We start from the raw sequence: 112,639 nt of genomic DNA on the forward strand, positions 1-112,639 counted from the left end.
CGTCAGGCCCGGGCCGGCCGAGTCGCCGACCTTGATGGTGGCGCCCAGCCGCTCGGACAGCCACGCCGCCAGCAGGGGAGCGCTCGGGTTGCCCGAGGCCGCGTCCACCTGGCCCTTGCGGACCTTGCCGACGGGCTGGTCGAAGGCCGCCGCGAGCAGGCTGCGCCAGGGCGTCAGCCGGGCCCACGCCAGGTCGGTGTCGCCCGGCGCGTACCCCTTGGCCCGCGTCGCCAGCGCCTTGACGCCGCCGTCGGGCGACATGCGGGCGTCGGTGATGCGCCGCTGCGCGAGCATCCCGATCGGGTCCTTGGCCGGCACGTCGGGCGCCTTGCCCGGCCACCAGGCCACCACCGGGGTGTCGGGCAGCAGCAGCGGGCTCACCACCGAGTCGGCGTGGTCGGTCAGCTCGCCGTACAGGCGCAGCACGACCACCTCGCCCGGCGTGGACTCGCCGATGCGCAGCTCCGCGTCGAGCCGGGTCGGCTCGTCGGTCTCCCGGTTGATCACCACGAGGATGCGCGACGGGTGCTCGCGGGCCGCCTCGGTGGCCGCCCGCAGCGCGTCGTACTGGTCGCGCTCCTCGCAGATCACGACGAGCGTCAGCACCATGCCGATGGCCGGGGCGCCCATCTGGTGGCGCAGCATGGTGAGCTGGCCGGCGATCTTCCCCGCCGTCGTGTCGCTCAGCATGAAGGTCGTCATCAGAGTCTCCTCCACACGCGGCCGTCGCGCGCCATCATCGCGTCGGCCGACGGCGGCCCCCACGACCCGGACGGGTACGGCTCCGGCTGGCCCTGCGTGGCCCAGAACTCCTCGATCGGGTCGAGGATCTTCCACGACAGCTCGACCTCGCGCTGGTGCGGGAAGAGCGGCGGGTCGCCGATCATCACGTCCAGCAGCAGCCGCTCGTACGCCTCCGGCGACGACTCCATGAACGACTCGCCGTAGGCGAAGTCCATGGACACGTCGCGCACCTCCATGGCCGTGCCCGGCACCTTCGAGCCGAACCGCACCGTGATGCCCTCGTCCGGCTGCACCCGGATGACCAGCGCGTTCTGGCCGAGGATCTCGGTGTCGTCCTTGGAGAACGGCAGGTGCGGCGCCCGCTGGAACACCACGGCCACCTCCGTCACCCGCCGGCCCAGCCGCTTGCCGGTGCGCAGGTAGAACGGCACCCCGGCCCAGCGCCGGTTGGCGATCTCCAGCTTGACGGCCGCGTAGGTCTCGGTCACGGAGTCCGGCGGGATGCCGTCCTCCTGCAGGTAGCCGACGACCTTCTGGCCGCCCTGCCAGCCCGCGGCGTACTGGCCGCGCGCCGTGTTGGCCGCCAGGTCGGCCGGCAGCCGGACCGCCTTGAACACCTTCTCCTTCTCCCGCCGCAGCGACTGCGCCTCGAAGGAGGTCGGGTCCTCCATGGCGACCAGGGCCAGCAGCTGGAGCAGGTGGTTCTGAATCACGTCACGGGCCGCGCCGATGCCGTCGTAGTAGCCGGCCCGGCCGCCGATGCCGATGTCCTCGGCCATCGTGATCTGCACGTGGTCGACGAAGCTGCGGTTCCAGATCGGCTCGTAGAGGTTGTTGGCGAACCTCAGCGCCATGATGTTCTGGACCGTCTCCTTGCCCAGGTAGTGGTCGATCCGGAAGATCGAGCTCTCCGGGAAGGCCGAGGTGGTGATCTCGTTCAGCTCGTGGGCCGACTGCAGGTCGTGCCCGAACGGCTTCTCGATGACCACGCGCCGCCACGAACCGGCCGGCGCGTCGGCCAGGCCCGTCCGCTTGAGCTGCTCCACCACCACGGGGAAGAACTTCGGCGGCACCGACAGGTAGAAGGCGTAGTTGCCGCCCGTGCCGCGGGTCTCGTCGATCTCCTTGAGCGCCATGGCCAGCGCGTCGAACGCCCCGTCGTCGGAGAACTCGCCGGGCACGAAGTGGATGCCCTCGCGGATCTGCTTCCAGACCTCCTCGCGGAACGGCGTCCGCGCGTGCTCCTTGACGGCGTCGTGCGTCAGCTGGGCAAAGTCCTGGTTCTTCCAGTCGCGCCGGGCGAAGCCGACCAGCGAGAAGCCGGGCGGCAGCAGCCCCCGGTTGCCCAGGTCGTAGATCGCCGGCAGCAGCTTGCGCTTGGCCAGGTCTCCCGTGACGCCGAACAGCACCATGACGCACGGCCCGGCCACCCGCGGCAACCGCTTGTCGCGCGGGTCGCGCAGCGGGTTGGCCGCGGCCGCCTCGATCGTGGTCGAGGTGCCGGCGACCGAGGTGGCCGCCGACGCCGCGGCGGACGCCCCGGCCGGGCCGTTCCCCTTGCCCGGGGTGGCCGCGTCCGCCGCGCTGTCGACCGTGCTGTCCACAGCCTGCGCCCCCTCCGCGGGCGCCTGCGGGTCTGTCATCTCAAGCCTCCTGTGCTACGGCGAGCGGTGCGCCGCCGGAGGGGACGGCGGCGCGCGCCGCCCCCTCCGCATGGTCGCTGACGTCCCTGGAAGGAGCGGGCATCAGGGGACCAGGTTCTTGCGGACGCTCTCGAGCAGCTCGTTCCACGAGGCCTCGAACTTCTCGACGCCCTCGTCCTCGAGCACCCGGACGACGTCGTCGTAGTCGACCCCGGCGTCCTTGAGCGCGGCCATGGTGTTCCACGCCTGCTCGTAGTACGGGCGGACCGTGTCGCCGGTGACCCGGGCGTGGTCGGCGACCGCGTCGAGCGTCTTCTCCGGCATCGTGTTGACCGTGCCGGGAGCGACGAGCTGGTCGACGTACATGGTGTCGGAGTACTCGGGGTTCTTCACGCCGGTCGAGGCCCACAGCGGGCGCTGCGGGCGGGCGCCGGCCGCGCGCAGGCGCTGCCACCGCTCGGAGGCCATGACCTCCTCGAACGCCGCGTACGCCAGGCGCGCGTTGGCGATGCCCGCCTGGCCCTTGAGCTCCGCCTTGCCGAGCTGGTCGAGCCGCTTGTCGATCTCGGTGTCGACCCGGCTGACGAAGAACGAGGCCACCGACTCGATCGTGGCCAGGTTGAGGCCCTTGGCCTGGGCCGCCTCCAGACCGGCCAGCCAGGCGTCCATGACCGCGCGGTAGCGCTCCAGCGAGAAGATCAGCGTGACGTTGACGCTGATGCCCTCGCCGATGGCCTGCGTGATCGCGGGCAGGCCCTCGACCGTCGCCGGGATCTTGATGAACAGGTTGGGCCGGTCCACGAGCCACCACAGCGCGCGGGCCTCGGCCACGGTCTTGTCCGTGTCACGGGCCAGACGCGGGTCCACCTCCAGCGACACGCGCCCGTCCACGCCGTTGGTGGCGTCGTAGACGGGGCGCAGCACGTCGGCCGCCCAGCGGATGTCGTAGGTGGTGATGGCGCGCACCGCCTCGCCCACCTCGACGCCGCGCACGGCCAGGTCGTGCATCTGCTGGTCGTAGGCGTCGCCCTTGCTGAGCGCGCTGGCGAAGATGGTGGGGTTGGAGGTGACGCCGACCACGTTCTTCTCGCGGATCAGCTGCTCCAGGTTGCCGGTGCGCAGCCGCTCGCGGCTGATGTCGTCCAGCCAGACGGACACGCCCTGGCCGGACAGCTTGTTGAGGATCTCGCTCATCTTCAGTTTCCCGTCGTCTCACCCTTGTCCTGGCCCAGCTTGGCCAGGCTGGCCTTGGCCGCCGCCGCGACTCTCTCGGCCGTCAGCCCGAACTGCTCGTACAGCGTCTTGTACGGCGCGGAGGCGCCGAAGTGTTCGAGGCTCACCACTTCCCCGTGCTCGCCGACGAACTCCCGCCAGCCCAGCGCGACTCCCGCCTCGACGGCGACGCGGGCCTTGACCGACGGCGGCAGCACGCTCTGCCTGTACGCCGAGTCCTGCCCGTGGAACCACTCGACACACGGCATCGACACGACCCGCGTCGGGATGCCCTGCGCCTCCAGCAGGTCGCGGCCGTTGACGGCCAGCTCGACCTCGCTGCCGGTGGCGATGAGGATCACCCGCGGCTGGGCGTCGGACGCCTCGCGCAGGATGTAGCCGCCGCGGGCGACGCCCTCGGCGCTGGTGCCCTCGTAGACCGGCAGGTTCTGGCGGGTCAGCGCCAGCGCGGCCGGCCGGTCGGTGTGCTCCAGGACCGTCTTCCAGGCGTAGGCCGTCTCGTTGGCGTCGGCCGGGCGGACCACGTCGAGGCCGGGGATCGCGCGCAGCGCCCACAGGTGCTCGATCGGCTGGTGCGTCGGGCCGTCCTCGCCGAGGCCGATCGAGTCGTGCGTCCACACGTACGTGACCGGCAGCTTCATCAGGGCGGCCAGCCGCACGGAGGGGCGCATGTAGTCGGAGAAGACGAGGAACGTGCCGCCGTAGGGGCGGGTGCCGCCGTGCAGGGCGATGCCGTTGAGGATCGCGCCCATGCCGTGCTCGCGGATGCCGAAGTGCAGCGTGCGGCCGTAGCGGTTACCCGGGAACTCCTTGGTCTGGTACTCCTCCGGGATGAACGACGGCTCGCCCTTCATCGTGGTGTTGTTGGACTCGGCCAGGTCGGCCGAGCCGCCCCACAGCTCCGGCAGGATGGGCGCCAGGGCGCTCAGCACCTCGCCGGAGGCCTTGCGGGTGGCCATCGACGCGCCCTTCTCGAACTGCGGCAGCGCCTGAGTCCAGCCGTCGGGCAGCCGGTGGGCGGAGATGCGGTCGAGCTCGGCGGCGCGCTCCGGGTTGGCCTCGCGCCAGGCGTCGTAGGACTTCTGCCACTCGGCGCGCGCCTCGTGGTTGCGGCGGGCCACCCCGCGGGCGTGCTGCAGCACCTCGGCCGGGACGTCGAAGCTCTTGTCGGGGTTCATGCCCAGCACGCGCTTGGTGGCGGCGACCTCCTCGGCGCCGAGCGCCGAGCCGTGGATCTTGCCGGTGTTCTGCTTGTTGGGCGCGGGCCAGCCGATGATCGTGCGCAGCCTGATGAACGTCGGCCGGTCGGTCTCGGCGCGCGACTCCTCCAGCGCGGCGTGCAGCGCCTGCACGTCCTCGACGTAGTCGCCGGTCTCGGTCCAGTCGACGCTCAGCGTCTGCCAGCCGTACGCCTCGTAGCGCTTGAGGACGTCCTCGGACTTGGCGATGAGGGTGTCGTCCTCGATCGAGATGTGGTTGTCGTCGTAGACGACCGTCAGGTTGCCCAGCTTCTGGTGACCGGCGAGGGCGCTCACCTCGTGGCTGATGCCCTCCTCGATGTCGCCGTCGCTGACGAAGCACCAGATGTGGTGGTCGAACGGCGAGGCGCCCGGCGCGGCGTCGGGGTCGAACAGGCCGCGCTCGCGGCGGGCGGCCATGGCCATGCCCACGGCGTTGCCCAGGCCCTGGCCCAGCGGGCCCGTCGTGGTCTCCACACCGGCCGTGTGGCCGTGCTCCGGGTGACCGGGGGTGCGGCTGTCCCACTGGCGCAGCCGCTCCAGGTCCTCCAGGGTGAGGCCGTAACCCGACAGGTAGAGCTGGATGTACAGGGTCAGGCTCGAATGGCCGCACGACAGCACGAATCGGTCACGACCGATCCAGGTCGGGTCCGTCGGGTCGTGGCGCATCGTACGCTGGAAAAGCAGGTAAGCGGCGGGTGCCAGACTCATGGCGGTGCCGGGGTGGCCCGAGCCCGCCTTCTCCACTGCGTCCATGGCCAGGGCTCGAACGACGTCGACCGCCTTCTTGTCGAGGTCGGTCCATTCGAGGGCTGGCACGAGTTCGGTGCTCAAGTGCTCGATCTCCGGAATCTAGTTGTCATTGGATGGTGCCGGTTCGGCATATCCCGCCCACACCGGACCCTAACCGAGTGGCGGCGCCGAACGTTCCCCACTCCCTCCACGCGTGTTCCCTGGGTGGTGACGCCCGGCCCCGAGCCCCCCATTGGCCGGACCGGCCGACCCTGCGACTACAGTTTGGTTGTTGTCCGCAGGGCCGCCACGGCGCCCCGTCCACGGATCCGCTCTAATCAGAGGTTACGCGTTGACTCCGCACGTGCTGGAAGCGCCTTGACGGTGCTGACGAACAGGCAGGCGACGGCCCCCGCTCCGGCGGAGGATGCGCCGCGCCCGAGCGGCCGCTCGATCGGCATGGTCGTCAAGGCCTACATCGCCCTGACCAAGCCGCGGATCATCGAGCTGCTGCTCATCACCACGCTGCCGGTGATGTTCCTGGCCGCCGGAGGGCTGCCGCCGCTGTGGACGTCCGTCGCCGTCATGGTGTTCGGCACGCTGTCGGCGGGCAGCGCCAACGCCCTCAACTGCTACGTCGACCGCGACATCGACCAGAAGATGCGCCGCACCCGGCGCCGCCCCCTGGCGCGGCACCAGGTCTCCCCGCGGGGGGCGCTGATCTTCGGCATCGTGCTCGGCCTGCTGTCCCTGATCGGGCTGTGGGTGACGACCAACTGGCTCGCCGCCGTGCTGTCCACCGGGGCGATCCTGTTCTACGTCCTCGTCTACTCGATGATCCTCAAGCGGCGCACCGCCCAGAACATCGTGTGGGGCGGCATCGCCGGCTGCATGCCGGTGCTGATCGGCTGGGCCGGCATCACCGAGCGGCTCGACTGGGCGCCGCTGGTGCTGTTCGGCGTGGTGTTCTTCTGGACGCCGCCGCACACCTGGACGCTGGCCATGCGCTACAAGGAGGACTACGCGGCGGCCGAGGTGCCGATGCTGCCCGTCGTGGCCACCGAGCGGCGGGTGATCCTGGAGTCGATCGCCTACACCTGGGCGACCGTGCTGTGCTCGCTGGCCCTGTGGCCGGTGGCCGGGACCACGCTGTTCTACCCCATCGTGGCCGCGGTGCTGGGCGCCATGTGCCTGTGGGAGGTGCACCGCCTGCTGGCCCGGCTCAACGCCGGCAAGACCGGGGTGGACCTGCGCCCGATGCGCTTCTTCCACTGGTCCAACGCCTACCTGGCGCTGCTGTTCCTGGCCGTCGCGATCGACCCCCTGCTGTCCTGAGCGGGCCTGCCTCCCTCGCGGGACACCTGCTCCGTGATCCGTTAAAGTCACCGTATGACGTCCCGTGATCCACGCTGGGTGTTGAAGGACCGCCCGTCGTTCGCGTTGATCACCGGGCTGGTCCTCACCGGCATCTGTGCGCTCGTCTCGCTGTCCTTCGACGTGATCAACGGCGCGCCCGTGCAGTTCGTCATCGCGCTCGTGCTGGCCCTGGCGCCCGTGCCGCTGCTGCTGGCCGCGGTGCTCGCGCTCGACCGGATGGAGCCCGAGCCGCGCAGCAACCTGATCTTCGCCTTCGCCTGGGGCGCGGGCGTCGCCGTGCTCGTCGCCGGTCTGATCAACTCGCTCAACCTGCACTACGTCACCGACACGGCCAACGTGTCGGCGGCCAGCGCCCGCAACCTGGTCGCCACCTTCGGCGCGCCCGTGGTCGAGGAGACCATGAAGGGCCTGGTGCTGCTCGGGCTGCTGCGCTTCCGCCGGGCCGAGCTCGACGGGCCCACCGACGGCGTCATCTACGCGAGCATGGTGGGTCTCGGCTTCGCGATGAGCGAGAACGTCAGCTACTACGTCCAGGCGCTCAACTCCGAGGCCGGCGGCGTGGGCCTGGCCGTCACCGTGGTGCTGCGCGGCATCCTGTCGCCGTTCGCGCACCCCCTGTTCACCTCGATGATCGGGGTGGCGGTGGCCTACGCGGCCCACCGCCAGGGCCCCGAGCGGGTGTTCTCCATCATGGCCGGCTGGGCCGGTGCGATGGTGCTGCACGGGCTGTGGAACGGCATGGTCTCCTACGGCGGGTTCCGCGGCCTGGTGATCGCCTACGCCACGCTGCTGGTGGTGCTGGCCGTGCTGATCGCGGTGGTCTTCCGCGACCGGCGGCGCATCGTCGCGCTCCTGCAGCGCTACCTGCCGCCGTACGAGCCGACGCGGCTGGTCGACGCCGGCGACATCCACATGCTGTCCGCGCTGCCCCGGCGCCGCAAGGCCCGGCAGTGGGCCCGCGCCCACGGCGGCAAGCGGGGCCTGCGGGCCATGCGCGACTACCAGCTCGCCGCCACCGAGCTGGGCCTGCTGCACGAGCGGGCCGCGCGCCGCGTGGTGGACGAGGACGCCTTCCACGAGGAGCAGCGGGCGCTGCTGGAGATCATGAGCATGTCGCGGGCGCAGTTCCCGGCGGTCAGCGGGAGCGGGCCAGGATCGTGGTGAGCGAGCTCTCGCGCGGGCCGGGGAAGACCGGCTCGGAGTGCAGCAGCAGGGCGTCGGCGAGGCCCTTGGCGGTCGCGGCCAGCTCCCGGGTGGCGTAGACGTAGGTGGTGGCGGCCAGCCGCCGGGTCGAGTCGTCGCCCACGCCGAAGGTCTCCAGGCCGGCCGCCCGGCACAGCGTCACCGCCCGGGGCAGGTGGAAGGCCTGGGTCACCACGGTCACCCGGCGGGCGCCGAACACCTGCCGGGCCCGTACGCAGGAGTCCCAGGTGTCGAAGCCGGCGTAGTCCAGGACCATGACGTCCGGGGGCACGCCCCGCGCGGCCAGGTAGCCGGCCATCGCCGACGGCTCGTCGTACTCCCTGCGGCTGTTGTCGCCCGACAGGAGCACGGCCCTGACCTTGCCCGTCCGGTACAGCTCGGCGGCGATGTCGAGCCGGCCGGCCAGCATGGCGGAGGGGCGGCCGTCGTACAGGCCGGCGCCGAGCACCAGCGCCGCCTCGGCGCCGGGCACCCGCGCCCGCCAGCCGGGCTCGCCGGCGACCACGCGGTGGGGCGCGCTGCCGAACCAGGCCCAGGTCATCGGGGCCAGGGCGAGCACGCTGAGCAGGACCGCCCCCTGGTAGGCCCGGCGTAACGCGGGCCGGGAGGGACGGCGTGCTCGAAGCGCGGCACCCCGGAAGGAGCGGACAAACAGCCGCAAAACTGCACCTCGCCTCGGTGGGGGAGTGGCCGACTTCTCACCCCATACCCTGGCATAACCGCTCAGACGGCGGCGGGCACTCCGGTGGGGGAGGGGGCGGGGGCCTCCTCGGCGGCCTCACGCACGCGCAGCGCCGTGACGGCGCGCAGCGCGAAGATCCACACCAGCGTCGCGCCGAGGACGTGCACCCCCACGAGGAACGCGGGCACGGCCAGGAAGTACTGGGTGTAGCCGATCACGCCCTGGAGCAGCTCCACCCCCAGCAGGGCGAGCGCCGCCCGCCGGGCCTCGCGCGGCGCGCCGGTCACCCGCAGCGCGAACGCCAGCGCGAACGTCAGCCCCACCACCAGGTAGGCGACGTCGGCGTGCAGCCGCACCACGCTCTCGATGTCGAGGTCGAAGCGCGAGGCCAGCTCGTCGCCCGAGTGCGGGCCCGTGCCGGTCGCCGTCACGCCGGCCAGCAGGAGGGCGAACACCGCCGGGACCAGGACGTGGCCGAGGCGGCGGATGTCGCGGTGGACCAGCGGCCGCACGGGGCCGTCGCCCTCCCGGGTGCGCCGGTAGAGCACCCAGCAGGCGGCGACCAGCCCGATCGACAGGAGGAAGTGCACGCTGACCGTGAACGGGTTGAGCATGGTCCTGACCACCAGGCCGCCCCACAGCGCCTGCGCCACGACGCCCAGCGGCTGGAGCAGGGTCAGCAGGAGCAGGGACCGGCGGACCGGCCGCAGCCGCAGCGCCGACAGCAGGCAGGCGACCCCGACCGCCAGCACGAGGAACGTGACCAGCCGGTTGCCGAACTCGACCAGCATGGTCGCCATCGAGAGCTCGGGGTGCGCCACCGGCACGAAGCTGTCGGGCGTGCACCGCGGCCAGGTCGGGCAGCCGAGCCCGGAGCCGGTGACGCGGACGGCGGCGCCGCTCACGGTGATGCCGGCGTTGGCCACCACGGACGCGAGCGCCCAGCCGCTGAACGACTCCGCCGTGGGATGCCACGGCGACAGCAGGAGCCGGACGAGGCGGTTCGGGTGGTCCGTGGATTGCTTCACGTCATCGATGGTATGGGCCGGGGAGGGCGGTCCCGTCACCGGGGAACGCCTCTTCTCAGCGGGAAAAGTATGTGACATATTACTGCTCGGGAACTCCGCAACCCCCTCGGCCGACCTGGAGGACTTGTCATGACCGAGCGCGTCCGACCCTGGCACGGGGTCATGGTGGCCACCGCGCTGCCCCTGAGCGACGACCTCACCGTCGACCTCGACCGGTACGCCGAGCACTGCCGGTGGCTGGTGGACCAGGGCTGCGACGGGATCGTGCCCAACGGCTCCCTCGGCGAGTACCAGACCCTCACCCCCGACGAGCGCGCCCGCGTGATGGAGACCGCCGTGGCGGCCGTCGGCGGAGCGAACGTGATGGCCGGGGCCGGCGCGTACGGCGCGGCCGAGTCGCGCGCCTGGGCCGAGCGGGCCGGTGAGGCCGGCTGCGGCTCGGTGCTGCTGCTGCCGCCGAACGCCTACCGGGCCGGCGAGGACGCCGTCCTCGACCACTACCGCGAGGTGGCCAGGGCGGGCGTGCCCGTCGTCGCCTACAACAACCCCTACGACACCAAGGTGGACCTGACGCCCGCCCTGCTGGCCCGGCTCTTCGACGAGGGGCTCATCGTCGCGGTCAAGGAGTTCAGCGGTGACCCGCGCCGGGCGTACGAGATCGCCGAGCTGGCGCCGGGGCTCGACCTGCTGGTCGGCTCCGACGACGTGCTCCTGGAGCTGGCCGTGGCCGGGGCCGTCGGCTGGGTCGCCGGCTACCCGAACGCGCTGCCCGCCTCCAGCGTCGAGCTCTACCGGGCCGCGACCGCGGGGGACCTCGGCACCGCCCTGCCGCTCTACCGCCGGCTGCACCCGCTCCTGCGCTGGGACTCCAAGACCGAGTTCGTCCAGGCCATCAAGCTGTCCATGGACATCGCCGGCCGCCACGGCGGGCCGTGCCGGCCGCCGCGCCTCCCGCTGAGCGCCGAGCAGGAGGCCGTCGTGCGTGCCGCCACCGAGAAGGCGCTCGCCGAGGGCCTGCGATGAGGACCAAGCGCGTCTTCCACGCCGTCGACTCCCACACCGAGGGCATGCCGACCCGCGTCGTCACCGGCGGCGTCGGCGTCGTCCCCGGCGCCACCATGGCCGAGCGGCGGGTGTACTTCCGCGACCACCTCGACCACGTCCGGCGGCTGCTCATGAACGAGCCACGCGGCCACGCCGCCATGAGCGGAGCCATCCTGCAGCCGCCCACCCGGCCGGACGCCGACTGGGGCGTGCTGTTCATCGAGGTGTCGGGGCTGCTGCCCATGTGCGGCCACGGCACCATCGGGGTGGCCACCGTGCTCGTCGAGACCGGCATGGTCGAGGTGACCGAGCCGGTCACCACCGTGCGCCTGGAGGTGCCGGCCGGGCTCGTCGTGGCCGAGGTCGCCGTCGAGGACGGCATGGCCACGTCCGTGACGCTGCGCAACGTGCCGTCCTACAGCGACCGGCTGGACGCCTCCGTCACCGTGCCCGGGTACGGCGACATCCGCTACGACCTGGCCTACGGCGGCAACTTCTACGCCATCGTCGACCTCGACGCGTACGGGCTGCCGTTCGACCGCAAGGCCAAGAACGAGATCCTGGCCGCAGGCCTGGCCACCATGGCGGCGATCAACGCCGCCGACGAGCCGGTCCACCGCGAGGACGGGCGCATCCGCGGCTGCCACCACGTCTACTTCGCCGGGCCGGGCTCCGACGCGCGCCACTCGCGGCACGCGATGGCCATCCACCCCGGCTGGTTCGACCGCTCCCCGTGCGGCACCGGCACGAGCGCCCGCATGGCGCAGCTCCACGCCCGGGGCGAGCTGCCCCTGGGCCGCGACTTCGTCAACGAGTCGTTCATCGGCACCCGCTTCGTCGGCCGCCTGCTGGAGGAGGCCACGGTCGGCGGCGCTCCGGCGGTGGTGCCGTCGATCACCGGCCGCGCCTGGGTCACCGGCACGGCCCAGTACTTCCTCGATCCGCGCGACCCGTTCCCGGAGGGTTTCGAGCTGTGAGCGCACTCGGCATCGTCACCACGATCGACTACCACACCGGCGGGGAGCCGTTCCGCGTCGTCACCGGCGGGGCTCCCGAGCTGCCCGGGACGAGCGTGCTCGACCGCCGCGAGCACGCCCGGCGCCCGGGGAGCCAGGCCGACCGGCTGCGGCGGCTGCTCTGCCACGAGCCGCGCGGCCACGCCGACATGTACGGCTGCTACCTCGTCCCGCCCGACGACCCGGGGGCCCACCTCGGGGTGCTGTTCTGGCACAAGGACGGCTTCTCCACCGCCTGCGGGCACGGCACGATCGCGCTCGGCGTCCACGCGGTCCGCGAGGGCCTGGTGGCCGCCGCGCCCGACGGGGAGACCGACGTCGTCGTGGACGTGCCGTCGGGCCGCGTCACCGCCCGTGTGCGGTGCTCCGGTGGGCGGATCGAGGCGGTCACGTTCGTCGGCGTGCCGTCGTTCGTGCTGGCCCGCGGCGTCCCGGCGGACGGCACGAGCGTGGACCTCGCCTACGGCGGCGCCGTCTACGCCAGCCTGCCGGCCCGCTCCGTCGGGCTGGAGGTGCGCGCCGGGCACCTGACCGAGCTGATCGCCCGCGCCCGCCGGATCAAGCGCGACCTGGAGGGCCACCCGGCCACCCGGCACCCCGCCGACGAGCGGCTGTCCGGCGTCTACGGAGTGATCTTCCACGACGAGCTGCCCGGCGAGGACGGGCGGGTCCGCCAGCGCAACGTCACCGTGTTCGCCGACGGCGAGGTGGACCGCTCGCCGTGCGGGTCCGGCACGGCCGCGCGGCTGGCGCTCCTGCACGACGAGGGCGTGCGCGAGCCGCTGGTCCACGAGAGCGTCGTCGGCTCCGTCTTCCGGGCCCGCGTCGCCCGGGTCACCGCGGAGGGGGTGGTGCCGGAGGTGGAGGGCATGGCCTACCGCACCGGCCGGCACGCCTTCGAGCTGGACGCGGACGACCCGCTCGGCGCCGGATTCGTGCTGCGGTGACCTCATGACGGATGATCTGACCGCGCTGCCGTACCTGGACGCCGGCACCCTGCGGCGGCTGGTGCCCATGGTCCGGGCCGTGCGCGTCCTGGAGGACGCCCTGCGCGCCGGGCTCGACCCTGAGGACACCCCGCTGCGCACCGCCGCGGACCTGCCCGGCGGCCAGCTCCTGCTCATGCCGGCCGCGGCGGGCCGCTACGCCGGGGTCAAGGCCGTCACCGTGGCCCCGGGCAACCCCGGGCGCGGGCTGCCCCGCATCCAGGGCACGTATCTGCTGTTCGACGGCGGCACGCTGACGCCGCTGGCCGCCCTCGACGGGGTGGCGCTCACCTCGCTGCGCACCCCGGCGGTCTCCGCGCTGGCCGTCCGGCACCTGGCGGAGCCGGACGCGAGCGAGCTGCTGGTGTTCGGCACGGGACCGCAGGCGTACGGGCACGCCGAGGCGCTCGCCGCGGTGCGCCCCGTGCGGAGCGTCACCGTCGCCGGCCGCGACCCCGGCCGCGCCGAGGCGCTGGCCGCCCACTGCCGCGCCGCCCTCGGCCTGCGCGCCCGGGCGCTGCCCGGGACCGGCGACGGCCCGCAGCTGCGCGAGGCGGTCTCCCGGGCCGACCTCATCGCCTGCTGCACCACCGCCCGGCTGCCGCTGTTCGCCGGCGTCCTGCCGCGCGACGGCGCCACCGTCGTCGCCGTCGGCTCCCACGAGCCCGACGCCCGTGAGCTGGACGACGACCTGGTCGCCCGCTCCACCGTGGTCGTCGAGGCCCGCTCCTCGGCCCTGGCCGAGGCGGGCGACGTGATCGTGCCGATCAGCCACGGTACGATCACCACTGGCCATCTCGCCGGGAACCTCGCCGAGCTGATCGCCGGCCGCCTGACCCCGGGGCCCGGGCCCCGCGTCTTCAAGAGCACGGGCATGGCGTGGGAGGACCTGGTGGTGGCCGCCGCCGCGTACGAGGCGTGGGACGTTGGGAGTGGATGAGCGGATGGGCGCGGAGCACCGGCTCGACCTGCCGGAGGTCGGAGAGCGGCAGAGCCTGCGCGAGCAGGTGGCCCACGCGCTGCGCGCCGCGCTGGTCACGGGGGAGATGCGCCCCGGCGTCGTCTACTCGGCGCCCGTGCTGGCGCAGCAGTTCGGGGTCTCGGCCACGCCCGTCCGCGAGGCGATGCTCGACCTGGCCAAGGAGGGCCTGGTCGAGGCCGTGCGCAACAAGGGCTTCCGGGTCACCGAGCTGTCCGCGCGCGACCTGGACGAGCTGACCGAGCTGCGCCGGCTGATCGAGGTGCCGACCGTGGCCCGGCTGGCCGACGACGCGCCCGCCGGGGAGTTCGCCCGGCTCCGGCCGCTGGCCGAGGACATCGTGGCCGCCGCCGAGCGCGGCGACCTGCTCGCGTACGTGGACGCCGACCTGCGCTTCCACCTGGAACTGCTGGCGCTGTCGGGCAACTCCCGGCTGGTGTCGGTGGTCACCGACCTGCGCAACCGGGCCCGCCTGTACGGCCTGTCGCAGCTGCCGGGCGAGAAGCTGGCCTCCTCGGCCCGCGAGCACCTGGCGCTGCTGGACGCGCTGGAGGCGGGCGAGCGTGACGCGGCGGGGCACATCATGGCCGAGCACATCGGCCACGTCCGCGGCATCTGGGCCGGCCCGGGCGCGGCCTCCGGCGCCTAGCCGCGGGCGCGGCCTCCGGCACCCGGCCGCGCGGGCGCCCGGTCAGCGTGACCGGGTCGCGCCCAGGCTGGCCGCCACGATGCTGGCGATCGCCGCCCACTGCTGCAGGTGCAGCACCTCGCCCAGCACCACGAGCCCGACCATCGCCGCCACCGCCGGCTCCAGGCTCATGAGGATGCCGAACACGTGCTTGGGCATCCGCCGCAGCGCGTTCAGCTCCAGCGAGTACGGGATCACCGACGACAGCAGCCCCACCCCGAGCCCGATCAGCACCAGCTCCGGCTGCAGCAGCTCGGCCCCGCCCGTCGCGACGCCCACCGGCGCGACCAGCACGGCCGAGACGATCATCGCGAACGACAGCCCGGTCGTCCCGGGGAAGTGCTTGCCCGCCGCGGCCGACAGCAGGATGTAGGCCGCCCAGCAGGCGCCGGCCACCAGGGCGAAGCCGATGCCGACCCAGCTCACGCTCTGCGACTGGCCCCACGGGGCGAGCAGCGCCACGCCCAGCCCCGCCAGCCCGACCCACAGCAGGTCCAACCGGCGCCGCGACGCGGCCACGGCCACCCCGAGGGGGCCCAGGAACTCGATCGCCACCGCGATGCCCATCGGCAGGCGCGACAGCGCCTCGTAGAACGTCAGGTTCATCACGCCGAGCGTCACGCCGAAGCCGAGCCCGACCGCCCACGCGCGCCACGACATCCCCCGCAGCTTCGGCCGGGCCACCACGCCCATGATCAGCGCGCCCGCCATGATGCGGAGGAACACCACCGCGCTCGGCGGCAGCGCCGCGAACAGCTCCTTGGCGAACCCCGCCCCGAGCTGCACGGAGAAGATCCCCAGCAGGACGAGCCCCGACGGCGGGACCGAGCCCGCGGCCGAGCGCAGCAGGCTGCCCGGCCGCGGCAGTCCGGATCTGCGGTCGTAGGGGTCGTCCAGGGCGAAGGCGGTCACGATGCTCCTCTGGGCTGCGAAGACAGGCGCGATCAGGCGATGAAAGAGGGGCCGGTTACGGCAATGTGCCGAGGATAGTCAACGGCCTCGACATATCCCCACTTAGGGTGGTAGGACCGGAATTCGGTGCCCTCGACCGCCCCCGTCACGCGCTGGAGACATGACCGCACCCGCACAGCCCGTCGCCCTGGTGCGGCCGCCGTCCGCCCTGTCCGCCGCCTCCCTCGTCAGCAGCTTCGACCGCTTCGCCGTCGGCCCCATGCTCGTCCTGATCGCCCTGGACCTGCGCGTGACGCTCGCCGCGGCGGTCGCGGCGGCGAGCGGCTACTACCTCGCCTACGGCCTGTCCCAGCCCCTGTGGGGCGTGCTGTCCGACCGGTACGGGCGCGTGCCGGTGATGCGGGGCGCGCTGCTGGGCGCCACCGCGGCGGGCCTGGCCTCCGCGTTCATGCCGGGCCTGGTCCCGCTGGTCGCGCTGCGGGTCGTGGCCGGCGCCTGCTTCGGCGCGGTGATCCCCACCTCCCTCACCTACGTGGGCGACACCGTCGCCGCGCCGATCCGCCAGCGCGCCCTGTCGGACCTCATGGGCGCGACCGCGCTGGGCACGGCCGTGGCCACCGGGTTCGGCGGCGTGCTGGCCGACCTGGTGAGCTGGCGCGTCGTCTTCACCACCTCCGCCCTGTGCGCCCTGGCCTGCGCGCTCGGCCTGCGCTCGGTGCCCGAGCCGCCCCGGGGCGCCGTCGCCGGGCTCGGCGCCCACCTCGGCGCGGTGCTGCGGGAGCGCTGGGCGCTGCTGGTGTTCGCGCTGGCGTTCGTGGAGGGCGCCGTGCTGCTGGGGCTGCTGCCCTTCCTCGCCACCGCCCTCCAGCACCACGGGGTCACCGCGGCGGTGGCGGGCCTGGCCACCGCGGTCTACGGCGCGGGGCTGTGGCTGCTGACCCGGCTGGTCAAGCGGCTGTCGCGGCGCTGGTCCGCGCCCGTGCTCATCGCCGTGGGCGGCTCCCAGCTCTGCCTGGGGTACGCGCTGGTCGCCGTGCACGTGAGCCTGGTGACCGTGACGGCGGCGGCGCTGCTGTTCGGCGGCGGCTGGTCGTTCATGCACTCGTCGCTGCAGACGTGGGCGACCTCGGTCGTGCCCCACGCCCGGGGGACGGCCGTGGCGTTCTTCGCGGCGGCGCTGTTCATCGGCAGCGCGGTCTCGTCGTCGGCGGCCGGGCCCCTGGCCGGCGCCGGCGCGTACGGGCTGCTGTTCGGCGTGGCCGCGGCGGTGGCGTTGCCCCTGACGGCCGTGGCGGTCGTGGCCCGGCACAGGTGGCGCACCCCCTGAGGGCGGTCCCGTGGACCCGGGCCAGGGGCGCGGGGATCACTCCCAGCGGAACGTACGCGAGGCCAGCCCCAGGCACAGCACCGCCCACGCGGCCAGCACTCCGAGCGCGCCCAGCGGCAGCGCGCCGCCCGACAGCACCGTCCGCAGCCCGCCGGTGAGCGCCGAGATGGGCAGCACCTCCAGCGCCGGCCGCACCGACTCGGGCAGCTTCGACAGCGGGAACATCACCCCGCCCGCCCCCAGCAGCACCAGGTAGACGAGGTTGGCCGCGGCCAGCGTCGCCTCGGCCCGCAGCGTGCCCGCCATGAGCAGCCCGAGCCCGCTGAAGGCCGCCGTGCCCAGCACGATGAGCAGCGCCGCCGCCGCGAACGACCCGTGAGGTCGCCAGCCGAGCGCCAGTCCCACCGCCACGACCACCACGACCTGGATGAGCTCCACCGCCAGCACGGCCGCCGTCTTGGCCAGCATCAGCCCGGCCCGCGACAGCGGGGTCGCCCCCAGCCGCTTCAGCACGCCGTAACGCCGCTCGAAGCCGGTCGCGATCGCCTGCCCGGTGAACGCCGTGGACATGACCGCCAGCGCCAGCACGCCCGGGGCGAGGAAGGCCACCCGGCTGCCCCCGCCGACGTCGATGAGCGGCGCCAGCGTGAACCCGGCCAGCAGCAGCACCGGGATGACCAGGGTCAGCAGGAGCTGCTCGCCGTTGCGCAGCGTCGCCCGCACCTCGGCGCCCGCCTGGGCGAGCACCATGCGCGGGAACGGCGCCGCCCCGGGCGCCGGGGTGAGGTCCAGGGCCGCCGTGTCCGGCGTCGTCATCGCAGCTCCCTGCCGGTCAGTTCGAGGAAGACGTCCTCCAGCGTGCGGCGCTCGATGCGCAGGTCGTCGGCCGTGACGCCCTCGGCCGCGCACCAGGCGGTCACGGTGGCCAGCAGCTCCGGGCCCACCAGACCCTCCACGATGTAGTGGCCGGCCGGCGACTCCTTGGCCGCGCTGCCCGACGGCAGCGCGTTGAGCAGCTCCTCCAGCGCCAGGCCGGGCCGGGCGCGGAAGCGCAGCTGCCGCTCGGCCCCGGTCAGCGCCGCGGGGCTGCCCTCGGCCACGACCCGCCCGCCGTCGATGATCACCACGTGGTCGGCCAGCCGCTCGGCCTCGTCCATGTGGTGGGTGGTCAGCAGCACCGCCACGCCCGCGGCGCGCAGGTCGGCCACGAGGTCCCAGCAGGCGTGGCGGGCCTGCGGGTCGAGCCCGGCCGTCGGCTCGTCGAGGAAGACCAGCTCCGGCCGGCCGACCACCGCCGCGGCCAGCGACAGCCGCTGCTGCTGGCCGCCCGACAGGCGGCGGTACGGGGTGCGCGCGTGGGCGGCCAGGCCCAGCCGGACGAGCAGGGCGTCGACGTCGAGGGGACGGGCGTAGAAGCGGGAGACCAGGCGCAGCCACTCGCCGCAGCGCGTCGCGGGCGGCACGCCGCCCGACTGGAGCATGACCCCCACCCGGGGCCGCAGCGCCGGGGTCGCGGGCGGCAGGCCCAGCACGCGCACGGTGCCCTCGTCGGCCTCGCGGAAGCCCTCGCAGATCTCCACCGTGGAGGTCTTGCCCGCGCCGTTGGGCCCGAGCACGGCCGTCACCGCGCCACGGGCGGCGCGCATCGACAGGCCGTCGACCGCTGTGGTGCCGCCGTAGCGCTTGACCAGGCCGATGATCTCGACGGCTGGGGAGTCCATGGCCACGAGTCTAAGGAGTGCGCGGAGCGGTCCCGTGCGCAGCCCGGGCCGCGGGCCGCCCGGATTCCCGGCCGCGTACGCGGCGCTGGCCGGATATGGCCACCTGTTTACCGCGCGTTTCCCGGCGAGGGCCCCGGCCGGGTGAAAGCCTGATGGCGGGGTGAGTCGGGCGGCGGCCGCGAGGAGGCGGCGGCCGGGGACGGCAAGGAGGGTTCCCATGTCAGAGCGCAGCGGCTACGAGCCGGGTGTCCCGTGCTGGGTGGATCTGTCGAGCGCGGACGTGGAGGCGTCGGTGCGCTTCTACGGCGAGGTCTTCGGCTGGCGGGCCGAGCTGAGCGACGATCCCGCGGCCGGGGGCTACGGCCAGTTCTTCCACGGCGACAAGCGGGTCGCCGGCGTGGGACCCCTGCACGACGACAGCATGCCGTCCCACTGGAACAGCTACATCGCCGTCGAGGACGCCGACGCGACCGCCGACCGGATCAAGAACTCCGGCGGCACCGTCGTCGCCGGGCCGATGCAGGTCATGGAGGAGGGCCGGATGGCGGTCTTCCAGGGGCCGGACGGCGCGTACGCCTCGATCTGGCAGGCGGGCCGCCACCACGGCGCCGACCTGGTCAACGAGCCGGGCGGGTTCTGCTGGAACGAGCTCGTCACCCGCGACCCCGAGGCCGCCGAGCGGTTCTACCACGCGGTGTTCGGCTGGGAGCCCCGCCCGCAGCAGCTGGACGGCGTCACCTACACCGAGTGGCACGCGGGCGGCAGGGGAGTCGCCGGGATGATCGAGATGGGGCCGATGTACCCGCCGGAGACGCCCTCGCACTGGATGGTCTACTTCGCGGTCGCCGACCTCGACGCGGCCGTCGGAGCCGCGCGGCGGCGCGGCGCGGAGGTCTTCGTCGACTCCATGGACTCGCCGCCGGGCCGGTTCGGCATGTTCCAGGACCCGCAGGGAGCGGCACTCTCGGTCATCCAGCTCCGCGAAAATCAGTAAAAATCAGATGACCGGGAATTAGGAGGACTTTACCGCTGTTCCTCTCCCTCGGCCCTCGTGGGCCGCACGCCTGCGAGGGAGAGGGGTACGCGCATGTCCGTGGCGCCGGCGTCACCGTCCGCATCGGCATCATCGGGATCCAGTCTGTCAGGGTCCGCGAGCGGCGAGGAGGGCGCCCTCCGCCCGAAGCGGGCCGGCGCCCTGCTGCTGTTCGTGCTCGGCGCGCTGTCGGCCATCGGCCCGCTGTCCATCGACATGTACCTGCCGGCGCTGCCCGCCATCACCGGGGAGCTGCTGAGCACCCCCGCCCAGGTGCAGCTCACGCTGACGGCCTGCCTCATCGGCGTCTCCGTCGGCCAGGTCGTCGCCGGGCCGGTGAGCGACGTGCGCGGGCGCAGGGCGCCGCTGCTCGTCGGCGTCGCCGGGTTCGCGGTGGCCTCGCTGCTGTGCGCGTTCGCGCCGAACGTGCCGGTGCTGATCGCGCTGCGGCTGCTGCAGGGCGTCCTCGGCGGCGCCGCCCTGGTGATCGTGCGCGCCGTGGTGCGCGACCTGTACGACGGCCCGGCCATCGCCCGCATCTTCGCCACGCTCATGCTCGTCAGCGGCCTGGCGCCGATCCTCGCCCCGGTGGCCGGCGCCCAGCTCCTGTCGTTCACCTCGTGGCGCGGCGTGTTCGTCGCGCTCAGCCTGACCGGCGTGGTGCTGCTGCTGGCCGTGGTCGCCGGCGTCCGGGAGACGCTGCCGGCGGACAAGCGGGAGAGCGGCGGGCTCGGGCACACCCTGCGCACCTTCGGCCGGCTGCTGCGTGACCGCCCGTTCATGGGCAGCGCCCTGACCGCCGGCCTGGGCTTCGCCGCGATGTTCTCCTACATCTCCGGCTCGCCCTTCGTGATCCAGGAGGTCTACCACGCCACGCCCCAGCAGTACTCCCTGATCTTCGGGCTCAACGCGCTCGGCCTGACCGTCATGGCCCAGGTCGGCGGGCGGCTCGCGGGCCGCGTCTCGCCCGTGCGGCTGGTCTTCGCCGGCCTCGCCGTCGCGGTCGCGGGCGCCGCGCTGCTGCTGGCGGCCGCGGTGACCGGGCTGGGCCTGGCCGGGATCGTGGCGGGGCTGTTCGTCATCATGTGCGGCCAGGGCCTGGTGCTGCCGGGCACCGGCGCGCTCGCCCTGGCCGGGCAGCCGCCGCAGGTCGCGGGCAGCGCCTCCGCGCTGCTCGGGGTGCTCCAGTTCGCGCTGGGCGCCCTCGCCGCGCCGCTCGTGGGCCTCGTGGGCTCGGGCTCGGCGACGCCGATGGCCACCGTCATGCTGGCGCTGCTGGCCCTCGCGGCCGTCGTCTTCGCGGTCGTGCGGGGCCGTCCGGCGACGGCGCTCCAGGCCGCCGAGCAGGGGATTAGGTAAGCCTTACCTGCGTGAGAAATTGCATTGACCCTTTCCCAGGATCCGTTTGTGGGGCGGGAAGGAATTACGGCACACTGATGTTGTGAAAAACGTGCCCACCACGATCGAGCCCGGCAGCGAGCGCAGCACCCGCGCGCGCGTGGCCCGGCTCATCCTGGAGCACGGTCCCGTCGCGGCCGCCGCGCTGGGCGAACGGCTCGGGCTGACCCCGGCCGCCGTCCGCCGTCACCTCGACGCGTTGCTGTCCGACGGGATGATAGAGCCTCGCACGGTACGACCACGCGGCCAGCGCGGGCGCGGGCGGCCGGCCAAGCTGTTCGCCATCACCGACGCGGGGCGCAGTGCCTTCGAGCACGCCTATGACGACCTGGCCGGGAGCGCGCTGCGTTTCCTGGCCGAGCGCATGGGGGACGAGGCGGTGACCGACTTCGCCCGCTCGCAGGTCTCCGGCCTGCTGCGTAGGCTGGAGCCGGTCATGCGCGAGGTGCCCGCCGAGCAGCGGGTCGAGGTGCTGGCGCAGGCGCTCTCGGCCGAGGGCTACGCCGCGTCGGCCAGCAAGGCCAAGTCCGGCGGAGACCAGCTCTGCCAGCACCACTGTCCGGTGGCGCACGTGGCGGCGGAGTTCCCTCAGCTCTGCGAGGCCGAGACCGAGGCGTTCGCCCGGGTTCTCGGCACCCCCGTGCAGCGCCTGGCCACGATCGCCCACGGCGACGGGGTCTGCACCACACACGTCAGCCCGCAATCGCTGGGTGATCCCGCACATAGAGACAAGAGCAAGGAGACCGGAAGGTGACTGTCACCGACCGCCCGGAGCTGGAAGGCCTCGGGAATTACAAGTTCGGCTGGGCCGACCCGGATGCCGCCGGGGCGGCGGCCAAGCGTGGCCTGTCCGAGGACGTCGTGCGCAACATCTCCGGGCTCAAGAACGAGCCGGAGTGGATGCTCGACCTTCGCCTGAAGGGCCTCCGCCTGTTCGACAAGAAGCCGCTGCCCACCTGGGGCTCCGACCTCAGCGACATCGACTTCGACAACATCAAGTACTTCGTCCGCTCGACGGAGAAGCAGGCCGCCTCCTGGGACGAGCTGCCCGCCGACATCAAGAACACCTACGACAAGCTGGGCATCCCCGAGGCCGAGAAGCAGCGGCTCATCGCCGGCGTCGCCGCCCAGTACGAGTCGGAGGTCGTCTACCACAAGATCCGTGAGGACCTTGAGGAGAAGGGCGTCATCTTCGTCGACACCGACACCGGCCTGCGTGAGCACGAGGACCTGTTCAAGGAGTACTTCGGCTCGGTCATCCCGGTCGGCGACAACAAGTTCGCCGCCCTCAACACCGCCGTGTGGTCCGGTGGCTCGTTCATCTACGTGCCGCCGAACGTCGAGGTCGAGATCCCGCTCCAGGCGTACTTCCGGATCAACACCGAGAACATGGGCCAGTTCGAGCGGACCCTGATCATCGTGGACGAGAACTCCTACGTCCACTACGTCGAGGGCTGCACCGCGCCGATCTACTCGTCCGACTCGCTGCACTCCGCGGTCGTCGAGATCATCGTGAAGAAGAACGCCCGCTGCCGCTACACGACCATCCAGAACTGGTCGAACAACGTCTACAACCTGGTGACCAAGCGCGCCGTCGCCTACGAGGGCGCCACCATGGAGTGGATCGACGGCAACATCGGCTCCAAGGTCACGATGAAGTACCCGGCCGTCTACCTCATGGGCGAGCACGCCAAGGGCGAGACGCTGAGCGTCGCCTTCGCCGGCGAGGGCCAGCACCAGGACGCCGGCTCCAAGATGGTGCACCTGGCGCCCCACACCAGCTCCAGCGTCATCTCCAAGTCGGTGGCCCGCGGCGGCGGCCGCACCTCCTACCGCGGTCTCGTGCAGATCGAGGAGGGCGCCCACGGCAGCGCCAGCACGGTCAAGTGCGACGCGCTGCTCGTCGACCAGATCAGCCGCTCCGACACCTACCCCTACGTCGACGTCCGCGAGGACGACGTGTCCATGGGGCACGAGGCCACGGTCTCCAAGGTCAGCGAGGACCAGCTGTTCTACCTCATGAGCCGCGGCCTCGACGAGGACGAGGCGATGGCGATGATCGTGCGCGGCTTCGTCGAGCCGATCGCGCGCGAGCTGCCCATGGAGTACGCGCTCGAGCTCAACCGGCTGATCGAGCTGCAGATGGAAGGAGCCGTCGGCTGATGGGCCTGAACGAGAAGCCCCTGTCGACCCTGCACGAGAAGGCGTCGTACGACCTGGCCGACTTCGACGTGCCGACCGGGCGCGAGGAGGCGTGGCGCTTCACCCCGCTCTCGCGCCTCAAGGGCCTGCACAACGGCAAGGCGGAGGCCACCGGCCAGCTCGTCGTCCAGGCCTGGACCCCCTCCGGCGTGAGCGCCGAGTGGGTCGGCCGCGAGGACCCGCGCATCGGCCGCGCGTACGTGCCGGCCGACCGGGTCAGCGCCCAGGCCTACAACGCCTTCGAGAAGGCGCTGGTCATCACGGTCCCCAAGGAGGCGACTCCCGAGGACCACATCAAGGTCGAGCTGCGCGGCGGCGGCGCCGACGGCGCCTCCTACGGCCACATCGTGGTCGTCGTCGAGCCGCTGGCGCAGGCCGTGGTCGTCATCGAGCACCAGGGCAGCGCGGTCTACGCCGACAACATCGAGTTCGTCGTCGGCGACGGCGCCTCCCTCAAGGTCGTCAGCCTCCAGGACTGGGAGGACGACGCCGTCCACGTCTCCCACCACCACGCCCAGCTCGCCAAGGACGCCACCTTCCGCAGCTTCGTGGTGACGCTCGGCGGCGACCTCGTGCGGCTGTCGCCCAGCGTGTCCTACACCGGCCCCGGCGGCGACGCCGACCTGGCCGGCGTCTACTTCGTGGACGCGGGCCAGCACCTGGAGCACCGCCTGCTGGTCGACCACTCGCAGCCCCACTGCAAGAGCAACGTCGACTACCGCGGCGCCCTGCAGGGCGAGGACGCGCACGCCGTCTGGATCGGCGACGTGATCATCCGCGTCGAGGCCGAGGGCACCGACACCTACGAGCTCAACCGCAACCTCATCCTCACCGACGGCGCCCGCGCCGACTCGGTGCCCAACCTGGAGATCCTCACCGGCGAGGTCGCCGGCGCGGGTCACGCCTCGACGTCGGGCCGCCTCGACGACGAGCACATCTTCTACCTCCAGGCGCGCGGCATCCCCTTCGACGAGGCCCGCCGCCTGGTCATCCGCGGCTTCCTCGGCCAGCTCATCGAGCGCATCGAGATCGACGAGATCCGCGAGCGCGTCATGGGCGCGGTGGAGGCGGAGCTCGCGCGATGAGTTTCGAGAAGGTGTGCAGCGTGTCCGACATCCCCGACGGCGGGGTGCTCGGCGTGGAGGTCGGGGAGACCCCCGTCGCGCTCGTCCGCAAGGGCGACGAGGTCTTCGCGCTGCACGACATCTGCTCCCACGCCGAGGTCAGGCTCAGCGAGGGAGAGGTCTACGACGACACGCTGGAGTGCTGGCTGCACGGCTCGTGCTTCGACATCCGCAGCGGCAAGCCCACCGGCCCGCCCGCGACCAGGCCCGTGAACACCTACACAGTCAAGATCGACGGCGATGACGTCCTCGTCTCGCTCTCGAAGGAGTCATAAGCACATGTCCACCCTTGAGATCCGCGACCTCCAGGTCGCCGTCGAGGACAAGGCGATCCTGCGCGGCGTCAACCTCACCGTGAGGTCCGGCGAGACCCACGCCATCATGGGCCCCAACGGCTCCGGCAAGTCCACGCTCGCCTACGCCATCGCCGGTCACCCCAAGTACACGATCACCGGCGGCCAGGTGCTGCTCGACGGCGTCGACCTGCTGGAGCTGTCGGTCGACGAGCGCGCCCGCGCCGGCCTGTTCCTCGCCATGCAGTACCCCGTCGAGGTCCCCGGCGTGTCGGTGTCCAACTTCCTGCGCTCGGCCGTCACCGCGGTCCGCGGCGAGGCCCCCAAGCTGCGCGAGTTCGCCAAGGACCTCAAGAACGGCATGGACGCCCTGTCCATCGACGCCGCCTTCGCCCAGCGCAACCTCAACGAGGGCTTCTCCGGCGGTGAGAAGAAGCGCCACGAGATCCTCCAGCTCGAGCTGCTCAAGCCCAAGATCGCCGTGCTCGACGAGACCGACTCCGGCCTCGACGTCGACGCGCTGCGCGTGGTGTCGGAGGGCATCAACCGCTTCCGCGCGTCCGGCGACACGGGCGTGCTGCTCATCACGCACTACACCCGCATCCTGCGCTACGTGAAGCCGGACTTCGTCCACGTCTTCGCGGGCGGCCGGATCGTCGAGGAGGGCGGCCCGGAGCTGGCCGACAAGCTCGAGTCCGAGGGCTACGAGCAGTACACGAAGGCGACTGCATGACTCATCCCACCAGCTTGGACGTGGAGAGGATCAGGAAGGACTTCCCGGTTCTCTCCCGCGAGCTGCCCGGCGGGCGCCCGCTGATCTACCTCGACTCGGGCAACTCCTCGCAGAAGCCCACGCCGGTCGTCGAGACGGTGCGCGAGCACCTGGCGATGCACTACAGCAACGTCGGGCGCGCCATGCACGCGCTCGGCGCCGAGTCCACCGAGGCGTACGAGAGCGCGCGCGACAAGGTGGCCGCCTTCATCGGCGCGCCCTCCCGCGACGAGGTGATCTTCACCAAGAACGCCTCCGAGGCGCTCAACCTGGTGGCCCACGCCTTCGGCCCCCACCTGTGGGGCTCCTCGGGCGAGGGCACCGACCCGCGCTTCGCGCTCGGCCCCGGCGACGAGATCGTCATCTCCGAGATGGAGCACCACTCCAACATCGTGCCGTGGCAGCTGCTCGTCCAGCGCACCGGCGCGACCCTGAAGTGGTTCGGCGTCACCGACGAGGGCCGGCTCGACCTGTCCACCCTGGACGAGCTGGTCACCGAGCGCACGAAGATCGTCTCGATCGCCCACCAGTCCAACGTGCTCGGCACCGTCAACCCGGTCGCCGACGTGCTGCGGCGCGCCCGCGAGGTGGGCGCCCTGGTGATGCTCGACGCCTCCCAGTCCGTGCCGCACCACCCGGTGGACGTCGCCGGGCTGGGCGTCGACTTCGTGGCCTTCACCGGTCACAAGATGCTCGGCCCGTCCGGCATCGGCGTGCTGTGGGGGCGGGGCGAGCTGCTCGAGGCCATGCCCCCGTTCCTGGGCGGCGGCGAGATGATCGAGGCGGTCTGGATGGACCACTCGACGTACGCGCCGATCCCGCACAAGTTCGAGGCGGGCACGCCGCCGATCGTCGAGGCCATCGGTCTCGGCGCGGCCGTCGACTACCTCCAGGGCATCGGCATGGACGCCGTCGAGGCGCACGAGCGGGAGCTGACGGCGTACGCGCTGGAGGCCCTGCGCGAGGTGCCCACGCTGCGGCTCATCGGGCCCGAGACCCTCGACCGGCGCGGCGCGACCCTGTCGTTCACGCTGGAGGGCATCCACCCGCACGACGTGGGGCAGATCCTCGACGACAGCTTCGGCATCGCCGTGCGGGTCGGCCACCACTGCGCGCGCCCGCTGCACCTCAGGTTCGGAATACCGGCGACCACGCGGGCGTCGTTCTACCTGTACAACACCACGGGCGAGATCGACGCCCTGGTGCGCGGCCTCCACCACGTTCAGAAGGTGTTCGCATAGCCATGATCGGCGAGTCGATGTACCAGGAGCTGATCCTGGAGCACTACAAGCACCCGCAGGGGCGGGGGCTGCGCGAGCCGTACGACGCCGAGGTGCACCACGTGAACCCGACGTGTGGCGACGAGATCACGCTCCGGGTCAAGGTCGGCGACGCCGGCCGGATCGAGGACGTCTCCTACGACGGCCAGGGCTGCTCCATCAGCCAGGCCGCCGCCTCGGTCCTGCACGAGCTGACCGCGGGCTCCACGGTGGAGGAGACGCTGTCGGTCGTCGACGAGTTCACCCGGCTCATGCAGGGCAGGGGACAGGTGGAGGCCGACGAGGAGATCCTGGGCGACGCCGTGGCGTTCGCCGGGGTCGCCAAGTTCCCGGCCAGGGTCAAGTGCGCGCTGCTGTCCTGGATGGCCTACAAGGACGCTGTAGTGAGGAGTGCCAGCTGATGAGCAAGCCGGTGGAGACGCCGACCTCGTTCGACGGTGAGACCACCGTCGAGGAGGTCATGGAGGCGCTCAAGGACGTCGTGGACCCCGAGCTGGGCATCAACGTCGTCGATCTCGGCCTGGTCTACGGCCTCAACCTCGACCCCGCCGAGGGTGGCCGGCCCGTGGCCACCATCGACATGACGCTCACCAGCGCCGCCTGCCCGCTCACCGACGTGATCGAGGATCAGGCGCACTCCGCGCTCGATGGTATGGTCTCCGATGTGAAGATCAACTGGGTCTGGCTTCCGCCGTGGGGCCCTGACAAGATCACTGACGAGGGCCGTGAGCAGCTGCGTATGCTAGGCTTCAACGTCTGATCTCCTGACCTTCAGCAGCATCAGCCTCCAGCGGGGCGCCCCGAGTGGTTCGTCCCGTATAGCGTGATCCTGAGCAGTACGGCCGGCACCCCGGTGCCGGCCGCGCCTGTGCCTCGGTCCGAGAGCCGGACCGGGCGGGGAATACCCATGGTCCTCCCCGCGTTGGCACCACGTGCACCTGGCGCACCTTCACGTGCGTCTCGCCGCCTGCGGCCGGCAACCGGGTGCGCGTAGACGGCCCGACGACATGCCGGTGAGCACACCGGTCCGGGCCAGTCCCCACCCCAGCGGGTGCCGATCACCCGCGCCTCGCAATGAGTGCGGCACGCAGCCGCACGTCCTGGCTCGTCCTTTCGCAGAAGTGACGCGCCACTTCGACTGAAAGGCACGACGTTCGTGACCATGCTTGACGCTGTCCTGCCCGAGCTCGCCCCCGAGCAGGGTCTGGCCGACCTCGCCCCTGAGCAGGCCGTGCCCGGGTTCGAGCTGCTGGGTCTGCCCAAGCCGCTCGTGGCCGGCCTGGCCCGCCAGGGCATCGACAGCCCCTTCCCCATCCAGAGCGCCACCATCCCCGACGTGCTGACCGGCGCCGACGTCCTCGGCCGCGGCCAGACCGGCTCCGGCAAGACGCTCGCCTTCGGCCTGCCCACCATGACCCGCATCGCCGGCGTCAAGCCCGCCCCGGGCCGTCCCCGCGCGATGATCCTCGTCCCGACCCGCGAGCTGGCCCTCCAGGTGCACGACGCGCTGGAGCCGCTCGGCCGCGGCCTCGGCCTGCGCATGAAGGTCGTCGTCGGCGGCATGTCCATGGGCAAGCAGATCGAGGCCCTGCGGCGCGGCGTCGACATCGTCATCGCCACGCCCGGCCGGCTCGGCGACCTCATCCGCCAGGGCGAGTGCTCGCTGGCCGAGATCGAGGTGAGCGTCCTCGACGAGGCCGACCACATGTGCGACCTCGGCTTCTTCCCCGTCGTCACCGAGCTGCTCGCGCAGACCCCGGCCGACGGGCAGCGGCTGCTGTTCTCCGCCACGCTCGACGGCGACGTCGACAAGCTGGTGCGGCGCTTCCTCAAGGACCCGATCACCCACTCCGTCGCCCCCGCGACCTCCCCGGTCGACACGATGGAGCACCACGTGATGCAGGTCACGCGTGACGACAAGTTCGACGTCACGGCGGAGATCGCCAACCGTGAGGGCCGCACGATCATCTTCGTCCGCACCCAGCACGGCGTCGACCGGCTGTGCAAGCAGCTCGCCCGGGTCGGCGTCAAGGCGGGCGGCCTGCACGGCGGCAAGCGCCAGAACCAGCGCACCCGCATCCTCGCCGAGTTCCGCGAGGGCTCCGTCAACGTGCTCGTCTGCACCGACGTGGCGGCCCGCGGCATCCACGTCGACAACATCAGCCTGGTGCTGCACGTCGACCCGCCGCAGGACCACAAGAGCTACCTGCACCGCGGCGGCCGTACGGCCCGCGCGGGCGAGAAGGGCACCGTGGTCACCCTCGTGCTGCCCAACGAGCGCCGCTCCACCGACCAGCTCACCCGCCGGGCGGGCATCCACCCGTTCCGCCTCAAGGCCACCCCGGGCCACCCGCGGGTCGCCGAGGTGACCGGCGCCCGCATCCCGAGCGGCGAGGCCATCCCCGTGTGGGAGCCCGACGTGCGCAAGCCGCTGCGGCCGCGCCGCGAGCACGGTCACGGCGGCGGGCACGGCGAGCGCCGCGGGGGGCGGCGCGGGCGCCGCGACTTCGGGCGCGACGGCGACGGCGACCGCCGGCCCCGCCGCCACGACGACGCCTCGGGCTCCGGCTCGGCGTCGGGCCAGGGCGGCGAGCGTTCCTACGGTTCCCGCCGGGACGACTCCTACGGCTCGCGCCGTGAGGACGGCGACCGCTCGTACGGTGCGCGCCGCTTCGAGGGCGGCGAGCAGGAGGCGGGCTCGCGCGAGCCGCGCACGTTCGGCGAGGACCGCCGGGAGCGCGGCTTCCGCCGCGACGACCGCGGCCGGCGCGACGGCGGGTTCCGCTCGGACGAGCGTCCGTCCCGTTCCGAGGACCGGCCGTTCCGCGGGGACGACCGCGGTCCGCGCGGCGGCGGTTTCCGCTCCGAGGAGCGTCCGTTCCGTTCCGAGGACCGGCCGTTCCGCGGGGACGACCGAGGCCCGCGCGGCGGCGGTTTCCGCTCCGAGGGCCGTGGCTCGCGTGACGGCGGCTTCCGCCCCGACGACCGCGGCGCCCGCGGCGGTTTCCGCGACGACCGCGGCCCGCGCGGCGGCGGCTTCCGCGCCGACGACCGCGGCGCGCGCGGCGGCGACCGTGGCCGGCCGTTCTCGGCCGACCGTGAGCGCGGCTTCCGCGGCGACGACCGTCCGCGCGACGGCCACCGCTCGGGCGGCTACCGCTCGGAGGGCCGCCGCTTCGGCCGCTGACCCGACACACCCTTGACGGCCCGCCGTGCCCCTCCGCAGAGGACTGGTACGGCGGGCCGCGCCGTTCCCGGCGGAGCACGCCCTCGCATGGGTCGGAGGCGGTCACCCGGGCCGGATCGGACGCGGCTGGACGGTTTCGAGGTGGACCGCGACCTGCTCGACCTGCTCCAGGCGCACCAGCGGTGAGGCCGGTCAGCCCTTGAGGCCGCTGAGCGCGATGCCACGGGTGAAGTACTTCTGGAACACCAGGAAGAAGGCGATCGTCGGCACCGACGCCAGCAGCCCGCCCGCCATGATCGCGCCCTGGTGGTCCGGGCCGGCGAAGTAGGAGTTGAGCCTGGCCAGCGCCACGGGCAGGTTCGCCATCTCGTCGCTCTGCACGATGATCAACGGCCAGAGGAAGTTGTTCCACTCCGCCAGCACGATGAAGATCGACATGGCGGCCAGGGCGGGCCGCAGCAGCGGGAGCACGATCGTCCACCAGATCCGCCACTCCCCGGCGCCGTCCACCCGCGCGGCCTGGATCAGCTCGTTCGGCAGCGACTGGAGGAACTGCACGAGGAAGAACAGCACGAACGCCTTGGCCAGGGCCGGGACGATGTAGGCGGGATAGCTGTCCAGCCAGCCCAGGTTCCGCATGATCACGTAGTTGGGGATCAGCGTGGTCTGCCACGGCACCATCATCGACGCGATGATCATCAGGAAGATCACCCGGCGTCCCCTGATGTCGTGCTTGGCGATCACGTACGCCGCCAGCGAGCAGATCAGCAGCGACCCCACCGTGATCGCGGTGGTGATGAACAGGCTGTTGAACAGGAACCGCCAGAACCCGAAGTCCACCTGGAAGCGCTGGAAGATGCCCTGCAGATGGCCGGGGTCGATGTGCCGGGGCGACCAGTCGGGGTCGTAGAAGTTGTCGAACGTGGGGGAGTGCGGCACGAACGACGGTGGCGTCCTGGCCAGCTCCGTCGGGGTCTTGAAGACCGTGATGACCAGCCAGTAGAACGGCACGACCATCGTCAGCGACAGCAGGTAGAACGGCAGGCGCAGCAGGTGCCGGTTGATCCGGGCCCGGCGGCCGGGTGCGGGCGCCGGTCGCCGGGCGTGGCGGACGGGGGCGACGGTCTCCAGGACGGCCATCACAGCTCCTTCATCGCACGGCCCAGGCGCAGGTTGACGAGGCTCAGCACGAAGATGATCACGAACAGCACCCACGCGATCGCCGAGGCGTAGCCGAGCTTGAAGTGGGTGAAGCCCTGGTCGTACAGATAGGGGACGATCATCAGGCCGGAGTCGAGCACGCCTCCGACGTTGTTGGTGCCGCGGAAGACGATGTAGACGGCCTCGAACACCTGGAACGCCCCGATGAGGCCGGTGACCACCACGTACGTGGTGACCGGCCGCAGCAGCGGCAGCGTGATCCGGCGGAACTGCTGCCAGACGGAGGCGCCGTCGATGCGGGCCGCCTCGTAGTACTCCTCGGGGATCGAGCCGAGCCCGGCCACGTACAGCACCATGCCGTACCCCATGCCGCCCCACACCGACATCAGCACCAGGATCGGGACGGTCAGCCCGGGTGTGGCCAGCCACGCGACGGCGTGGCCGCCGAACCAGCCGACGACGGTGTTGGCCAGCCCCACGTCGCTGGGGAACAGCACCCACTTCCACATGAGCATCAGCGCGATGGAGGAGGTGACGGACGGCAGGAAGAACAGGGTGCGCATGATCCGGTGCGGCCAGCTCGTGCCGTTGAAGGCCAGCGCGAGACCCAGCGACAGCAGCGTGCCCAGCCCGACCGACGCGACCACGTACAGGGCCGTGTTGCCGAGCGCGTGACGGAAGCGGGCGTCCCCGGCGAGCTGCCGGAAGTTGTCCAGGCCGGTGAACTCCGCCGGGTTGATCCCGTCGAAGCGGGTGAAGCTCAGGAACAGCGAGTTGGCCAGCGGCCAGAGGAGGAAGCCCGCGAACAGCGCGAGGAACGGCAGCAGCATGAGGGAGGAGGTGCCGTAGCGGCGCAGCGCGCTGCGCAGGGGTGAGGCGGCGGGGGTCGCCATGTCGGCCATGTCAGGCTCCTGGATCGGGGGCCGGGACCGGCGCCCGCCGGTCCCGGCGGGCGGCTATCCGGCGTTGCGTTCCATGACCTTCGCGGCCTCGGCCAGCGCGGTCTTGACGTCCGCCTTGCCGAGGATGGCCGACTGGAGCTGCTTGGCCACGTCTCCCGCGCTCTCGTCCCATCCGGGGCAGCCGGGCGCCGCCTTGCCGGTGCTGATCGACGTCTCGAACACCTGGGCCTGCTCGGGGGTGAACGTCGAGGTGGACACCACCTTGTCCGGGCGTGGCGGGATGAACGGCAGGTTGCGCTTCTTGGCCTCGTCCACGATCGCGGTGATGGCCTCGTCGGAGTAGAGGAACTTCACGAAGTCCGCGCCGATCCGGGCGTACTTGCTGAACGACGTGACGCCGATCGCCCGCCCGCCGATGAACGTGGTCGGACCGGCGGGACCCGCGGGCAGCGTGGTCATCGCCCACTTGCCCTTGAGCTTCGGCTTGTTGACGTCGATGCCCTTGGCGATCCAGCTGCCGGCCACGACCAGCGCGGTGCCGGTGTCGAGCGCGTCGGAACCCTCGACGGTCGCGGTCGGCGCGCCGTGCTTGCGGTAGAGGTCCGCCCAGTACGTCAGCGCCCGCTCGGCCTGCGGGGTGGCGAGCGACGGCTTGCAGTCAGGGGTGTAGAACGAGCCGCCCGCCTGGTAGAGGTAGTTGAAGTAGCCGATCCAGTCGAGGTTGCCCCAGTCCTGGCTGTACGGCTTCCGCACCCCGGCGGCCCTGAGCTTGTCGATGGCCGTGACCAGCTCCTCCCACGTCCTGGGCGGGCTGACCTCGGCCTGGTCGAGCAGGTCCTTGCGGTAGTACAGGGCGAAGGTCGACATGTCGAGCGGCACGCCGTACACCGAGCCGTCGGGGGAGACCGCCGACTCCCACTGGGCGGGCTGGGCCTGCGCCTTGAGCGCGTCGAGGCCGTGCTTGCGCAGGTCCACCATGGCGCCCCGGGCGCCGAACTGGATGGTCCACGTCATGCCGCCGGACAGGATGTCCGGGCCGCTGCGGCTGGTGGCCGCGGCCAGCAGCTTGGCGTACGCGTCGTCCCACGTCAGGGTCTGCACCTTGATCGTCACGTTGGGATGCGACTGCTTGTACAGGTCCGCGGCTTTCTGGAAGATCGCGGTCTCGTCGTCTCCGCCGGTGGACCAGAAGGACAGGCTGGCGGGGGCGTTCTGGTCGGCTTGCTTGGTCTCCGACTGGCCGCTGGTGGCGCAGGCGGCGCTCAGGAGCGCCACCAGGACCGTGCCGCAGACTGCCGTCGTTCGTCGCATGGGGGGCCGTCCGATCTGTCGGTCGGATGGGCGCCCGGTTCCCCTGACGGAGGCGTGCGGAATGCGGGGCATCCCGCGGCCCGGCGCCCGACTTCACAGGTATGGGGATCTCACCACTTAAACGGGTAAGTTACAATAGGCGGCGATCGAAATCGCCGCCGCGTTTCGCGCGCCGCCTCTCCCGCCCGGGGCGCGCGGCGGGACGGCCGTTTGTGAAGCGGTTCAGGGAGCCGGGGCGGTGCTCCCGCGCGGGCGCAGGCGGGCCGCGGCGTCCTGCGCGCCGGTGACCTGCTCGCCCGCCGCCATCCGCAGCACGAGCTGCGCCGCCCGCGCGCCCGAGGCCGGGATGTCGCGGGCCAGCGCCGTGAGCGGCGGCCGCACGACCTGGCAGAGCGGGGAGTCGTCCCAGGCCACGACGGACAGCCCGGCCGGCACCTCCAGGCCCATCTCCTGGGCCACCGACAGGCCGGCCAGCGCCGTGATGTCGTTGTCGTAGACGATCGCCGTGGGCCGCGAGCGCGAGCTGAGCAGCCGCCGGGTGGCCCGGGCGCCCTCCTCGCCGGTGTAGTCGGTGTGCGCCGCCGGCGCCCCGTCCAGCCCCAGCGCGGCCAGCGACTCCTCGAACGCCGCGTCCCTGATCGCGGTGTGCGCCAGGGCCGCCGGGCCCGCCACCCGCCCGACGCGCCGGTGGCCCAGCGCCGCCAGGTGCTCGAGCACCTCGCGCATCGCGGCAGCCTCGTCCGACCACACCGCGGGCAGCGAGCCCGCGGCCGACGGATGGCCGATCACCACCGCCGGCATGCCCAGCTGCTCCATCACCGGCACGCGCGGGTCGTCCGCGTGCAGATCGACGAGGATCACGCCGTCCACCCGGCCCTCGCCCCACCAGCGCCGGTGCACGGCGATCTCGTCCTCGTGCCCGGCGGCCACCTGGAGCATGAGCGCGCACGAGCGCGCCGCCAGCTCGCCCTCGATGCCGCTGATCAGCTCCATGAAGAACGGCTCGACGCCGAGGAAGCGCGCCGGACGGCACACGACCAGCCCGATCGCGCCCGCGCCGGCGCCGGTCAGCAGGCGCGCGGCCAGGTTCGGGCGCCAGCCGATCTCCTGGGCGATCGCCTGGATGCGCGCCCTCGTCTCCTCCGACACGCCCGGCTGGCCGTTCAGGGCGTAGGACACCGCGCCCTTGGACACGCCGGCGCGCCTGGCGATGTCGGCGATCGTCGGCCTCTTCACGCGGCACCTCCGCCATGAAAGTTTCACTGAACCGTATCAGCGGGAGTGGGGGCGGCCCATGGTCATGCGCTTACCCGGTTCATCGCGCCGGGGGCGGGCGCTTGCCGGCTCCCGGCGGGAGATCTGGCTGATCCCGGATTATCGGTGAACGGGCGCGGAGGAGCGGCGACGGCCGGGCGAACGATTCGAAACCGGTATGAAAGCGAAGTGGCGCACACACCGCCTCCGGCGGGCACCCGACCCGGGCCGACGCCGTAGGGGTGGCGCCGTGGGGGTGGCGACGTGGGCGCGGCGCGGTGTTTCCGCGCGCACCGACGTACGACGGAGAGGCGGAAACACCGGCGGACGACACCATCGAGTAAGGATCATTTTCCGGTGTCGTCGTCTCGTGTTCCGGACACCGGGCGTGTGACCCACGCGGGCCGACTAGGCTTGTCATGCACGTCAGCCGACCGACGAGAGAGACCATGAAGACCTTCGAAGAGCTGTTCGCCGAGCTGTCCGAGAAGGCGCGCACCCGGCCCGCGGGGTCGGGCACCGTGGCCGCGCTCGACGCCGGCGTCCATGCCATCGGCAAGAAGGTCGTCGAGGAGGCCGCCGAGAGCTGGATGGCCGCCGAGCACGAGTCCGCCGACCGGGCCGCTGAGGAGATCTCCCAGCTCCTCTACCACGTGCAGGTTCTCATGCTCGCCAAGGGCATCGGGCTGGACGAGGTCTACAAGCATCTCTAGGGCGCCCCGCCCGGCGCCCGCCTCGCCCGCCCACGCCCGCACCGCGAGACACGGAGACCACACCGACATGATCCGCCTAGCCGTACCCAACAAGGGCGCGCTCAGCGAAGCCGCCCAGGCCATGCTCAAGGAGGCCGGCTACCGGCCCCGCCGCGACAGCAAGGAGCTGTTCGTCCTCGACGAGGACAACGGCTGCGAGCTGTTCTTCCTGCGACCCCGCGACATCGCCGTCTACGTCGGCGAGGGCACCCTCGACGCCGGCATCACCGGCCGCGACATGCTCGTCGACTCCGGCGCGCCGGTCGAGGAGATCATGCCGCTGGGCTTCGGCGACTCCACCTTCCGCCTGGCGGCCAGGCCCGGCACGTTCGCCTCGGTCAAGGACCTCGACGGCATGCGCGTGGCCACCTCCTACGCCGGCCTGCTCGGCAAGTACCTGTCCGATGCGGGCGTCGACGCGCGCGTCATCAAGCTCGACGGCGCGGTCGAGACCGCGATCCGGCTCGGCGTGGCCGACGCCATCGCCGACGTCGTCGAGACCGGCACGACGCTGCGCAACGTCGGGCTGGAGGTGTTCGGCGAGCCGATCATGCGCTCGGAGGGCGTGCTGATCAGGCGGCAGAGCGCCCCCGAGCAGCCGGGCGTCCAGCAGCTCGTGCGCCGCTTCCAGGGCGTCGTCCACGCGCGCGACTTCGTCATGATGGACTACGACATCCGCGCCGAACGCATCGAGGAGGCCATCGCGCTGACCCCCGGCATGGAGGGTCCGACGGTCTCGCCGCTGCACCGCGAGGGGTGGGTCGCGGTGCGCGCCATGGTCCGCCGCAAGGGGCACCAGCAGGTGATGGACCAGCTCTGGGACATCGGCGCCCGCGCCATCCTGGTCACCGACATCTACGCCTGCCGCCTCTGACCCCTGCCGGGTGGCGGGTCGCTCGTCTCCAGGATCCGTTCTGACCCGCCATCTCGGGGGTGGCGCGTGCTCGGGGTTCGCTCTGAACGCGCCGCCCTGGGGTGGCGCGTGCTCGGGTTCGCCTGGACCCGTCATCCTGGGGTGCGCTCTGACGCGCCGTCCGGGGCCGGGTGTGCCCTCGGGGTTCGCTCCGGCCCGCCGCCCCGGGGGCCGCATGCCCTCGGGGCCGTTTCGTATCGCCGTGCGCCGCCCGGCCTTGGGGATCACCCGACATCCAGGGATCGCCCTTGGAGACGCGGAACCTGCAGACGGATGCCTCGTTCACCGCTCCCCGACGCTCGCAGCCCCCGCGGACGGAGGGCGTACCCGAACCGGAACGCCGACACGGCCGCCGAAGCCGTAGCCGGTGCCGGCGTTGAACGGACCGCACCCCGGCACCCCGGCAGAACGACAGATCGACAGATCGACAGATCGGGATTCACGTTCTGGTCGCCGTCACCTCCCGGATCAGGTCCGACACGCGGACGATGCCCATGCAGCGGTTGAGCTCGTCGGTGACCACCAGGTCGTCGTACACGCGGGCCGAGTCCCGGCCGGCCGCCTGGATGGCCGCCACCGCCGACGTGGTCTTCGGCACCGTACGCGGCGGGTCGGCCAGCCGCCGCGCCGGCTTGGAGCCGTGCAGCGCGTGCCCGTAGCGGGCGGCGATCGACAGCAGGAAGCGGCTACGGTCGAGGCTGGCCTGCGGCCGCTGGTACTCGTCCACCAGGATCACGCTCGTGATCGACGGCTCGTGGCCGAAGGCGGCCACCACCTCCTCGGCCTTCGCCTCGGCGGGGAGCGTGACGGCGGGCAGCAGCAGCTCCTGCACGCGCGGCCCCAGCTCCACCACGCCGGGCAACTCGTCGGCGACCGGCAGCGGCACCCGTACCCGCCCGTCCGGCCCCGGGCCCAGCAGCGGACCCTCCGCGAGCCGCACTCCCCAGCCGCGCACCACCGCGAGCTGAGCCTCCTCCTCGACCCCCTGGGCGAGCGCGTGCGCGCCGATGCCGCGGGCCAGCGTCACCATCGCCTGCCCGACGGCCGCCGCCCGATGGTCGCGGTGGACCCGCGCGACCAGCTCCGGTGCCAGGACGAGCGCGTACGGCGCGGCGTCCGCGATCAGGTCGAGCGGCACCCCCTCCGTCCCGGCGCCGCCGAAGCCCAGCAGGTAGCCGAAGTTGCGCAGCCCTTCGAGCGCGACCCGCAGCACCGGCCGGCCCTCCGGCGGGCAGGGACCCGACAGCACGAGCATGGTCTCGCGGGGATGCCTGCCGGACCTCCGCAGCGCCTCGTGCAGCGGCGCCAGAGCCCCGGCGCCCTCCATCACGACCCGGATGGGCAGGTCGAGCACCAGCGGCAGCGGAACGTCCGGAAGGTAGCCCGCCGCGTCCACGGCGGCGGGACAAGCGATGACGGCCCCTGTGCCGAGATCCACAACGGGGCCTGTGAACAGGGAGGACACGTAGCGATGATGGGAGGGACAGAGGCCACACAGAAGGCACATGAAACGAAGTTCACCGACATTTCCCACGACGTTCCCATGGGCCGGCGGACCGGAAGCCACCAGACAGCTCGAAGGCCGCAGGAGGCACTTGGAGGCCGTCGCGGAGGCCTCGTTCTCGTAATCGCCCCGGGGCCCTGACCACCGACCCGCTGACCCGGACCCACTGACCCGCCACCTGCCCTGCCCGGGGCGCTGCTGCCGGTCAACTCGCGCTGTCGGCCGTCCGCCCGCCCGTCCGTGGACCGCCGTCGCCGGGCTTCCCTGGGCCGTCATCCATCCGTACGGCCGGTGTCGCCGGACTGCCCGGGCCGGCATCCGTCTGTCAGGGGCGCCCCTGCTGGTCTGGTGTCTTTGGTCCGCCGCGGTTCCCGCGACGGCGTGCCCGCGCCTGTCCGGCCCACCCGTCGTCCGGCCGAGCCCCAGCGGGTGTGACCAGTCCACGCCTTGGGCGAGGGGTCGGCTAGCCTTCGGGCATGAGCGCGCGACCGGCCAAGGGCGGCGGGCGGTGGGTGTCCGTGCCGCCGGAGCGGGTGCACCCGTGGATCGACGGGTTCGCCGACCGGCACGGGCCGTTCGAGGCGTCGGGCGACGAGCGGGCGGTGCGGCTGGTGGCCGCCGACGGGGCGCTCGCCGAACTGCGCGTGCCCTTCCCGCCCATGCTCCCAGGCCCACCGCACGTCACCCGGCTCGTCGCGCACGCCCGCGCGGAGCGGCGGATCGGGGTCGTGCTCGTACGGCTCGGAGGGTACGCGGCGGGAGTGTTCCAGGGGACGGAGCTGGTGGCCTCCAAGGTCGGATCCCGGCTGGTCCAGGGGCGCACGGCGGCGGGCGGCTGGTCGCAGCAGCGTTTCGCCCGGCGCCGCCGCAACCAGGCGGACCAGGCACTGGAGACGGCGGCCGACACCGCCCTGCGGGTCCTGACGCCCCACCTCCCGGACCTGGAGGCCGTGGTGCTGGGGGGAGACCGGCGGGCCGTGGACGCCCTGCGCGCCGACCGCCGCCTCGCGCCGCTGCTGGCCCTGGAGGCGGAGCCGTTCCTGACCGTACCGGACCCGAAGCTGGCCGTGCTGCGCGCGACCCCGGCGGAGTTCCGCGCGGTCCGGATCCACGTGGTGGACCCGCCGGGGGCGGAGGAACCGGGCGCCGCCGCCCTCTGACAGGGAAGCCGGCGCCGGTGCGGCGGCTCGTGACGTGGCGATCCGCAGCGCGGTCTGTGGTCTCCCCGGAGCTGCCCCGGCTCTCGTGTTGACGGTACGCCTGGGCGCGGACGTGCCAGAGCGTCCCGCCCCTCGGCGCCGGAACACATCGTGACCGGCCCCGGCCCCTCGGCCCCAGAACACATTGTGATCGGTCCCGGCTCATCGCAAGCAGACAGCACGCCGTGCCTGCAGCAGCCAGGATGCGCACCTGTTGAGTGCCCGTTTGGGCTTGATCCGGCTGGACGGACATCTGAGATCAGGGTTTCGCCCCGGAAGGATGTCCATCCAGCGTCGGCCTACGAGGCCAGTCGTGGTACGTGGCCGGGCGCGGGTCTGGAGGGTGGCTACACTCGATGGACGGCGAAATGCGACCCGGCAAGGGGGAACGCGGTGCGTCGCGCCATCGAATCAGTGCAGCTCTCGGCCATCGGTTGCGTGAATCAGGCGGCGTTCTGGGCTTCACGGGGTCGCGTGGTGCTCTACCGGTTCCACGGTTTGTCGGGCGTGCTGCTCACCGTCACCGGACCAGACGCACCGGCAGGGAAGACTCTGAGCGTCAGTTACCTGACCGATGGCGACGACTACATCGTCCTTGCCTCCGGCACGGAGATCGATGAGTTGACCGCCCTTCAAACCGCCACCTGCGCGACCGCCGAGTTCAGCCCGAACCGGCACGTCCCCATCGACATCACCACGCTGTCTGACGATGCGGAACGCGCCTCGCTTCTCAAGCGACTGCTCAGGCACGCGTCCCTCTACCAACGGCACCAGATCCGGCGCCACTACCAGTTCCCCATCGTCCGCCTGACACCCCATCAGAAACCCATCCCCCAGTCGTCGATCGCCTTCAGCGGCATCTGGGTTCCGTGACCACAGCGCCGAGCCACGCCCAAACGGATTTCCTTACAAGCAGGCGAAGCACTGTGGGGTTGCCTCGACCCCCTGGCAACCACGGAAACACTGGATTGCTGACCGTTTGAACAGGGCGGGCATAGGCGGCGGAGTCCGACCGTACTGCCGACCCATGCCGCAACGAGCTACCGTCGGCGGACTCCTGTCCGTTTCGGCCTGACGCCATCGGTGGTCCCCCCAGAAAAGCGACCAGTTCGCGGTTGACGAGAGCAGGCGCGTCCTCGTGGAGGACATGCCCCAGGCCGGGGAACATGCGGAGCGTAGATGCCGGAATTCTCCGACGCAGCCGGTTGGCCTGCTCTGGGGAGACGAACGTGTCCCTGTCACCCCAGAGGATCAGCGTGGGAGCGCGGATATCGCCCAGTTTCCGATCGACGAGCGACAGATCGAGCATGCGGACCTGCTTCCACATCGCCTTGCGGTTGGATCGCCGACTCAGAGGCGCCCAGTACTCATCGACGACTCGGGAGGTCAACCGTTGGCCTCGCGCGTAGGCGCCGGACAGACCGGAGGCGAAGGTGGATCGGCCCATCAGCTTGGTCATCGCCTCACCGATCACCGGCGCACGCATCAGTTCGAGGTTGAAGTTGACCTGCGCGTTCAGCCCCAGGGGCGCCATCAGGACGAGCTTGTCCACGCGTTCAGGACGGGTTTCAGCGAGATACAGCGCCACGGAACCGTTGAGTGAATGGGCGAGGATGGACGCCCGCGGCACGCCGACCGCGTCCATGAACGAGGAGAGGGCATCGGCCATCGCCTGCACGTCGTAGCTGAAGTCCTCGTCGTGGACACTCGTGTATCCGTATCCGGGTGGGTCGACCGCGTACACAGTGTGATGGTTGGCAAGGGCCGGGATGGTGTCGCGATAGGTGTAGCTCCACAGCGTGCCGCCGGGAAGCAGCACAACGGGCGCGCCGTTCCCGGTCTTGGTGTAGTGGAATCGGGCCACGGGCGTGTCGACGAAGTGCGAATCCACCGACCAGGATGAGTGGAAATCCCGTTCCTCGGGGGGCTGCCACACGTAAGCCACTGTCAGGATCGCCGCGACCACACAGGCCAGAAGCGCGGCGACCCCCTTCAGCACGCGGCGCCGCCCTCGCCTCCGCCGGATCGTCTCCGGCTGTCTCCCAACATTCTCGTCTTCAGTGAGCATGGTCCGCCCTCTTTCTCTGTGCCGTTCGGAGAGAGGACGGGCACACCGGACGTTATGTGACAGTCGGCCTGTATGTCGTCAATCACACGCTCGGCGAGGAGGCCACAAGACGATGAGTCCGAGCGGCTGGATGATGCGGTGATTACCCGAGGCGGCGGCGCTCCTGCTCCGAGGATCCATCGCCGCCGCTCGCAGCGACAACGGGACAACATCGCCAAACTCCTCGACGAAGCGGCCCATGCCGGCACACGACTCGGCCATGACGGCAACCGCATGTGGACTGCGGCACGACAAGGCCCCGCACGTTCTGTGTGCAGCCGACGAGCCCGCCCCAGAGGAGGTGCCGTCCGACTTGTCCGTGACATCCTGGCAACGGCACCGATCAGTGTGTCGCCGCGAAGCCCGCGAGTACGCCGAATCCCTGGGCGTCATCGCGTGACCCAACCCGGCAAGGTCTTCTACATCATCGTGTGCGCAGCCGGACCGGCCGCAGACGTCGGCCACCTCGTCACCATGGCCCAGAACGACGGATGGACCGTCCAGATCGTCGCGACTCCCGCCGCGCTCGACTTCATCGACGTGCCGAAGCTGGTAGAGCAGACCGGCCGCCCCGTCCGCAGCCAGTACCGCAGACCTCACGAGCCGAAGTCGCCCCGGACCGACGCCATCATCGTCGCGCCGGCGAGCTACAACACGATCAACAAGTTCCCCCAAGGCATCGCCGACACCTACGCCTCGGGCGTCCTGTCCGAAGCCCCAGGGCTTGGCATACCGGTTGTCGTCCTGCCGTCCGTCAACAGCGCACTCGCCTCGCGTACGGCCTTCCGCCGAAGCGTCGACGACCTAGCGCAGGTCGAGATCCTCCACCTGCAGGCCACAGACTTCGGAGGCGCGGGCACCGCAGACGTAGGCCGTTTCGAACAGCACCCGATCGCGTAACCGGTCCACCGGCAGATCTTTACGCGGCCGCCGCGAGCAGATCACCACCGGCACCCTGGCCACGTCGGCGGCCGCGGCCGGGCGGGGCAGGCTCTTGGGACCTTGACCGTGTCGATCCGGTCCATGGGGTTGGCCTGCAGCAGATCGTGGCGGACAGCCCACTTGGCGAAGGAGGCGACGGCGGCGCACTTGCGCTTGCGGCTGGCCGGCGACAGCTCGGCGAGCTCGGCCAGGAACGCGCGGACCGGCGCGGCGGTCCGCTCGGCGAGTTCTTCGCCGTGGTGGGCGGCGAAGGCGATCGGGTCGCCGCGGTAGGCGCACCGGGTATGCGTGACTTCCCGGCGTTGGCCAGGTCGGTGAGGAAGTCGTCGAGGTGCCGGGCGAGCGCGTGGGTGCGGCCGAGCTGCTCGGCGATGACCGGATCCACCGTGCCGACCTCCACCATCCGCCGGTTGCCAGATAACCGGGAAACGAAGCGTCCGCGCCAAACGGCGGCGGCCCAGCTCACGCTATGTCAGTGATCGCTAGCTTGCCGGATGACGGAGCCCGTGGCCAGTGTCCTCACCGAGGATCTCGCGCAGCATGCTCCCGAGCGCGGCATCGATCAGCACGTCCATCTCTGCCAGCGGAACCCGGAGGGTAGTGCCTACACCTGCCGCCCGCGCGTGGCGGCATCACATTTCCGCCGTGTCACAGCTTTGGGGAACCCGGTGACGCCCTTCGGGAGACAGCACGGTGACATACCTACTCACGAAGGAGAGGCGTTGAGCGCTGAGACGGTCGAGATCGACGACGGAGAACTGATCCGTCGTTCGGCGCACGACCCGGAGCAGTTCGCGGCGCTGTTCGACCGCTACGCCCAGCAGATCCATCTGTACGCGGCTCGGCGGCTCGGCACGCAGGCCGCCGACGACATCGTGGCCGAGACGTTCCTGGCGGCCTTCCGCAGGCGCGGGACGTATGACACGTCGTTCGCGCTGGCCAGGCCTTGGCTGTACGGGATCGCCACCACGTTGATCGCCAGGCATCGGCGGCAGGAGGAACGGCTGCTGCGGGCGCTGAGTCGCACCGGGGTGGACCCTTTGCCTGAGGCACTGGACGACACCGTGGCACGCCGGGTGGCGGCGCAGGGCAGGGAGCGTGAGCTGGCGGGGGCGCTGGCGTCGCTGCCCCGTGGGCATCGGGACGTGCTGCTGCTGGTGGCGTGGGAGGACATGTCGTACGAGGAAGTGGCGCGGGCGCTGGACATCTCTGTGGGGACTGTGCGGTCACGGCTGCACCGGGCGCGGAAGAAGGCCAGGAACGTGCTGGGGGATGAGGAGCTGTAGTGAACGAGCTGAAGGAGTTTCGCCGGAACACCCCGGCGATGACGGACAACGCCGCGACTGCTGCCAAGGCGCGGCTGATGACAGAGATCCACGAACCGGAGGCCGCACGCAGGTCGGCCGCGTCCGGCGCGAGGAGGTTCGGCTGGCGGATCGTGGTGGCGGCAGCTCTGGCCCTGGTCGTCGGCGGGACCGTCGTGGCGCTCAGGGACGAGCCGGGCATGGCGCCGGTGGCCAGCGTGGCCGAGCTGGGCGAGCGCGCCGCCCGTGCGGCCGAGAACGACCCTACGCCCGCCCCGGGCCCCGGACAGTGGCTCTACACCAAGGAACTGCAGCTGACCGGGGTCGAAGGGGACGTCGACCGAGACCAGCGTGACACCTGGGAACGGTGGACAAGCGTGGACGGCAAGCGGTCGGCCTGGTACCAGGGCGGCAAGCTGATGTTCGAGGGCAGCGCGATTTTCAACCCGGCTGAGCTGGCCAAACCGCCTGTCACCCCGCCGGGGGTGATCGCCAAGATCAAGGCGGCCATCCTCGACGAGGACCGCCGGGGGCCGCAGGAGCTGAACGGCCACGTCCCGCCGGAGATGCTTTTCATGGAGATCAACCAGCTCATCACCGAGCAGTGGCTCGCCCCCGAGGTGCGGGCCGCGCTCTACCGCGCGCTGCCCACGATCAAGGGCGTCACGGTGACCCAGGATGTGCCCGTCGCCGACGGACGGCGAGGCGTCGCGTTCAGCATCACCGAGGCCGAGGCACGGAGCTATCTCGTCCTGGACCCGCAGACCTTCCGGTATTTGGGCACCAACTCCACGCGGCTGAAGGATCGGACCTACAAGTGGGCCGATGGCAGTAAGGAGACCTTCAAGGCCGGCACGGTGGGCCTGACGGCGCAGCTGGAAGCCAAGATCGTAAACCAGCCCGGCCAACGCTCCTGATCGCAGCAGAATCAGGCCCGACGACGATGACCAGGGCGGCGCTCCAACCGGCGCCCTGGTACACGGCAGCTGTGGTGACCTGGCGGAGGAGGCGGTGGCCCGGTCAGGTCCAGCCGGCGGTCGACGTCGGTGAGCACCTCCAAATCATCAGGGCATTGATGTAGCCGAGGCTACTCTGCAAGATCATCAAGCAGAGCATTGCCAGCTCCTGCTCCTCACGCCTCTTTGAGGCCAGCTCCCCGCGCTTACCGAACCGGATGGAGTCGTTGACCCCGTTGTAGTTCTCCACCACGTTCAGCCCGGACTCCGTCTCATGCCGCAGGTCCCGGTCACGGAGCCAGCGAGAGGCCTCGGTGGAGGCGGTGCCCTGCCGGATCGCCGTCGCATACTTGATCATCAGATCGTAGGTGTTCTCGATGATGTCGGGGCGGATAGGCCGGGTCAGCGCCGGGCGCAGCAGGGGGTACGCGAACCGGTCTCCTCGGCCTGGCAGGTACAGCCTCATCACGTTGATCTGCTCGAAGCGGGCGACCAGGTCGAAGTTCAGCAAGCGGGTGATGCCGAACCCGATGAGGCTGGCTCCGTGGGAGTCCACGTAGCCGGTCTCCACGTTCATGTTCGTCTCGTGGCGCATCGCGCCCTCGACCATGGTGTGCACCTCTGAGGCCGAGCACATCAGGTGCTGGCTGTAGATGGCCATCGCTCCCGCGGTCTCGACCGTCCAGTAGATCAGCACGCCCCGTTTGGCCCGCTTGTACCGCGCGTGGTACTCGGTGAAGATGTTCTGGTCGTAGGCGGAGAAGTGGGTGGAGTCGGAGGCCACCGCGGTGGTGCCCTCACCCCACAGGGCGGTTTGCCGGGCGGCGAAGGTGGTGTTGGCGGTGGTCTTGGCCACCTGCCGTGCGCCGGGCACCGACAGGAACCAGCGGCGGCAGTAGCGCAGGTCCTCCTCGCTGTAGGGGTGTTCGCCAGCTGCCACCGACCGGATCCCCGCGCCGGTGCCGAGCGCGTAGATGACCAGCGGTATGCGCTCGAAGAACTCAGTCGGGTCCCTTCCCAGCCGGGTGCCGGCCGGGATGAGGGCGGCCAGGCAACCGGTGCGCAGCGCGGTCTCGGCGAGCATGTCCAGCAGCGGCACCACGCCCCACCGGGAGCGCACCGCGGCCTTGAGCTTGCGCAGGTTGTGCGGCTCGGGCAGCGGCTCCAGCGGTGAGAGCACGATCGCGCCGCCCTTCTTGCGCTCGATGATCTCCAGCCACGGCGGTGACGGCAGGGCGTCGTGCAGCGCCGACAGCTCGGCGTCCATCTCCTCCAGCAGCTCGGCGGTGAACAGCTTGGCCGGGAGCGGTTTGCGCAGCCGGGCGTAGTTCTCCTCCCGCTTGTCCTCAAAACCGGCCGGCAGGTCCAGGTCGGGGTTGCGCCGCTTGTAGGCGCCGTGCACCCAGATCTCCTTGCAGCGCAGCTTCTCTCACAGCGTCTGGAACACCCCGCACTCGTAGACGCTGCGCAAGATCCGTTGGCGGCCGTTCTTGTCGGTGCGGTACATCAGCTCCGCCGGCACGATGCCCTCCACCGGCACCGTCTCGTCTCGGCCTTGTACCGCTTGATCAACGCAAGCGCGGTCATCAAACGTCACCCGTTGGTCGCAGAATTCGAGTGGTCGCACGGAGTCCCAGCCCCGTCGACAAAGCCGAGCTGCCGACCGACGATGAGGACCGGCGTTCCAGCAACTGGGTCGTTTCGCCATACGCCACCATCGCCAGGGACGGCACCTGGAAAGTCGTATGGGTGGCGACGGAATTGCTGTGCACACAGGTCGGGTGGTTCGCAGTAGTCGTCAGCAGTACATCGTGTGGTGAAGGCGTGGCCTGCAGTTATTACCCCTTCGGCGAGAAACTTGACAACCGCAGCAAAGATCCGGTGCTGGATTCAGCACTGGTGGACGCCGTGGTGGAAGCGACGAGACCAGTAACTCCGTAGTGGGTGTGGCCCGCCGTGAAATGCCGGATTTATCGGCGCGACTTCCGAGTATCGGCCGGCGCGGTTCTCTCGCCCGGCCCTGGAGCCCGGCGTACTCATGGAAGGGCCGAGGTCGGACCGGCTCGCCCCCGCATCGCCCGTGAGGGCCTGACCGTCGAAGAGGGGAGTCCCTGATGCCCTGTCCGCCGCGGGCCTGGTTGGAGGAGGTGGCCCAGAGCCGTGCGACCGGAGGAGCCGCTCGCGCCGGCCTCGCCTCAAGGTGGGGCATCCGTGCCGGACGCTGCGCATGGCGGCTGCGCCAGGGAAGGGACTGGCTGTGAGCATCGACCTCGCCGGCCGGGACCAGCTCTGATGGCGAGGGTTCGGGCCACGTTGCCAGGCCGGTTGTGAAATGCGGATGGAGATGAGCCGCCGCCGCTCACGGACACCTGTGGTTATTGAGCAGCTGTCCGATCGCAGCAGCGCCGCCGGCATAAATGGTTGAGGCGCAGAAGTTCACCCGGGGGTCGCCGTTCGGCACGGGATCGCATCCGACGGCTGCCGGCACGTTAGGGTCGATGCCGCGTATTCCCAGAATCGCGAAGAACTGAGCGATGGTGGAGTCGCCGGGCAGTCCGACAACGTTGCATTTCATCGGGGTCGTCTGTGTGGCTTGGGCGGGGCCGGCCTGCGCTTACACGAGTCGGCGAATTCGAGTGATCGGCTTCGTGCGGAGAGTATCCATCGTGTGATTACGCAGCCACTGTCGCTGAAGTGAGGAAAGAGTCTCGGCATCCCTGTGCTCGCCGCCACTCACGATGGTGATCCGGTTGTTCGGGAATGGCGGGGTGGCGCGGGACGCCCCAGCCTGCTGTCGCACGGCGCGGCGCTGGAGGTCTCGAAGGTCATGACCACGGGTGCCGGTGTCGCGCTCCTCATGCCGGTCGTTGCCGTGTTCCCGTCCTGCTCCACTCGGCCATGCGTCGCCAGCACGCCGTCCCGGGGCCGTAGGCCCGTGCTTGCGGCAGGTGCTCCCGGGCGACCCCCCGTGCAGCACAACAACAAGACGCCTGCAAGGCCGGCCGGTCGCTCAGCCGCTCGGCGGTGCCCCGAGGCGCCGCAAGGTCGCGCCGTGGCGCAGCCCGCTCCGAAGCGCGCTGAAACAGCAAACAGAATAAAGCTCCGGTAAGCGGTTGCCAGCGAAACTGCAGCTTGAGTCGATTCAAAACGATCTCACCGGCCGCTATGATGAGCGGCGTTCACCCCCCGGCGCGGCCTCGTGAGGATCCATGGCGACAAGGAGCATCAAGGAGGTCGCGCGTCTGGCGCGGGTCTCGGTCGGCACCGTGAGCAACGTGCTCAACCGCCCCGAGATCGTCGCGCCCGCGACCAGGGCGCGCGTGTTCGACGCCATCCGCGAGCTGGGCTTCGTGCGCAACGAGGTGGCCCGCCACCTGCGGGTCGGCCGCAGCCGCACCGTCGGCCTGGTCGTGCTCGACGTCGCCAACCCCTTCTTCGCCGACGTCGCGCAGGGCGCCGAGGCGCTGGCCGACGAGCACGACACGATGGTCGTGCTGTGCAACAGCGGCACCGACCCCAACCGTGAGCGCCGCCACCTCGACCAGCTCGAACAGCAGCGCGTCATGGGCATACTGATCACCCCGGTCGACGCCGGAAGTCCCAGGCTGGCCGACCTCGCGGCCAGGGGCACCCCCGTCGTGCTGGTCGACAGCGCCGCCACCGGGCTGCAGTGCTCGGTGGCCGTGGACGACCGGTTAGGCGGGCAGATCGCCGCCGCCCACCTCATCGAGCAGGGGCATCGCCGCATCGCGTTCGTGGGCGGGCCGCCGTCGATCAAACAGGTGGCCGACCGCCGCGCGGGCGCGGCCGGCGCGGTCGAGGCCGCGAGCGGCGTCGAGCTGCTCGACGCGTCGATGCCCATGCTCAGCGCCGCCGCCGGGCGGGCCGCCGGGGAGCGCGTCGCCGCGCTGCCCCCGGCCGAGCGGCCGACGGCCGCCTTCTGCGCCAACGACCTGCTCGCCCTCGGGTTCCTCCAGGCCATGGCCGCGTGCGGGCTGCGCGTGCCCGGCGACATGGCGATCGTCGGCTACGACGACATCGACTTCGCCGCCGCGGCGGCGGTCCCCCTCTCGTCGGTACGGCAGCCGCGCGAACTGCTCGGCCGAACGGCCGTCGAGCTCCTGCTGGAGGAGGTCGCCCATCCGGAGCGGCACCGGCACCGGCAGGTGATCTTCCAACCGGACCTGGTGGTCCGGGAGTCCAGCGCGCTGCGGAGGCGCGACTAGAAGGAGCGGCATCGTGACCGAGATCTACCGCAACCGGCTCGCTGGCCCCGACGACCTGGAGGGGTTCCGGATGGAGGGGGCCGGAGCGGTCTCCTTTCCCCTGGGCAGGATGCGGCTGGAGAGCCTGCGCCCGCCGGCCGACGGGCAGGCCGCCAACCTGGTGCTCTGGTGCCCGGAGGAGTTCCCCGCCGACGTGCGGATCGAGTGGGACTTCTGGCCGGTCAGGGAGCCCGGGCTGGCCATCCTGTTCTTCCACGCGCGGGGCAGGGGCGGCGAGGACCTGTTCGACCCGGCGCTGGCCCGGCGCGAGGGGCCCTACGAGCAGTACCACAGCGGCGACATCGACGCCTACCACGTCTCCTACTTCCGTCGGATGTGGCAGTCGGAGCGAAAGTTGCACACCTGCAATCTGCGCAAGAGCCATGGGTTCCACCTGGTCGCACAGGGGCCCGACCCGCTGCCCGCGGTGCTCGACGCCGAGGGGCCCTACGCCATGCGGCTCGACGTCCGCGCAGGTGAGGTGAGGTTCGCGGTCAACGATTTGGTCTCGTTCCGCTGGATGGACGACGGCCTCGTGGGCGGTCCGGCCCTGGCCGGAGGCAAGATCGGTTTCCGGCAGATGGCCCCGTTGATCGGCGAATACGCAAATCTCCGGGTTTCGTGTCATTGACTCTGAGTCGATTCAACACTACGTTCGCCACCAACCGCAGCGGTCATCCGCCCGTAACCGGGCGGGAACCGCAGCGCAACACCCCCATCGCCGTGTCCGCGCACACGCCACGAGAAAGTGCTGCCGGATGAGCCATTCCACCACGTCAACCAGGGTCTACGCGATCTGCTCGGAGTTCGTCTGGGCGGTCCGGCTGAACCTGCTGTGGATCGTCTTCACCCTCGCGGGCGGAGTCGTCCTCGGACTGGGGCCCTCCACCATGGCCGCCTACACGCTGGCCCGGAGGCACGCTCGTGGTGAATCGTTTCAGGCGACGCGCGAGTTCTGGGCCGTCTACCGGCGGGAGCTCGTCCGCGGCTCGCTGCTGGTGCTGCCCGCCGCGGTGCTGGGCGTCGTCCTCGTCGGCGACTACCTGTACCTGAGCGCTCTCGGGCCCGCCTCGGGAGCGCTGCGGATCGCGACCCTCGTGGCGCTCGTCGCACTGGCCGGTGTGGGGGCGCAGGTGGGGCCGCTCTACGCGCACTACGACCTGCCGCTGCGGGCCTACTGGCCCAAGGCGGCGCAGCTAGCGCTGCTGCGTCCGGCCTCGTCCGTGCTGTTGCTGCTAGCGCTATCAGCCATCGCCTACGCGACCTCGGCGGCGCCCATCCTCGCCCCCCTGATCAGCCTCGGCGCCTGGATCTCACTCAACACGTGGCTCTGCCAGCGCTTCTTCGCCGAGAACGAGGCGCGACTGCTTTCGAAAGGGAACTCATGAGCGCATCACGTCGTAGCCGGCTCATCGCCGGTGTGTTAACGCTCACGGCCGCGCTGACCGCCTCGGCCTGCTCGGGCGGTGGCGACGCGCCCCAGACCGACTCCAACACGATCACCTTCATGGCGAGGCTGTTCGGCACGGCGCCCAACCCCCAGGGCGAGATGCAGAAGGCCGTCGAGAAGTTCCTGGGCAAGAAGATCCACGTCACCTGGGTGCCCAACGCGCAGTACAGCGACAAGATGAACGTCACCCTGGCCTCGGACAACATCCCGCAGGTCATCGACGTCGACCCGCACCTGCCGGCGTTCGTGAAGGCCGCGCAGGCCGGGGCGTTCTGGGACCTGACCGACAAGATCGACAAGTACCCGAACCTCAAGCCGGCGGACCAGCGGACCGCCCTGAACTCCTCCATCAACGGCAAGATCTACGGCTTCTACCGGATGCGGCCCCTGCTGCGCTCGGCGGTCATCATCCGCAAGGACTGGCTGCAGAAGGTCGGCATGAAGGAGCCGCAGACGGTCGACGACCTCTACCAGGTCGCCAAGGCGTTCACGGAGAAGGACCCCGACGGCAACGGCAAGAAGGACACCTACGGGCTCATCATCCCGAAGTGGCCGGGCAACTACGCCACCGCCAGCCCGTACGACGTGATCGAGACCTGGTTCGGCGCCCCGAACGGCTGGGGCGAGCGCAACGGCAAGATCGTGCCCGGCTTCGACACGCCGGAGTTCCTCGAGGCCAACAAGTGGCTGAAGAAGATGGTCAGCGAGGGCATGGTCAACCCGGACTTCGCCACCCTCGACGCCGCCAAGTGGAACGAGCCCTTCCACCAGAACAAGGGCGGCATGATCATCGACGTCAACATCCGCTCCCGCCAGGTCCTCGACCTGTTCAAGGAGGACGACCCGGAGCACTACGGTGACAAGGTCACCATGGTCGGCAACCTCAAGCTGTCCGACGACAAGAAGTTCTCCTACCCGTTCACCGGCTACAACGACGTCCTGGCCATCTCCAAGCAGAGCGTGCGGACCGAGGCCGACCTCGACAACGTGCTGAAGTCGCTGGACAAGCTGGCCACCAAGGAAGGCCAGGTCCTGCTGCAGAACGGCATCGAGGGCCGCAACTTCAAGGTCGAGAACGGCGACACCGCCGCGCTGATCAACGAGGACGACCCCGCCGTCAAGGCCATCCAGAACGACGTGGACAACGCCTTCACCCAGCTCAGCACCAAGGGCACGGCCGACATCGGCGGCATCGCCTACCAGCGGGTGCCGTCCGGCGAGCCGTACAAGGCGATGCTCAAGCTCCAGAAGGAGCTGATGGTGGAGGACCTCAAGACGGCCGTGCACAACGTCGGCCTGCCCGTGGTCTCGCCCACCGCCGTCCAGCGGGGCCCGCAGATCGACACGATCATCCCGGACGCCCGGATCAAGTACCTGTCCGGACAGCTCGACGACGAGGGGCTGAAGGCCGAGATCAAGCGCTGGTACGACAGCGGCGGCACGCAGGTGACCGCCGAGATGAACGACCTGATCGCCAAGCTCGGCCCCACGAGCTGACCCCGTCCCGAGGGACCCGGGCCCGCCGCCCGGGTCCCTCACAGCCGACCAGAAACCCGCCGCCCGCCGTCGTGCGCGACCACGACCAGCCGGCGGGTTTCTCCTGAGGAAGGGAGGCCGCTGTGGCCACCGACCTGGCGCCGCCTCCGACGAGCGCGGCGAGCATCTCCGGGCACCGGCGCCGGAGGGCGGGGCTGCGCGACGTCTTCACGCGCTACCGCTGGCTCTACCTGATGCTCCTGCCGGGCGTCGTCTACTTCGCGCTGTTCAAGTACCTGCCGATGTACGGCGTGACGATCGCGTTCCAGGACTTCCTGCCGTTCCTCGGCTACTCGGGCAGCCCCTGGGTCGGGTTCAAGCACTTCGAGGAGCTGTTCGCCGGCCCCGACTTCGGCCGGCTGCTGTTCAACACGCTCTTCCTGGCGCTGCTGCACGTCGTCTTCGTCTTCCCGGCGCCGATCGTCGTCGCGCTGCTGCTGAACGAGCTGCGGGTCAACGTGCTCAAGCGCACGGTGCAGTCGCTGGTCTACATCCCGCACTTCCTGTCGTGGACGATCGTGGCGTCGCTGACGTACATCCTGTTCGCGGCGGACTTCGGCGTGCTCGCCGGCTGGATCCGCGACTTCCTCGGCGACACCTCGAAGATCGACTACATGGCGCAGGAGGAGTGGTTCCGGCCGATCGTCATCCTGCAGCAGCTGTGGAAGCAGACCGGCTGGGGCACGATCATCTACCTCGCGGCGCTGGCCGGCGTGGACCCGCAGCTGTACGAGGCGGCGCGCATGGACGGCGCGGGACGCTTCAAGCAGCTCTGGCACGTCACGCTGCCCGCCATCCGCCCGACGATCGTCGTCATGGCCATCCTCGCCTCCGGCAACCTGCTCGACTCCGGCTTCGAGCAGATCTGGTTGATGACCACCTCGCTGAACCGCTCGGTGGCCGACGTGTTCGACACCTACGTCTACTACTCCGGCATCACCCAGGGCGCGATCAGCTACTCCACCGCCGTCGGCCTGTTCAAGGGCGTGGCCGGCGTCATCCTGATCTTCGGCTCCAACTGGCTGGCCAAGCGCCTCGGCCAGCGGGGACTGTTCTAAGGGGCCCTGGACATGAACAGCATGAAGCACAAGAAGCTGACCACCGAGTACAGCACCGTGGGCAGCCGGGTGTTCGACGTGATCAACGTCGCCGTCCTCGTCGGCCTGGCCCTGGTCACCGTCCTGCCGCTGCTGTACGTCCTGGCGGGCTCGTTCGCCGGCGAGGCGGAGATCTCCTCGCGGCCGTTCTTCCTGTGGCCGGAGAAGTTCGTCACCGAGTCCTACCGCTACATCTTCGCCACCGACACGTTCGTGCGGGCCCTGCTGACGACGGTCGTCGTCACGGCGGTGGGCACGGTGGTGCAGGTGCTGCTGACGTTCACCATGGCCTACCCGCTGGCCAAGCGGTACCTGCCGGGCCGGGCCCTGGTGCTCAACCTGATCATCTTCACGCTGGTCTTCACCGGCGGGATGATCCCCACGTACCTGGTGGTGCGCGACCTGGGGCTGCTGGACAGCTACTGGGCGCTGATCCTGCCGCTGGCGATCAACCCGTTCTACCTGATCATCGTGAAGAGCTTCTTCCAGGAGCTGCCGCAGGCGCTGGAGGAGGCGGCGCGCATCGACGGCTGCAACGAGATGGGCGTCTTCTTCAAGATCGTGCTGCCGCTGTCCAAGCCGATCATCGCGACGTTCTCGCTGTTCTACGCGGTCGGCATCTGGAACGACTACATGTCGCCGCTGCTGTACATCAGCGACCCGGACAAGTGGACCCTGCAGATCCTGGTGCGCCAGCTCGTCAGCACCGACGCGGCCAACGCCCTCTCCCAGATGGACCGGACGTGGGTGCCGCCCGAGCAGGGCCTGAAGTTCGCGGTCGTGGTGATCGCGACGCTGCCGATCCTGTTCTTCTACCCGTTCCTGCAGAAGCACTTCACCAAGGGAGTGCTCATCGGCTCGGTCAAGGAGTAAGACCCTGAACACCGTCACGACGACGCTGCGCTGGCTGAACGAGTCCCGCACGCCCACGCAGGAGGGGGTGACCTTCGGGGTGCCGTGGCCGCGCGGCGCCGTGGAGCGGGCCGCGCCGTACACGCTGACCGGCCCGGACGGCCGCGCGCTGCCCACGCAGAGCTGGGTGACCGCGACCTGGCCGGACGGGTCGGTCAAGTGGTCGGCGCACGCCGTGCCGCCGCAGCGGGAGCCCGCCGGGACGTACCGGCTGGAGCCGGGGCTCGCGCCGCCGGCGCCCGGCGCGCCCGTCACCGTGACCCGCGAGGACGGGGCCCTGCGGGTGAGCACGGGCGTCGTGACGTGGACGATCGAGGAGTCGGGCCCCACGCTCGCCCGCTCGGTCACCCGGGACTCCCGCGAGATCGTCCGTGACGTCCGCCTGGTGAGCCTGCACCAGGACGGGCCCACGCCCGACGACGGCGGCACGGTCACGCGGGCGCAGGCGAGCGGCCACGTGACCCGCGTCACCGTGGAGCAGGACGGCCCGGTCCGGGCCGTCGTCCGCCTGGAGGGCCGGCACGTCCGCGCGCGGCGGGAGGGCGGGGGCGCGTCCCTGTCCCTGCCGTTCACCGTGCGCCTGTACTTCTACGCCGGGGCGGAGGACGTCCGGCTGGTCCACACGTTCGTCTGGGACGGCGACCCGGAGCGCGACTTCCTGGCCGGGCTCGGCCTGCGCGCGGACGTCGTCATGCGCGACGAGCCGCACGACCGGCACGTACGGCTCGCCGGCCCCGGCGGCTTCCTCACCGAGGCCGTGCGCGGGCTGACCGGCCTGCGCCGCGACCCGGGCGAGGCCGTGCGGCGGGCGCAGGTCGAGGGCCGTCGGTGCGGCCCGATCGGCAACCCCGAGGTCGCCGGCCGCCTGCGCCTCGTCCCGGCCTGGAACGACTACACGCTCGACCAGACCAGCGCCGACGGCTTCACGCTGCGCAAGCGCACCGGCGAGGGCCACGCCTGGGTGACGATCCCGGCGGGCACCCGCTCGGCCGGCTACGGGTACGTGGGCGGGGTCAGCGGCGGCCTCGGGTTCGGGCTGCGCGACTTCTGGCGGCTGCATCCGACCCGCCTCGACGTCAGGAACGCGGCCACGGACCTGGCCACGGCGACGGTGTGGCTCTGGTCGCCGTCGGCCCCGGCCATGGACCTGCGCTTCTGGCACGACGGCATGGGCCAGGACACCTTCGCCGAGCAGCTCGAAGGTCTGGAGATCACCTACGAGGACCACGAGCCGGGCTTCGGCGACGCGCACGGAGTGGCCCGCACCCACGAGCTGACCCTGCGGGTCCACGAGGCCACGCCCGCGGCGGAGGCGCTGGCCGCGCACGTCGCCGCCCTGAACGACCCGGCGCTGCTGATCGCGCCGCCCGCGCGGATCCGCGCGGCCGGCGTCTTCGGCGACTGGTCGCCGCCGGACCGCTCGACCCCGGCGCGCGCCGCGATCGAGGACCGGCTGGACTTCCTGTTCGACCTGTACGCGCGCGAACGCGAGCAGCGCCGCTGGTACGGCTTCTGGGACTACGGCGACGTCATGCACACCTACGACGCCGACCGCCACACCTGGCGCTACGACGTGGGCGGCTACGCCTGGGACAACTCCGAGCTGTCGCCCGACCTGTGGCTGTGGTACCAGTTCCTGCGCACCGGCCGGGCGGACGTCTTCCGCTTCGCCGAGGCGATGACCCGCCACACCGGCGAGGTGGACGTCTACCACCTCGGCCGCTGGAAGGGGCTCGGCAGCCGGCACAACGTGCAGCACTGGGGGTGCAGCTGCAAGCAGCTGCGCATCTCCAACGCCGCCTACCGGCGCTTCCACTACTACCTGACCGCCGACGAGCGCACCGGCGACCTGCTGGACGAGCTGTCGGAGCCGGAGGCGACGTTCCTGGTCGTCGACCCGCAGCGCAAGGTGCGCGAGGACGTCTACACGCCCGACCCGTCGGCCCTGTCGGTCGGGCTCGGCACCGACTGGGGCGCGCTGGCCGCGGCCTGGCTGACCCGCTGGGAGCGCCACGGCGACGAGCGGGCCCGCGACCGGCTGCTCGGCACGATGGCCGGCATCGGGGCGCTGCCGCGCGGCTTCCTGACCGGCGAGGCCCGGCTCGACCTGGCCACCGGCCGTTTCGACACCTCCCGCGACGCGGTCATGGTCTCGCACCTGTCATCGGTGTTCGGCCTGCCGGAGATGTGCTCCGAGCTGATCGCGCTGGACCTCGGGGTGCCGGGCTTCGAGCGGGCCTGGCTCGACTACTGCCGGCTCTACCTGGCGCCGGCCGCGGAGCAGGAGGCCGAGGTGGGCCACCCGCTGCGCGGCATCTCGCTGGTGCAGGCGCACAGCCGGCTCACCGCGTACGCGGCCGCCCGCACCGGCGATCCGGCGCACGCCGCGCGCGCCTGGCGCAAGTTCTACCTGGACGAGGACGACCAGCTCAACCGCAACGAGCTGCAGCGCGAGCCGCACTGGCGGCTGACCCGCGTGGACGGGCCGCGGGTGCTCGCCGCGCTGGAGGAGGCGCCGTTCGTGTCCACCAACGACGCCGCGCAGTACGGGCTGGCCGCCATCCAGAACCTCGCGCTCATCGGCGACCACCTCCCCGAGCGCCCGCCGGAGTAGCCGAGGGAGGGGGAACGCGGGAACGGCGCACCGGGGATGAGCTGGGAGACAACCGGAGGTGGTGCTCCAGCTCAGGGGCCTACACTGATCGGTATGCACACTCCCGATTGACGGCACGGCGCACCCGGCCGCACGTCCCCCTTCCCTCGATTCCCTAGCTCGGGAGTGTTCCGTCAACCATGATCATCGCCAGTGACATCGAGCTGCGCGCCGGCGCGCGCCTGCTCATCGAAAGCGCCTCCTTCCGGGTCAACCCGGGCGACAAGATCGGCCTGGTGGGCCGCAACGGCGCGGGCAAGACCACGCTGACCAAGGTCCTGGCCGGCGAGGCGCTGCCCGCCGCCGGGTCGGTCACCACGAGCGGCAGCGTCGGCTACCTGCCGCAGGATCCCCGTACGGGCGACCTGCAGGTGCTGGCCCGCGACCGCATCCTGTCCGCGCGCGGGCTCGACGAGGTGCTGCGCAAGCTGCGCGAGGCCGAGCTCGGCATGTCCTCCGCCGACGACAAGACGCGCGAGCGGGCGGTGCGCCGCTACGGCCGGCTGGAGGACCAGATGCACGTCCTCGGCGGCTACGCGGCCGAGGCGGAGGCCGCCTCCATCGCCTCCAGTCTGGGGCTGCCGGACCGCGTCCTCGGACAGCCGCTGGAAACGCTTTCCGGCGGACAGCGCAGGCGCGTGGAATTGGCGCGCATTCTATTCAGCGGGGCGGAAACTCTCCTTCTCGACGAGCCGACAAACCACCTAGATGCCGACTCAATCGGGTGGCTTCGTGATTTTTTGCGTTCCCATCAGGGCGGCTTGGTGATCATCAGCCATGACGTCGACCTTCTTGAAGCGACGGTCAACAAGGTCCTTCACCTCGATGCCAACCGCTGTGTCATCGACCACTACAACGTCGGCTGGAAGGCCTACCTCGCCCAGCGCGAGACCGACGAGAAGCGGCGCAAGCGCGAGCGGGCCAACGCCGAGAAGCAGGCCGGCGCCCTGCTGGCCCAGGCCGACAAGATGCGCGCCAAGGCCACCAAGGCCAAGGCCGCGCAGGACATGATGCGCCGCGCCCACCGGCTGCTCGCCGGCACCGAGGAGGAGCGCCAGAGCGACAAGGTGGCGCGGCTGCGCTTCCCGCAGCCGCAGCCGTGCGGGCGCACCCCGCTCACGGCCGAGGGCCTGTCCAAGTCCTACGGCTCGCTGGAGGTCTTCACCGACGTCAGCGTGGCCATCGACCGAGGTCACCGGGTCGTCATCCTCGGCCTCAACGGCGCCGGCAAGACCACCCTGCTGCGGCTGCTGGGCGGCCTGGAGACGCCCGACACGGGCGAGGTGCGGCCCGGCCACGGCCTCAAGCTCGGCTACTACGCCCAGGAGCACGAGACGCTCGACGCCGACCGCACGATCCTGGAGAACATGCGCTCGGCCGGCGGCGAGTTCACCGACACCGAGCTGCGCAAGGTGCTCGGGTCCTTCCTGTTCACCGGCGACGACGTCGACAAGCCGGCCGGGGTGCTGTCCGGCGGCGAGAAGACCCGCCTCGCGCTGGCGATGCTCGTGCTCTCCAGTGCCAACGTCCTGTTGCTCGACGAGCCCACGAACAACCTCGATCCGGTCAGCCGGGAGCAGGTCCTCAACGCTCTGAGGTCCTATTCAGGAGCGATCGTACTCGTCACCCATGACGAGGGTGCCGTTGACGCCCTGTCACCGGATAGGGTGATCTTGCTACCGGACGGAACTGAAGACGCATGGAGCGCCGAATTTTCCGATCTTGTGGCACTTGCCTGATCTTAATTTGGGTGGGTACGGATCTTTTCCCGTGGAGTAGGTAGCCGATCCCGCTGAAATGACTGATCATGGCGGAGTAACGCTGCGGAAGTCCGGCACTACAGGAGGTACTCGTGGCCGAGACACTGAAGAAGGGCACCCGGGTCACCGGGGCCGACCGTGAAAAGCTGGCCGGCGATCTCAAGAAGCGCTACGCCGCGGGTGAGAGCATCCGTGCCCTGGCCGCTTCGACCGGTCGGTCCTACGGGTTCATCCACCGCATCCTGAGCGAGTCCGGCGTGACTCTGCGCGGGCGCGGCGGGGCGACCCGAGGCAAGTCCAAGCGCTGACGGCCGCCTCGGAACGTGCGACCGCAGCCGCTCGTCCCTAGTCAGCCAGCCGTCGCGCCCGGGCCCAGAATCTCATTCTGTAAGCTCGGGCGCGACGGTTCAGTGGGCACGAGGGAGCGGGCGATGGCGGGAGCGAAGGCGCCACAGGAGCGCGGGGGGTACACGGAGGACGTGTCCGCCGGAGGACCGGAGGAACACGGACTGCGTTACGAGGTGGACGGTGAGATCGCGACGATCACGCTGGACCGGCCGGACAAGCGGAACGCGCAGACGTTCGCGACCTGGTCAGCGTTGGCCCAGATCGGTGATGACCTACCGGAACGGGTGCGCATCGTCGTCGTGAAAGGTGAGGGACCGTCCTTCTCGGCAGGCATCGACCTGCGGATGTTCACACCAGAGGGGGTGCCCGGACAGGGCTCGTTCAGCTCGGCAGCGCGGCTCGGAGCCGCGGCGTTCGAGCAGCGGTTGCGGCAGGCACAGCGGGGGTTCCTGTGGCTGCGCCGCCCCGAGATCGTTTCCATCGCGGCCGTGCAGGGCCACGCGATCGGCGCGGGTTTCCAGCTCGCGCTCGCCTGCGACCTGCGGATCGTGGCCGACGATGTCAAGTTCTGCATGAAGGAGCCCGCCCTGGGGCTGGTGCCCGATCTGACCGGGACCAAGCCGCTGGTCGAGCTCGTCGGCCTGGCCAGGGCGATCGACATCTGCCTGACCGCCAGGACCGTGGAGGCCGGCGAGGCCCTGCGCATCGGGCTCACCGAACAGGTCGTCGCCCGTGACGACCTGGACCGGGCCGTCCACGACAAGATCGCCGAGCTGCTCTCGACCAACCGGGACGCGGCCACGGCGACCAAGCGGCTCCTCCAGGGCGCGCGCTCGCGCACCCTGGAGGAGCAGTGCGCGGCCGAGGGCGCCGAGCAGGCCGAACGCCTGCGCGCCCTCTTCGCCGCCCAGCCCTGAGCAGCCGAAACCCTGCCCCGCCCGGCCTGACCGGCGGGGCCCGGCGCTGAGCAGCCGAGGCCCTGCCCCGCCCGTGTCCGATCCGATACGCGTCCGATACGCGCCGCCGGGAACAGCGGGGCCGCCGGCGGCGCTCATACCGGGGAGGAGGGCCCCGGATGGCGATGATGGGAGGGGGCTTCGGCCCCCAGGTCATGGCGTCGCTGCGCCGCGACGAGTCGGTGACCAAGCAGCGGCTCGCGCCCGGCACCGTACGGCGCATCGCGGGCTACGCGCGGCCGTACACCCGGCAGATCACCGCGTTCCTGCTGCTGGTGATGGCCGGCGCGGTGGTCGTGGTCGCCAACCCGCTGCTGATGAAGGCGGTCATCGACGACGGCATCCTGCCCAGGCGCACGGACGTCGTCGTCGGCCTGGCGCTGGCGATCGCCGCGCTCGCGGTGGTCGACGCCGGGCTCACGCTGGCGCAGCGCTGGTTCTCGGCCCGCATCGGCGAGGGACTGATCTACGACCTGCGCACCGAGGTGTTCGACCACGTGCAGCGCATGCCGGTGGCGTTCTTCATGCGGGCGCAGACCGGCGCGCTGGTCTCGCGGCTCAACACCGACGTCATCGGCGCCCAGCGCGCCCTGACCAGCACCCTGTCGTCCGTGGTGTCCAACGTGATCAGCCTGGTGCTCGTGCTCGGCGCCATGCTCGTGCTGTCGTGGCAGGTGACGCTGGTCGCGCTGGTGCTGGTGCCGATCTTCGTGATCCCGGCCAAGTGGGTGGGCCGGCGCATGTCGGCGCTGACGCGCGAGCAGATGCAGCTCGACGCCGAGATGAGCTCCGTCAGCACCGAGCGCTTCAACGTCGCCGGCGCCATGCTCGCCAAGCTGTACGGCCGGCCCGAGGACGACGCCGCCGTGTTCGGGGCGCGTGCCGCCCGGGTGCGCGACGTGGGCGTCACGGTCGGCATGTACGGCACCGTGTTCCGGGTCGCGCTCGGCCTGGTCGCCGCGCTCGCCACGGCCCTGGTGTACGGCATCGGCGGCGTGCTGGCCATCGGCGAGGTGTTCGAGCTCGGCACGCTCGTGGCCCTGGCCGCGCTGCTCATGCGCCTGTACGGCCCGCTGACGTCGCTGTCGAACGTGCACGTGGACGTGATGACGGCGCTGGTGAGCTTCGACCGGGTCTTCGAGGTCCTCGACCTGAAGCCCATGGTGGCCGAGCGGCCGGACGCCCGTCCCGTGCCCGACGGCCCGGTGACGATCACGTTCGACGACGTCCACTTCCGCTATCCCGCGGCCGAGGAGGTGTCGCTGGCGTCGCTGGAGTCGGTGGCCCGGCAGGACACCGCCCCCTCCCACCCCGTGCTCAAGGGCGTGTCCTTCACCGCCCGGCCCGGCCGCCTCGTGGCGCTGGTCGGCCCGTCCGGCGCCGGCAAGACCACGATCACCTCGCTGGTGTCGCGGCTGTACGACGTGTCCGGGGGAGCGGTCCGCCTCAACGGGCTCGACGTGCGCGAGGCCACGCTCGCCTCGCTGCGCGACACCGTCGGCGTGGTCGCCCAGGACCCCCACCTGTTCCACGACACGATCGGCGCCAACCTGCGCTACGCCCGGCCGGGCGCGAGCGACGAGGAGCTGTGGGAGGCGCTGCGGGCCGCGCAGATCGGCGAACTGGTCGAGAGCCTGCCCGACGGGCTCGACACGGTCGTCGGCGACCGCGGCCACCGGCTGTCGGGCGGCGAGAAGCAGCGGCTGGCGCTGGCGCGGCTGCTGCTGAAGGCGCCGCGCGTCGTCGTGCTCGACGAGGCCACCGCCCACCTCGACTCGGAGTCGGAGGCGGCCGTGCAGCAGGCGCTGAAGACGGCGCTCGCCGGCCGCACCTCGCTGGTCATCGCGCACCGGCTGTCGACGATCCGCGAGGCCGACGAGATCCTCGTCGTCCAGGACGGGCGGATCGCCGAGCGCGGCACGCACGACGAGCTGCTCGCCCGCGGCGGCCTGTACGCGGAGCTGCACCGCACGCAGTTCAGCTCGTCAGGCAGCCCGCAGTCGTGAGCGTCAGCCGGTCAGGTAGCCCAGGGTCGTGAGCTCCTGCCGGGCGACCTTCTCCACCAGGGCGAGGTCGTCCGGCCGCAGCCGGGTGCGCCATGTCCCGGTCTCCGGCGGGCCGCCGCCGTACAGGGCGACCTTGGAGACGCGCGTGCCGAGGAAGGCCGCCACCGACGCCACCGCCTGGGCCGGCCTGAGCGCCAGATCCTCGAAGCGCAGGGTCAGCAGCTGCTCCTCGGGCAGGTCGCGGCGGAGCGTGGCGCTCAGGCGCACGGCGCTGCGCCAGCGCAGGGCGCTCTTGCCGGCGACCGGCATGCCCTTCCACTTGTCGAGGTGCTCGTCGCGGTTGACGCCGAGGAACGCGTTGGGGAACTCCGTCTCGCCCGACAGCATCGCCGGCTTGAACCACGCCAGGCACGCCGGGTCGGCCAGCATGTCGGCCACCACGTCGCGACCGTCGCGCACGATCTGGACGAACCGGGCGTCGGGAAAGGCGCGCAGCAGGGTGGCGGCGCTGTAGATGAGGTCGGGGCTGGCGTCGCCGAAGCGGGTGACCTCGGCCGTCGCGACGCAGGGGCCGCCGCCCGTCACCCCGCCGGCCTCGCGGCACGCCGGGCCGCACAGCCGGCACGTGTCGGGCATCACCTGCCACGACTCGGCCAGCGCGTCGCGCAGCACCCGTACGGCGCCGGAGCTCTCGCCGATGGACGGCTTGCGGGCGAAGGCGTACAGGACGTGGGCCACGCAGGCCCGGCCCATGGTCAGGTGGAAGCCCGGTGACCGTTTGAGGGCGCGGCCGAGCAGATCCGTGCCGGAATGCGGCGCTCCGAGCAGGAAGACCGGGCGGCGGACCTTGATGCCGTTGACCACGAGGATGTGGGGCGGAAGTCGCATACTGGAGCACAAGTGTGACACCGTTTGGCACGTGAACGAGCCAGGGACCGGGCCCGTGCGGCCCGAGGGACAGATCACCGCGTTGCGGCCGGGCGACACCGTCGCGGTCGTGGCGCCGTCGGGGCCGCCGGACGCCACGTTGCTCAAGCGCGGCATCGAGCGCCTGGAGGGGCTGGGGCTGAAGGTGGCGGCCAGCGGGCGGGTGCTCGACCGGCAGGAGCTGCCCTACCTGGCCGGCTCGGACGAGGGCCGCGCCGCCGACCTGCAGGCCGCCTGGTGCGACCCGGCCGTCTCCGCGGTGTTCTGCGCGCGCGGCGGGTACGGCGCGGCGCGGCTGCTCGGCCTGATCGACTGGGACGCGATGCGGGCGGCGGGGCCGAAGACGCTCGTCGGCTCCAGCGACATCACCGCGCTGCACCACGTCTTCGGCGCCGAGCTGGGCGTGCCGACCCTGCATGGGCCGATGCCGGCCTGCGACACGATCGCCGGCGAGGGCGGCCCGGAGCCGGTGTCGTGGGAGAACTTCCAGGCGGCCCTGGCCGGACGGGCGCCCGCGGTCACCGGTGACCGGGTGCTGGCGCCGGGCCGGGCCGAGGGCGTGCTGACCGGGGGCAACCTGTCGCTGCTGGCCTCCCTGTGCGGCACCCGTCATCACCCGTCCTTCGACGGACGGATCGTGCTGCTGGAGGACATCGGCGAGGAGCCGTACCGGATCGACAGGATGCTCACCCAGCTCCTGCAGTCGGGGGCCTTCGACGGCGTGCGGGGTCTCGTGCTCGGCTCGTGGGTGGACTGCGGCGACCCCTATCCCGTGCTGCGCGACCGGCTGCTGCCGCTGGGCGTACCGATCCTGGCCGGGCTGCCGGTTGGGCACGGATCACCACAGCTGAGTGTGTGGCTTGGAGCCCCGGCCGTTATCGATACCGAATCGTGCTCGCTGGCTGGACCGATCCGCAGCGGCGAGCAGGCAAGGTAGGAGGGACAGATCGGGGCAAATCGGACATGATGGGACGCCGCGCGTGAAGTTCCTCCGACGTGGCCGGAAACCCTCGCGCAGGGCGGTCGAGGACGTCGACCTCGACTCCCTGCTCGCACTCGTGGCCGACTCCCTCGGCTTCACCTGCGTCTTCGCCGCCGACGGCGCCTCGCTCACCCTCCGCCCGCCGGCTCCCCGCCGGCCGCGCGACGGCGAGATCCTCGTCCGGCTCACCGGGCTGCGCCGCGAGGCGGGCCGCCGGCCGCGCGAGGACTGGCCGACCCTCGTCTCGCAGCACCTGGCCCGGGTGGTGGGCGCCGCCGGGGGCGTCGTGGACGCCCCCTTGGACGCCTGCGACTACGACCGGGCCGGGCCGCTGCTGGGCACCCGCGTGGAGGCGGTGGACGAGGTGCCCGACCTGACCCGCGTGGTCGGCCGTCACCTCAACGGCGACCTGGTGGAGCTGCTCACCGTCGGAGCCCGCCCGGTGCTGCCCGAGGAGGCCGGCTGCTGGCCCGTGCCGCCCGGCGAGGCCCTGGAGCGGGCGGTCGGCAACGTGCGGCGCGGCGAGAGGCTGTCGGTCGAGGCCATCGAGCTGTCCGGCACGGCCGTCACCCGGCTGACCGGCCGCGCCCCGTCGGCGGCGACGCACCTGCGCTGGCTGGGCGCCTACCTGCCGGTGCCCGCCCACGGCGTCCTGGCCGTGCTGCCCGACCCGTACACGCTGCTCGTGCACCCGGTGAACGGGATCGGCGTGGTGCGGGCCATCGAGCGGCTGCGCGTCCACGCCGCCCGCACGGGCGGGCTGAGCCCGCAGGTCTACTGGTGGCACCAGGGGCGGCTGACGCTCATCCGGGCCGACATCGAGCTGCGCGACGGGCAGACGCGGCTGGTCGTCGCGCCGCCGCCCGACTTCGCCCGCGTCCTGGCCCGCCTCGCCGCCTGACCGGCCACCCCGCCCCACCCCGCCCACGCCGCGCCGGTCAGGTGTCGCGGGCCAGCTTGGGCGTCTCGTCGTGCTCGGACAGCGCGCGGGCCGCGTGGATCAGCGGCACGTGGCTGAAGGCCTGCGGGAAGTTCCCGACCAGCCGGGAGTAGCGGGGGTCGTACTCCTCCGACAGCAGCCCCAGGTCGTTGCGCAGCGACAGCAGCCGCTCGAACAGCTCCTTCGCCTCGTCCCGGCGCCCCTGCATGGCCATGACCTCGACCAGCCAGAAGCTGCACGCCAGGAACGCGCCCTCGCCCCCGGGCAGCCCGTCGACGTCGTTGTCCTCGGCCACCGGGTAGCGCAGCACGAAGCCGTCGGACATCAGCTCCTTCTCGATGGCCGCCACGGTGCCCACCATGCGCGGGTCGTCGGCGGGCAGGAACCCGACCATGGGCATGAGCAGCAGCGACGCGTCCAGCTCGGAGGAGCCGTAGGACTGGGTGAAGGTGTTGCGCTCGGCGTCGAAGGCGTGCTCGCACACCTCGGCGTGGATGCGGTCGCGCGTGCGCCGCCACCTGTCGGCGGGGCCGGTCCGGCCGTGCCGCTCGACGTACTTGACCGCCCGGTCGAGCGCCACCCAGCACATGACCTTGGAATGGGTGAAGTGCCGGCGCGGGCCGCGCACCTCCCACAGGCCCTCGTCCGGCTCGTCCCAGTGCTCCTCGACGTAGTCCAGGAGCTGGCGCTGGATGGACCAGGCGCGCTGGTCGGCCGTCAGGCCGGAGGCGCCGGCCAGGTAGAGGGCGTTCATCACCTCGCCGTAGACGTCGAGCTGGAGCTGGTTGACGGCGTCGTTGCCGATGCGGACCGGGCGGGAGCCCTCGTAGCCGTCGAGCCAGTCGAGCTGCATCTCGGGCAGCCGCCGCTCGCCCGCCACGCCGTACATGATCTGGAGGTCCTGGGAGCGGCCGGCGATCGCGCGCAGCAGCCACGACCGCCACTCGGCGGCCTCGCCGAGGTAGCCGTTGTTCATCAGCGCCTCGAGCGTCATCGTGGCGTCGCGCAGCCAGCAGTAGCGGTAGTCCCAGTTGCGGACGCCGCCGATGTCCTCCGGCAGGGAGGTGGTGGGCGCGGCGACGATGCCGCCGGTGGGGGCGTAGGTCAGGGCCTTGAGGGTGATGAGGGAGCGCACCACCGCGTCGCGCCAGGGGCCTCCGTGGGTGCAGGTGGCCACCCACTCCTTCCATAGCGACTCGGTCTCGTCGAGCTGGTGCTCGGCGTGGATCTGGGGGGGCATCGGCTCGTGGGAGGGGTGCCAGGTGAACACGAACGGCAGCCGCTGGCCGGCCTTGACGTGGAAGGTGGCGCGGTGGGCGTAGTCGCCGCCCTTGAGGGGGACGGGGGAGTGCAGCCAGGCGGCGTCGGGCCCGCCGACGGCCTGGAGGTGCCCGTCGGTGCGCCGCACCCAGGGGACGATGCGGCCGTAGTCGAAGCGCACGCGCAGCTGGGTGGCCACCTCCACCGTGCCGGAGACGCCCTCCACGATGCGCACCACGTCGGGGTTGACGTCGCGGGGCGGCATGAAGTCGATCACCCGGACGGTGCCCGTGGGGGTGTCCCACTCGCTCTCCAGGATGAGCGTGTCGGGACGGTAGCGGCGGCGGGTGGCGGGCTGCCGGCCGGGCGGGCCGATCCACCAGTGGCCGTTGCGGTCACCACCGAGCAGCGCCGCGAAGCACGCCGGGGAGTCGAACCTCGGCAGGCAGAGCCAGTCGATCGAACCGTCCCTGCCCACCAGGGCGGCCGACTGCATGTCTCCGATCAGTGCGTAGTCCTCGATCCGCATGCCTCGACGCTACTCGCCGCGGGGGTGATCACGCTGCCGGGCCCGAGCACGTCGCGTCATGCCGGGCCCGGCGGCGCGATCACGTCAGGGGGAAGCGGCGGGCGAAGAGCTGGGTCAGCGGCCCGATCGCCAGGGCGAACACCAGCGTGCCGACGCCCACCGTGCCACCGAGCAGCCAGCCGGCCGCCAGCACGGTCACCTCGATGAGGAAGCGGCCGAGCCGCAGCGACAGGCCGAGCCGGACCAGCCCGGTCATCAGACCGTCGCGCGGCCCGGGGCCCATGCCGGCGCCGATGTAGAGCACGGTGGCCATCGCGATCGACACGACGGCCAGGGCCAGGTAGAGCCAGCTCAGCGCCCAGTGGCCGGGGACGGGCAGCACGAACAGCGCGGCGTCGGCGAACAGGCCGACGAAGACCACGTTGCTGACCGTGCCCAGGCCGGGCCGCTGCCGCATCGGGATCCACAGGAGCATGACCAGCGCGCCCACCACGATGATCATCGTGCCGATCGACAGACCCAGGTGGCGGGCAAGGCCCTGGTGGAAGGTGTCCCACGGGCCGTTGCCCAGCCCTGAGCGGACCTGCAGGCCGATGCCGAGCCCGTACAGGGCCAGGCCGCCGTAGAGCCGGACGAGGCGGGAGGGGAGGGAGCCGAGATGACGGACGGACGCTTCGCTCATAGTGGTCCCAGAGTGGCAGGCCACCCGCTTGCCAAAACAGGTCCAATCATGAAAAGTGGCCTGATGAGGTATTTGAGTGCGGCGCAGGTGGCCCGGCTCACCGCAGTGCCGGCCGAGGCCCGGCCGTACTACCGGGCGCTCGCCGACGCGGTGCGCGCCCTCATCCTCGACGGGCGGCTGCCCGTCCGCGTGCGCATGCCCGCCGAACGGCACCTGGCCGCCACCCTCGGCGTCAGCCGCACCACCGTGACCGCCGCCTACGACCTGCTGCGCGAGCGGGGCTACCTGGACAGCCGGCAGGGCTCAGGAAGCTGGACGGCGCTGCCCGACCCGTCCTCCACCGCCGACAACCCGTGGCTGGCCACCGGCCAGGACGGCCTCATCCAGCTCCACGCCGCCGCCCCGCCCGCCCCCTCCGCGCTGCGCGAGGCGATGGCCGAGGCCGTGGAGGACCTGCCGCGCTACGGCATGGGCAACGGCTACGACCCGATGGGCCTGCCGGTGCTGCGCGAGCGGATCGCCGCCCGCTACACCGCGCGCGGCCTGGCCACGCTGCCCGACCAGATCCTCGTCACCACCGGCTCGCAGCACGCCCTGCACCTGGCCATGAGCCTGCTGGCCGGGCCGGGCGACCCCGTCCTGGTCGAGTCGCCCACCTACACGCACGCCATCGACGTCGCCCGGCAGCGCGGCGCCCGGATCGTCCCGGTCGGCATCTCGCACGAGGGCTGGCAGGCCGACCTCGTCGCCTGCGCCCTGCGTCAGTCGGCGGCCCGCGTCGCCTACCTCATGCCGGACTTCCAGAACCCGACCGGCGCCCTCATGGACGACGCCACCCGCGCCGCCGTCGCCGGCGCGGCCCGGCGCACCGACACCACGATCGTCATCGACGAGACGTGGGCGGAGCTCGACCTGGACGGGGGCGACGGGCACGCGCCCATGGCCGCCTTCGACACCGACAACCGCATGGTCACCATCGGCTCCGCCTCCAAGCTGTGGTGGGGCGGGCTGCGCATCGGCTGGCTGCGCGCCGGCACCGCGCTCATCCGCCGGCTGGCCGTGCGGCGGGCCGCCGTCGACATCGCCAGCCCGGTGCTGGAGCAGCTCGTGGTGGCCCGGCTGTTCGACCGGCTGGAGGAGACCAGGGCCGAGCGGCTGCGCGGCCTGCGCGCCTCCCGCGCGACGCTCGTGGCCGCGCTGCGCGAGCGGCTGCCGGCCTGGCAGTTCGCGGTGCCGCGCGGCGGGGGGACGCTGTGGGTGCGGCACGACTGCGGCTCGGCCGTCTCCCTGTGCGAGGCCGCCGCCACGCGCGGCGTGCGGCTGGCCGCGGGGACGTGGTTCGGCCTGGAGGGGACGCTGGAGGGGTACGTGCGGGTGCCGTACACGCTGCCGCCGCCGGTGCTGGAGGAGGCCGTGGAGCGCATCGCCGCCGCCCGCGAGCAAGGCCCGGCCGCGGGCGGCCGGCCCGCCGACGCGCTCGTCCCGATGGTCTGACCCCGGCCCCCGGGTCATTCGGAGGGCGGGACGCCCCGGGCCAGCGGGGCGCGCAGCTTGTAGCGCATCGCGGCCACGCGCAGCCCGAAGGCCACCACCGCCGAGGCCAGCGTGGCCGGCCAGCCGTGCAGCCCCAGCGTGGACAGCTCCGCCATCATGGCCGAGCCGAGCAGCGCGGGCACCGCGTAGAGCTGCCGGTCGTACAGCAGCGTCGGGATCTCGCCGGCCAGCACGTCGCGCAGCATGCCGCCGCCCACGCCCGTGGTGACGCCGAGCAGGGTGGCGTGCAGCGGGCTCAGCCCGTACTCCAGGGCCTTGAGCGTGCCGACCGCGCAGAACAGCCCGAGACCGGCCGCGTCGAACACGAGGATGGCCGGCATCACCCGCGCCACGTGCGGATGCCAGAAGAACACGATCACCGTGGCCGCCAGCGGCACCAGCACGTACCCCACGCTCTGGAAGGCGGCCGGCCGGACGTTGAGGATGAGGTCGCGCACCACGCCGCCGCCCAGCGCCGTCATCTCGGCGAGCACCGCCATCCCCACCACGTCGAGCCGTTTGCGCACGCCCATGAGCGCGCCGGACAGCGCGAAGACGAAGATTCCCACCAGGTCGAGCAGTTCGGGCACGGTCACATGTCTATCGGATCAAGGGGCGCGGCGGATCAGCGGGTGGGCGGCGCCGCGGGCTCGTGGTGCTCGGACATCAGGTGGCGCAGCTTCCGGGTGAACATCAGCAGCGCGAGCCCGGCCACGATCGCCATCAGCGCCAGCAGCGTGTAGTACGCCGGGTCGGACATCACGGTGCTCAGCCGCCCCGTCTGCCCGCCGATCGCGTCGCCCACGGAGATCGAGATGAACCACAGCCCGAGCATCTGCCCCTTGAACGCCTGCGGGGCCAGCTTGGAGGTGACCGACAGCCCCACCGGGCTCAGCGACAGCTCGCCGAACACCTGGATGAGGTAGACCAGCACCAGCCACCACACCGACACCCGGCCGCCCTGGGCCAGGGTGGCGGCCAGCGCCATCACGAGGAAGCTCAGGCCCACCATGACCAGGGCGAAGGAGAACTTCTGCGGCGTGCTCACCCGCGTGCCCAGCTTCACCCACAGCGTCGCGAACACCGGCACGAAGATCATGATGAAGAGCGGGTTGAACGACTGCGTGGTCGCCGCGTTGATGTGGACGCCGAACAGCGTCAGGTCCGTGTGGTTCTGGGCGAAGAACAGCAGCTTGCTCGGCGCCAGGTCGTACAGCATCCAGAAGATCGCGGCGGCGACGAACAGCCAGACGTAGGCCTTCATCCGCGACCGCTCGTCCTCGGTCAGGTCGTGGCTGCCCATCAGGATGTAGCCGAAGTACGCGACCGGCACCGCGAGGATGACGAGGGTCACGACCACCGTGAACCGGTCGATCGTGAACGTCCCCGTCGCCACCCAGACCGCCATGAGCACCACGACGCCGAGCGCGGCCAGCCCCACGTGCCGCAGCGCCTGGCGGCGGTGCCGCGGGGTCAGCGGCATGTTCGGCTCGTCGCCGACGCCGCGCAGGTGCCTGCGGCCCAGGACGTACTGCGCGAGGCCGAGCGCCATGCCGACGGCCGCGGCGCTGAAGCCGAGGTGCCAGCGGTCGCCGTCGGCCAGCCAGCCCACCACGATCGGCGCGAAGAACGCGCCCAGGTTGATGCCCAGGTAGAACAGCGAGAACCCCGCGTCGCGGCGGCCGTCGTCCTCCTCCGGGTAGAGCTTGCCCACCATGACCGAGATGTTCGGCTTGAGCAGGCCCGTCCCGGCGATGATCAGCGCCAGCCCCAGCCAGACGAAGAACGACGACGCCACGGGGATCGCCATGCTGATGTGGCCGCACATGATGACGAACCCGCCCCAGAACACCGAGCGGCGCGGCCCGAGCAGGCGGTCGGCGATCCAGCCTCCCGGCAGCGCCACCAGGTAGATGAGCGCGCCGTACACGCCGACGACGGCCGTCGCCGTCTGCTCGCTCAGGCCCAGGCCGTGCTGGGCGGGGGAGGCGGCCATGAACGTGGCCAGGATGGCACGCAGGCCGTACCAGCTGAACCGCTCCCACATCTCGGTGCCGAACAGCGTCGCCAGCCCCCACGGGTGGCCGAAGAACGTGCGTTCGTGCGTCTCGTGCGTGGTCATGCGAGCCCCCGGGCAATCTTTCCGCATCCGTTGCATCACTCTACGTGACGGAGGTTTCCGCCGGTCGGAGAGGTCTTGCCGCTACCCCGCAGGTGTGGTGCGATGCATGCCCCTGGACAAGTGAACATGTGAGGAGCGCGTGCCATGGCCGGTGTCCTCGGCGTGCGGGCGGAGATCGACGAGCTGATCGCCGGCCGGACCATCTGTGAGCAACTCAGGGAGACGGCTGAGCGGCACCCCGGCGCGCCCGCCTACTCCGACCCGGCCGAGGGCGGCTGGGTCACGCTCACCTACGCCGAGGCGCGGCGGCGGGTGCTGGAGATCGCCGCCGGGTTCGCCGCGATCGGCCTGCGGCCCGGCGAGACCGTCGCGCTCATGATGGTCAACCGCAGCGAGCACGTGCTGGCCGACCTCGGGGCCGTCCACGCGGGCGGGATCGGGTGCACGATCTACTCCACGTTCGCGGCCGAGCAGATCGCGTTCGTCGCGGCCGACGTCGGCGCGGTCTGCGCCGTGCTGGGCGGCCCGGCCGAGCTCGCGCGCTGGGAGCCGGTCCTGGACCGGCTGCCCGCGCTGCGCAGGATCGTCCTGCTGGAGGGCGCGCCGGCCGGCGACGACCGGTTCCTGTCCTGGGACGACCTGCTCGCGCTCGGCCGCGACGCGCTGGCCGCCGACCCGGACGCCGCCGAGGCCCGCTGGCGCGCCGTGGGCGCCGAGGACGTCGTGACGGTCCTCTACACCTCGGGCACCACCGGCAACCCCAAGGGCGTGCCGCTCACCCACCGCAACGTGCTGTACGAGGTGGCGGCCACCGACCGCATGGCCACGCTGCCCGAGCGCGGCACCCAGATCTCGTACCTCACCTACGCCCACATCGCCGAGCGGGTGCTCAGCCTCTACCTGCCGCTGGTCAAGGCCTCCCACGTGCACTTCTGCACCGACCTGGCCGAGCTGGGCGCCACGCTCGGGCAGGTGCGGCCGATGATGTTCTTCGGCGTGCCGCGCGTGTGGGAGAAGATGATGGCGCGCCTGCTGGCCGTGCTCGCCGCCCAGCCGCAGGAGCGCCAGGAGGCCGTGCGGCGGGCCATGGCGGCGGGCGTGGCCTACGTGGAGGGGGGCCAGCACGGCCACACCATCACCCCCGAGGTCCGGGCCGCGTACGAGCGCGCCGACGCGGAGCTGCTGGCGGGCGTGCGCGCGCTCATCGGCTTCGACCGCGCGCTGTGGACCGCCACGGGCGCCGCGCCGCTGCCCGGCGAGGTGCAGCGCTTCTACGCCGGGCTCGGGCTCAAGGTCGTCGACGTGTACGGCATGACCGAGACGACCGGCGCGTTCACCGGCAACGGCCCCGGCTGCTACCGCCTGGGCACCGTCGGCCGGGCCGAGCCCGGCGTCGAGGTGCGCATCGCCGAGGACGGCGAGATCCTCACCCGCAGCCCGCTCAACACCCGCGGCTACCTCAACCGGCCCGACGGCACCGCCGCGCTCCTCGACGGCGACGGCTGGCTGCACACCGGCGACATCGGCACGGTCGACGACGACGGCTTCTACCGGGTGGTGGACCGCAAGAAGGAGCTCATCATCACCTCCGGCGGCGAGAACATCTCACCCGCCGCGATCGAGAACCTCCTCAAGGAGCACCCCCTGGTCGGCCAGGCCCTCGCCTACGGCGACAACCGGCCCTACCCGGTCGCCGTCCTCACCCTCGACCCGGACGTGGCGCCCGGCTGGGCCCGCGCCCGCGGCATCGAGGGCGCCCTGGCCGAGCTGGCCGCCCATCCCGACGTGCTCAAGGAGGTCGAGGCGGCCGTCGCCGCCGCCAACGAACGGCTCGCCCGGGTCCAGCAGGTCAAGCGGTGGGCGCTGCTCGGCACCGAGTGGACCGCCGAGAGCGAGGAGCTGACGCCCAGCCTCAAGCTGAAGCGGCGGGTCGTCCACGCCAAGTACGCCGCCGTCATCGAGGGGCTGTACGAGCGCTGAGCAGGCCCCGCGCCGGCCGCCGAGTCTTTGCCTTCCGGGGCGTGTGTCGTGGTCCCTGCCATGACCGGCCGGTTCCTACGGTCTGGATCATGACCAGAAGACTCGTTCTCGTCTCGCTCGCGGCGGGGGCCCTCACGGTGCCCGCGCCGGCGTCCTCCGCCGCCACGAGCCTCCCGCCCGCCTCCACCGCCACGTCCCACGGCGCCTCCGTGAACCCGGCCGCCTCCGGCCTCGCCGCCGCCGCGCGGGCCGCCGCCCCGGCCATCCGCGAGATCGTCGTACGCCCGGCCTCTCCCGTCGTCGGTCCCGGCGACTCCGTCCGCATGGTGATCGACGTGGTGGCCAAGGACGTGAAGTACCGGAACGGGGTGAGCGTCAAGGTCGAGCCCGGCAAGCCGCCGCAGGGCGCCGTGAGCGCGACCGACCCCTCCACCGGCGCCGCGCCCGCCCCGGCCGCGCCTGCCCCGGCCGCCCCGGCCCCACGCCCGGCCGTCCCCGCCCCGGGGGCGCCGGCCCAGGCGCCGCCCGCCGTGGCCACCGACGACCGGGGCGTGCCCGTGGTGCCGGTCGGCCACGCCGTACGCCCGCCGGGCCGTCCGCTGATCCCCGTGCGCGACCACCAGCCCGCCCTGGCGGCCTCCGCCCGCGACCACGCCGCCTCCGTCCCGTCCGGCGCGGCCCGCCTGGCCGCGCCGCAGCGCGACCACCGGCGCCGCGCCGACCCCCGCGACTCGGACAAGGGCCGCGGCAGGCGCGGCCAGTCGGTGTCCTGGCAGCCGACGCCGAGCTGGATGAGCTTCAACGGCGACTGGCAGACCTGGCGCTTCCTGCCCGACAAGGGGCTGACCCGGTACTACCCGGCGGGAACCTGGACGATCACCGCCACCGCCGTCGGCGCCGACGGGGCGACCACGACGAAGTACTCCACGTTCCAGCTGCGCCGCGAGACCAAGCTGGACGGCGTGCGCGTGACTCCCGCCCCGGACGGCTCGGCCGTGCGCTTCGCCGGCTCGCTGCGCCGCCTCGGCCCGAAGGGCGTCGCCGACTTCGCCCCGTTCTCCGAGCAGCCGGTGGACATCCTGTGGCGCCCCGACGACGGCAGCACGTGGGAGGAGGTGGCCGAGGTCACCACCAGTGCGAACGGCGCCTTCGCCAAGGATGTGGCGGGCCGCGCCGGCGGCTCGTGGCGCGTGCGCTACGAGGGCACCCCGCGCTACGCCCCGATCCTGTCGAGAATCCACCAACTCGCCGACTAATTCCCGATAAATAGCCCGAAACGGTCATATATCGGGCTATGAAATGAAGAGTCGTTGCATAACCGTGATCAGCGAATCGCAACTTTTCTTTACCCGATCGCGTCATTCGCGATGACGCGCGCCCGTCCGGACGCGCGTTCCACACGGGGAAGGAAGTTCATCCGATGATGCGACGACTCGCCGCCGGCCTGGCGGCGGCCGCTCTGGGCGTCACCATGGTGGGGGCGGCCGCCGCCCCCGCGCTGGCGGACCCGGACGTCGACGGCGGCCACACCGTGCTCCGGTTCGACGCGGGCCCCGAGCCCGTCTGGCAGGGCAGGACGCTCTCGCTGGACGGCCGGCTCTCGGTGGAGTGCGAGGAGGACTACATCAGCGGCTTCGTCTCCGTCCACCACGCCGACTACTGCAAGGAGTCGGAGTCGTGGCACCGGCTCGGCTGGAAGCGGATCGTGATCCTCTTCCAGCCGGACCGCGGCGGGGACTGGGAGCACGTCGAGACGGTCACGACCGGCCGTGACGGCTCCTTCCACACCAGGGTCCCGGCCTACACCTCGGGCACGTGGCGGGCGGTCTTCGAGGGCTCCCGCCACCTCGACCCGGCGGAGGCCACGGACTGGGTCAAGGTCGTCGGCCGCCGCTGACGCGCCGCACCGCCCGGCTCTGGTCCTGGGGCCGGGCGGTCGCCTGCCGGCGGTCAGACGAGCCGGCCGACGTGCGCCAGCGCCTGCTTGAGCAGCACCCCGTGGCCGCCGGTCATCTCCTGCTGCACCATCGGCGAGGCCGCCTCCTCGGGCGTGAACCACACCAGGTCCAGCGCGTCCTGGCGCGGCCGGCAGTCGCCGCGCACCGGCACGATGTAGGCCAGCGACACCGCGTGCTGGCGCGGGTCGTGGTACGGCGTGACGCCCGGGGTGGGGAAGTACTCCGCCACCGTGAACGGCGTGAGCGAGGGCGGCAGGCTCGGCAGGGCGACCGGTCCGAGGTCCTTCTCCAGGTGGCGCAGCAGCGCGTCGCGGACCCGCTCGTGGTAGAGGACCCGCCCGGAGACCAGCGCCCGGCTCACGGTGCCGTCGGGGGCGATGCGCAGCAGCAGGCCCACCCGGGTCACGATGCCCGTGTCGTCCACCCGCACGGGCACGGCGTCGACGTACAGGATCGGCATCCGGCCGCGCAGCGACTCCAGCTCCTCCGGAGCGAGCCAGCCGGGCGTGGTTTCGGTCATTTCGGTCATCTGTAGATCGTACTGGGCTTCCCTCGCCCGGCGGGGGAGGTGGGCGCGCCGTCGAAGAGAATGCCGTCCAGCAGGTCGGCGGCGCGCCGGTCGATCACCAGGGCGCCCGCCGCGGGCGCGGCCGTGCCCGCGCGGGCCCGTGCCAGGAGCGCCTCCCAGCGGCGGCGGTGGTAGGAGAACGTGCGCGCACCCACCACCCGGGCGCGGGCCCGCTGGCCGGCCAGGGCGGCCTCGGGGGAGGCGTCGAGCAGCAGCAGGTGGAAGGCCACGCCACGACGGCGCGCCAGGCGGGCGAACAGGCGCAGGACCACCGGCCCGCAGCCGCGGTTGTGCGCGATCACCGGACCGGCGGCCAGCCCGCGCCGGATCCGCCACAGGTGGGTGGCGAAGACGACCGCGGTGCGCGCCGGCTTGGGCGCCCACCCCAGGGACCCGGCCCAGCGCAACCTCGACTGCATCGAGTCGATCACCGTCGCCCCGCTCGCGGTCACCGGCGCCGTCTCCGAGCCGTCCAGCCCGTACAGGCGGCGCAGCAACGTGCTCTTGCCCGCGCCGGGCAGACCTGTGAGGATCACCAGCGACCCGGCCGGGTAGCGCAGCGCCCCGGTCTCCACCGGGTCCGGTGAGAGGGGCGACACTGTCCGGCTGGTGTGTCCGGTCATCCGGGGGACCTCCGCGTCCGATCCGTCGCGCGGGGGTGCTCCCGCCTGACTGGCGAACGAAGACCCGGGCGCCCGGGTTCCGGAGCGCGCGGATCGCCTTCCAGGACGCGCGCCGGGACCGTTCCTGTTAGCGTTATCGGGAAAGGGGTGAGGCGGATGGCGACGGCTTCGGACGGGGGCGGGCGGCCGCGCAGCAGACCGGCGGTGCTCGGCGACGTCGCCGCGCTCGCCGGCGTCTCGGCGATGACCGTCTCGCGCGTGCTCAACACGCCCGACCGCGTGCGCGCCGAGACCCGGGCGCGGGTGCTGGCGGCCGTGCGTGAGCTCGACTACTGGCCCAACTCCGCGGCCCGGCAGCTCGTCACCGGCCGCTCGGGCGTGCTCGGCGTGGTCAGCATCGACACCACCCTGTACGGCCCGGCCTCCACCCTCTACTGCATCGAGCAGACCGCCCGCCTCAGCGGCTACACGGTGAGCATCGCCAGCCTGAGCGCGCTCAACCGGCGCTCCATCGAGGAGGGCGTCCACCGGCTGCGCTCGCAGTCGGTCGACGGCGTCATCATCGTCGCCCCGCACGAGTCGGCCGCCGACGGCCTGCGCCACCTGCCGCCCGACCTGCCGGTGGTCGCGGTCGACGCGGGCGAGGACGTCCCGGTGCCGGTCGCCATGGTCGACCAGCGGGCCGGCGCCGTCCGCGCCACCCGCCACCTGCTGAGCCTCGGCCACGAGACCGTCTGGCACGTGGGCGGCCCGGCCGACTGGATCGACGCCAGCGGCCGCATCGAGGGCTGGAAGAGCGTCCTGGAGGCCGAGGGCCGGCCGGTGCCCGAGCCGCTGCGCGGCGACTGGAGCCCCCGCTCGGGCCACCAGCTCGGCCGCCGGCTGGCCGCCGACCCGTCGGTGACGGCCGTGTTCGTCGGCAACGACCAGATGGCGCTCGGCGTGCTGCGCGCCATGCGCGAGGCCGGGCGGCGGGTGCCCGAGGACGTGAGCGTGGTGGGCTTCGACGACATCCCCGAGTCGGCGTACTTCTGGCCGCCCCTGACCACCGTGCGGCAGGACTTCCGCGAGGTCGGCCGGCACGCCTTCCACCTGCTCCTCGACCGCATGGCGGGCGAGGAGGGGGAGACGCGCCGGCTGGTCGAGCCCGACCTGGTGGTGCGGGAGAGCACCGGCTCCCCGAAGCGCGCCTGAGCGGCCGCCCCTCGGGGGTCGCCCAGGGCGGGGGTCAGCCCGGGCGGATCACGGCGGGCCGGGGGTCAGCCCAGGTGGATCACGTTCCACGAGACCGGCGGCAGCAGCACCCGCAGCGGGTCGTGCTCCACGTCCGGGTTGGCGCGCGGCGCCACCCGGTCCGGCTGGTCGGCGGTGTTGCGGGCGTAGACGTCCGCGTCCGTGAGCGTCGTGGCGCCCGTGACGCGCACGCCGCCCAGCGCCCGCGCGTCGATCTCCAGCGACAGCGGCCCGTCGGTGGAGCGGTTGACCGCGAACACCGTGACGCCGCCGTCCTCGGCGCGGGTCGCCACCGCGTGCAGCATCGGCACCTCGCCGTACTCGGCCGTCTCGTACGACGGCGACACCGGCTCGACCCGCAGCACCTCGCCCGAGGCGTGCCGCGACGCCTGCGCGAACGGGTGGAACGTGGTCTGCCGCCAGGCCCGCCCGCCCGGCTCGGTCATGATCGGCGCGATCACGTTGACGAGCTGGGCCAGCGACGCGGCCGTCACCCGATCGCTGTTGCGCAGCAGCGTGATGAGCAGCCCGCCGAAGGCCACCGCGTCGGCCAGGTGGTAGTGGTCCTCCAGCAGCGGCGGCGCGACGGGCCAGTCGCGCGGCGGCTCGGCGGCCTGGTGGCGCGACAGGTACCAGATGTTCCACTCGTCGAAGGAGATGTCGATCCGCTTGCGCGACTTCAGCTTGGCGCCGACGTGGTCGGCGGTCGCGACCACGGAGCGGATGAAGTACTCCATGTCGGTCGAGCAGGCCAGGAAGCTGCCGAGGTCGCCGTCCTTCTCCTCGTAGTAGGCGTGGCAGGAGACGAAGTCGACGACGTCGTAGGTGTGCTCCAGCACCTCGGCCTCCCACGCGCCGAAGGTCGGCATCGAGGAGCCGGAGCTGCCGCAGGCGACCAGCTCCAGGTCCGGATCGACCATGCGCATGGCGCGGGCGGTCTCGTTGGCCAGCCGGCCGTACTCGCGGGCGGTCTTGTGCCCCGTCTGCCAGAAGCCGTCCATCTCGTTGCCCAGGCACCACATGCGGATGCCGTGGGGCTCCTTGGCGCCGTTGGCGACCCGCTGGTCGGACAGGGCCGTGCCGGACGGGTGGTTGCAGTACTCCAGGAGGTCCACGGCCTCGGCGATGCCCCGGGTGCCGAGGTTGACCGCCATCATCGGCTCCACACCGGCCTTGCGGCACCAGGCGACGAACTCGTCGACGCCGATCTCGTTGGTCTCGGTGCTGTGCCAGGCGAGGTCGAGCCGGCGCGGCCGCTGCTCGCGCGGGCCGACGCCGTCCTCCCAGCGGTAGCCGGAGACGAAGTTGCCGCCGGGGTAGCGGACCGTGCTCACGCCCAGTTCGCGGGTCAGGTCGAGGACGTCGCGGCGGAAGCCGTCCGCGTCGGCCGACGGGTGCCCGGGCTCGTAGATGCCGGTGTAGACGCAGCGGCCGAGGTGCTCGACGAACGTGCCGAACGTGCGGCGCCGCACGGGGGCCACGCGGAACGCCGGATCGATGGTGAGGTGGGCCTCGCGGGCAGTGGTGCTCACGTGGTCTCGCGCTCCTGTGGTGCAGACGTGACAAGAATGTCCTGATTGTTAGCGTTATCACGTTGAACGTCAAGGTCTGTGCGGTATCAGGCCCAGGGTCGTGACATGCGCATTGTGACCGCTAACACTCAAGGCACCCTGAACCGGGGCGGCGCCTCCCGCATCCGCCCCCGTCACGGACCCCATCCACCGATCTCGCGCGCCCTTCGCGCAGGCGAGATGTTCACGTCACCATCCGCGGCATCCCTGTCCAGAGGAAGAGGCCCATCGTGGACGGACCACCCATCGATCGCCGCAGCCTCCTGGGCGGCGGACTCGCGCTCCTCGGCGCGGGCGCCGCCGGCTGCTCGATCCCCGCCGGACTCGGCTCGACCCGCACCCGCGTACGCTACTGGCACTTCCTCGGCGCCAGCGACGGCATCATCATGAACGGCATGGTCCGCGCGTTCGGCGCGGACAACCCGGGCATCGCCGTGGAGGAGAACGTGCTCGCCTGGGGCGAGCCGTACTACACGAAGATCGCCATGGCCGGGGCCGGCGGCCGCTCGCCCGACCTGGCCACCTTCCACCTGGCCCGCCTGTCCGGCATCGGCGCCGGCCGCATCCTCGACCCGATCGACACCGCGCTGCTCGCCGAGAACGGCCTCAAGGCCGCCGACTTCAGCCCGCCCATCTGGGAGCGGGCGCACGTCGGCGGCGAGCTGTACGCCGTGCCGTTCGACGCCCACCCCATGGTGCAGTACTACAACACCGACCTCTGCGAGCGGGCCGGCCTGCTCGGCCCCGACGGCCGCCTGCTGCCGACCAACGGCCCCGAGGAGCTGCTCGCCGCGCTGCGCAAGGCCAAGGCCGCGCTCGGCGGCAGGCCGCCGCTGGTCTTCGACGCCCTCGGCCTCGGCACGGTCGGCCCCTGGCGGCTCTGGCGGTCGCTCTACCCGCAGAGCGGCGGCACGCTGCTGTCGGAGGACGGCTCCCGCGTCACCCTCGACGACGCCAAGGCGCTCGACGCGCTGCGCCTCATGCCCACCCTCTGCGAGGAGGGGCTGTGCGACCCGCGCACCGACTACGGCGCCTCCGTGGCTGCCTTCACCAACGGCCAGGCGGCGTTCCTGTGGAACGGCGACTGGGAGACCACCGGGCTCAAGCAGCGCGGCACCCCGTTCAGCATGGCCCGCTTCCCCAGCGTCTTCGGCAAGGGCTCGGCCCAGGCCGACTGCCACGCCTTCGTCCTGCCGCACCAGCGCGAGCGCGACCCGGAGGTCGAGCGCGCCACCTACCGCTTCATCGCCCACCTCGTGAAGAACAGCGCCGACTGGGCCGTCGCCGGGCACGTCCCCGCCTACCTGCCCACGCTGGAGCAGCCCGACTACCTCGCGCTGCACCCCCAGTCGGAGTACCGCTCGGTCATCACCGAGGTCGCCCTCGACCCGAGGGCGTGGTTCGCCGGCTCCGCCTCCCGGCTGTGGCTGGAGTTCGGCCAGGCGTTCTCCCCGGTCATCAGCGGCGCCATCACCGCCGAACAGGGACTCGCCCGGGCCAGGCAGGCGCTGAGCCGGCTGATGGCCGCGCCCAACCCTTTCCCCGCAGAGGAGCGATGATGACCACCGTCGCCGTCCCCGCCACCGCCGCCACGCCCGCCGAGCAGGCCCGCCCGCGGCGCGGCTGGACCCAGCACGGGCTGCTGTTCGTCGCCCCCTTCCTCGTGATCTACCTCGCCTTCCTCGTCTGGCCGCTGCTCCAGGGCCTGCGGATGAGCCTGTCGAGCGTCAACATCGCCGGCACCAACGACCGCTTCGTCGGCCTGGCCAACTACGCCGAGGCGTTCGGCGACCCCCGCATGTGGCGCTCGCTGTGGAACACCGTCGAGTTCACCGTGCTCAGCACGATCCCGCTCGTGCTGCTCGGCCTCGGCCTCGCCCTGCTGGTCCACCACCTGCGCTTCGTGCAGTGGCTGTGGCGGCTGTCGTTCTTCGGCCCGTTCCTGCTGCCGTCGGCCGTCGTGTCGCTGCTCTGGCTCCAGATGATCTACCCGCCGGAGTACGGCCTGATCAACGGCGCCCTCGGCACCGACGTGCTCTGGCTGGGCGACCCGTCCACGGCCATGTGGTCGATGGTGCTGACCACCGTGTGGTGGACGGTCGGCTTCAACTTCCTGCTCTACCTCGCCGCGCTCCAGTCGATCCCGCGCCACCTGTACGAGGCCGCCGCGATCGACGGGGCCTCGGCCTGGCACCGGCTGCGCTCCATCACGCTGCCCCTGCTCGGCCGTACCACCGCGCTGGTCGTCGTGCTCCAGCTCCTCGCCTCGCTGAAGGTCTTCGACCAGATCTACCTGATGACCGGCGGCGGCCCCGACGACTCCACCCGGCCGATCATCGAGTACGCCTACGACGCCGGGTTCACCGGCTACCGCATCGGCTACGCCTCGGCCGTCTCCTACATCCTGTTCGCTCTCATCGTCGTCGTCTCCCTGGCGCAGCTGCGGCTGTTCCGCAAGAGCGAGGAGCCGTCATGACCAAGAGGTTCGGCTGGGGCCGGCTCGTGCTGCTGGCCGTCGCCCTCGTGCTCGCCGCCGTCTGGCTCGCGCCCATCGCCTGGGCCGTGGCCACCTCGCTCAAACCCGAGACCGAGACGACCAAGCTGCCGCTGGAGTGGATCGGCAGCCGCGTCACCCTCGACGCCTACAGCCTCGTCCTGGGCACCGGCGGCATCGTGAAGTGGGCGGTCAACTCGCTGGTGACCGCGACGGTCGTGACCGTCATGACGGTCCTGTTCTCCGCCATGGCCGCCTACGGCTTCGCCCGCACCAGCTTCCGGGGCCTGGCCGGGCAGTGACGCCCCGAGGGGTCCCGCCACAGGGCGGGACCCCCTCACGATCGGACTCCCCGCGCGGGCGGGCCCTCGCGGTCAGGCTCCCGCGCGGGCGGCACGCCGGGCGACGACCGCCCGGCCCATGCCCGGGTCGTCGCAGAACGCCCCGTCCACGCCGAGGTCCAGCAGCCGGTCCAGCCAGCCCATGACGTCACCCGTGGCCCGCGGGTACACCGGGCTCGCCGGGTCGCCCAGCCGGTGGTCGGCCGGGAGCTGGGAGTTCTCGTTGCGCACGGTCCAGACGTGCACCTCCAGGCGCCTGCGGTGCGCGTCGGCCACCAGCGTGGTGGGCTCCAGCAGCCTGCCGTCCGGGCCGGTCGGCACCACGCGCCGGGTGTCCACGCCGATGCCGTCCGCGTACGACGCCACCTCGCGCAGCCCCTCCGGCTTCACCATGTCGTCGTAGGTGCGCGGGTCGCCCGCGGCCACCCAGTCGTAGGGCGCGCCGCCCCACGTGACGAGCTGGATGAGCGGCAGCCGGGTCTTCGAGTGCAGCTCACGCAGGTTGGCCGTCTCGAACGACTGGATGAACACCTTCCGCACCTTGTGCGCGTTCAGCACCTCCAGCAGCGGCTCCTCCAGCGACAGGCCGACCGAGTCGAAGTAGGTCGGGTGCTTGGTCTCCGGGTAGACGCCCACGCCGTGCCGCTCGGCCAGCCGCACGACCTCCTCGAACGTCGGGATCTCCGCCAGCCCGTCGAAGGCCGTGTTGCCCGGCCGCAGCTCCGGCACGCGCTCCCTGGCCCGCAGCGTCTTCAGCTCGGCCAGCGTGAAGTCCTCGGTGAACCAGCCGGTCACCGGCCGGCCGTCGATCGTCTTGGTCGTGCGCCGCCCGGCGAACTCCGGCCGCGAGGCCACGTCGGTGGTGCCGGAGATCTCGTTCTCGTGCCGGGCCACCAGCACGTGGTCCTTGGTGGAGACCAGGTCGGGCTCGATGTAGTCGGCGCCCAGGGCGATGGCCGCCTCGTACGACAGGAGCGTGTGCTCGGGCCGGTGGGCGCTGGCGCCACGGTGTCCGATCACGACGGGGGAGTGGCCGCGGCCGGCGGCCGCGGCGGGGTCGGGTTGTGTGAGCACGACGGCGACCGTACCGCCGAGGCCGCCCATGAGGAGGGCCAGCGCGCCCGCGACCCATCTGCGCGTCATCATGCGGCGAACGCTAGAGCGGCCGGGTGGCCTGGCGGTTACGCCCGGATGGTCACGGGGTGGCGGTGGGCGACGGGCTCACTGTGGCGTTCGGGGCGGAGCCGGACGGCGCGGGAGAACCGCCGGGGCTGGGGGCGCCGCTCGGGTTGGCCGGCGCCCCGCTCGGGTTGGCCGGGGCTCCACTCGGGTTGGCCGGGGCTCCGCTCGGGTTGAGCGAGGCGAACACGCCCGTCCTGGCCACGACCGGCACGATGAGCCGCATGTCGTTCGGCCCGGCGGTGAAGCTGAACGTCATCGGCACCGAGCCCGTGTCGGCCACGCCGGTGACGGTGCCGATCGGCCGGTCGGTGCCCACGATGCCCCCGGGCGGCACCTCGACGGGGCCGGCGAGCTGGACCTGTCCGCCCTTGGCGAGCGTGATCCGCTCCAGGCGCACCGGCTGGGCTCGCTCGTTGATGAGGACCGCGTACAGCGGCAGCCCGGCGGCCGGCGTCTCCGACCGGCCCGTGAGTGAGGCGCCGAGGAGGAACGAGTTGCGCACGTACACGCCCTTGGCGCCGGCGTTGGCCCCGTCGTTCTGGGGGGTGAAGATGCGGGAGACGTCCTCGGAGCTGTACGTCAGGCCGGCGCACCCCGCGCTCGCGAGCACCAGCGCGACGGCGCAGACGGCGGCGGGACGGCGCATGGCGGGTCCTTTCTCGACTCCTGTCCGACGCCCCATCCGTTACCCGCTGCGACCAGGCCAAACACCTCACATCACCGCGGGTCAGCCCTTGTAGTTGAAAACCTGGCGGAGCGTGTGGCGCACCTCGACGAGGTCCCGCTGGTCGGCCATGACCTGGTCGATCGGCTTGTACGCCTCCGGGTGCTCGTCCACCAGGGCGGCCGCCCGGTCGGCGTTCCAGGTGCGGCCGCGCATCGCCTCGGCCAGCGAGCCGGCGCTGAGCTGCTTCCTGGCCTTGTTGCGCGACATGCGGCGTCCCGCGCCGTGGGAGCACGAGTGGTACGCGTCGGGGTTGCCGAGCCCGCGCACGATGTACGACCGCGTGCCCATCGACCCCGGGATCACGCCCTCGTCGCCGGTGGCGGCCTTGATGGCGCCCTTGCGGGTGATCCACAGCTCCTTGCCGCCGTGGCTCTCGAGCTGGGTGAAGTTGTGGTGGCAGTTGATCACGCGCACCCGCTCGCCCTTGCCGACGATCCGGAACAGGGCGTCCACCAGCACCTGGTCCATCCGGGCGCGCGAGGCCATGGCGTAGCGCTGCGCCCACAGCATGTCGGCGACGTACGCCTCGAACTCCGGCGTGCCCTGCGTGAAGTAGGCCAGGTCGGGGTCCTCCAGGCTCAGCTCCTGGCGCTCCATCAGGCCCTTGGCGCCGGTGATGTGCTTGGTCGCGAGCTGGTTGCCGATGCCGCGCGAGCCCGAGTGGAGCACCGTCCACACCCGCTCGCGCTCGTCCAGGCACACCTCGACGAAGTGGTTGCCCGAGCCGAGCGTGCCGAACTGGACGGCCACCGTCCGCTCCTGCTTGGCCGTCAGCTCGGTGCGCGGCAGCCCGAGGCCGCCCAGCGCGCGGTCCAGGGACGGGTCGTCGTGACCCTTGCCGACGCCGGCGGGGATGTGCCGCTCGACCAGCGGCATGAGGGCGTCGAGGGTGTCGGGCAGGTCGGCGGCGGTGAGGGTCGTCTCGGTGGCGACCATGCCGCAGCCGATGTCCACGCCCACCGCCGCCGGGATGATCGCGTCCTCGGTCGGGATGACCGAGCCGACCGTGGCGCCGATGCCGACGTGCGCGTCGGGCATGAGCGCGACGTGGCCGGCGACGAACGGAAGGCGCGCGGTGCGGGCGGCCTGCGCGATCGCGGCGTCGTCGATCTCGCTGGCCCACGAGAGCACGTCGGGTGCGGGCTGGTTCGGCATGACAGACATCTCCTTGGCTCGTCCGTGCCCCAGTGTGCCGCGATCATGACCGCGAGCCCCACCGGTTTTCCGCTACGCGGCCCGGACGGCGCCGACCAGCGGCAGGCACGGCTCCAGCCCGTCGACGCGGTAGCCGGACGGCGTGCTCCAGTGCTCGCGGTCGAGCCGCAGCCGCTGCTGCACCGCCAGCTCCCCCCGCCGGCTGTGGCGCGCCAGGCCGTCGTCCCGGTAGCCGAGCCGGCGGGAGCCGCCCAGCGACCGGCGGTTGTCGAGGAACGCCTCCGAGACCGCGCTCTCGGCGCCCAGCCCGTCGAAGGCCAGGTGCAGCACCGCCCGGCGCATCTCGGTGCCGATGCCCTGGCCCTGGTGGCGCAGCCCGAGCCACGAGCCCGTCCGCACCTCGCGCGTGACCGCGAAGTCCGCGGCCTCCAGCTCCTGCACGCCCACGACCCGCCCCTCGAACACCGTCACCAGGGGGCAGCTCCAGGACTCCGGCGTCCAGGCGGCCCAGCGCCCGAGGACGTAGCGCACGGTGCCGCGGGCCCGCTCCTCCGGGGAGGCGTCCGTCCAGGGCTGGAAGAACGGCATCTCCGCCGGGTCGTGGACGCCTTCGGCGGCGCGCTCGGCCAGCTCGTCCAGGTCGGCGAGCGAGGGCGTCCTCAGCTCCAGCCGGGGCGTGCTGATGGACAGGGAGAGGACCGGCCAGTGTCGCATGCCCGGATCATGGCAGGTCGTCACCGGTGCCCGGCAACGGATTTTCCCGGGTCCGGAAAGCGGGGAATCGGTGGCGCCGCGTGGCTGTTGTGGTGGGATGCGGCACGATATGACCATGCGGTTCGGCACGACGGCGGGCCCGGGCCGTAGGCTTGCCGTCCGGAGATCCGGGCAGCCCGTGATCCGACAGCCGGTGATCTGACAGGAGGTGACGCCCATGTTGCGAGACTCGTTCGGACGGGTGGCGACGGATCTGCGGGTGTCCCTCACCGACAAGTGCAACCTGCGCTGCACGTACTGCATGCCGCCCGAGGGGCTCGACTGGCTGCCCAACGCCCAGCTCCTCACCGCCGACGAGATCGTCCGGCTGGTCACGATCGGCGTCGAGCGGCTCGGCGTCACCGAGGTCCGCTACACCGGGGGCGAGCCGCTGCTGCGCCGCGAACTGGTGGACATCGTCGCCCGCACCGCCGCGCTGACCCCGCGCCCGCAGGTGTCCCTGACGACCAACGGCATCGGCCTGGCCCGGCTGGCCCGGCCGCTGGCCGAGGCGGGGCTCGACCGGGTCAACGTCTCGCTCGACACGCTCGACCGCGAGGTGTTCAAGCGGCTGGCGCACCGCGACCGGTTCACCGACGTGATCGAGGGCCTGGCCGCCGCCCACGACGCCGGCCTGCGCCCCGTCAAGATCAACACGGTGCTCATGCGCGACGTCAACGACCACGAGGCCGTGCCGCTGCTGCGCTTCTGCCTCGACCAGGGGTACGAGCTGCGCTTCATCGAGCAGATGCCGCTCGACGCCCAGCACGGCTGGAGCCGCGAGAACATGGTGACCGCCGACGAGATCCTCCAGCTGCTGTCGGGCTCGTTCGACCTGAGCCCCGACGACCTGGAGGAGCGCGGCAGCGCCCCGGCCGAGCGGTTCCTCGTGGACGGCGGACCGGCCCGGGTGGGCGTGATCGGCTCGGTGACCCGGCCGTTCTGCGGCGCGTGCGACCGCGTCCGGCTCACCGCCGACGGCCAGGTGCGCAACTGCCTGTTCGCGACGGAGGAGTCCGACCTCAAGACGCCGATGCGGGACGGCGCCACGGACGATGAGCTGGCCGCGCGCTGGATCGCCGCCGTGGCCCGCAAGCGCGCGGGACACGGCATCGACGACCCGTCGTTCCTGCAGCCGTCGCGCCCGATGTCGGCGATCGGCGGCTGAGACGCGCGGGGCCCGCGCCGGGGCTCAGTTCTCGGTGAGGGCCAGCTTCACGCCGAGCGCCACGAACGCCCCGGCGAAGACGCGGCGCATCCACGTCATCACCGCGGGCCGTGAGACGACCTGGCCGCGGATGGCCGCCGCGAACCACCCGTACCCGCAGAACGCCACGAACGTCACCAGCATGAACACCCCGCTCAGCTCCAGCATGCGGACGAGCGCGGCCGGCTCGTCCGCGCTCACGAACTGCGGCAGGAACGCGAAGAAGAAGATCGACAGCTTCGGGTTGAGCAGGTTGACCAGCACGCCGGAGGCGATGACCCGGCGGGCCGGGCGCGGGGCGGTGTCCGGCTCCACGCTGAGCGCCCCGCGCTCGCGCAGCGTCATGACCGCCATGAACAGCAGGTAGGCCACGCCCAGGTACTTCAGCACCTGGAAGGCGAGCGCGCTCGCGTGCAGGACGGCGGCCAGGCCGGTGATCGCCGCGGCCATGTGCGGCACGATCCCGAGGGTGCAGCCCAGCGCCGCGACCATGCCGGCCCGCCCGCCGCGGGCCAGGCCGGCGGCCATCGTGTAGAGCACGCCGGTGCCGGGCGTCACGACGATGACCAGGGTGGTGAGGAGGAACTCGGTGCTCATCGGCCTATGCCCGCCGGCCGGCGTCCGTCAGGGCCTGGAACAGGCGGGCCGGTTCTTCGGCGATGCGGTTCCAGACGTACAGCCACCACTGGGTGCCGAACACGATGTACTCCCTGACCGGGTGCCCGCGCTCCCGCATCGCCGCGAGCCGGTCGGTGCCGAGCCCCATCAGCATCTCGACCTCGTACGCGCCGGAGTCCGGCCGCATGCGCGGTTGCAGCTCGGTCAGCAGGTCGAGGTCGTGCGTGGCGATCGAGCAGAGGTGGCCGCGCTCCAGGAGGAGGGTCGCGCAGGCGAGGTAGGCGGCCCGCAGCTCGCGGCTGCCGCGGGGGTGGGCGACGGACTCCGGTTCGAGGTAGGAGCCCTTGGTCAGGCGGATGCGTCCGGGCCGCAGCAGCAGGCGGGGCAGGTCCTCGGCCGTCCGGTGCAGGCGGGCCTGGACGGTGACGCCGACGTGGCCGAAACGCTCGCAGAGGCGTTCGTGGGTCCACAGGATCAGGTCGGTGCGATCGGAGCCCTCCATCGAGATCATCATCTCCTGGCCCGCGGCGGCGGTCGCCTCGGCCAGCCGGGTGGCGTTGGCCAGCCCCAGCTCGCGGTCCACCAGCGAGCCGAGGTGGGACAGGTCGAAGGACAACGAGCAGTTCGTCCGGCGGGCCGCGGCCTGTCGTGACAGGTCCAGGAACACCTCGGTCTCGGCCGTGGCCAGGCCGGCGTCCCGGCAGCTCTCACCCATGTAGTCCAGGGAGACGGGTGTGCCCTCCGCGTTGAGGAGGGCGGCACGGGTGAGTGCCTCGTCGAGGGTCCGGCCGCCGACGTACCGTTCGGCGACCCGCCAGGCCAGCTCGCGCAGCACGGGGTCCGCGGCGACCTTGTCCTTGAGGTCCTCGTCGAGGGCCAGGGCCCGCATCGTCTGGGCGGCCTGCTCCATCAGCGTCATCGTCGTCCTTTCGTCGTGGGCGTGGAATCTATCACCAATGAACATTTTTTTAGAAGCCCGTTGACGGTGATGCGAGCGGCCGGCTCGGCCGGCGGGACCGAGGGGATGGTCGTCGTGCGGGAAGGGGGCGGCGGTGCCTACGGTCGCTGCGGTGCGTACGGTGAGGGCATGGATGCTGGGTACGACGCGGTGGTGCTGGCCGGGGGAGAGGCGCGGCGGCTCGGCGGGGCGGACAAGCCGGGACTCGTCGTGGGCGGGCGGACGCTGCTGGAGCGGGTCGCCGGAGCCGTCTCCGGCGCCGGGCGCGTGGTGGTGGTCGGGCCCGCCCGCGACCTTCCCGGCGTGGTCTTCACGCAGGAGGACCCGCCGGGCGGCGGGCCGGTGCCCGCGCTGCGCGCCGGGCTGCGCGAGGTCACGGCGCCGAGGGTCGTCCTGCTGGCCGCCGACCTCCCCTTCCTGACCCCGCCGCACATCTCCGCCCTCCTCGCTGCCGCAGACGCCCCTGACGCGCCCGCTCCGGCCGCGCGGCGCGACGCCGATCCCCACGCCGCCCCCCGGGCGCTCCCAGAAGGGTCTGTGGCCGCGCGACGGGTCCACCCCGCACAAGGGTCCACCCCCACCGCGTCAGGCGATCACGGGGCGGCTCCGGAGCGCGGTGAAGGCGTCCTGGGGCGTCGCGCCGGGGTGGTGGCGGTCGACGGTGACGGACGCGAGCAGTGGCTGCTGGGCGTCTGGGACACCGGGGCGCTGCGCGAGGCGCTCGGACGGTACGGCGGGCGGTCCCTGCGCGGCGTGCTGGCCCCCCTCGTCGCCGCGCGCGTCAGGTTGCCCGGACGGGCCTGGTTCGACTGCGACACAATGGACGACCTGTACCAAGCCCGCCTCGGTGACACGACCCGTGTCCCCTTCCCGACGACAGGAGGAGGCGCGCCGCCCGGCCCGTGACGGCACCGAAGCGTCCCGACGCGCCGTCAGGAACGGAAGGCCGCGCCGCACACCCATGAACGTGCTGAACGAGTGGACCGCGCTGGCCTGCAAGGAGCTCGGCGTCGACCCGGCTCGCGTCGACCGCGACCTGATCCTGGAGCTCACCAAGGAGGTGGCGCACGGCGTGGCCCGCCCGGCGGCGCCGCTGACCGCCTACCTGCTCGGGCTCGCGCAGGGCGCCGGCACCGCGCCCGAGGACGCCGTCGCGCGCCTCACCGTCCTCGCCCGCAACTGGGGGCAGGCCACGGCGCAGACGCTGACGGGCGACTGAGACTCCAGCGAACTCTTCTTGTCAAGCGCTGCGCGAACCTGAAAGTTTCCTGGCAATTCCGCACGCTTCGAAGCGAAAACGGTTTCGGGAAAGGGGCCCTATCACACGATCGAGGGCGTCGCCGGATTGATCATCTACGGCGAGGATTCCCCCGGAAAAGGGCGACGCCGGGTGGTTACGGGGGCAAACCACCCGGCGTCGCTTCATCGGCGTTCCGACGGGGGCCCGGAACGCCGGCACCAGCACTCCGACGGGGGACCGGAGTGCTTGGCTAAAGCGTACACCTACAACCCATGGGATGCGTCAAGACTTAGTCACGACCCGATCTCGCGTCGGTGCCTTGGTATCTCGCTTTGGTTAGCTTCCGGTGTCTGAAAGGTGGGAGGAGGGACATCCATCCCCCTCTCATTGGCCCCGATTACGGCTATGTATGGCAAAAAGACTGCGCCCGCGATGAACAGCAGCCGGTACGGCCACGGCACGGGCACCACCACGGCCAGGATCAGGCAGATCGTGCGGATACCCATCTTGATCAGGTAGCTCACCTCGCGGCGCTGGATGTCCGCGCTCAACGAGGGTCTGGCGTCCGTCACCTGATGGACGTCGGGCTTCTTACGCCAGCGCTTCATATCTCCCACCGTAGACCTCGGAGGAGCGCCGGGCGACGGCCGCCCGGCCCTGGACGGCCGGTCATGCGATCATGGCTTTCGAGTAAGGAGGATGTGGAGAGGATGTGGAGATGACGGATCGAACGTACCGGGTGACCGAGATAGTCGGGACCTCGGCCGAGAGCGTTGACCAGGCCATCCGCAACGGCATCCGGCGCGCCTCGCAGACGCTGCGGCACCTCGACTGGTTCGAGGTGACGGAGGTGCGGGGGCACATCGAAGGGGGAGAGGTCGCCCACTACCAGGTGGGCATGAAGGTGGGCTTCCGCCTGGAAGACGCCTGACGCCCGTCAACCGACGCCCGTCGCCAAAGGCCCGTCGCCCGTCGCCCGTCGTCCGCCCGTCGCCCGCCGGCGAGAGGCGGGCGCGGGCCGGGACCGCCGGTGGCCGGTGCGGGACCCGCCCGGCCGTCCGGCGGCACGGTGGAAGTCAGCCGGCGAGCGTCAGCTCGCCTGGCTCACCGTCGACATGTTGAAGTCGGGCACCCGCACGGCCGGCATGACCGCCCGGGTCCAGTAGTCGTTCCACTCCCGGGGCAGCGTCTGCACGCTCGCGCCCACCTCCGACAGGCGGCCCAGCAGGTCGACCGGGCTCTCGTTGAACCGGAAGTTGTTGACCTCGCCCACGACCTCGCCGTCCTCGACGAGGTAGACGCCGTCCCGGGTCAGCCCCGTCACCAGCAGCGTCTGCGGATCGACCTCGCGGATGTACCACAGGCAGGTCAGCAGCAGCCCGCGCCCCGTCGAGGCGATCATGTCGTCCAGGGACGCGCCGCCCTCGCCGCAGGTCATGAGCAGGTTGTCGATGGCCGGGGTCACCGGCATACCGCTGAGCCCGGCGGAGTGGCGGGTCTGCTGCAGCGCCTCCAGCCGCCCGTCCCTCACCCACGCGGTCGGCTCCAGCGGCAGGCCGTTGTCGAACACCGACGAGTCGCGGCTGGACGCGTGCGCCACGACGAACGGCGCGCACTCCAGCCCCGGCGCCGACGGGTCGCCGGCCAGCGTGACCGGCAGCTCCGCCAGCCGCTCGCCGACCCGGGTGCCGCCGCCCGGCTTGGAGAACACCGAGCGTCCGTCGAGCGCGTCCCTGACGCCCGTCGACCAGTACAGGTAGATCATCAGGTCGGACACCGCGCTCGGCGGCAGGATCGTCTCGTAGCGGCCGGCCGGCAGGTCGATCCGGTTCTTGGCCCATTCGAGCCGCCGGGCCAGCGACGAGTCCAGGCCCGTCACGTCCACGTCGGAGAAGTCGCGCGTGGCCACGCCGGTCCACGCCGACCGCTTCAGATCGGCCGACTTGGCGTTGAGCTCCAGCCGCCCGGACGGCTGGTCGTGGCGCAGCCGCAGGCCGGCCGACGTACCGAGGAACGTCGTCGTGCGGGTGTGCTCGGCGAAGCCGTACAGCTTCCTCCCGCCCGACTCGGCGGCGGCGAACGCCTCGCCCAGCGCGGGCGCGAAGCCCTCGAAGACGCCGATGTCCGTCGGCGTCACCGGATCGGCCCAGGACGGGCTGGCCGGCACGCCCTCGACGAGCGGCCGGGCGTCCTCGGCCGGCTGCGCCTCGCGCGCCGCCCGGTCGGCCGCCTCCACCACGTCGGCGAGCTGGTCGGGCCGTACGGCGGCGCGCGACACGACGCCGACGCCCTCGCCCACGATCGAGATGACGGTCAGCCGCGAGGAACGGGCGACGCCGTTGGTGGTGAGGGTGTTGCCGGCGAAACGCAGGTTGGCGGTGGAGCCCTCGTCGGCGAGCACCACGCAGCCGTCGCCCCGCGACAGCTGCAGCGCCCGCTCCACCATCTCCTGCGGCGAACCGCCGGTGATGCGCTCGCTCACTTCTTCCCACCCTCCTGGACGGTGTTGAGGATCCGGACGCCCCGGAACAGCGCCGAGGGGCACCCGTGGCTGACCGGGGCGACCTGCCCCGGCTGGCCCTTGCCGCAGTTGAAGGCGCCGCCGAGCACGTACGTCTGGGGCCCGCCGACCGCCTCCATCGACCGCCAGAAGTCGGTCGTGGTCGCCTGGTAGGCGAAGTCGCGCACCTGGCCGGCCAGCCGGCCGTCGCTGATCAGGTACGCCCGCTGCCCGGTGAACTGGAAGTTGTAGCGCTGCATGTCGATGGACCAGCTCTTGTCGCCCACGATGTACAGGCCGCGCCGCACGCCCGCGATCAGCTCCTCGGTGGAGGGGCCGCCGGGCGCCGGGGCGAGCGAGACGTTGGCCATGCGCTGGATCGGCATGTGGCCGGGCGAGTCGGCGAACGCGCAGCCGTTGGAGCGGCCGAAGCCCTTCATCAGCGCCATGCGCCGGTCGAGCTGGTAGCCCACCAGGACGCCGTCGCGCACGATGTCGAACGACTGCCCCTCGACGCCCTCGTCGTCGTAGCCGATCGTGGCCAGGCCGTGCTCCACCGTGCGGTCACCCGTCACGTTCATGATCGGCGATCCGTACGTCAGCTCGCCGAGCTTGTCGAACGTCGCGAAGCTGGTGCCCGCGTAGGCCGCCTCGTAGCCGAGCGCCCGGTCCAGCTCCGTGGCGTGGCCGATCGACTCGTGGATGGTCAGCCACAGGTTGGACGGGTCGATCACCAGGTCGTACTCGCCCGGCTCGACCGAGGGCGCGGCCAGCTTCTCGGCCAGCAGCTCGGGGATGCGGGCCAGCTCGGCCGCCCAGTCCCAGCCGGTGCCGGTCATGTACTCGTAGCCGCGGCCGGCGGGCGGGGCGATCGTCGACATGTCGTCGAAGCCGCCGTCGGAGGCCTTCATCGCGTTGAGGTGCGGATGGACGCGCACCCGCTGCTGCGTGGTGACCGTGCCGGCCGTGTCGGCGTAGAACTTCTGCTCCTTGACCTGGTACAGCCGGGCCGAGACGTGGTCGGCGCCCTTCAGCAGCCCCGCCGACCACTCGGCCAGCAGCGCGACCTTGTCGGCCGACGGCACCGTGAACGGGTCGATCTCGTAGGAGGAGACCCAGGTGACGTCGCGGTGCGCGGGCTCGGGGGCCAGCTCGATCGGCTCGCGGTTGATCGGCGCGCTCACCTCGGCCACGCGCACCGCCTGCTCGGCCACCGCCGCGGCCGCCTCCGGGGTGAGGAGGATGCCGGAGGCGAAGCCCCACGTGCCGCCCTTGACGACGCGCACGGCGTAGCCCAGGTCGTCGGCGTCCATCGCGCCCTCGAGCCTGGTGTCGTAGAGGCTCAGCGTCTCGGCCCTGACGCGTTCGAGCCGGAAGTCGGCGTGCTCGGCACCCAGGTCACGGGCGCGTTGCAGGGCGGCGTCCGCGAGCTGCCGTAGCGGCAGCTCCAGGAATTCGGGGTCCATCTGGCGCATGTCCACGATCCTAACCCTGTGATCTTGTCTGGCCCGGACAAGCGGATACCAGCCGGTAGGGGATAGCGTCAGGTCTCATGGCACGCTCTGTACTCGTCACCGGGGGCAATCGCGGCATCGGCCTTGCGATCGCCCGTGAACTAGCCGCGGCCGGCGACGCCGTCGCGGTCACCTACCGTTCGGGAGAGCCCCCGGAGGGGCTGTTCGGCGTCCGGTGCGACGTGACCAGCATGGACGACGTCGAGGCCGCCTTCGAGAAGGTGGAGGCCGAGCAGGGCCCGGTCGAGGTGCTGGTGGCCAACGCCGGCATCACCAAGGACACCCTGCTGGCGATGATGAAGGAGGACACCTTCACCGACGTCATCGACGCCAACCTCACCGGCGCCTACCGGGTCGCCAAGCGGGCCATCCGGCCGATGATGAAGCTCAAGCGCGGGCGCGTCATCCTCGTCTCCTCGGTCGTCGCCCTGCTCGGCTCCGCCGGCCAGACCAACTACGCCGCCTCCAAGGCCGGCCTCATCGGGTTCGGCCGGTCCATGGCCCGCGAGTACGGCTCGCGCGGCATCACGGTCAACGTGGTCGCGCCCGGCTTCGTCCAGACCGACATGACCGCCGGCCTCGACGAGGAGGCCATCATCAAGAACATCCCGCTGGGGCGGCAGGCGTCGCCGGGCGAGGTGGCGCGCGTCGTCCGCTTCCTGGCCAGTGACGACGCCTCCTACATCACCGGGGCCGTGATCCCGGTCGACGGCGGACTCGGAATGGGGCACTGACGTGGGCATTCTCGAAGGCAAGCGGATCCTCGTGACGGGCGTGCTGACCGACGCCTCCATCGCGTTCTCGGTCGCCAAGCTCGCCCAGGAGGAGGGCGCCAGCGTGGTGCTCACCGGCTTCGGCCGGCTCAGCCTGGTCGAGCGCATCGCCAGGCGGCTGCCGGAGCCCGCCCCGGTGCTGGAGCTCGACGTGCAGAACACCGAGCACCTCGACACGCTGGCGGCCCGGGTCGGCGAGCACGTCGACGGCCTCGACGGGGTGGTCCACTCCATCGGCTTCGCCCCGCAGACCGCGCTCGGCGGCAACTTCCTCAACACCACGTGGGAGGACGTCTCGACCGCCCTGCACGTGTCCACGTACTCCTTCAAGTCGCTCGCGGTCGCCTGCCTGCCGCTGATGAAGGAGGGCGGCGCGGTCGTGGGCCTCGACTTCGACGCCACCAAGGCGTGGCCGGTCTACGACTGGATGGGCGTGGCCAAGGCCGGCCTGGAGTCCGCCTCCCGCTACCTCGCCCGCGACCTGGGCAAGCAGGGCATCCGGGTCAACCTCGTCGCGGCCGGTCCGCTGCGCACGATGGCGGCCAAGTCGATCCCCGGCTTCAAGGAGTTCGAGGACAGCTGGCCGGAGAAGGCGCCGCTCGGCTGGGACCTGTCCGACACGGTGCCGGCCGCCAAGGCGTGCGTCGCGCTGATGTCCGACTGGTTCCCGGCGACGACGGGCGAGATCGTCCACGTCGACGGCGGGGTCCACGCGATCGGCGCCTGACGCCTCGCCATCCCGCTCCACGCCCGGCCCGCTGACCGCAGCGCGGCCGGGCTCGGCGTTTCCAGGGCCCGGCTTGCGCGGGAGACGGCTCAGACCAGACGGTTCAGGCGAGGCGGTGGCGGCCGTTGGCGGCCGTCGAGGGCTCGAACGGGATCGAGTCGCCCTGCTCCGACCGGTGCCGCCGCTGCTGCACCACCCGCGTCGCCGCCACCGCCGACAGCAGCAGCAGGACCGTCAACGCCGTCCCCAGCACGTCGGAGGCGGGGGCGCTCGGCCGTACGAGCTGCTGGTCGTGCAGCGGCGCCGTCAGGTCGCGCACGAGGGGGTGCGGCCAGAGCAGGTCGATGCGCGGCTCCTCCGGGTCGGCCTCCGGCTCCTCTCCGATCCGCTCCTCCTTGGTGTCCAGGAGGTACGGCTGGCTGTCCGGCTGCGTGGCGGGGCGGGTCGGCACGGCCGTGGGCGCGGTCGTGGGGCGCGTGTCGTCGTCCTTGCGCTGCCGGGCCGCGTCGGAGCGGGTGGGCTGACCGGGCTGGGCCGTGCGCCGCTGCGCGGGCGACAGGGCGGTGGCGCTCGGGCCGGGCGTCGCGCCGTCGTCGCGGACGCTCTGGTCGTCGCAGGCCAGCACCGGCAGGCACACGTCGCCCAGCGTCCTGGGCAGCAGGGTGCCGGCGGTGGTCGGCGCGGGGCCCGGCTCGCTCTTCCTGCCCAGGTCGGCCCTGGTCGTGGGCACGACCTCGCCCACGGTGCCGAGCACCTTGCCCGTGGTGTCGTCCACCTTGTCGGTCAGGCCCTTGGCCTTGCCGCCGGTCACGTTGCCGACGGTGTCGGTGACCTTGCCGACCGTGTCGCAGACCGTGCCCGTCACGCCGCCGAGTAAGCCGCCCCCCTTGGGACAGTCGTCCGCCTCGGCCGGCCCGGCGACGGGCACGACGAGGGCCACGGTGACCGCGCTCGCCGCCAGTGCCGTCGCCAGGACGCCGGCCGACCTCGCGGTCCTGCTCCCCATCGGTTCGTCCCCTCCCGCATCGCCTTGGATGAAATCTTTACGGACATCGCCGCCGAGACGCAGGTGTTTACCGCCAAAGTTGCGATTCGGTATCGAGTAGTGATACGCGAGCCCGAATCCGGTTCTCCTGGGCGGTTCCGCGCCCGCGCCGGCCCGGGATCTCGTGCTCCCCGGCGGCGCGTCACGGGCGCGTCAGTCCGGGGAGGACACGTCGTCCAGGGCCTCGCGGATCTCCCGGGGCAGCACGACCTCCTCGGCGGCCAGGATGCCCGCGAGCTGCGCCCGCGTGCGGGCCCCCACGATGGCCGAGGCCACCCCCGGCTGGTCGCGCACCCACGACAGCGCCACCGCCAGCGGCGAGACGCCGAGCCCGTCGGCGGCCGTCATCACCGACTCCACCACCGACCGGCTGCGATCGTCGAGGTAGGGCCGGACGAAGTCGGCGAAGTGCGGCGTGGCGGCCCGCGAGTCGGCCGGGATGCCGGTGCGGTACTTGCCGGTCAGCACCCCCCGCCCCAGCGGCGACCAGGCCAGCACCCCGGCCCCCACGTGCTCGGCGGCCGGCAGCAGCTCCCGCTCGGGCTCACGCGCCAGCAGGGAGTACTCGGCCTGGGCCGAGATGATCGGCACGCGGCCGGGCACGCAGCGCTGGGCGACGGCCGCGGCGGCGAGCTGCCAGCCGGCGTAGTCGCACACGCCCGCGTAGAGGGCCCGGCCGGAGGAGACGATCGCGTCGAGCGCGGCCAGGGTCTCCTCCAGCGGCACCTCGTCGTCGTAGGTGTGCAGCTGCCACAGGTCGACGTGGTCGACGCCGAGGCGGGCCAGCGACTCGTCCACGGCGGCCACCAGATGGCGGCGGGAGGCGTCGCGGGGGCGGCGGCCGAGCGGCGTCACCACGGCCTTGGTCGAGATCACCAGCTCGGAGCGGGGCACCTGGTCGCGCAGCAGCCGGCCGAGCAGGCGCTCGGCGTCGCCGCCGGTGTAGACGTCGGCCGTGTCGACGAGCGTGCCCCCCGCGTCCACGAAGGTGCGAAGCTGCGCCGAGGCCTCGTCGGCGTCGGTGTCACGCCCCCAGGTCATCGTGCCGAGCCCCAGCCGGGACACCGACAGGCCGCTTCGGCCGACATAGCGCTGCTGCATGGTCCCGAAAGGGTACCGTCCGGGCCGCGGAAAAGCCGTGATCCACGCCTGCGACACTTGGGTCGTGACCACGCTGCTACTGGCCCGCCACGGCCTCACCGCCCTCACGGGGCCCGTCCTGGCCGGCCGTACACCGGGAGTGCATCTGAGCGAGGAGGGACGGCGGCAGGCCGGCGCGCTGGCCGCGCGCATCGCCGGCGTGCGGCTGGACGCGATCGTCTCCAGCCCGCTGGAGCGGTGCGTGGAGACTGCGGCGGCCGTCGCCGAGGGGCGGGGTACGGCGGTGAAGACCGACGAGCGGTTCGTGGAGTGCGGCTACGGCGACTGGACCGGCCGCCCGCTGGAGGAGCTGGCCAAGGAGCCGCTGTGGCGGGTCGTGCAGGCCCATCCGAGCGCCGCGGTCTTCCCCGGCGGCGAGCCGCTGGCGGACGTGCAGCACCGGGCGGTGGCGGCGGTCCGCGAGTGGAACGCCCGCGTGGGGGAGAAGGGTGTCTACCTCGTGTGCAGCCACGGCGACGTGATCAAGGCGATCGTGGCCGACGCGCTGGGCCTGCATCTTGACCAGTTTCAGCGGATAACGGCGGATCCTGCGGCGCTCACAGTGATTCGCTATGCCCCCTTGCGTCCCTTTCTCCTCAGGCTTAACGATATGGGGGAATTGCGGCTCCCCGAGGATTCGGAGGAGAAAGACGGGGGAGAAAACATCACCGGGAGCGATGCCGCCGTCGGCGGCGGACCCGGGACCACGTAAGGTCAGGCTATGCCGGTCTTCGACTACGACCCACCAGAGAGGTTCGTGGCCGGTGCCCTGGGGCAACCGGGCGCCCGAGCCTTCTTTCTGCAGGCCAGAGCCGAGGGCAGACTGACCACGGTCGCGCTGGAGAAGCTGCAGGTCGCCGCGCTCGCGGGCAGGCTCGACGAGCTGCTCGACGAAGTGCTGCGGCGCAGCGGGGGCACCGCCCACGTGCCGGCCCTGGCGCCCGCCGAGCTCTCCGACGACGCCCCCCTCGACGTCCCGCTGGCCGAGGACTTCCGGGTGGGCACCATGGCGCTCGCGTGGGACCCCGAGACCTCGCAGGTGGTGATCGAGGCTCAGGAGATGGTCGACGAGGAGGACCTCGACGCGCCCGAGCCCGCCGTCCTGCGGGTCCGCATCAGCGCCGGGGCCGCGCGGGCCTTCACCGCGCGGGCCCTGCGCCTCGTCGCCGCGGGCAGGCCACCCTGCCCCCTGTGCGGCCAGCCCCTCGACGCCGAGGGGCACATCTGCGTCCGGCTCAACGGCTACCGCGGGGGTGAGGCGGCTTCATGAGCGCCCCGGAGAGCGAGCCCGCCGTCAGGCACTCGCACACGCCGGTCATGGACGACGAGAGGGCGCTGAAGCTCCTCCGCGACGGGCGTCTGGACGTGGTGGGCCGCCTGGTCGAGGCGACCAACCTGACGCTCTACTGCTCCGTCACGCTCGCCGGGCGCACCGTCGCCTGCGTCTACAAGCCCGTACGCGGGGAGCGCCCGCTGTGGGACTTCCCCGACGGCACCCTGGCGGCCCGCGAGGTGGCGGCCTTCGAGGTGTCCCAGGCGACCGGCTGGCAGATCGTGCCCCCCACCGTCTACCGCGACGGCCCGTTCGGCCCCGGCATGTGCCAGCTGTGGATCGACACCGAGCGCGAGATCGACCTCATGCGGCTGGTGCGCAGCCGCAACCCGGTGGTGCGCCGCATGGCGGTCTTCGACGCGGTGGTCAACAACGCCGACCGCAAGGGCGGCCACCTGCTGCCGCTGCCCACCGGCCACGTGTACGGCGTCGACCACGGCGTCTGCTTCGCCGCCGAGGACAAACTGCGCACCGTGCTGTGGCAGTGGCGCGGCAAGCCGCTGGCCCGCGAGGCCGTCGCCGTGCTCGCCAAGCTGGAGCGCGAGCTGGAGTCGGGCGCGCTCGGGCGCAGGCTGCGCGAGCTGCTGACCCAGGCGGAGGTGGAGGCGACCTGGCAGCGGGTCAGGCGGCTGCTCGACACCGGCGTCCACCCGTCGCCGTCGGAGGACTGGCCCGCCATCCCCTGGCCGCCGATCTGAGGGCGTTGATTACGCTTTGCTCCATGTGCACCGTGATCGTGAAGACAGGGTGGCCCCTCACGCTCCTGTTCGTGCGCGACGAGTACGCCGACCGGCCCTGGGAGGGGCCGGGGGAGCACTGGCCCGAGCGCTACCCCGGCGTGATCGGCGGCCGTGACCTCAAGGCGGGCGGCACCTGGCTGGCGGTCCACCCGGCCGCCCGCCGCGCCGCCGCCCTGCTCAACGGGTGCGGCTGCACGGCCCCCGAGGCCACCCGGGTCTCCCGCGGCGACCTGGCCCTGCGCGCCGCCGCCACCGCGACCCTGCCGGGCGACCCGCCCCGCCCGGACGCCGACGCGGAGGCGAGCCTGTCGGAGGCGGACCTCACCGTGTACGACCCCTTCTACCTGCTGCTCGCCGAGCCGCCGGGCGCGCGGCTGGCCGGCTGGGACGGCCGGCGGCTGACCGTCACCCCCGTGCCCGACGGCATCAACATGATCGTCAACGCGGCCGGACTCGACCCCGCCCACCCCCGCGTCGTGGCCAACCTGCCCCGCTTCCGCGCCGGCGACTGGCGGGTCCCCGGCGAGGAGGCGCCCTCCGCCGACCCCGAGTCGCTGCTCGTCCGCCACGAGACGCCCGACGGCAAGGTCCTCACGTCGCTGTCGGCGATGCGGGTCACGCTGGCCCGCGACGAGGTGACGTACGACTTCACCGACCTGACCGCCGAGCGGGACAGATAGGCTCAAACCCATGAGATCGTGGTCCGCCCCGAACATCCCCGAACTGCCCGGTCAGAGCGTCCCTCTGCGGCTCCACGACACGGCGACCGGGCAGGTACGCCCGACCGAGCCGGGTCCCACGGCCCGCATGTACGTGTGCGGCATCACCCCGTACGACGCCACCCACCTCGGGCACGCCAACACCTACCACGCCTTCGACCTGGTCGGCCGGGTGTGGCGCGACGGCGGCCATGACGTCCACTACACGCAGAACACCACCGACGTGGACGACCCGCTCCTGGAGCGCGCGGAGCAGACCGGCGTCCCCTGGCAGGAGCTGGCCGAGCGGGAGATCGAGCTGTTCCGCACGGACATGGAGGCCCTGCGCATCGTGCCGCCCCGCGAGTACGTCGGCGTCACCGAGGTCGTCGGCCGCGTCGCCGGGCTGATCGAGGCCCTGTCGGCCAAGGGCGTCACCTACGAGCTGGACGGCGACGTCTACTTCAGCTCGGCCGACGCCCCGAAGTTCGGCCAGGTGTCCGGCTACGGCGAGCAGGAGATGCTGGAGCTGTTCGCCGAGCGGGGCGGTGACCCCGAGCGGCCGGGCAAGCGCCACCCGCTCGACTGGCTGCTGTGGCGGGCCGAGCGGCCGGGAGAGCCGGCCTGGGACTCGCCGCTGGGCCGGGGCCGCCCCGGCTGGCACATCGAGTGCACGGCCATCGCGCTCGACCACCTGGGCGCCGGCTACGACGTGGCGGGCGGCGGCTCCGACCTGATCTTCCCGCACCACGAGTGCGGCGCCTCCGAGGGGCACGCGGCGACCGGGGAGTGGCCGTTCGCCAAGTTCTACACCCACGCCGGCATGGTCGCCCTCGACGGCGAGAAGATGTCGAAGTCCAAGGGCAACCTCGTGTTCGTCTCGCGGCTGCGCCAGGAGCGCGACCCGATGGCGATCCGGCTGGTCCTGCTGGCCCACCACTACCGCTCCGACTGGGAGTACACCCCGGAGCTGATGGCCGAGGCCGAGCGGCGGCTGGCCCGCTGGCGCGAGGCGGTGGCGCTGCCGTCGGGACCGCCCGCCGACGGCGTGCTGGCACGGGTGCGCGAGCGCCTCGCCGACGACCTCGACGCGCCGGGCGCGCTGGCCGCGGTCGACGCCTGGGCCGATGAGGCGCTGAGCGGCCGGGGCGCCGACGCGGGCGCGCCGGGCCTGGTCCGCGACCTGGCCGACGCGCTCCTCGGCGTCGCCCTCTGACCGAGGCCCTCTGACGGACGCCCTCTGACGGACGCCCCGCGCCTCCCCCTGACCGGGCTTGCCGGCCCCTACGTCAGGAGGCGGCGCGCCGGGACGATCTCGGCCGACATGTTGCGCTCCATCATGCGCAGCGCGGCCCGGCCGAGATCCCCGTGGACCGGCGCCACGCAGTCCGGCGGCACCACCACCTGGAACTCCCGCACGTACGCGTCCAGCGCGCTGTACAGCACGCACTGCTCGGTCACCTGCCCGGTCAGGATCACGGTGTCGATGCCCCGCTGCCGCAGCAGGTGGTCCAGGGCCGTGCCGTAGAAGGCGCTGTGGCGCGCCTTGGTGAGGAACGCCGCGGTGCGCGGCGGCACGACCGGCCGCACCAGGTCGGGCCGGCGTCCCTTCAGCGCCCGCGCCACCAGGTCCTCACGGGTGGCGGAGAAGTCGCCGTAGTTGTCGTTGACGTAGACCAGCTCCACGTCGTCGCGCCGGTGCGCCCGGCCGGCCAGCTCGGCCAGCCTGGGCACGATCGGCTCCACTCCCTGCACGAGCCGGTCTGCGTCCTCGTGGTCGTACGGGTTCAGCATGTCCAGCACGACCATCGCGATTGCCGGCATCCTTGAAACCACCACCCCCCGACGGCCGGCTCAGGCGCCCAGCCGTTGCAGTCTGCCGTGGTCCGCCAGCTCGGAGGCGAACCAGTCGATGGTCCGGCGCAGGCCCTCCTCGGCGGGCACGGCGGCCCGCCAGCCGAGCCGCTCGGCGGCCAGCGTCGTGTCCGGCCGGCGCACCATCGGGTCGTCGGCCGGCCGTTCGATGAACTCGACGGGCGACGACGAGCCCGCCAGCTTCTTGATCAGCGTGGCCAGTTCCAGCATGGTGAGCTCGTCCGGGTTGCCGATGTTCACCGGGCCGGCGAAGTCGCTCGCCGCCATGGCCAGGATGCCCGTGACCGTGTCGTCCACGTAGCAGATGGACCGGGTCTGCGCGCCGTCGCCGGTGATCGTGATCGGCTCGCCCAGCAGCGCCTGCCGGATGAAGGTCGGGATCGCCCGGCCGTCGAAGGGCCGCATGCGCGGGCCGTAGGTGTTGAAGATCCGCACGATGCCGGTGTCGGTGTCGCGCGAGTGCCGGTAGGCGGTGGTCAGCGACTCGGCGAAGCGCTTGGCCTCGTCGTACACGCTGCGCGGCCCCACCGGATTGACGTTGCCCCAGTACGTCTCCTTCTGCGGGTGCTCCAGCGGGTCGCCGTACACCTCGCTGGTGGAGGCGAGGACGAACCGGGCGCCCTTCTCCCGGGCGAGCCCGAGCGCGTGCAGGGTGCCGACGCTGCCCACCCGCAGCGTCTCGATGGGGTAGCGCAGGTAGTCGGCGGGGGAGGCGGCCGAGGCGAAGTGCAGGACGAGGTCCAGCCGGTCGGGCACGTGGACGTACCCGGTCAGGTCGCACTCGATGATGCGGAACTGCGGCCGGTCGATCAGATGCTCGACGTTGCGCGGGCCTCCGGTGAGGAAACTGTCCATGCAGATGACCTCGGCCCCTTGGTCGAGCAGGCGTTCACACAGGTGCGAGCCGAGGAACCCGGCACCGCCGGTAACCAGCGCCCTCATGAGGTGACCTCCATCACGGCGTCCAGGACTTCGGAGACATCGATCTGCAGCAGGCCGGGGTCCACCCGGCCGCCGTGGGGGTCGCCGGTCCGCCCCGCCCACAGCGCGACGTGCCGCCAGCCGGGCGGCGGCCCCCACAGCGCGGGCGGCACCGGACCGAACAGCACCACCGACGGCACGCAGAAGGCGGTCGCCAGGTGGCCGACGCCCGTGTCGCCGCAGACCACGAGCCGGGCCCGGCCCACCACGTCGATCAGCCCCGCCAGGTCCGTACGGCCGGCCAGCACCCGCCCGGCGGGCAGCCCGGCCAGCTCCGCGACCCGCGCGGCGATCGGCGCCTCGGCGGCGTCGCCGGTGACCACCACCTCGCCCACGCCTCGCTCCAGGGCCGCGGCCACCCGCGCGAACCGCTCCGGCGGCCAGCGCCGGGCCGGGGAGGCGGCGCCCGGATGGACGACCACGGGCCCGGTCCGGTCGGACACGCCCAGCGTCAGGTCCGACGGGTCGGCCTTGACCCCGTACCACTCCAGCATGTCGCACCAGCGCCGCACCTCGTGCACGCCGTCGCGCCAGGGCGGGCCGACCGTGTGGCTGAGCAGCCGCCCCGGCTCGGTGCGGCGCAGCGCCTCGATGCTCTGCGGGCCCTTGCCGTGCAGGTTGACCGCCACGTCGGGCCGCTCGAACGGCACCGGGCCGGGGCCGCGCACGTCGATCAGCTCGTCCACCGCCCCGGTCAGCGGCATGAGCGGCTCCAGCGGCGCCGGCGCGGCCACCGTGATCCGGTGGACCGGGAACTCCTGCCGCAGCGCGCGCAGCGCGGGCACGGCCGTGAGCAGGTCGCCCAGGCCGAGCCCGCGCAGCGCGAGAAGCTCTAGGGCCATGACGTCTCCGTGGAGGGGCACACCACCAGTTCCCTGACCTCGCACCCGGCGGGCTGACCGAGCGCGAACACGACGGTGCGGGCCACGTCGGCCGGGTCGTTGAGACCGGCGTCGGGCCCGGGCTTGTACTGCTCGGGCCGGCCGTCGAAGAACGCCGTCCGCATGCCGCCGGGCACCAGCAGCGTCACCCCGACCTGCCCGGCCAGCTCGACGGCCAGCGCCCGGGTGAGGCCGACCACCCCGAACTTCGACGCGCAGTAGGCGCTCGCGTCGCTCAGCGCCCGCAGCCCCAGCGTGGAGGCGCAGGTGACGACCTTGCCGCGCGACTCCTTCAGGTACGGCAGCGCCGCCCGCACGACCGAGGCGGTGCCGAGCAGGTTGACCAGGATCACCCGATCCCAGGCGTCGGCCGGCACGTCCTCCAGGCGCCCGCAGGCGTCCACGCCGGCCGCGGTCACCACGGCGTCCAGCCCGCCGGCCCGCTCGGCCAGCTCGCGCACGGCCCGCTCGGCCTCGGCCCGGTCGGCCAGGTCGGCCACCACGTGCTCGACGTCCCCCCCGGGATCGCGCGCGTCGACGACCAGCGGCCGCCAGCCCTCCTTGGCCACGGCCTCGGCGGTCGCCCGCCCGAGACCGGAGGCCCCTCCGGTGATGAGCACCTTCATGTGATCTCCTTGTCCTCGTGGTCGCGGCTCCCGCGCACCGGCGGGAGCGTCAGCGGATCTCCCTGATGAGGTTGGTCGTGGAGCGGCCCGGCAGGCTGCTGAGGACGACGACCTCGCCGCCCAGCCGGTCGAGGACCTCGGCCTCGGGCAGCTGGTCGCCCTCGTAGTCGCCGCCCTTGACCCACACGTCCGGCCTGAGCCGCTCGATGGCCGCGGCCGGGGTGTCCTCGTCGAACACCATCACCGCGTCCACGCAGCCCAGCGCCCGCAGCACCTCGACCCGGTCGCGCACGTCCACGATGGGCCGGGTCGGGCCCTTGAGCCGGCGGACGGAGTCGTCGGAGTTGACGCACACCACCAGCGCGTCCCCGAGCGCCCGCGCCCGCCGCAGCAGGCTCACATGCCCGGCGTGCAGCAGGTCGAAACAGCCGCCGGTGGCGATGAGCCGCCCGCCGTAGGCGCGGGTCAGCTCGGCCACCTCCAGCGCGGTGCGCGGCCGGTCGCCGAGCTCCTGCTCCTGGATGCGGATGGAGGCGGCGCCGCCCCGCTCGACGAAGCGCGAGGCCTCCCCGACGCCGATCGTCACCGCCTCCTCCACACCGGAGCCGTCGCGCAGCGCGAGCGCGGCGGCGGCGGCCAGCCGGTCGCCCGCGCCGCACACGTCCTGCCCGGCCGCCGACACCGGCGCGGGCACCTGGGTCAGCGCGCAGCCCTGGCGGGCCACGCCGCGCCGCGCCCGCCCAGCGTGACGGCCACGGCCCGCGCCCTCAGCGCGCGCATGAGGTGGCGGGCGGCCTGGTCGGGCCCCTCGTACGGGCCGTCGCACAGAAGCCTGGCCTCGGCCTCGCTCGGCGTCACCAGCGCGCAGCCGGGCACCGGCTGCTCTCCCTTGGGATGCGGGTCCCACACGAGCGGCGCGTCGGCCCCGCGCAGCAGCTCACGCGTCACCCGGGTGACGCCGCGGCCGTAGTCGGACACGAGCACCGCCCCGGCCTGGCGCAGCGCCGCGGCCACCTCGTCGTGGGCGGCGTGCCGGGCCCGGCCGTCGCCGGAGTCCACCCGCACCAGCGTCTGCCCCCGAGCCCGGATCCGGGTCTTGCGCACGGTGCCGCCGCGCAGCGGCAGCCGCACCAGCTCCACCTCGCCCGCCAGCAGCCCGCACAGGCGGCGGCCGTCCTGGTCGTCGCCGATCGCGGTGACGAGCACCACGTCGGCGCCGTCGCGGGCGGCCAGCAGCGCGGCCAGGCCCGCGCCGCCGGGCCGGGCGTGCTCGGCGTCGACGTCCACCACCGGGACCGGCGCGTCCGGGCACAACCGGTCGGCGCCGCCCTCCACGTCGACATCCAGCAGGGTGTCGCCGATGACGACGAGCGGGCCGCTCACAGCGCCTCCTCGACCGCGTCGCAGAGCAGGTGGATCAGCGCGAGATGCACCTCCTGGACGGTCGCGGTCTCCTCGGCGGGCACCGTGACGGCCTCGTCGCACATGCCGGCCAGCGGGTTGGGCGCGGGCCCGGTCAGCGCCCAGGCGAGCATCCCGCACTCGCGGGCGGCCTTGGCCGCGGCCAGCACGTTGGGGCTGCCGCCGCTGGTGGACAGGCACACGAGCACGTCCCCCCGGCGGCCGTGGGCGCGCACCTGGCGCGCGTAGGCCTCCTCGGCGCCGTAGTCGTTGGCGATCGCCGTCAGCGACGAGGTGTCGGCGTGCAGCGCGATCGCCGCGTACGGCGGGCGGTCGGCGCGGAAGCGGCCCACCAGCTCGGCCGTCAGGTGCTGGGCCTCGGCCGCCGATCCGCCGTTGCCGCAGGCCAGCAGCCTGCCGCCGGAGGACAGGACTCCGGCGAGCGTGCCGCCCCACGCGCGGACGACGGCCGTGTGACCGTCGACGCGCGCCAGGGTGGCGCACAGCTTCTCCAGATGCGCGTCCATCTCTCACCCTCCCAGCGCCGCGAGACGGCACATCCGGCCGTCGATGACCTGCGTGTAGACGGCTTCGGTGCGTTCGGCGACACGCGGCCAGCCGTAGCGCTGGCGGGCCCGGCGCGCCCCGGCCGCGCCCATCGCGCGGCGGCGGCCCGGGTCGGCCAGCACGTCCTTCAGCGCCCTGGCCAGGGCGCGCGGGCGGCGCGGCGGCACGAGCAGGCCGCACCCGGCGACCGTGTCGAGGTGGCCGCCGACGGCCGAGGCGATCACCGGCACGCCGCAGGCCATGGCCTCGACCGGCACCATCCCGAACGGCTCGTACCACGGCACGGTCACCAGCGCGTCGGCCGCGCGCATCAGCGCCGGCACCTCGTCGCGGGGGACGCTGCCGACGACGCGCACGCGCCCGGCCAGGCCGTACCCGTCGGCCAGCTCGCGCAGCCGTACCGCCTCCTCGTCGTCCACGCGCCCGCCGGCGATCACCAGCTCGGCGCGGGGGAGCAGCCGCATGGCCTGCACCAGGGTGTCCACGCCCTTGCGCGGGACCAGCCGCCCGATGCTGAGCACCCGCGCCATGCCCGCCCCTGCCTCGCGCGCCCCCGCCGCGCCCGTCCCAGGGGCGCCGGTGGCGCCCGGCCAGGGCCCCTTCGGGCCGTCCGGGCGGAAGCGGCCGAGGTCCACGCCGCACGGCACGATCACGATCCGCCGCTCGGGCACGCCCATCGCGCGCAGCTCGTTCACCTCGTCGCGGCAGGTGGCCAGCACGGCGTCGGCGCTGCGGCCGATCTGCCGCTCGGTGTCCACCCGGTGCGGCGGGCTGGTGTCGGCGGCGCCCTGCCAGCGCCGCTTGACGGTGCCGAGCGCGTGGAACGTCTGCACCACCGGCACGTTCCCGGCGGCCCGCAGCGCGGCCTGCCCGCTCATCCAGAAGTGCGCGTGGACGACGTCCGGAGGGTCCGCCTCCCAGCGCGCCGCCAGGCGCGCGGTGAACTCCGGCATGTACGGCGGAAGCTCGTCCTTCGGGACCGGCGCCGCCGGGCCCGCCTCGACGTACTCGACCCGCACGCCGGGCGCCACCTCCACCCGCGCCGGCTGCGCCGGGTCCCAGCGCCGGGTGTGGACCACCACCTCGTGGCCCCGCGCGCCGAGGGCCGTGGCCAGGGCGGCGACGTAGACGTTCTGCCCGCCGGCGTCCACCCCGCCGATGGCCGCGAGCGGATCCGCGTGTTCCGAGACCAGGGCGATTCTCACTGGTTCAGCTCCCTCACTGCCTTGACCACCTGCTCGCTGGTCACCTGCGCCAGACAGGGATGGCCGGGCACCGGGCACGTCCGCGCCCGGGAGTCCCGGCACGGCGCGTCCTGGTCGCCCAGCAGGACCGTGGGCACCCGGTACGGGGCCCACCGCCCGGCCGGGACGACCGGCGCGAAGAGGCTCACGACCGGCGTGCCGACGGCCGCCGCCAGGTGGGCGGGACCGGTGTTGCCGGCCACGAGCACGGCGGCGCCCTCGATCACGGCCGCGAGCTGCGCCAGCGTGGTCGCGCCGCCGAGGTCCAGGGCCGCGCCGGGCGCGCCGGCGGCCACGTACGCCGTCAGCTCGCGCTCCATGCCGGTGACGACGACCCGGTGGCCGTCGTCGGTCAGCTCGCGCACGGCCTCACGGTTGCGCTCGGCCGGCCAGGTCCGCGCGGGCGCCGACGTGCCGGGGTGCACGACGACGTACGGGCCGGGCCCCAGGCCGAGGCGGGAGACGTCGGGCAGCGGCCGGCGCACGGCCAGCCGGCCGTCGTCGCCCGGCGGCAGCTCGAAGCCGGCGGCGCGGGCCACGGCCAGCATCCGCTCCGGCTCGGGCACGTCCAGCCCCTCGTCCACGACGTGCCGCACGTCGAGCAGCGAGCCGGGGTAGTCGTTGCTGATGGCCGAGACGCGGCCCACCCCGGCCAGCCGCAGCAGCAGCGCCAGCGGCAGCGCCGACTGGTGGAACGAGGTGAGGATCACCGCCTCGTCGGTGCCGCCGACCTGGTCGATCAGGTCGTCCACGTCACGCCGGGACACGGGCGGCGGACGGTGGTCGATCCACGGCGCCCGCCACACGATCACCCGGTCCACGCCGGGCAGCAGCTCGGCCGCCGCCCGGCCGCGCGGTCCCGCGAGCAGGGTCACCTCGCCCGCGTGCGCGCTCACGGCCCGGACGGCCGGGCCGGCCAGCAGCACGTCCCCGGCGTCGTCCAGCCGAGCCACGAGCACCCGTCCGCTCATCGCCGCACCTTCCATTCCCCCCGAAGCCGGTGCGCCACGGCGACCGGCGGGATCAGCACGCTGGTGACGGCCATCCGCAGCACCTCGCCCGGCGTGCGCGGGCCCGGCGCGATCCGCGCCCAGGCGAACTCGGCGGTCATCGCCGCCCACCCCGCGCCCGCCACGACGGCCGGCCACGCGGCGGAGCGGCGGCGGGTCAGCAGGGCGGTCAGGCCGAGGCCCGCCGCGGCGAGGCCGAGCGCCGTGGCCGCGGCGTGGCGGCGCAGCCGCCCGCGCCTCCCGCCGATCGCCTCGCGCCAGCCCGGCCCGTGCAGGCGCCGCATCAGCGCGTCGTCGGCGTTGCCCCGCTGGAAGCGCACGCTCGCCCAGAACCCGTCGTCGCGCACGGGATGCACCGTGACCCGCTCGCCCCACGCCAGCGTGTGCCCCCGGTTGGTCAGCCGCAGCGCGAGGTCGGCGTCCTCCCGGTAGGCCCGGGGGAAACGCTCGTCGAACCCGCCGACCCGTTCCAGCGCGTCGCGCCGGTACGCGATGTCGGCGGTGATCCACAACGCCGAGGCCAGCCCGGCGGTGTTCCGCTCGGCGTCGGTGGGCCGCCGGTCGCCGGGCAGCGGCACCTCGATGCGGCCCTGGCTGCCCGCGGCCTCGGGCGGCAGCCCGGCCAGGTCCGCGCGCAGCGCCTCGTACCAGCCGGGGCCGGGCACGACGTCGTCGTCGAGGAAGGCCACCCACGGCGTCGAGGCCGCCCGCCAGCCCGCGTTGCGCGCCGCGGCGGGCCCCCGCCCGCCGGACGTCACGACCCGCACGTTCGCGGGCACGTGCGCGGGCGTCACCAGGGGCGGCCCGTCGTGCCCGGCCGGCCGGTCGTCCACGACGATCACCGGCACGTCCGGGCCGAGGGCCGCGAGCGTCGCCCGCAGGCTGGGCCGCCCCACAGTGGGCACCACCACCGTGATCACGGAGCGAACACCTCCCGTCGCCGCACCAGGTACGGCCCGAGGGCGAGCACGTCCACCGGCGAGGAGCCGAAGCACTCCAGCGCGTCGCGCGGGTCGTCCACCATGGGCCGCCCGGCCGTGTTCAGGCTCGTGTTGACCACCACCGGCAGCCCGGTGCGGGCCTCGAAGGCCGACAGCATCCGCGCGAGCAGCGGCTCCGAGCGCGGCGACACCGTCTGGATGCGCGCCGTCCCGTCCACGTGCACCACGGCCGGGATCCGGTCGCGCCACGCCGGGTCCACGTCGTGGACGAACAGCATGTACGGCGAGGGCACCGGCCCCCGGCCGAACAGGTCGCGGGCCCGCGACTCCAGCACCATCGGCGCGATCGGCCGGAACTGCTCGCGGCCCTTGACGTCGTTGAGCCGCTCGGTGTTGCGGGCGTGCCCCGGGTGCGCGAGCAACGAGCGGCGGCCCAGCGCCCGCGGCCCGTACTCCGAGCGGCCCTGGAACCACGCCACGATCCGGTCGGCGGCCAGCTCGGCCGCCACGGCGTCGGCCAGGTCGGCCGGCCGGGTGTACGGCACCCGCGCCACGTCCAGCCAGGCGCCCAGCTCCTCGTCGGTGAAGCCGCGCCCCAGGTCGGCGCCGGTCATGGGCGCGGCCCGCTCGCCGTACGCCTGGGCCAGGTGCAGGGCGCCGCCCAGCGCGGTGCCCGAGTCGCCCGCGGCGGGCTGCACCCACACCTCCTCGAACGGCCCCTCGTCCAGCAGGCGGGTGTTGGCGACGCAGTTGAGCGCCACCCCGCCCGCCAGCGCGAGCCGCCGTTCCCCGGTGCGCTCGTGCAGCCACCGGACCAGCTCCAGCAGCACCTCCTCCAGCCGCGCCTGGACGCTGGCCGCCAGGTCGGCGTGGTCGTCGGTCCAGGGGGCGTCCTTGGACAGCGCCTTGGCGTAGGAGTTCCAGTCGATCGGCTCGACCCGGAAGCCGCCGTCGTCCGTGGTGCGGATCAGCTCGCGCAGCGACTCCAGGTGGCGGGGCCGGCCGTAGGAGGCCAGCGCCATGACCTTGTACTCGTCGCTGGAGCGCAGGAAGCCCAGGTGCTGGGTCACGTCCTCGTACATGAGGCCCAGCGAGTGCGGCAGCTCCTGCGCGGCGAGGATCTCCAGCTCGCCGTCGCGGTAGCGGCCGGCCAGGTGGGAGACGTTCTCGCCCCGGCCGTCGCACACGAGCACCGCGCAGTCGCGGAACGGCGAGGCCAGCCCGGCCGACGCGGCGTGCGCCACGTGGTGGGGGACGTAGCGCACCTGCGCCGGGTCGAGCCCGGGCAGCGCCGTGGCCAGGAAGTTGGGCGCGCGCACCGCGTACTTCGTGCGCAGGTCCTCCCAGTCGCCCTCGGGGCGCTGGACGACCAGGGACGGGTCGTAGGAGTAGGCGACCGCGTCGATGTCCTCGGGCGACAGTCCCGCCTCCTTCAGGCACCAGGCCGCCGCCTGCTCGGGCAGCTCCCAGGCCGAGAACGCGAGGGGCCGCTTGCCGTGCTTGCGGCGGCTGAACCGTTCCTCCTCCGCGGCGGCGACGATGCGCCCGTCGGCGACGATCGCCGCGGCGGGGTCGTGAAAGATCGCGTTGATGCCGAGAAATCTCATCGGGCTCCTCCCACCGGATGGAGAACCGCTACCGAGAGAAGCGACTCTCAAACCTGGACCATCGCTCCGAGGTGCGGAAATACCTCTCTTATCCTGCTGTTGGTCACTCTCCGTAGTTGTTAGGGGAGCGTTTCGCCGGGTAGCAGACCGGCCGGCGCGACGGAGGTGAGAGGTGTTCACACAGCGAGGTCCCGGGGCCGTGCTCTTCGACCGTGACGGGACTCTGATCAAGGACGTTCCGTACAACGGCGACCCCCGCAAGGTGGAGCCGATGCCGGGAGCGGCCGAGGCGCTGTCACGGCTGCGCCGGGCGGAGATCCCGGTGGCCGTGGTGACCAACCAGTCCGGGGTGGCCAAGGGACTCATCACGCCCGACGAGATGGGCCAGGTCAACGCCCGGGTGGAGGAGCTGCTGGGCCCGTTCGACGCGTGGGCGATCTGCGTCCACGACGACGGCGACTGCTGCACCTGCCGCAAGCCCGCGCCCGGCCTGCTCATCAGGGCCGCCGCCGTCCTCGACGTCAGCCCGCGCGACTGCGTGGTCGTCGGCGACATCGGCAGGGACATGGAGGCCGCCCGCGCGGCGGGCGCGCGCGGCATCCTCGTGCCCACGCCGCTCACGCTTCAGCAGGAGGTCCTGGAGGCGCCCGAGGTCGCCGCCGACCTCACCGAGGTGACCGACCGGCTGCTGGCCGGCGTGGAGGGCGGCCCGGTGCCCGCCGGCAGCCACTCCCGCCGCGCCAGGGTGCTGGGCTGGAGCCGCTGGTGAGGATCCTGCTCTGGCACGTCCACGGCGCCTGGACCAACGCCTTCGTCCGCGGCGGGCACGAGTACGTGCTGCCGCTCGTCCCCGACCGGGGCCCCGACGGCCTCGGCCGCGCCGACACCTACGACTGGCCCGCGAGCGCGCGCGAGGTCGCCTGGGACCGGCTGCGCGACGAGCCGCTCGACGTGGTCGTCTACCAGCGGCCCCGCGACCTGGAACTGGCCCGCGAGTGGCTCGGCCGCGACCTGCCCGGCGTCTACGTCGAGCACAACACGCCCGCCGGCGACGTGCCGCGCACCCGCCACCTCCTCGCCGGCCGGACCGACGTCACGCTCGTCCACGTCACCCACTTCAACGAGCTGTACTGGGACAACGGCCGCGCGCCCACCCGGGTCGTCGAGCACGGCGTGCCCGACCCCGGGCACCTCTACACCGGGGAGCTGCCCCGGGCCGGCGTCGTGGTCAACGAGCCGGTGCGCCGCACCCGGGTCGCCGGCACCGACCTGCTGCCCCGCTTCGCCGCCGCCGTGCCGCTCGACGTGTTCGGCATGAAGGTCTCCGAACTGCCGTACGGGACGTACGAGGACCTCCCGCAGCACCTCATGCACCCCGAACTGGCCCGCCGGCGCGTCTACCTGCACCCGTACCGGTGGACCTCGCTCGGGCTCGCCCTCATCGAGGCGATGACCCTCGGCATGCCCGTGGTCGCCCTGGCCGCCACCGAGGCGATCGAGGCGGTCCCGCCGGAGGCCGGCGTCATCTCCACCAAGGTGGACGTGCTGGTCGACGCGCTACGGCAGTTCGCCGCCGATCCGGAGCTCGCCGCGCAGGCCGGGAAGGCCGCCCGCGCCGCCGCTCTGGCCCGCTACGGCCTGGACCGGTTCCTGGCCGACTGGGACCGGCTGCTGGAAGAAGTGGTGTGACCCGCCGGGAAAGGGGTAGGCGCCGTCGACATGATGATGCACGACTGGTCGCGCGGGGCCGCCTGCCAGGCCATGGACCCGGAGCTGTTCTTCCCGATCTCGACGGAAGGCCCGGGCCGTGAGCAGGTGGAGCAGGCCAAGGCCGTCTGCCGGGGATGCCCGGTCCGCCAGCCCTGCCTCGACTACGCGATCGACACCCGGCAGCTCAACGGCGTCTGGGGCGGCACCGACCCCGAGCAACGCCGCTCCCTCATCCCGACGGTAGCGCGACGGCGAGAAACCGTTCCCGCTCCTCCTCTCCCAGGTGATCACTGAACAGGACGCCGTCCAGGTGGTCCACCTCGTGCTGCAGCACCCTCGCCAGCACGCCCAGCGCCCGTACCGACACGGGCTTGCCGAACATGTCGCGGCCGCGCGCCACGACCATGTAGGAGCGCTCCAGCGGCCACCACACCCCTGGCGCGGACAGGCACGCCTCGTCCGCCGTCACCCGGCGCTCCGACAGCTCCAGGCGCGGGTTGACCAGGTGGCCCGAGCGGCCCTCGTAGGCGTAGGCGACCACCCGCAGCGGAACCCCGATCTGCGGCGCCGCCAGACCCGCGCGTCCCGGCCCGGCCCGCAACGTGGCCGTCAG

The 112,639-nt window shown here is 72.4% G+C and carries 110 protein-coding genes (2 of these 110 only partly in view); 61 read left to right on the forward strand and 49 right to left on the reverse strand.

Translation table 11 applies throughout. The annotated features are described in order from the left end of the window. The 4 genes from HT134_RS16035 to tkt form a co-directional block, all read right to left on the reverse strand. Positions 1-702, reverse strand: the 5' portion of a protein-coding gene (locus tag HT134_RS16035; RefSeq protein ID WP_175601197.1) for a glucose-6-phosphate dehydrogenase assembly protein OpcA. It extends 213 nt beyond the left edge of the window; 702 of the gene's 915 nt are visible here — the first part of the coding sequence; its start codon is at positions 700-702; the stop codon falls past the left edge of the window. Beyond that, positions 702-2,387 (reverse strand): glucose-6-phosphate dehydrogenase, encoded by a 1,686-nt coding sequence (gene zwf / locus HT134_RS16040; protein WP_246364503.1) that lies wholly within the window; start codon positions 2,385-2,387, stop codon positions 702-704. Before zwf ends, HT134_RS16035 begins: the two co-directional genes overlap by 1 nt. A 102-nt stretch (positions 2,388-2,489) precedes the next feature. Next, positions 2,490-3,581 carry a transaldolase gene (tal, locus tag HT134_RS16045; protein WP_175601198.1) on the reverse strand — a complete coding sequence of 364 codons (1,092 nt, stop codon included), beginning with the start codon at positions 3,579-3,581 and terminating at the stop codon, positions 2,490-2,492. 2 nt (positions 3,582-3,583) lie between these two features. Beyond that, the gene (gene tkt / locus HT134_RS16050; protein ID WP_246364528.1) at positions 3,584-5,614 is read right to left on the reverse strand and encodes a transketolase; all 2,031 of its coding nucleotides are present in this window, start codon (positions 5,612-5,614) and stop codon (positions 3,584-3,586) included. 354 nt (positions 5,615-5,968) lie between these two features. On the opposite strand from tkt, the gene HT134_RS16055 reads away from it, so the two are divergent. Further along, a complete protein-coding gene (locus HT134_RS16055) occupies positions 5,969-6,925 on the forward strand; it encodes a heme o synthase (protein ID WP_175601200.1) in 957 nt (318 codons plus the stop codon). Between the two features lie 54 nt (positions 6,926-6,979). Further along, complete coding sequence (locus HT134_RS16060) at positions 6,980-8,131, forward strand: PrsW family intramembrane metalloprotease (protein WP_175601201.1); 1,152 nt, start codon at positions 6,980-6,982, stop codon at positions 8,129-8,131. On the opposite strand, the gene HT134_RS16065 is transcribed toward HT134_RS16060, so the two are convergent. Then, entirely contained in the window at positions 8,103-8,831 is a 729-nt protein-coding gene (locus HT134_RS16065; protein WP_246364504.1) for a SanA/YdcF family protein, read from the reverse strand. The two genes, HT134_RS16060 and HT134_RS16065, sit on opposite strands and share 29 nt — an antisense overlap. A 62-nt stretch (positions 8,832-8,893) precedes the next feature. Beyond that, complete coding sequence (locus HT134_RS16070) at positions 8,894-9,880, reverse strand: COX15/CtaA family protein (RefSeq protein WP_312888150.1); 987 nt, start codon at positions 9,878-9,880, stop codon at positions 8,894-8,896. Between the two features lie 129 nt (positions 9,881-10,009). On the opposite strand from HT134_RS16070, the gene HT134_RS16075 reads away from it, so the two are divergent. The 5 genes from HT134_RS16075 to HT134_RS16095 are packed head-to-tail and all read left to right on the forward strand — an operon-like array spanning position 10,010 to position 14,554. Then, positions 10,010-10,903 (forward strand): dihydrodipicolinate synthase family protein, encoded by an 894-nt coding sequence (locus HT134_RS16075; RefSeq protein WP_175601203.1) that lies wholly within the window; start codon positions 10,010-10,012, stop codon positions 10,901-10,903. Then, entirely contained in the window at positions 10,900-11,901 is a 1,002-nt protein-coding gene (locus HT134_RS16080) for a proline racemase family protein (RefSeq protein ID WP_175601204.1), read from the forward strand. The genes HT134_RS16075 and HT134_RS16080 overlap by 4 nt, the downstream gene beginning before the upstream one ends. Beyond that, entirely contained in the window at positions 11,898-12,887 is a 990-nt protein-coding gene (locus tag HT134_RS16085; protein ID WP_312888151.1) for a proline racemase family protein, read from the forward strand. The genes HT134_RS16080 and HT134_RS16085 overlap by 4 nt, the downstream gene beginning before the upstream one ends. Before the next feature lie 4 nt (positions 12,888-12,891). Further along, positions 12,892-13,866, forward strand: coding sequence for an ornithine cyclodeaminase family protein (locus tag HT134_RS16090; RefSeq protein ID WP_175601205.1), 975 nt, complete (start codon positions 12,892-12,894; stop codon positions 13,864-13,866). Between the two features lie 4 nt (positions 13,867-13,870). Further along, positions 13,871-14,554 (forward strand): GntR family transcriptional regulator, encoded by a 684-nt coding sequence (locus HT134_RS16095; RefSeq protein WP_175601206.1) that lies wholly within the window; start codon positions 13,871-13,873, stop codon positions 14,552-14,554. A 42-nt stretch (positions 14,555-14,596) separates the two neighbouring features. Here the strand turns inward: HT134_RS16095 and HT134_RS16100 are convergent, their stop codons facing one another. Continuing rightward, positions 14,597-15,505: an EamA family transporter gene (locus tag HT134_RS16100; protein ID WP_175601207.1), complete on the reverse strand. Its 909-nt coding sequence runs from the start codon at positions 15,503-15,505 to the stop codon at positions 14,597-14,599. 160 nt (positions 15,506-15,665) lie between these two features. Between HT134_RS16100 and HT134_RS16105 the strand changes: the two genes are divergently transcribed. Beyond that, positions 15,666-16,832: an MFS transporter gene (locus HT134_RS16105; RefSeq protein ID WP_175601208.1), complete on the forward strand. Its 1,167-nt coding sequence runs from the start codon at positions 15,666-15,668 to the stop codon at positions 16,830-16,832. Between the two features lie 36 nt (positions 16,833-16,868). On the opposite strand, the gene HT134_RS16110 is transcribed toward HT134_RS16105, so the two are convergent. Both HT134_RS16110 and HT134_RS16115 read right to left on the reverse strand, forming a co-directional pair. Continuing rightward, positions 16,869-17,648: an ABC transporter permease gene (locus HT134_RS16110; RefSeq protein ID WP_175601209.1), complete on the reverse strand. Its 780-nt coding sequence runs from the start codon at positions 17,646-17,648 to the stop codon at positions 16,869-16,871. Beyond that, positions 17,645-18,553, reverse strand: a complete 909-nt coding sequence (locus tag HT134_RS16115; RefSeq protein ID WP_175601210.1) for an ABC transporter ATP-binding protein — start codon at positions 18,551-18,553, stop codon at positions 17,645-17,647. The genes HT134_RS16110 and HT134_RS16115 overlap by 4 nt, the downstream gene beginning before the upstream one ends. 217 nt (positions 18,554-18,770) lie before the next feature. Between HT134_RS16115 and HT134_RS16120 the strand changes: the two genes are divergently transcribed. From HT134_RS16120 to HT134_RS16170, 11 genes are all read left to right on the forward strand, one after another. After that, a complete protein-coding gene (locus HT134_RS16120) occupies positions 18,771-19,547 on the forward strand; it encodes a VOC family protein (RefSeq protein ID WP_175601211.1) in 777 nt (258 codons plus the stop codon). Positions 19,548-19,640: 93 nt separating this feature from the next. Further along, on the forward strand, positions 19,641-20,945 hold the full coding sequence (locus HT134_RS16125) for a multidrug effflux MFS transporter (protein WP_175601212.1): 1,305 nt from the start codon (positions 19,641-19,643) through the stop codon (positions 20,943-20,945). A gap of 91 nt (positions 20,946-21,036) precedes the next feature. Then, a complete protein-coding gene (locus HT134_RS16130; protein WP_312888152.1) occupies positions 21,037-21,738 on the forward strand; it encodes a helix-turn-helix transcriptional regulator in 702 nt (233 codons plus the stop codon). Next, a complete protein-coding gene (gene sufB / locus HT134_RS16135) occupies positions 21,735-23,147 on the forward strand; it encodes a Fe-S cluster assembly protein SufB (protein ID WP_175601214.1) in 1,413 nt (470 codons plus the stop codon). The genes HT134_RS16130 and sufB overlap by 4 nt, the downstream gene beginning before the upstream one ends. Beyond that, positions 23,147-24,271 carry a Fe-S cluster assembly protein SufD gene (gene sufD / locus HT134_RS16140; RefSeq protein WP_175601215.1) on the forward strand — a complete coding sequence of 375 codons (1,125 nt, stop codon included), beginning with the start codon at positions 23,147-23,149 and terminating at the stop codon, positions 24,269-24,271. Before sufB ends, sufD begins: the two co-directional genes overlap by 1 nt. Then, complete coding sequence (locus tag HT134_RS16145) at positions 24,268-24,585, forward strand: non-heme iron oxygenase ferredoxin subunit (RefSeq protein ID WP_175601216.1); 318 nt, start codon at positions 24,268-24,270, stop codon at positions 24,583-24,585. The genes sufD and HT134_RS16145 overlap by 4 nt, the downstream gene beginning before the upstream one ends. Positions 24,586-24,589: 4 nt before the next feature. After that, a complete protein-coding gene (gene sufC, locus HT134_RS16150) occupies positions 24,590-25,336 on the forward strand; it encodes a Fe-S cluster assembly ATPase SufC (RefSeq protein ID WP_175601217.1) in 747 nt (248 codons plus the stop codon). Further along, a complete protein-coding gene (locus tag HT134_RS16155) occupies positions 25,333-26,616 on the forward strand; it encodes a cysteine desulfurase (RefSeq protein ID WP_281387530.1) in 1,284 nt (427 codons plus the stop codon). The genes sufC and HT134_RS16155 overlap by 4 nt, the downstream gene beginning before the upstream one ends. 2 nt (positions 26,617-26,618) lie before the next feature. Beyond that, positions 26,619-27,056 (forward strand): Fe-S cluster assembly sulfur transfer protein SufU, encoded by a 438-nt coding sequence (sufU, locus tag HT134_RS16160; protein WP_175601218.1) that lies wholly within the window; start codon positions 26,619-26,621, stop codon positions 27,054-27,056. Further along, the gene (locus tag HT134_RS16165) at positions 27,056-27,415 is read left to right on the forward strand and encodes a metal-sulfur cluster assembly factor (RefSeq protein ID WP_175601219.1); all 360 of its coding nucleotides are present in this window, start codon (positions 27,056-27,058) and stop codon (positions 27,413-27,415) included. The genes sufU and HT134_RS16165 overlap by 1 nt, the downstream gene beginning before the upstream one ends. Positions 27,416-27,817: 402 nt before the next feature. Then, on the forward strand, positions 27,818-29,842 hold the full coding sequence (locus HT134_RS16170; RefSeq protein WP_175601220.1) for a DEAD/DEAH box helicase: 2,025 nt from the start codon (positions 27,818-27,820) through the stop codon (positions 29,840-29,842). A gap of 192 nt (positions 29,843-30,034) precedes the next feature. Here HT134_RS16170 and HT134_RS16175 read toward each other — a convergent pair whose 3' ends face one another. The 4 genes from HT134_RS16175 to HT134_RS16190 form a co-directional block, all read right to left on the reverse strand. Continuing rightward, positions 30,035-30,982: a carbohydrate ABC transporter permease gene (locus HT134_RS16175; protein WP_175601221.1), complete on the reverse strand. Its 948-nt coding sequence runs from the start codon at positions 30,980-30,982 to the stop codon at positions 30,035-30,037. Continuing rightward, the gene (locus HT134_RS16180) at positions 30,982-31,905 is read right to left on the reverse strand and encodes a carbohydrate ABC transporter permease (protein ID WP_175601222.1); all 924 of its coding nucleotides are present in this window, start codon (positions 31,903-31,905) and stop codon (positions 30,982-30,984) included. The genes HT134_RS16175 and HT134_RS16180 overlap by 1 nt, the downstream gene beginning before the upstream one ends. Before the next feature lie 54 nt (positions 31,906-31,959). Further along, positions 31,960-33,216, reverse strand: a complete 1,257-nt coding sequence (locus HT134_RS16185) for an extracellular solute-binding protein (RefSeq protein ID WP_175601223.1) — start codon at positions 33,214-33,216, stop codon at positions 31,960-31,962. 222 nt (positions 33,217-33,438) lie between these two features. Beyond that, positions 33,439-34,452, reverse strand: coding sequence for a LacI family DNA-binding transcriptional regulator (locus HT134_RS16190; RefSeq protein WP_175601224.1), 1,014 nt, complete (start codon positions 34,450-34,452; stop codon positions 33,439-33,441). A 467-nt stretch (positions 34,453-34,919) separates the two neighbouring features. Between HT134_RS16190 and HT134_RS16195 the strand changes: the two genes are divergently transcribed. Together HT134_RS16195 and hisG are read left to right on the forward strand one after the other, a co-directional pair. After that, positions 34,920-35,183, forward strand: coding sequence for a phosphoribosyl-ATP diphosphatase (locus HT134_RS16195; RefSeq protein ID WP_175589604.1), 264 nt, complete (start codon positions 34,920-34,922; stop codon positions 35,181-35,183). A gap of 67 nt (positions 35,184-35,250) precedes the next feature. Continuing rightward, positions 35,251-36,096 (forward strand): ATP phosphoribosyltransferase, encoded by an 846-nt coding sequence (hisG, locus tag HT134_RS16200; protein WP_175601225.1) that lies wholly within the window; start codon positions 35,251-35,253, stop codon positions 36,094-36,096. Between the two features lie 478 nt (positions 36,097-36,574). On the opposite strand, the gene HT134_RS16205 is transcribed toward hisG, so the two are convergent. After that, positions 36,575-37,600: an EAL domain-containing protein gene (locus HT134_RS16205; protein WP_312888153.1), complete on the reverse strand. Its 1,026-nt coding sequence runs from the start codon at positions 37,598-37,600 to the stop codon at positions 36,575-36,577. Between the two features lie 515 nt (positions 37,601-38,115). On the opposite strand from HT134_RS16205, the gene HT134_RS16210 reads away from it, so the two are divergent. Continuing rightward, on the forward strand, positions 38,116-38,799 hold the full coding sequence (locus HT134_RS16210) for an acVLRF1 family peptidyl-tRNA hydrolase (protein ID WP_175601227.1): 684 nt from the start codon (positions 38,116-38,118) through the stop codon (positions 38,797-38,799). 432 nt (positions 38,800-39,231) lie between these two features. Next, positions 39,232-39,711, forward strand: coding sequence for a PNPOx family protein (locus HT134_RS16215; RefSeq protein ID WP_175601228.1), 480 nt, complete (start codon positions 39,232-39,234; stop codon positions 39,709-39,711). Here the strand turns inward: HT134_RS16215 and HT134_RS16220 are convergent. Then, the gene (locus HT134_RS16220) at positions 39,689-40,906 is read right to left on the reverse strand and encodes an alpha/beta fold hydrolase (protein WP_175601229.1); all 1,218 of its coding nucleotides are present in this window, start codon (positions 40,904-40,906) and stop codon (positions 39,689-39,691) included. The genes HT134_RS16215 and HT134_RS16220 overlap by 23 nt on opposite strands. A gap of 435 nt (positions 40,907-41,341) precedes the next feature. Between HT134_RS16220 and HT134_RS16225 the strand changes: the two genes are divergently transcribed. After that, positions 41,342-41,845: a flavoprotein gene (locus HT134_RS16225; protein ID WP_312888155.1), complete on the forward strand. Its 504-nt coding sequence runs from the start codon at positions 41,342-41,344 to the stop codon at positions 41,843-41,845. A gap of 41 nt (positions 41,846-41,886) precedes the next feature. On the opposite strand, the gene HT134_RS48090 is transcribed toward HT134_RS16225, so the two are convergent. Next, a complete protein-coding gene (locus HT134_RS48090) occupies positions 41,887-42,333 on the reverse strand; it encodes a site-specific integrase (protein WP_217707957.1) in 447 nt (148 codons plus the stop codon). Positions 42,334-42,609: 276 nt separating this feature from the next. Between HT134_RS48090 and HT134_RS16235 the strand changes: the two genes are divergently transcribed. Next, on the forward strand, positions 42,610-43,173 hold the full coding sequence (locus HT134_RS16235; RefSeq protein WP_185075083.1) for an RNA polymerase sigma factor: 564 nt from the start codon (positions 42,610-42,612) through the stop codon (positions 43,171-43,173). Beyond that, the gene (locus HT134_RS16240) at positions 43,173-44,108 is read left to right on the forward strand and encodes a CU044_5270 family protein (RefSeq protein WP_175601231.1); all 936 of its coding nucleotides are present in this window, start codon (positions 43,173-43,175) and stop codon (positions 44,106-44,108) included. The genes HT134_RS16235 and HT134_RS16240 overlap by 1 nt, the downstream gene beginning before the upstream one ends. Positions 44,109-44,211: 103 nt before the next feature. Here HT134_RS16240 and HT134_RS16245 read toward each other — a convergent pair whose 3' ends face one another. Together HT134_RS16245 and HT134_RS16250 are read right to left on the reverse strand one after the other, a co-directional pair. Then, the gene (locus tag HT134_RS16245) at positions 44,212-45,549 is read right to left on the reverse strand and encodes a Tn3 family transposase (protein WP_175601232.1); all 1,338 of its coding nucleotides are present in this window, start codon (positions 45,547-45,549) and stop codon (positions 44,212-44,214) included. A 957-nt stretch (positions 45,550-46,506) separates the two neighbouring features. Next, the gene (locus HT134_RS16250; RefSeq protein ID WP_175601233.1) at positions 46,507-46,722 is read right to left on the reverse strand and encodes a hypothetical protein; all 216 of its coding nucleotides are present in this window, start codon (positions 46,720-46,722) and stop codon (positions 46,507-46,509) included. 634 nt (positions 46,723-47,356) lie between these two features. On the opposite strand from HT134_RS16250, the gene HT134_RS16255 reads away from it, so the two are divergent. From HT134_RS16255 to HT134_RS16305, 11 genes are all read left to right on the forward strand, one after another. After that, positions 47,357-48,373, forward strand: coding sequence for a LacI family DNA-binding transcriptional regulator (locus HT134_RS16255; protein WP_175601234.1), 1,017 nt, complete (start codon positions 47,357-47,359; stop codon positions 48,371-48,373). A gap of 13 nt (positions 48,374-48,386) precedes the next feature. Further along, positions 48,387-49,043 (forward strand): DUF1961 family protein, encoded by a 657-nt coding sequence (locus HT134_RS16260; protein ID WP_217707958.1) that lies wholly within the window; start codon positions 48,387-48,389, stop codon positions 49,041-49,043. 127 nt (positions 49,044-49,170) lie between these two features. Further along, positions 49,171-49,800 carry a YesL family protein gene (locus tag HT134_RS16265; protein ID WP_246364505.1) on the forward strand — a complete coding sequence of 210 codons (630 nt, stop codon included), beginning with the start codon at positions 49,171-49,173 and terminating at the stop codon, positions 49,798-49,800. Between the two features lie 32 nt (positions 49,801-49,832). Then, positions 49,833-51,359 carry an extracellular solute-binding protein gene (locus tag HT134_RS16270; protein ID WP_312888156.1) on the forward strand — a complete coding sequence of 509 codons (1,527 nt, stop codon included), beginning with the start codon at positions 49,833-49,835 and terminating at the stop codon, positions 51,357-51,359. A gap of 122 nt (positions 51,360-51,481) precedes the next feature. Beyond that, positions 51,482-52,456 carry an ABC transporter permease gene (locus HT134_RS16275; RefSeq protein ID WP_175601236.1) on the forward strand — a complete coding sequence of 325 codons (975 nt, stop codon included), beginning with the start codon at positions 51,482-51,484 and terminating at the stop codon, positions 52,454-52,456. A 12-nt stretch (positions 52,457-52,468) separates the two neighbouring features. After that, positions 52,469-53,368, forward strand: a complete 900-nt coding sequence (locus HT134_RS16280; RefSeq protein WP_246364506.1) for a carbohydrate ABC transporter permease — start codon at positions 52,469-52,471, stop codon at positions 53,366-53,368. Positions 53,369-53,393: 25 nt separating this feature from the next. After that, on the forward strand, positions 53,394-56,021 hold the full coding sequence (locus HT134_RS16285; RefSeq protein WP_281387542.1) for an exo-rhamnogalacturonan lyase family protein: 2,628 nt from the start codon (positions 53,394-53,396) through the stop codon (positions 56,019-56,021). Positions 56,022-56,200: 179 nt separating this feature from the next. Next, a complete protein-coding gene (locus HT134_RS16290) occupies positions 56,201-57,799 on the forward strand; it encodes an ABC-F family ATP-binding cassette domain-containing protein (RefSeq protein ID WP_175601237.1) in 1,599 nt (532 codons plus the stop codon). Positions 57,800-57,912: 113 nt separating this feature from the next. Further along, on the forward strand, positions 57,913-58,128 hold the full coding sequence (locus HT134_RS16295; protein WP_020547488.1) for a helix-turn-helix domain-containing protein: 216 nt from the start codon (positions 57,913-57,915) through the stop codon (positions 58,126-58,128). Between the two features lie 123 nt (positions 58,129-58,251). Continuing rightward, positions 58,252-59,085: an enoyl-CoA hydratase/isomerase family protein gene (locus HT134_RS16300; RefSeq protein ID WP_175601238.1), complete on the forward strand. Its 834-nt coding sequence runs from the start codon at positions 58,252-58,254 to the stop codon at positions 59,083-59,085. Positions 59,086-59,243: 158 nt separating this feature from the next. After that, positions 59,244-61,130, forward strand: a complete 1,887-nt coding sequence (locus HT134_RS16305; RefSeq protein ID WP_175601239.1) for an ABC transporter ATP-binding protein — start codon at positions 59,244-59,246, stop codon at positions 61,128-61,130. Between the two features lie 3 nt (positions 61,131-61,133). On the opposite strand, the gene HT134_RS16310 is transcribed toward HT134_RS16305, so the two are convergent. Beyond that, a complete protein-coding gene (locus HT134_RS16310; RefSeq protein ID WP_175601240.1) occupies positions 61,134-62,018 on the reverse strand; it encodes a sulfotransferase family protein in 885 nt (294 codons plus the stop codon). Between the two features lie 31 nt (positions 62,019-62,049). Here HT134_RS16310 and HT134_RS16315 point away from each other — a divergent pair, with 31 nt between their 5' ends. Together HT134_RS16315 and HT134_RS16320 are read left to right on the forward strand one after the other, a co-directional pair. Next, a complete protein-coding gene (locus HT134_RS16315; protein ID WP_312888158.1) occupies positions 62,050-62,994 on the forward strand; it encodes a S66 peptidase family protein in 945 nt (314 codons plus the stop codon). A gap of 43 nt (positions 62,995-63,037) precedes the next feature. Beyond that, the gene (locus HT134_RS16320; protein ID WP_175601241.1) at positions 63,038-63,940 is read left to right on the forward strand and encodes a hypothetical protein; all 903 of its coding nucleotides are present in this window, start codon (positions 63,038-63,040) and stop codon (positions 63,938-63,940) included. Positions 63,941-63,977: 37 nt separating this feature from the next. Here HT134_RS16320 and HT134_RS16325 read toward each other — a convergent pair whose 3' ends face one another. Continuing rightward, positions 63,978-65,768: a glycoside hydrolase family 15 protein gene (locus HT134_RS16325; RefSeq protein WP_175601242.1), complete on the reverse strand. Its 1,791-nt coding sequence runs from the start codon at positions 65,766-65,768 to the stop codon at positions 63,978-63,980. 79 nt (positions 65,769-65,847) lie between these two features. Next, positions 65,848-66,450: a membrane protein YczE gene (gene yczE / locus HT134_RS16330; protein WP_175601243.1), complete on the reverse strand. Its 603-nt coding sequence runs from the start codon at positions 66,448-66,450 to the stop codon at positions 65,848-65,850. A 63-nt stretch (positions 66,451-66,513) separates the two neighbouring features. On the opposite strand from yczE, the gene yczR reads away from it, so the two are divergent. After that, positions 66,514-67,944 carry a MocR-like transcription factor YczR gene (yczR, locus tag HT134_RS16335; RefSeq protein ID WP_175601244.1) on the forward strand — a complete coding sequence of 477 codons (1,431 nt, stop codon included), beginning with the start codon at positions 66,514-66,516 and terminating at the stop codon, positions 67,942-67,944. A gap of 14 nt (positions 67,945-67,958) precedes the next feature. Here the strand turns inward: yczR and HT134_RS16340 are convergent, their stop codons facing one another. After that, positions 67,959-68,579 (reverse strand): trimeric intracellular cation channel family protein, encoded by a 621-nt coding sequence (locus HT134_RS16340; protein WP_312888159.1) that lies wholly within the window; start codon positions 68,577-68,579, stop codon positions 67,959-67,961. 29 nt (positions 68,580-68,608) lie between these two features. Continuing rightward, entirely contained in the window at positions 68,609-70,105 is a 1,497-nt protein-coding gene (locus HT134_RS16345; protein ID WP_175601245.1) for a peptide MFS transporter, read from the reverse strand. Between the two features lie 144 nt (positions 70,106-70,249). On the opposite strand from HT134_RS16345, the gene HT134_RS16350 reads away from it, so the two are divergent. The 3 genes from HT134_RS16350 (at position 70,250) to HT134_RS16360 (ending at position 73,982) form a co-directional block, all read left to right on the forward strand. Further along, a complete protein-coding gene (locus HT134_RS16350) occupies positions 70,250-72,085 on the forward strand; it encodes an AMP-dependent synthetase/ligase (protein WP_175601246.1) in 1,836 nt (611 codons plus the stop codon). Between the two features lie 89 nt (positions 72,086-72,174). Then, positions 72,175-73,341 carry a hypothetical protein gene (locus tag HT134_RS16355; RefSeq protein WP_175601247.1) on the forward strand — a complete coding sequence of 389 codons (1,167 nt, stop codon included), beginning with the start codon at positions 72,175-72,177 and terminating at the stop codon, positions 73,339-73,341. A 164-nt stretch (positions 73,342-73,505) separates the two neighbouring features. Further along, positions 73,506-73,982, forward strand: coding sequence for a hypothetical protein (locus HT134_RS16360; protein ID WP_175601248.1), 477 nt, complete (start codon positions 73,506-73,508; stop codon positions 73,980-73,982). 53 nt (positions 73,983-74,035) lie between these two features. On the opposite strand, the gene HT134_RS16365 is transcribed toward HT134_RS16360, so the two are convergent. Next, positions 74,036-74,572, reverse strand: coding sequence for an NUDIX hydrolase family protein (locus HT134_RS16365; protein ID WP_175601249.1), 537 nt, complete (start codon positions 74,570-74,572; stop codon positions 74,036-74,038). Next, positions 74,569-75,234 (reverse strand): AAA family ATPase, encoded by a 666-nt coding sequence (locus HT134_RS16370; RefSeq protein WP_175601250.1) that lies wholly within the window; start codon positions 75,232-75,234, stop codon positions 74,569-74,571. The genes HT134_RS16365 and HT134_RS16370 overlap by 4 nt, the downstream gene beginning before the upstream one ends. A 156-nt stretch (positions 75,235-75,390) precedes the next feature. On the opposite strand from HT134_RS16370, the gene HT134_RS16375 reads away from it, so the two are divergent. Next, positions 75,391-76,428 (forward strand): LacI family DNA-binding transcriptional regulator, encoded by a 1,038-nt coding sequence (locus tag HT134_RS16375; RefSeq protein ID WP_175601251.1) that lies wholly within the window; start codon positions 75,391-75,393, stop codon positions 76,426-76,428. A gap of 65 nt (positions 76,429-76,493) precedes the next feature. Here HT134_RS16375 and arfA read toward each other — a convergent pair whose 3' ends face one another. After that, on the reverse strand, positions 76,494-77,999 hold the full coding sequence (gene arfA / locus HT134_RS16380) for an arabinosylfuranosidase ArfA (RefSeq protein ID WP_175601252.1): 1,506 nt from the start codon (positions 77,997-77,999) through the stop codon (positions 76,494-76,496). 269 nt (positions 78,000-78,268) lie between these two features. Between arfA and HT134_RS16385 the strand changes: the two genes are divergently transcribed. Genes HT134_RS16385 through HT134_RS16395 form a run of 3 tightly spaced genes read left to right on the forward strand, consistent with a single transcriptional unit; the run spans position 78,269 to position 80,834 of the window. After that, positions 78,269-79,597, forward strand: a complete 1,329-nt coding sequence (locus HT134_RS16385; RefSeq protein WP_312888160.1) for an extracellular solute-binding protein — start codon at positions 78,269-78,271, stop codon at positions 79,595-79,597. Next, entirely contained in the window at positions 79,594-80,514 is a 921-nt protein-coding gene (locus HT134_RS16390) for a carbohydrate ABC transporter permease (RefSeq protein ID WP_175601253.1), read from the forward strand. The genes HT134_RS16385 and HT134_RS16390 overlap by 4 nt, the downstream gene beginning before the upstream one ends. Continuing rightward, entirely contained in the window at positions 80,511-80,834 is a 324-nt protein-coding gene (locus HT134_RS16395) for an ABC transporter permease family protein (RefSeq protein WP_175601254.1), read from the forward strand. The genes HT134_RS16390 and HT134_RS16395 overlap by 4 nt, the downstream gene beginning before the upstream one ends. Positions 80,835-80,906: 72 nt before the next feature. Here HT134_RS16395 and HT134_RS16400 read toward each other — a convergent pair whose 3' ends face one another. From HT134_RS16400 to HT134_RS16415, 4 genes are all read right to left on the reverse strand, one after another. Continuing rightward, entirely contained in the window at positions 80,907-82,019 is a 1,113-nt protein-coding gene (locus HT134_RS16400) for a glycerophosphodiester phosphodiesterase (RefSeq protein ID WP_246364507.1), read from the reverse strand. 49 nt (positions 82,020-82,068) lie between these two features. Continuing rightward, complete coding sequence (locus tag HT134_RS16405; protein ID WP_175601255.1) at positions 82,069-82,701, reverse strand: RodZ family helix-turn-helix domain-containing protein; 633 nt, start codon at positions 82,699-82,701, stop codon at positions 82,069-82,071. Positions 82,702-82,782: 81 nt separating this feature from the next. After that, positions 82,783-83,937 (reverse strand): RtcB family protein, encoded by a 1,155-nt coding sequence (locus tag HT134_RS16410; protein ID WP_175601256.1) that lies wholly within the window; start codon positions 83,935-83,937, stop codon positions 82,783-82,785. A 72-nt stretch (positions 83,938-84,009) separates the two neighbouring features. Then, positions 84,010-84,651, reverse strand: a complete 642-nt coding sequence (locus tag HT134_RS16415; protein ID WP_175601257.1) for a GNAT family N-acetyltransferase — start codon at positions 84,649-84,651, stop codon at positions 84,010-84,012. A 217-nt stretch (positions 84,652-84,868) separates the two neighbouring features. On the opposite strand from HT134_RS16415, the gene moaA reads away from it, so the two are divergent. After that, on the forward strand, positions 84,869-85,858 hold the full coding sequence (moaA, locus tag HT134_RS16420) for a GTP 3',8-cyclase MoaA (protein ID WP_175601258.1): 990 nt from the start codon (positions 84,869-84,871) through the stop codon (positions 85,856-85,858). Between the two features lie 24 nt (positions 85,859-85,882). Here moaA and HT134_RS16425 read toward each other — a convergent pair whose 3' ends face one another. Together HT134_RS16425 and HT134_RS16430 are read right to left on the reverse strand one after the other, a co-directional pair. Further along, a complete protein-coding gene (locus HT134_RS16425; protein ID WP_175601259.1) occupies positions 85,883-86,494 on the reverse strand; it encodes a LysE family translocator in 612 nt (203 codons plus the stop codon). Between the two features lie 4 nt (positions 86,495-86,498). Continuing rightward, positions 86,499-87,434 carry a proline dehydrogenase family protein gene (locus HT134_RS16430; RefSeq protein ID WP_175601260.1) on the reverse strand — a complete coding sequence of 312 codons (936 nt, stop codon included), beginning with the start codon at positions 87,432-87,434 and terminating at the stop codon, positions 86,499-86,501. A 168-nt stretch (positions 87,435-87,602) separates the two neighbouring features. Here HT134_RS16430 and mobA point away from each other — a divergent pair, with 168 nt between their 5' ends. Further along, complete coding sequence (gene mobA, locus HT134_RS16435) at positions 87,603-88,379, forward strand: molybdenum cofactor guanylyltransferase (RefSeq protein ID WP_175601261.1); 777 nt, start codon at positions 87,603-87,605, stop codon at positions 88,377-88,379. 55 nt (positions 88,380-88,434) lie between these two features. Next, positions 88,435-88,692, forward strand: a complete 258-nt coding sequence (locus HT134_RS16440; RefSeq protein ID WP_175601262.1) for a DUF6457 domain-containing protein — start codon at positions 88,435-88,437, stop codon at positions 88,690-88,692. Between the two features lie 314 nt (positions 88,693-89,006). Here the strand turns inward: HT134_RS16440 and HT134_RS16445 are convergent, their stop codons facing one another. Further along, positions 89,007-89,321: a DUF3099 domain-containing protein gene (locus HT134_RS16445; RefSeq protein WP_175601263.1), complete on the reverse strand. Its 315-nt coding sequence runs from the start codon at positions 89,319-89,321 to the stop codon at positions 89,007-89,009. A 110-nt stretch (positions 89,322-89,431) separates the two neighbouring features. Between HT134_RS16445 and HT134_RS16450 the strand changes: the two genes are divergently transcribed. Then, positions 89,432-89,644, forward strand: coding sequence for a dodecin (locus tag HT134_RS16450; protein WP_175589573.1), 213 nt, complete (start codon positions 89,432-89,434; stop codon positions 89,642-89,644). Positions 89,645-89,803: 159 nt separating this feature from the next. Here the strand turns inward: HT134_RS16450 and HT134_RS16455 are convergent, their stop codons facing one another. Together HT134_RS16455 and HT134_RS16460 are read right to left on the reverse strand one after the other, a co-directional pair. Continuing rightward, a complete protein-coding gene (locus tag HT134_RS16455; protein ID WP_175601673.1) occupies positions 89,804-91,159 on the reverse strand; it encodes a metallopeptidase TldD-related protein in 1,356 nt (451 codons plus the stop codon). A gap of 32 nt (positions 91,160-91,191) precedes the next feature. Further along, positions 91,192-92,688: a TldD/PmbA family protein gene (locus HT134_RS16460; RefSeq protein WP_175601264.1), complete on the reverse strand. Its 1,497-nt coding sequence runs from the start codon at positions 92,686-92,688 to the stop codon at positions 91,192-91,194. 77 nt (positions 92,689-92,765) lie between these two features. Between HT134_RS16460 and fabG the strand changes: the two genes are divergently transcribed. Both fabG and fabI read left to right on the forward strand, forming a co-directional pair. Then, complete coding sequence (fabG, locus tag HT134_RS16465) at positions 92,766-93,461, forward strand: 3-oxoacyl-ACP reductase FabG (protein ID WP_175601265.1); 696 nt, start codon at positions 92,766-92,768, stop codon at positions 93,459-93,461. 1 nt (position 93,462) lies between these two features. Then, complete coding sequence (fabI, locus tag HT134_RS16470; protein ID WP_175601266.1) at positions 93,463-94,227, forward strand: enoyl-ACP reductase FabI; 765 nt, start codon at positions 93,463-93,465, stop codon at positions 94,225-94,227. A 103-nt stretch (positions 94,228-94,330) separates the two neighbouring features. Here the strand turns inward: fabI and HT134_RS16475 are convergent, their stop codons facing one another. Continuing rightward, complete coding sequence (locus HT134_RS16475) at positions 94,331-95,233, reverse strand: hypothetical protein (RefSeq protein WP_175601267.1); 903 nt, start codon at positions 95,231-95,233, stop codon at positions 94,331-94,333. A gap of 192 nt (positions 95,234-95,425) precedes the next feature. Continuing rightward, complete coding sequence (locus HT134_RS16480; protein ID WP_175601268.1) at positions 95,426-96,373, reverse strand: aldo/keto reductase; 948 nt, start codon at positions 96,371-96,373, stop codon at positions 95,426-95,428. A gap of 64 nt (positions 96,374-96,437) precedes the next feature. Between HT134_RS16480 and HT134_RS16485 the strand changes: the two genes are divergently transcribed. Genes HT134_RS16485 through mshC form a run of 5 tightly spaced genes read left to right on the forward strand, consistent with a single transcriptional unit; the run spans position 96,438 to position 100,399 of the window. After that, positions 96,438-97,124: a histidine phosphatase family protein gene (locus tag HT134_RS16485; protein ID WP_175601269.1), complete on the forward strand. Its 687-nt coding sequence runs from the start codon at positions 96,438-96,440 to the stop codon at positions 97,122-97,124. Positions 97,125-97,133: 9 nt separating this feature from the next. Beyond that, positions 97,134-97,682 (forward strand): Rv2134c family protein, encoded by a 549-nt coding sequence (locus tag HT134_RS16490; RefSeq protein WP_175601270.1) that lies wholly within the window; start codon positions 97,134-97,136, stop codon positions 97,680-97,682. After that, positions 97,679-98,443 carry an Rv2133c family protein gene (locus tag HT134_RS16495; RefSeq protein WP_175601271.1) on the forward strand — a complete coding sequence of 255 codons (765 nt, stop codon included), beginning with the start codon at positions 97,679-97,681 and terminating at the stop codon, positions 98,441-98,443. Before HT134_RS16490 ends, HT134_RS16495 begins: the two co-directional genes overlap by 4 nt. 23 nt (positions 98,444-98,466) lie before the next feature. Beyond that, the gene (locus tag HT134_RS16500) at positions 98,467-99,165 is read left to right on the forward strand and encodes an NRDE family protein (protein WP_175601272.1); all 699 of its coding nucleotides are present in this window, start codon (positions 98,467-98,469) and stop codon (positions 99,163-99,165) included. 10 nt (positions 99,166-99,175) lie between these two features. Further along, positions 99,176-100,399 (forward strand): cysteine--1-D-myo-inosityl 2-amino-2-deoxy-alpha-D-glucopyranoside ligase, encoded by a 1,224-nt coding sequence (mshC, locus tag HT134_RS16505; RefSeq protein ID WP_175601273.1) that lies wholly within the window; start codon positions 99,176-99,178, stop codon positions 100,397-100,399. Between the two features lie 68 nt (positions 100,400-100,467). On the opposite strand, the gene HT134_RS16510 is transcribed toward mshC, so the two are convergent. Genes HT134_RS16510 through HT134_RS16555 form a run of 11 tightly spaced genes read right to left on the reverse strand, consistent with a single transcriptional unit; the run spans position 100,468 to position 110,316 of the window. Then, positions 100,468-101,007 (reverse strand): cysteine hydrolase family protein, encoded by a 540-nt coding sequence (locus HT134_RS16510; protein ID WP_175601274.1) that lies wholly within the window; start codon positions 101,005-101,007, stop codon positions 100,468-100,470. A 30-nt stretch (positions 101,008-101,037) separates the two neighbouring features. Beyond that, positions 101,038-102,000, reverse strand: coding sequence for a UDP-glucuronic acid decarboxylase family protein (locus HT134_RS16515; RefSeq protein ID WP_175601275.1), 963 nt, complete (start codon positions 101,998-102,000; stop codon positions 101,038-101,040). Next, on the reverse strand, positions 101,997-102,881 hold the full coding sequence (locus HT134_RS16520) for a glycosyltransferase family 9 protein (RefSeq protein ID WP_175601276.1): 885 nt from the start codon (positions 102,879-102,881) through the stop codon (positions 101,997-101,999). Before HT134_RS16520 ends, HT134_RS16515 begins: the two co-directional genes overlap by 4 nt. Continuing rightward, on the reverse strand, positions 102,872-103,546 hold the full coding sequence (locus HT134_RS16525; protein WP_175601277.1) for an SDR family oxidoreductase: 675 nt from the start codon (positions 103,544-103,546) through the stop codon (positions 102,872-102,874). The genes HT134_RS16520 and HT134_RS16525 overlap by 10 nt, the downstream gene beginning before the upstream one ends. A gap of 49 nt (positions 103,547-103,595) precedes the next feature. Further along, positions 103,596-104,270 carry a D-glycero-beta-D-manno-heptose 1-phosphate adenylyltransferase gene (gene rfaE2, locus HT134_RS47650; protein WP_312888163.1) on the reverse strand — a complete coding sequence of 225 codons (675 nt, stop codon included), beginning with the start codon at positions 104,268-104,270 and terminating at the stop codon, positions 103,596-103,598. Beyond that, the gene (locus HT134_RS47655; RefSeq protein ID WP_312888164.1) at positions 104,246-104,929 is read right to left on the reverse strand and encodes a PfkB family carbohydrate kinase; all 684 of its coding nucleotides are present in this window, start codon (positions 104,927-104,929) and stop codon (positions 104,246-104,248) included. Before HT134_RS47655 ends, rfaE2 begins: the two co-directional genes overlap by 25 nt. Next, positions 104,926-105,474, reverse strand: a complete 549-nt coding sequence (locus HT134_RS16535) for a D-sedoheptulose-7-phosphate isomerase (RefSeq protein WP_175601278.1) — start codon at positions 105,472-105,474, stop codon at positions 104,926-104,928. The genes HT134_RS47655 and HT134_RS16535 overlap by 4 nt, the downstream gene beginning before the upstream one ends. A gap of 3 nt (positions 105,475-105,477) precedes the next feature. Beyond that, entirely contained in the window at positions 105,478-106,719 is a 1,242-nt protein-coding gene (locus HT134_RS16540) for a glycosyltransferase (protein ID WP_175601279.1), read from the reverse strand. Beyond that, complete coding sequence (locus HT134_RS16545) at positions 106,716-107,729, reverse strand: glycosyltransferase family 9 protein (protein ID WP_175601280.1); 1,014 nt, start codon at positions 107,727-107,729, stop codon at positions 106,716-106,718. The genes HT134_RS16540 and HT134_RS16545 overlap by 4 nt, the downstream gene beginning before the upstream one ends. Next, on the reverse strand, positions 107,726-108,688 hold the full coding sequence (locus HT134_RS16550) for a glycosyltransferase family 2 protein (RefSeq protein WP_175601281.1): 963 nt from the start codon (positions 108,686-108,688) through the stop codon (positions 107,726-107,728). The genes HT134_RS16545 and HT134_RS16550 overlap by 4 nt, the downstream gene beginning before the upstream one ends. Continuing rightward, on the reverse strand, positions 108,685-110,316 hold the full coding sequence (locus HT134_RS16555; RefSeq protein ID WP_175601282.1) for a carbamoyltransferase family protein: 1,632 nt from the start codon (positions 110,314-110,316) through the stop codon (positions 108,685-108,687). The genes HT134_RS16550 and HT134_RS16555 overlap by 4 nt, the downstream gene beginning before the upstream one ends. Positions 110,317-110,488: 172 nt before the next feature. Here HT134_RS16555 and HT134_RS16560 point away from each other — a divergent pair, with 172 nt between their 5' ends. Genes HT134_RS16560 through HT134_RS16570 form a run of 3 tightly spaced genes read left to right on the forward strand, consistent with a single transcriptional unit; the run spans position 110,489 to position 112,320 of the window. After that, on the forward strand, positions 110,489-111,085 hold the full coding sequence (locus HT134_RS16560) for a D-glycero-alpha-D-manno-heptose-1,7-bisphosphate 7-phosphatase (RefSeq protein ID WP_312888165.1): 597 nt from the start codon (positions 110,489-110,491) through the stop codon (positions 111,083-111,085). Beyond that, on the forward strand, positions 111,082-112,005 hold the full coding sequence (locus HT134_RS16565; RefSeq protein ID WP_175601283.1) for a glycosyltransferase: 924 nt from the start codon (positions 111,082-111,084) through the stop codon (positions 112,003-112,005). Before HT134_RS16560 ends, HT134_RS16565 begins: the two co-directional genes overlap by 4 nt. A 30-nt stretch (positions 112,006-112,035) precedes the next feature. Beyond that, a complete protein-coding gene (locus HT134_RS16570; protein ID WP_217707960.1) occupies positions 112,036-112,320 on the forward strand; it encodes a WhiB family transcriptional regulator in 285 nt (94 codons plus the stop codon). Here the strand turns inward: HT134_RS16570 and HT134_RS16575 are convergent. Further along, positions 112,256-112,639 carry the 3' portion of a peptide deformylase gene (locus HT134_RS16575; RefSeq protein WP_175601284.1) on the reverse strand. The gene runs 102 nt beyond the window's last position, so only the last 384 of its 486 coding nucleotides appear in the window; its start codon lies beyond the right edge, outside the window — the gene reads right to left on this strand; it ends in the stop codon at positions 112,256-112,258. The genes HT134_RS16570 and HT134_RS16575 overlap by 65 nt on opposite strands.

The organism is Nonomuraea rhodomycinica, assembly GCF_013363995.1.
Taxonomy (GTDB): domain Bacteria; phylum Actinomycetota; class Actinomycetes; order Streptosporangiales; family Streptosporangiaceae; genus Nonomuraea; species Nonomuraea rhodomycinica.

Coding starts and splice junctions, on each gene's coding strand:
- sufC (WP_175601217.1), top strand. CDS start 24,590: ATGTCCACCCTTGAGATCCGCGACCTCCAGGTCGCCGTCGAGGACAAG.
- HT134_RS16370 (WP_175601250.1), bottom strand. CDS start 75,234: ATGACCGGACACACCAGCCGGACAGTGTCGCCCCTCTCACCGGACCCG.
- HT134_RS16350 (WP_175601246.1), top strand. CDS start 70,250: ATGGCCGGTGTCCTCGGCGTGCGGGCGGAGATCGACGAGCTGATCGCC.
- HT134_RS16305 (WP_175601239.1), top strand. CDS start 59,244: ATGGCGATGATGGGAGGGGGCTTCGGCCCCCAGGTCATGGCGTCGCTG.
- HT134_RS16520 (WP_175601276.1), bottom strand. CDS start 102,881: ATGGCCCTAGAGCTTCTCGCGCTGCGCGGGCTCGGCCTGGGCGACCTG.
- HT134_RS16165 (WP_175601219.1), top strand. CDS start 27,056: ATGAGCAAGCCGGTGGAGACGCCGACCTCGTTCGACGGTGAGACCACC.
- HT134_RS16460 (WP_175601264.1), bottom strand. CDS start 92,688: ATGCGCCAGATGGACCCCGAATTCCTGGAGCTGCCGCTACGGCAGCTC.
- HT134_RS16390 (WP_175601253.1), top strand. CDS start 79,594: ATGATGACCACCGTCGCCGTCCCCGCCACCGCCGCCACGCCCGCCGAG.
- HT134_RS16525 (WP_175601277.1), bottom strand. CDS start 103,546: ATGAAGGTGCTCATCACCGGAGGGGCCTCCGGTCTCGGGCGGGCGACC.
- HT134_RS16210 (WP_175601227.1), top strand. CDS start 38,116: ATGAGCGCGCGACCGGCCAAGGGCGGCGGGCGGTGGGTGTCCGTGCCG.
- HT134_RS16185 (WP_175601223.1), bottom strand. CDS start 33,216: ATGCGACGAACGACGGCAGTCTGCGGCACGGTCCTGGTGGCGCTCCTG.
- HT134_RS16545 (WP_175601280.1), bottom strand. CDS start 107,729: ATGAGCGGACGGGTGCTCGTGGCTCGGCTGGACGACGCCGGGGACGTG.
- HT134_RS16120 (WP_175601211.1), top strand. CDS start 18,771: ATGTCAGAGCGCAGCGGCTACGAGCCGGGTGTCCCGTGCTGGGTGGAT.
- HT134_RS16170 (WP_175601220.1), top strand. CDS start 27,818: ATGCTTGACGCTGTCCTGCCCGAGCTCGCCCCCGAGCAGGGTCTGGCC.
- HT134_RS16180 (WP_175601222.1), bottom strand. CDS start 31,905: ATGGCCGACATGGCGACCCCCGCCGCCTCACCCCTGCGCAGCGCGCTG.
- HT134_RS16555 (WP_175601282.1), bottom strand. CDS start 110,316: ATGAGATTTCTCGGCATCAACGCGATCTTTCACGACCCCGCCGCGGCG.
- HT134_RS16080 (WP_175601204.1), top strand. CDS start 10,900: ATGAGGACCAAGCGCGTCTTCCACGCCGTCGACTCCCACACCGAGGGC.
- HT134_RS16365 (WP_175601249.1), bottom strand. CDS start 74,572: ATGACCGAAATGACCGAAACCACGCCCGGCTGGCTCGCTCCGGAGGAG.
- HT134_RS16475 (WP_175601267.1), bottom strand. CDS start 95,233: ATGGGGAGCAGGACCGCGAGGTCGGCCGGCGTCCTGGCGACGGCACTG.
- hisG (WP_175601225.1), top strand. CDS start 35,251: ATGATCCGCCTAGCCGTACCCAACAAGGGCGCGCTCAGCGAAGCCGCC.
- sufU (WP_175601218.1), top strand. CDS start 26,619: ATGATCGGCGAGTCGATGTACCAGGAGCTGATCCTGGAGCACTACAAG.
- HT134_RS16300 (WP_175601238.1), top strand. CDS start 58,252: ATGGCGGGAGCGAAGGCGCCACAGGAGCGCGGGGGGTACACGGAGGAC.
- HT134_RS16490 (WP_175601270.1), top strand. CDS start 97,134: ATGCCGGTCTTCGACTACGACCCACCAGAGAGGTTCGTGGCCGGTGCC.
- HT134_RS16440 (WP_175601262.1), top strand. CDS start 88,435: ATGAACGTGCTGAACGAGTGGACCGCGCTGGCCTGCAAGGAGCTCGGC.
- HT134_RS16400 (WP_246364507.1), bottom strand. CDS start 82,019: ATGATGACGCGCAGATGGGTCGCGGGCGCGCTGGCCCTCCTCATGGGC.
- HT134_RS16445 (WP_175601263.1), bottom strand. CDS start 89,321: ATGAAGCGCTGGCGTAAGAAGCCCGACGTCCATCAGGTGACGGACGCC.
- HT134_RS16360 (WP_175601248.1), top strand. CDS start 73,506: ATGATGCGACGACTCGCCGCCGGCCTGGCGGCGGCCGCTCTGGGCGTC.
- mshC (WP_175601273.1), top strand. CDS start 99,176: ATGAGATCGTGGTCCGCCCCGAACATCCCCGAACTGCCCGGTCAGAGC.
- HT134_RS16155 (WP_281387530.1), top strand. CDS start 25,333: ATGACTCATCCCACCAGCTTGGACGTGGAGAGGATCAGGAAGGACTTC.
- HT134_RS16450 (WP_175589573.1), top strand. CDS start 89,432: ATGACGGATCGAACGTACCGGGTGACCGAGATAGTCGGGACCTCGGCC.
- HT134_RS16175 (WP_175601221.1), bottom strand. CDS start 30,982: ATGGCCGTCCTGGAGACCGTCGCCCCCGTCCGCCACGCCCGGCGACCG.
- yczR (WP_175601244.1), top strand. CDS start 66,514: ATGAGGTATTTGAGTGCGGCGCAGGTGGCCCGGCTCACCGCAGTGCCG.
- HT134_RS16345 (WP_175601245.1), bottom strand. CDS start 70,105: ATGACCACGCACGAGACGCACGAACGCACGTTCTTCGGCCACCCGTGG.
- HT134_RS16280 (WP_246364506.1), top strand. CDS start 52,469: ATGAACAGCATGAAGCACAAGAAGCTGACCACCGAGTACAGCACCGTG.
- HT134_RS16425 (WP_175601259.1), bottom strand. CDS start 86,494: ATGAGCACCGAGTTCCTCCTCACCACCCTGGTCATCGTCGTGACGCCC.
- HT134_RS16325 (WP_175601242.1), bottom strand. CDS start 65,768: ATGCGGATCGAGGACTACGCACTGATCGGAGACATGCAGTCGGCCGCC.
- HT134_RS16510 (WP_175601274.1), bottom strand. CDS start 101,007: ATGCCGGCAATCGCGATGGTCGTGCTGGACATGCTGAACCCGTACGAC.
- zwf (WP_246364503.1), bottom strand. CDS start 2,387: ATGACAGACCCGCAGGCGCCCGCGGAGGGGGCGCAGGCTGTGGACAGC.
- sufD (WP_175601215.1), top strand. CDS start 23,147: ATGGGCCTGAACGAGAAGCCCCTGTCGACCCTGCACGAGAAGGCGTCG.
- HT134_RS16495 (WP_175601271.1), top strand. CDS start 97,679: ATGAGCGCCCCGGAGAGCGAGCCCGCCGTCAGGCACTCGCACACGCCG.
- tal (WP_175601198.1), bottom strand. CDS start 3,581: ATGAGCGAGATCCTCAACAAGCTGTCCGGCCAGGGCGTGTCCGTCTGG.
- HT134_RS16430 (WP_175601260.1), bottom strand. CDS start 87,434: ATGACGCTGATGGAGCAGGCCGCCCAGACGATGCGGGCCCTGGCCCTC.
- HT134_RS16115 (WP_175601210.1), bottom strand. CDS start 18,553: ATGGACTCCCCAGCCGTCGAGATCATCGGCCTGGTCAAGCGCTACGGC.
- mobA (WP_175601261.1), top strand. CDS start 87,603: ATGGATGCTGGGTACGACGCGGTGGTGCTGGCCGGGGGAGAGGCGCGG.
- HT134_RS16500 (WP_175601272.1), top strand. CDS start 98,467: ATGTGCACCGTGATCGTGAAGACAGGGTGGCCCCTCACGCTCCTGTTC.
- HT134_RS16310 (WP_175601240.1), bottom strand. CDS start 62,018: ATGCGACTTCCGCCCCACATCCTCGTGGTCAACGGCATCAAGGTCCGC.
- HT134_RS16105 (WP_175601208.1), top strand. CDS start 15,666: ATGACCGCACCCGCACAGCCCGTCGCCCTGGTGCGGCCGCCGTCCGCC.
- HT134_RS16570 (WP_217707960.1), top strand. CDS start 112,036: ATGATGATGCACGACTGGTCGCGCGGGGCCGCCTGCCAGGCCATGGAC.
- HT134_RS16415 (WP_175601257.1), bottom strand. CDS start 84,651: ATGCGACACTGGCCGGTCCTCTCCCTGTCCATCAGCACGCCCCGGCTG.
- HT134_RS16220 (WP_175601229.1), bottom strand. CDS start 40,906: ATGCTCACTGAAGACGAGAATGTTGGGAGACAGCCGGAGACGATCCGG.
- HT134_RS16255 (WP_175601234.1), top strand. CDS start 47,357: ATGGCGACAAGGAGCATCAAGGAGGTCGCGCGTCTGGCGCGGGTCTCG.
- HT134_RS16145 (WP_175601216.1), top strand. CDS start 24,268: ATGAGTTTCGAGAAGGTGTGCAGCGTGTCCGACATCCCCGACGGCGGG.
- HT134_RS16410 (WP_175601256.1), bottom strand. CDS start 83,937: ATGCCGAACCAGCCCGCACCCGACGTGCTCTCGTGGGCCAGCGAGATC.
- HT134_RS16110 (WP_175601209.1), bottom strand. CDS start 17,648: ATGACGACGCCGGACACGGCGGCCCTGGACCTCACCCCGGCGCCCGGG.
- HT134_RS16265 (WP_246364505.1), top strand. CDS start 49,171: ATGAGCCATTCCACCACGTCAACCAGGGTCTACGCGATCTGCTCGGAG.
- HT134_RS16480 (WP_175601268.1), bottom strand. CDS start 96,373: ATGCAGCAGCGCTATGTCGGCCGAAGCGGCCTGTCGGTGTCCCGGCTG.
- HT134_RS16355 (WP_175601247.1), top strand. CDS start 72,175: ATGACCAGAAGACTCGTTCTCGTCTCGCTCGCGGCGGGGGCCCTCACG.
- HT134_RS16250 (WP_175601233.1), bottom strand. CDS start 46,722: ATGAAATGCAACGTTGTCGGACTGCCCGGCGACTCCACCATCGCTCAG.
- HT134_RS16060 (WP_175601201.1), top strand. CDS start 6,980: ATGACGTCCCGTGATCCACGCTGGGTGTTGAAGGACCGCCCGTCGTTC.
- HT134_RS16090 (WP_175601205.1), top strand. CDS start 12,892: ATGACGGATGATCTGACCGCGCTGCCGTACCTGGACGCCGGCACCCTG.
- HT134_RS16455 (WP_175601673.1), bottom strand. CDS start 91,159: ATGGTGGAGCGGGCGCTGCAGCTGTCGCGGGGCGACGGCTGCGTGGTG.
- HT134_RS16515 (WP_175601275.1), bottom strand. CDS start 102,000: ATGAGGGCGCTGGTTACCGGCGGTGCCGGGTTCCTCGGCTCGCACCTG.
- HT134_RS16535 (WP_175601278.1), bottom strand. CDS start 105,474: ATGGACGCGCATCTGGAGAAGCTGTGCGCCACCCTGGCGCGCGTCGAC.
- HT134_RS16375 (WP_175601251.1), top strand. CDS start 75,391: ATGGCGACGGCTTCGGACGGGGGCGGGCGGCCGCGCAGCAGACCGGCG.
- HT134_RS16395 (WP_175601254.1), top strand. CDS start 80,511: ATGACCAAGAGGTTCGGCTGGGGCCGGCTCGTGCTGCTGGCCGTCGCC.
- HT134_RS16405 (WP_175601255.1), bottom strand. CDS start 82,701: ATGCGCCGTCCCGCCGCCGTCTGCGCCGTCGCGCTGGTGCTCGCGAGC.
- yczE (WP_175601243.1), bottom strand. CDS start 66,450: ATGAGCGAAGCGTCCGTCCGTCATCTCGGCTCCCTCCCCTCCCGCCTC.
- HT134_RS16075 (WP_175601203.1), top strand. CDS start 10,010: ATGACCGAGCGCGTCCGACCCTGGCACGGGGTCATGGTGGCCACCGCG.
- HT134_RS16095 (WP_175601206.1), top strand. CDS start 13,871: ATGGGCGCGGAGCACCGGCTCGACCTGCCGGAGGTCGGAGAGCGGCAG.
- HT134_RS16290 (WP_175601237.1), top strand. CDS start 56,201: ATGATCATCGCCAGTGACATCGAGCTGCGCGCCGGCGCGCGCCTGCTC.
- moaA (WP_175601258.1), top strand. CDS start 84,869: ATGTTGCGAGACTCGTTCGGACGGGTGGCGACGGATCTGCGGGTGTCC.
- tkt (WP_246364528.1), bottom strand. CDS start 5,614: ATGGACGCAGTGGAGAAGGCGGGCTCGGGCCACCCCGGCACCGCCATG.
- HT134_RS16195 (WP_175589604.1), top strand. CDS start 34,920: ATGAAGACCTTCGAAGAGCTGTTCGCCGAGCTGTCCGAGAAGGCGCGC.
- HT134_RS16125 (WP_175601212.1), top strand. CDS start 19,641: ATGTCCGTGGCGCCGGCGTCACCGTCCGCATCGGCATCATCGGGATCC.
- fabG (WP_175601265.1), top strand. CDS start 92,766: ATGGCACGCTCTGTACTCGTCACCGGGGGCAATCGCGGCATCGGCCTT.